Annotated in this window: 100 protein-coding genes, 1 tRNA gene and 1 pseudogene (2 of these 102 only partly in view); 50 read left to right on the forward strand and 52 right to left on the reverse strand. The window is 42.7% G+C overall.

What is annotated here, in order from left to right:
• The 4 genes from QE417_RS07145 to QE417_RS07160 form a co-directional block, all read left to right on the forward strand.
• Positions 1–736, forward strand: the 3' portion of a protein-coding gene (locus tag QE417_RS07145) for an SDR family oxidoreductase (protein WP_311948770.1). Its footprint begins 11 nt before the window's first position; only the last 736 of its 747 coding nucleotides appear in the window; the start codon falls outside the window, past its left edge; it ends in the stop codon at positions 734–736.
• Between the two features lie 74 nt (positions 737–810).
• Positions 811–1239: a polysaccharide deacetylase family protein gene (locus tag QE417_RS07150; RefSeq protein WP_311948772.1), complete on the forward strand. Its 429-nt coding sequence runs from the start codon at positions 811–813 to the stop codon at positions 1237–1239.
• Positions 1240–1373: 134 nt separating this feature from the next.
• On the forward strand, positions 1374–1757 hold the full coding sequence (locus tag QE417_RS07155) for a hypothetical protein (RefSeq protein ID WP_311948774.1): 384 nt from the start codon (positions 1374–1376) through the stop codon (positions 1755–1757).
• 103 nt (positions 1758–1860) lie between these two features.
• On the forward strand, positions 1861–2736 hold the full coding sequence (locus tag QE417_RS07160) for an SDR family oxidoreductase (RefSeq protein WP_311948776.1): 876 nt from the start codon (positions 1861–1863) through the stop codon (positions 2734–2736).
• A 376-nt stretch (positions 2737–3112) separates the two neighbouring features.
• On the opposite strand, the gene QE417_RS07165 is transcribed toward QE417_RS07160, so the two are convergent.
• The 4 genes from QE417_RS07165 to QE417_RS07180 form a co-directional block, all read right to left on the reverse strand.
• A complete protein-coding gene (locus tag QE417_RS07165) occupies positions 3113–4153 on the reverse strand; it encodes a PDDEXK nuclease domain-containing protein (protein ID WP_311948779.1) in 1041 nt (346 codons plus the stop codon).
• Positions 4154–4168: 15 nt separating this feature from the next.
• On the reverse strand, positions 4169–5428 hold the full coding sequence (locus QE417_RS07170; RefSeq protein ID WP_311948782.1) for a site-specific integrase: 1260 nt from the start codon (positions 5426–5428) through the stop codon (positions 4169–4171).
• A 250-nt stretch (positions 5429–5678) separates the two neighbouring features.
• Positions 5679–5768 (reverse strand) — tRNA-Ser (locus tag QE417_RS07175).
• 85 nt (positions 5769–5853) lie between these two features.
• The gene (locus QE417_RS07180; protein ID WP_311948784.1) at positions 5854–7917 is read right to left on the reverse strand and encodes an HD family phosphohydrolase; all 2064 of its coding nucleotides are present in this window, start codon (positions 7915–7917) and stop codon (positions 5854–5856) included.
• Positions 7918–8063: 146 nt separating this feature from the next.
• On the opposite strand from QE417_RS07180, the gene QE417_RS07185 reads away from it, so the two are divergent.
• The 5 genes from QE417_RS07185 to ruvB all read left to right on the forward strand — a co-directional run bounded on the left by QE417_RS07185 (position 8064) and on the right by ruvB (position 13404).
• Positions 8064–8984: a hypothetical protein gene (locus QE417_RS07185; protein WP_311948785.1), complete on the forward strand. Its 921-nt coding sequence runs from the start codon at positions 8064–8066 to the stop codon at positions 8982–8984.
• A 159-nt stretch (positions 8985–9143) separates the two neighbouring features.
• Entirely contained in the window at positions 9144–9467 is a 324-nt protein-coding gene (locus tag QE417_RS07190) for a hypothetical protein (RefSeq protein ID WP_311948787.1), read from the forward strand.
• Positions 9468–9804: 337 nt separating this feature from the next.
• A complete protein-coding gene (locus QE417_RS07195; RefSeq protein WP_311948788.1) occupies positions 9805–11286 on the forward strand; it encodes a POT-type proton-dependent oligopeptide transporter in 1482 nt (493 codons plus the stop codon).
• 111 nt (positions 11287–11397) lie between these two features.
• Positions 11398–12132, forward strand: a complete 735-nt coding sequence (locus tag QE417_RS07200; protein ID WP_311948790.1) for a polyprenol monophosphomannose synthase — start codon at positions 11398–11400, stop codon at positions 12130–12132.
• Between the two features lie 249 nt (positions 12133–12381).
• The gene (gene ruvB, locus QE417_RS07205; RefSeq protein WP_311948792.1) at positions 12382–13404 is read left to right on the forward strand and encodes a Holliday junction branch migration DNA helicase RuvB; all 1023 of its coding nucleotides are present in this window, start codon (positions 12382–12384) and stop codon (positions 13402–13404) included.
• A gap of 4 nt (positions 13405–13408) precedes the next feature.
• On the opposite strand, the gene QE417_RS07210 is transcribed toward ruvB, so the two are convergent.
• On the reverse strand, positions 13409–14170 hold the full coding sequence (locus QE417_RS07210) for a GDSL-type esterase/lipase family protein (RefSeq protein ID WP_311948794.1): 762 nt from the start codon (positions 14168–14170) through the stop codon (positions 13409–13411).
• Between the two features lie 86 nt (positions 14171–14256).
• Here QE417_RS07210 and QE417_RS07215 point away from each other — a divergent pair, with 86 nt between their 5' ends.
• Together QE417_RS07215 and QE417_RS07220 are read left to right on the forward strand one after the other, a co-directional pair.
• Positions 14257–16551, forward strand: coding sequence for a GH92 family glycosyl hydrolase (locus tag QE417_RS07215; RefSeq protein ID WP_311948796.1), 2295 nt, complete (start codon positions 14257–14259; stop codon positions 16549–16551).
• 121 nt (positions 16552–16672) lie between these two features.
• Positions 16673–17530 (forward strand): polysaccharide deacetylase family protein, encoded by an 858-nt coding sequence (locus QE417_RS07220; RefSeq protein ID WP_311948797.1) that lies wholly within the window; start codon positions 16673–16675, stop codon positions 17528–17530.
• Positions 17531–17585: 55 nt separating this feature from the next.
• Here the strand turns inward: QE417_RS07220 and QE417_RS07225 are convergent, their stop codons facing one another.
• Entirely contained in the window at positions 17586–17798 is a 213-nt protein-coding gene (locus QE417_RS07225) for a hypothetical protein (RefSeq protein ID WP_311948798.1), read from the reverse strand.
• Positions 17799–17831: 33 nt separating this feature from the next.
• On the reverse strand, positions 17832–18200 hold the full coding sequence (locus tag QE417_RS07230; RefSeq protein ID WP_311948799.1) for an STAS/SEC14 domain-containing protein: 369 nt from the start codon (positions 18198–18200) through the stop codon (positions 17832–17834).
• Between the two features lie 172 nt (positions 18201–18372).
• On the opposite strand from QE417_RS07230, the pseudogene queG reads away from it, so the two are divergent.
• Positions 18373–19296 (forward strand): annotated as a pseudogene (gene queG / locus QE417_RS07235) (tRNA epoxyqueuosine(34) reductase QueG); the annotation flags it as partial.
• A 278-nt stretch (positions 19297–19574) separates the two neighbouring features.
• On the opposite strand, the gene QE417_RS07240 reads toward queG, so the two are convergent.
• Both QE417_RS07240 and QE417_RS07245 read right to left on the reverse strand, forming a co-directional pair.
• Positions 19575–19712: a hypothetical protein gene (locus QE417_RS07240; protein WP_311948801.1), complete on the reverse strand. Its 138-nt coding sequence runs from the start codon at positions 19710–19712 to the stop codon at positions 19575–19577.
• A 153-nt stretch (positions 19713–19865) separates the two neighbouring features.
• Complete coding sequence (locus tag QE417_RS07245) at positions 19866–20900, reverse strand: exonuclease domain-containing protein (protein ID WP_311948803.1); 1035 nt, start codon at positions 20898–20900, stop codon at positions 19866–19868.
• A 113-nt stretch (positions 20901–21013) separates the two neighbouring features.
• Here QE417_RS07245 and QE417_RS07250 point away from each other — a divergent pair, with 113 nt between their 5' ends.
• Genes QE417_RS07250 through QE417_RS07260 form a run of 3 tightly spaced genes read left to right on the forward strand, consistent with a single transcriptional unit; the run spans position 21014 to position 26911 of the window.
• On the forward strand, positions 21014–22996 hold the full coding sequence (locus tag QE417_RS07250; protein WP_311948805.1) for a transglutaminase domain-containing protein: 1983 nt from the start codon (positions 21014–21016) through the stop codon (positions 22994–22996).
• A 28-nt stretch (positions 22997–23024) separates the two neighbouring features.
• On the forward strand, positions 23025–25004 hold the full coding sequence (locus tag QE417_RS07255) for a DUF3857 domain-containing protein (protein ID WP_311948807.1): 1980 nt from the start codon (positions 23025–23027) through the stop codon (positions 25002–25004).
• On the forward strand, positions 25001–26911 hold the full coding sequence (locus QE417_RS07260; protein WP_311948810.1) for a DUF3857 domain-containing protein: 1911 nt from the start codon (positions 25001–25003) through the stop codon (positions 26909–26911). Before QE417_RS07255 ends, QE417_RS07260 begins: the two co-directional genes overlap by 4 nt.
• Here the strand turns inward: QE417_RS07260 and QE417_RS07265 are convergent.
• The 6 genes from QE417_RS07265 to QE417_RS07290 form a co-directional block, all read right to left on the reverse strand.
• Positions 26904–27026, reverse strand: a complete 123-nt coding sequence (locus QE417_RS07265) for a hypothetical protein (protein WP_311948812.1) — start codon at positions 27024–27026, stop codon at positions 26904–26906. The genes QE417_RS07260 and QE417_RS07265 overlap by 8 nt on opposite strands.
• Before the next feature lie 88 nt (positions 27027–27114).
• Positions 27115–27726, reverse strand: coding sequence for a thioredoxin family protein (locus QE417_RS07270; RefSeq protein WP_311948813.1), 612 nt, complete (start codon positions 27724–27726; stop codon positions 27115–27117).
• A gap of 9 nt (positions 27727–27735) precedes the next feature.
• Positions 27736–28209 (reverse strand): TlpA disulfide reductase family protein, encoded by a 474-nt coding sequence (locus QE417_RS07275; protein ID WP_311948816.1) that lies wholly within the window; start codon positions 28207–28209, stop codon positions 27736–27738.
• Between the two features lie 29 nt (positions 28210–28238).
• Positions 28239–28805, reverse strand: a complete 567-nt coding sequence (locus tag QE417_RS07280; RefSeq protein WP_311948818.1) for a C40 family peptidase — start codon at positions 28803–28805, stop codon at positions 28239–28241.
• Between the two features lie 130 nt (positions 28806–28935).
• Positions 28936–31581: a DNA mismatch repair protein MutS gene (mutS, locus tag QE417_RS07285; protein ID WP_311948820.1), complete on the reverse strand. Its 2646-nt coding sequence runs from the start codon at positions 31579–31581 to the stop codon at positions 28936–28938.
• 241 nt (positions 31582–31822) lie between these two features.
• Positions 31823–32563 (reverse strand): EcsC family protein, encoded by a 741-nt coding sequence (locus tag QE417_RS07290; protein WP_311948821.1) that lies wholly within the window; start codon positions 32561–32563, stop codon positions 31823–31825.
• 96 nt (positions 32564–32659) lie between these two features.
• Between QE417_RS07290 and QE417_RS07295 the strand changes: the two genes are divergently transcribed.
• On the forward strand, positions 32660–33130 hold the full coding sequence (locus QE417_RS07295; RefSeq protein WP_311948823.1) for an ankyrin repeat domain-containing protein: 471 nt from the start codon (positions 32660–32662) through the stop codon (positions 33128–33130).
• Between the two features lie 240 nt (positions 33131–33370).
• Here the strand turns inward: QE417_RS07295 and aroC are convergent, their stop codons facing one another.
• The 4 genes from aroC to QE417_RS07315 form a co-directional block, all read right to left on the reverse strand.
• Complete coding sequence (gene aroC / locus QE417_RS07300; protein WP_311948826.1) at positions 33371–34462, reverse strand: chorismate synthase; 1092 nt, start codon at positions 34460–34462, stop codon at positions 33371–33373.
• A gap of 308 nt (positions 34463–34770) precedes the next feature.
• Positions 34771–36132 carry a cystathionine beta-synthase gene (locus QE417_RS07305; RefSeq protein WP_311948828.1) on the reverse strand — a complete coding sequence of 454 codons (1362 nt, stop codon included), beginning with the start codon at positions 36130–36132 and terminating at the stop codon, positions 34771–34773.
• Positions 36133–36268: 136 nt separating this feature from the next.
• Positions 36269–37105 (reverse strand): aminotransferase class IV, encoded by an 837-nt coding sequence (locus QE417_RS07310; protein WP_311948830.1) that lies wholly within the window; start codon positions 37103–37105, stop codon positions 36269–36271.
• 20 nt (positions 37106–37125) lie between these two features.
• The gene (locus QE417_RS07315) at positions 37126–38169 is read right to left on the reverse strand and encodes an RluA family pseudouridine synthase (protein ID WP_311948833.1); all 1044 of its coding nucleotides are present in this window, start codon (positions 38167–38169) and stop codon (positions 37126–37128) included.
• Positions 38170–38233: 64 nt separating this feature from the next.
• Here QE417_RS07315 and QE417_RS07320 point away from each other — a divergent pair, with 64 nt between their 5' ends.
• From QE417_RS07320 to QE417_RS07335, 4 genes are all read left to right on the forward strand, one after another.
• Positions 38234–39304 (forward strand): DUF6588 family protein, encoded by a 1071-nt coding sequence (locus QE417_RS07320; RefSeq protein WP_311948836.1) that lies wholly within the window; start codon positions 38234–38236, stop codon positions 39302–39304.
• Between the two features lie 9 nt (positions 39305–39313).
• Positions 39314–40201, forward strand: a complete 888-nt coding sequence (locus tag QE417_RS07325) for a 1-aminocyclopropane-1-carboxylate deaminase/D-cysteine desulfhydrase (protein WP_311948838.1) — start codon at positions 39314–39316, stop codon at positions 40199–40201.
• Positions 40202–40342: 141 nt separating this feature from the next.
• Entirely contained in the window at positions 40343–41665 is a 1323-nt protein-coding gene (gene lat / locus QE417_RS07330; RefSeq protein WP_311948839.1) for an L-lysine 6-transaminase, read from the forward strand.
• Positions 41666–41893: 228 nt separating this feature from the next.
• Positions 41894–42325 (forward strand): hypothetical protein, encoded by a 432-nt coding sequence (locus QE417_RS07335; RefSeq protein ID WP_311948841.1) that lies wholly within the window; start codon positions 41894–41896, stop codon positions 42323–42325.
• 130 nt (positions 42326–42455) lie between these two features.
• Here the strand turns inward: QE417_RS07335 and bshB1 are convergent, their stop codons facing one another.
• The 3 genes from bshB1 to QE417_RS07350 are packed head-to-tail and all read right to left on the reverse strand — an operon-like array spanning position 42456 to position 44314.
• Entirely contained in the window at positions 42456–43178 is a 723-nt protein-coding gene (bshB1, locus tag QE417_RS07340; RefSeq protein WP_311954615.1) for a bacillithiol biosynthesis deacetylase BshB1, read from the reverse strand.
• Positions 43178–43696 (reverse strand): glutathione peroxidase, encoded by a 519-nt coding sequence (locus QE417_RS07345; protein WP_311948843.1) that lies wholly within the window; start codon positions 43694–43696, stop codon positions 43178–43180. Before QE417_RS07345 ends, bshB1 begins: the two co-directional genes overlap by 1 nt.
• A gap of 3 nt (positions 43697–43699) precedes the next feature.
• Positions 43700–44314, reverse strand: coding sequence for a DUF4294 domain-containing protein (locus QE417_RS07350; RefSeq protein WP_311948845.1), 615 nt, complete (start codon positions 44312–44314; stop codon positions 43700–43702).
• A 109-nt stretch (positions 44315–44423) separates the two neighbouring features.
• Here QE417_RS07350 and QE417_RS07355 point away from each other — a divergent pair, with 109 nt between their 5' ends.
• The 7 genes from QE417_RS07355 (at position 44424) to QE417_RS07385 (ending at position 53958) form a co-directional block, all read left to right on the forward strand.
• Positions 44424–46655, forward strand: coding sequence for a RelA/SpoT family protein (locus QE417_RS07355; protein ID WP_311948848.1), 2232 nt, complete (start codon positions 44424–44426; stop codon positions 46653–46655).
• 202 nt (positions 46656–46857) lie between these two features.
• Positions 46858–47328 carry a Fur family transcriptional regulator gene (locus QE417_RS07360; RefSeq protein ID WP_311948849.1) on the forward strand — a complete coding sequence of 157 codons (471 nt, stop codon included), beginning with the start codon at positions 46858–46860 and terminating at the stop codon, positions 47326–47328.
• A 215-nt stretch (positions 47329–47543) separates the two neighbouring features.
• The gene (locus tag QE417_RS07365) at positions 47544–48821 is read left to right on the forward strand and encodes an adenylosuccinate synthase (protein WP_311948851.1); all 1278 of its coding nucleotides are present in this window, start codon (positions 47544–47546) and stop codon (positions 48819–48821) included.
• Positions 48822–49101: 280 nt separating this feature from the next.
• Complete coding sequence (locus QE417_RS07370; protein ID WP_311948853.1) at positions 49102–49953, forward strand: prephenate dehydratase; 852 nt, start codon at positions 49102–49104, stop codon at positions 49951–49953.
• Positions 49954–50059: 106 nt separating this feature from the next.
• Complete coding sequence (locus QE417_RS07375; protein WP_311954618.1) at positions 50060–51190, forward strand: chorismate mutase; 1131 nt, start codon at positions 50060–50062, stop codon at positions 51188–51190.
• 106 nt (positions 51191–51296) lie between these two features.
• The gene (aroA, locus tag QE417_RS07380) at positions 51297–52589 is read left to right on the forward strand and encodes a 3-phosphoshikimate 1-carboxyvinyltransferase (RefSeq protein ID WP_311948854.1); all 1293 of its coding nucleotides are present in this window, start codon (positions 51297–51299) and stop codon (positions 52587–52589) included.
• A gap of 97 nt (positions 52590–52686) precedes the next feature.
• A complete protein-coding gene (locus QE417_RS07385; RefSeq protein WP_311948856.1) occupies positions 52687–53958 on the forward strand; it encodes an anthranilate synthase component I family protein in 1272 nt (423 codons plus the stop codon).
• Between the two features lie 68 nt (positions 53959–54026).
• Here QE417_RS07385 and fabF read toward each other — a convergent pair whose 3' ends face one another.
• Both fabF and QE417_RS07395 read right to left on the reverse strand, forming a co-directional pair.
• Positions 54027–55280: a beta-ketoacyl-ACP synthase II gene (fabF, locus tag QE417_RS07390; protein WP_311948859.1), complete on the reverse strand. Its 1254-nt coding sequence runs from the start codon at positions 55278–55280 to the stop codon at positions 54027–54029.
• A gap of 129 nt (positions 55281–55409) precedes the next feature.
• Entirely contained in the window at positions 55410–56354 is a 945-nt protein-coding gene (locus QE417_RS07395; RefSeq protein ID WP_311948861.1) for a Smr/MutS family protein, read from the reverse strand.
• Positions 56355–56489: 135 nt separating this feature from the next.
• On the opposite strand from QE417_RS07395, the gene QE417_RS07400 reads away from it, so the two are divergent.
• Positions 56490–57167: a phosphatase PAP2-related protein gene (locus QE417_RS07400; RefSeq protein WP_311948864.1), complete on the forward strand. Its 678-nt coding sequence runs from the start codon at positions 56490–56492 to the stop codon at positions 57165–57167.
• A gap of 120 nt (positions 57168–57287) precedes the next feature.
• Here QE417_RS07400 and QE417_RS07405 read toward each other — a convergent pair whose 3' ends face one another.
• Positions 57288–57647 (reverse strand): hypothetical protein, encoded by a 360-nt coding sequence (locus QE417_RS07405; RefSeq protein ID WP_311948866.1) that lies wholly within the window; start codon positions 57645–57647, stop codon positions 57288–57290.
• Positions 57648–57847: 200 nt separating this feature from the next.
• Here QE417_RS07405 and QE417_RS07410 point away from each other — a divergent pair, with 200 nt between their 5' ends.
• The gene (locus tag QE417_RS07410) at positions 57848–58384 is read left to right on the forward strand and encodes a hypothetical protein (RefSeq protein ID WP_311948870.1); all 537 of its coding nucleotides are present in this window, start codon (positions 57848–57850) and stop codon (positions 58382–58384) included.
• Here QE417_RS07410 and QE417_RS07415 read toward each other — a convergent pair whose 3' ends face one another.
• Positions 58385–59437: an NAD-dependent epimerase gene (locus QE417_RS07415; RefSeq protein WP_311948871.1), complete on the reverse strand. Its 1053-nt coding sequence runs from the start codon at positions 59435–59437 to the stop codon at positions 58385–58387.
• A 301-nt stretch (positions 59438–59738) separates the two neighbouring features.
• On the opposite strand from QE417_RS07415, the gene QE417_RS07420 reads away from it, so the two are divergent.
• Positions 59739–61076, forward strand: coding sequence for a cytochrome ubiquinol oxidase subunit I (locus QE417_RS07420; protein WP_311948873.1), 1338 nt, complete (start codon positions 59739–59741; stop codon positions 61074–61076).
• Between the two features lie 2 nt (positions 61077–61078).
• Positions 61079–62104: a cytochrome d ubiquinol oxidase subunit II gene (locus tag QE417_RS07425; RefSeq protein WP_311948876.1), complete on the forward strand. Its 1026-nt coding sequence runs from the start codon at positions 61079–61081 to the stop codon at positions 62102–62104.
• A gap of 316 nt (positions 62105–62420) precedes the next feature.
• Here QE417_RS07425 and QE417_RS07430 read toward each other — a convergent pair whose 3' ends face one another.
• Entirely contained in the window at positions 62421–63917 is a 1497-nt protein-coding gene (locus tag QE417_RS07430) for a malate:quinone oxidoreductase (RefSeq protein WP_311948877.1), read from the reverse strand.
• Positions 63918–64492: 575 nt separating this feature from the next.
• On the opposite strand from QE417_RS07430, the gene QE417_RS07435 reads away from it, so the two are divergent.
• Together QE417_RS07435 and QE417_RS07440 are read left to right on the forward strand one after the other, a co-directional pair.
• Positions 64493–65494: a fatty acid desaturase gene (locus tag QE417_RS07435; protein WP_311948879.1), complete on the forward strand. Its 1002-nt coding sequence runs from the start codon at positions 64493–64495 to the stop codon at positions 65492–65494.
• Between the two features lie 121 nt (positions 65495–65615).
• Positions 65616–66296: a hypothetical protein gene (locus QE417_RS07440; protein WP_311948882.1), complete on the forward strand. Its 681-nt coding sequence runs from the start codon at positions 65616–65618 to the stop codon at positions 66294–66296.
• 21 nt (positions 66297–66317) lie between these two features.
• Here the strand turns inward: QE417_RS07440 and QE417_RS07445 are convergent, their stop codons facing one another.
• On the reverse strand, positions 66318–67019 hold the full coding sequence (locus QE417_RS07445) for a DsbA family oxidoreductase (RefSeq protein ID WP_311948884.1): 702 nt from the start codon (positions 67017–67019) through the stop codon (positions 66318–66320).
• Between the two features lie 87 nt (positions 67020–67106).
• A complete protein-coding gene (locus QE417_RS07450; protein ID WP_311948885.1) occupies positions 67107–68024 on the reverse strand; it encodes a hypothetical protein in 918 nt (305 codons plus the stop codon).
• A 484-nt stretch (positions 68025–68508) separates the two neighbouring features.
• Here QE417_RS07450 and QE417_RS07455 point away from each other — a divergent pair, with 484 nt between their 5' ends.
• The gene (locus QE417_RS07455; protein WP_311948887.1) at positions 68509–69603 is read left to right on the forward strand and encodes a DUF3810 domain-containing protein; all 1095 of its coding nucleotides are present in this window, start codon (positions 68509–68511) and stop codon (positions 69601–69603) included.
• Between the two features lie 104 nt (positions 69604–69707).
• On the opposite strand, the gene QE417_RS07460 is transcribed toward QE417_RS07455, so the two are convergent.
• On the reverse strand, positions 69708–70352 hold the full coding sequence (locus tag QE417_RS07460; protein WP_311948888.1) for a DUF47 domain-containing protein: 645 nt from the start codon (positions 70350–70352) through the stop codon (positions 69708–69710).
• A 152-nt stretch (positions 70353–70504) separates the two neighbouring features.
• On the opposite strand from QE417_RS07460, the gene QE417_RS07465 reads away from it, so the two are divergent.
• On the forward strand, positions 70505–70747 hold the full coding sequence (locus QE417_RS07465; protein WP_311948889.1) for a hypothetical protein: 243 nt from the start codon (positions 70505–70507) through the stop codon (positions 70745–70747).
• A gap of 5 nt (positions 70748–70752) precedes the next feature.
• On the opposite strand, the gene QE417_RS07470 is transcribed toward QE417_RS07465, so the two are convergent.
• On the reverse strand, positions 70753–71736 hold the full coding sequence (locus QE417_RS07470; protein ID WP_311948892.1) for an SDR family oxidoreductase: 984 nt from the start codon (positions 71734–71736) through the stop codon (positions 70753–70755).
• Positions 71737–71876: 140 nt separating this feature from the next.
• Positions 71877–72731 carry a pirin family protein gene (locus QE417_RS07475; RefSeq protein WP_311948894.1) on the reverse strand — a complete coding sequence of 285 codons (855 nt, stop codon included), beginning with the start codon at positions 72729–72731 and terminating at the stop codon, positions 71877–71879.
• Positions 72732–72902: 171 nt separating this feature from the next.
• On the opposite strand from QE417_RS07475, the gene QE417_RS07480 reads away from it, so the two are divergent.
• The 3 genes from QE417_RS07480 to QE417_RS07490 all read left to right on the forward strand — a co-directional run bounded on the left by QE417_RS07480 (position 72903) and on the right by QE417_RS07490 (position 77298).
• A complete protein-coding gene (locus QE417_RS07480; RefSeq protein WP_311948896.1) occupies positions 72903–75239 on the forward strand; it encodes a TonB-dependent receptor in 2337 nt (778 codons plus the stop codon).
• Between the two features lie 6 nt (positions 75240–75245).
• Positions 75246–76058, forward strand: coding sequence for a DUF4249 domain-containing protein (locus tag QE417_RS07485; RefSeq protein WP_311948898.1), 813 nt, complete (start codon positions 75246–75248; stop codon positions 76056–76058).
• Positions 76059–76146: 88 nt separating this feature from the next.
• Positions 76147–77298 (forward strand): MFS transporter, encoded by a 1152-nt coding sequence (locus QE417_RS07490; RefSeq protein ID WP_311948900.1) that lies wholly within the window; start codon positions 76147–76149, stop codon positions 77296–77298.
• Positions 77299–77424: 126 nt separating this feature from the next.
• On the opposite strand, the gene QE417_RS07495 is transcribed toward QE417_RS07490, so the two are convergent.
• The 6 genes from QE417_RS07495 to QE417_RS07520 form a co-directional block, all read right to left on the reverse strand.
• Positions 77425–77700 carry a hypothetical protein gene (locus tag QE417_RS07495; protein ID WP_311948903.1) on the reverse strand — a complete coding sequence of 92 codons (276 nt, stop codon included), beginning with the start codon at positions 77698–77700 and terminating at the stop codon, positions 77425–77427.
• Positions 77701–77733: 33 nt separating this feature from the next.
• Positions 77734–78567, reverse strand: a complete 834-nt coding sequence (locus QE417_RS07500) for a hypothetical protein (RefSeq protein ID WP_311948905.1) — start codon at positions 78565–78567, stop codon at positions 77734–77736.
• A 112-nt stretch (positions 78568–78679) separates the two neighbouring features.
• The gene (locus QE417_RS07505) at positions 78680–79531 is read right to left on the reverse strand and encodes a hypothetical protein (protein WP_311948906.1); all 852 of its coding nucleotides are present in this window, start codon (positions 79529–79531) and stop codon (positions 78680–78682) included.
• 24 nt (positions 79532–79555) lie between these two features.
• The gene (locus QE417_RS07510) at positions 79556–80893 is read right to left on the reverse strand and encodes an acetylxylan esterase (RefSeq protein ID WP_311948907.1); all 1338 of its coding nucleotides are present in this window, start codon (positions 80891–80893) and stop codon (positions 79556–79558) included.
• A 202-nt stretch (positions 80894–81095) separates the two neighbouring features.
• The gene (locus QE417_RS07515; protein WP_311948909.1) at positions 81096–82274 is read right to left on the reverse strand and encodes an aldose epimerase family protein; all 1179 of its coding nucleotides are present in this window, start codon (positions 82272–82274) and stop codon (positions 81096–81098) included.
• 122 nt (positions 82275–82396) lie between these two features.
• The gene (locus tag QE417_RS07520) at positions 82397–83503 is read right to left on the reverse strand and encodes a glycoside hydrolase family 26 protein (protein WP_311948912.1); all 1107 of its coding nucleotides are present in this window, start codon (positions 83501–83503) and stop codon (positions 82397–82399) included.
• A gap of 149 nt (positions 83504–83652) precedes the next feature.
• On the opposite strand from QE417_RS07520, the gene QE417_RS07525 reads away from it, so the two are divergent.
• The 4 genes from QE417_RS07525 (at position 83653) to QE417_RS07540 (ending at position 87144) form a co-directional block, all read left to right on the forward strand.
• Positions 83653–84462 (forward strand): MlaE family ABC transporter permease, encoded by an 810-nt coding sequence (locus QE417_RS07525; protein WP_311948915.1) that lies wholly within the window; start codon positions 83653–83655, stop codon positions 84460–84462.
• 11 nt (positions 84463–84473) lie between these two features.
• On the forward strand, positions 84474–85247 hold the full coding sequence (locus QE417_RS07530; protein WP_311948917.1) for an ABC transporter ATP-binding protein: 774 nt from the start codon (positions 84474–84476) through the stop codon (positions 85245–85247).
• A gap of 4 nt (positions 85248–85251) precedes the next feature.
• A complete protein-coding gene (locus QE417_RS07535) occupies positions 85252–86247 on the forward strand; it encodes an MlaD family protein (protein WP_311948920.1) in 996 nt (331 codons plus the stop codon).
• A 129-nt stretch (positions 86248–86376) separates the two neighbouring features.
• The gene (locus tag QE417_RS07540; protein ID WP_311948924.1) at positions 86377–87144 is read left to right on the forward strand and encodes an SDR family NAD(P)-dependent oxidoreductase; all 768 of its coding nucleotides are present in this window, start codon (positions 86377–86379) and stop codon (positions 87142–87144) included.
• 78 nt (positions 87145–87222) lie between these two features.
• On the opposite strand, the gene QE417_RS07545 is transcribed toward QE417_RS07540, so the two are convergent.
• From QE417_RS07545 to QE417_RS07555, 3 genes are read right to left on the reverse strand one after another with little or no spacing between them, the layout of a single operon-like run.
• On the reverse strand, positions 87223–87762 hold the full coding sequence (locus tag QE417_RS07545) for a hypothetical protein (protein ID WP_311948926.1): 540 nt from the start codon (positions 87760–87762) through the stop codon (positions 87223–87225).
• Between the two features lie 32 nt (positions 87763–87794).
• Positions 87795–88304: a TspO/MBR family protein gene (locus QE417_RS07550; protein ID WP_311948928.1), complete on the reverse strand. Its 510-nt coding sequence runs from the start codon at positions 88302–88304 to the stop codon at positions 87795–87797.
• 36 nt (positions 88305–88340) lie between these two features.
• On the reverse strand, positions 88341–90539 hold the full coding sequence (locus QE417_RS07555; RefSeq protein WP_311948931.1) for an ATP-binding protein: 2199 nt from the start codon (positions 90537–90539) through the stop codon (positions 88341–88343).
• Between the two features lie 181 nt (positions 90540–90720).
• Between QE417_RS07555 and QE417_RS07560 the strand changes: the two genes are divergently transcribed.
• Positions 90721–91437 carry a pseudouridine synthase gene (locus tag QE417_RS07560; RefSeq protein ID WP_311948933.1) on the forward strand — a complete coding sequence of 239 codons (717 nt, stop codon included), beginning with the start codon at positions 90721–90723 and terminating at the stop codon, positions 91435–91437.
• Here QE417_RS07560 and QE417_RS07565 read toward each other — a convergent pair.
• Positions 91408–91977 (reverse strand): NUDIX hydrolase, encoded by a 570-nt coding sequence (locus tag QE417_RS07565; RefSeq protein ID WP_311948936.1) that lies wholly within the window; start codon positions 91975–91977, stop codon positions 91408–91410. The two genes, QE417_RS07560 and QE417_RS07565, sit on opposite strands and share 30 nt — an antisense overlap.
• A gap of 54 nt (positions 91978–92031) precedes the next feature.
• Here QE417_RS07565 and QE417_RS07570 point away from each other — a divergent pair, with 54 nt between their 5' ends.
• The 4 genes from QE417_RS07570 (at position 92032) to QE417_RS07585 (ending at position 96231) form a co-directional block, all read left to right on the forward strand.
• Positions 92032–92379 carry a TfoX/Sxy family protein gene (locus tag QE417_RS07570; RefSeq protein WP_311948938.1) on the forward strand — a complete coding sequence of 116 codons (348 nt, stop codon included), beginning with the start codon at positions 92032–92034 and terminating at the stop codon, positions 92377–92379.
• 266 nt (positions 92380–92645) lie between these two features.
• Positions 92646–94745, forward strand: a complete 2100-nt coding sequence (locus tag QE417_RS07575; protein WP_311948940.1) for an LruC domain-containing protein — start codon at positions 92646–92648, stop codon at positions 94743–94745.
• A gap of 117 nt (positions 94746–94862) precedes the next feature.
• Complete coding sequence (locus tag QE417_RS07580) at positions 94863–95381, forward strand: DUF4251 domain-containing protein (RefSeq protein ID WP_311948941.1); 519 nt, start codon at positions 94863–94865, stop codon at positions 95379–95381.
• Between the two features lie 115 nt (positions 95382–95496).
• A complete protein-coding gene (locus tag QE417_RS07585; RefSeq protein WP_311948943.1) occupies positions 95497–96231 on the forward strand; it encodes a class I SAM-dependent methyltransferase in 735 nt (244 codons plus the stop codon).
• A gap of 102 nt (positions 96232–96333) precedes the next feature.
• Here QE417_RS07585 and QE417_RS07590 read toward each other — a convergent pair whose 3' ends face one another.
• The 4 genes from QE417_RS07590 to dnaE form a co-directional block, all read right to left on the reverse strand.
• Complete coding sequence (locus QE417_RS07590; protein ID WP_311948945.1) at positions 96334–96762, reverse strand: energy transducer TonB; 429 nt, start codon at positions 96760–96762, stop codon at positions 96334–96336.
• A 72-nt stretch (positions 96763–96834) separates the two neighbouring features.
• A complete protein-coding gene (locus QE417_RS07595) occupies positions 96835–97335 on the reverse strand; it encodes a hypothetical protein (protein WP_311948948.1) in 501 nt (166 codons plus the stop codon).
• 49 nt (positions 97336–97384) lie between these two features.
• The gene (locus QE417_RS07600; protein ID WP_311948950.1) at positions 97385–98002 is read right to left on the reverse strand and encodes an SMI1/KNR4 family protein; all 618 of its coding nucleotides are present in this window, start codon (positions 98000–98002) and stop codon (positions 97385–97387) included.
• 245 nt (positions 98003–98247) lie between these two features.
• Entirely contained in the window at positions 98248–101835 is a 3588-nt protein-coding gene (gene dnaE, locus QE417_RS07605) for a DNA polymerase III subunit alpha (RefSeq protein ID WP_311948953.1), read from the reverse strand.
• Positions 101836–102075: 240 nt separating this feature from the next.
• Here dnaE and QE417_RS07610 point away from each other — a divergent pair, with 240 nt between their 5' ends.
• From QE417_RS07610 to QE417_RS07620, 3 genes are all read left to right on the forward strand, one after another.
• Positions 102076–107256: a translocation/assembly module TamB domain-containing protein gene (locus QE417_RS07610; protein WP_311948955.1), complete on the forward strand. Its 5181-nt coding sequence runs from the start codon at positions 102076–102078 to the stop codon at positions 107254–107256.
• On the forward strand, positions 107253–109520 hold the full coding sequence (gene tamL, locus QE417_RS07615) for a translocation and assembly module lipoprotein TamL (protein WP_311948957.1): 2268 nt from the start codon (positions 107253–107255) through the stop codon (positions 109518–109520). The genes QE417_RS07610 and tamL overlap by 4 nt, the downstream gene beginning before the upstream one ends.
• Positions 109521–109636: 116 nt before the next feature.
• Complete coding sequence (locus tag QE417_RS07620) at positions 109637–110062, forward strand: retropepsin-like aspartic protease (protein WP_311948960.1); 426 nt, start codon at positions 109637–109639, stop codon at positions 110060–110062.
• Positions 110063–110274: 212 nt separating this feature from the next.
• Here the strand turns inward: QE417_RS07620 and QE417_RS07625 are convergent, their stop codons facing one another.
• From QE417_RS07625 to gyrB, 6 genes are all read right to left on the reverse strand, one after another.
• On the reverse strand, positions 110275–112179 hold the full coding sequence (locus QE417_RS07625) for a DUF294 nucleotidyltransferase-like domain-containing protein (RefSeq protein ID WP_311948962.1): 1905 nt from the start codon (positions 112177–112179) through the stop codon (positions 110275–110277).
• Positions 112176–112880 (reverse strand): 3'-5' exonuclease, encoded by a 705-nt coding sequence (locus tag QE417_RS07630; protein ID WP_311948965.1) that lies wholly within the window; start codon positions 112878–112880, stop codon positions 112176–112178. The genes QE417_RS07625 and QE417_RS07630 overlap by 4 nt, the downstream gene beginning before the upstream one ends.
• A gap of 150 nt (positions 112881–113030) precedes the next feature.
• Complete coding sequence (locus tag QE417_RS07635; RefSeq protein WP_311948968.1) at positions 113031–113726, reverse strand: hypothetical protein; 696 nt, start codon at positions 113724–113726, stop codon at positions 113031–113033.
• On the reverse strand, positions 113723–114385 hold the full coding sequence (locus tag QE417_RS07640) for a hypothetical protein (protein WP_311948971.1): 663 nt from the start codon (positions 114383–114385) through the stop codon (positions 113723–113725). The genes QE417_RS07635 and QE417_RS07640 overlap by 4 nt, the downstream gene beginning before the upstream one ends.
• Complete coding sequence (locus QE417_RS07645; protein WP_311948973.1) at positions 114382–114720, reverse strand: PadR family transcriptional regulator; 339 nt, start codon at positions 114718–114720, stop codon at positions 114382–114384. The genes QE417_RS07640 and QE417_RS07645 overlap by 4 nt, the downstream gene beginning before the upstream one ends.
• Positions 114721–114826: 106 nt before the next feature.
• Positions 114827–115343, reverse strand: partial view of a DNA topoisomerase (ATP-hydrolyzing) subunit B gene (gene gyrB, locus QE417_RS07650; RefSeq protein ID WP_311948975.1) — the 3' end only. The gene runs 1442 nt beyond the window's last position; 517 of the gene's 1959 nt are visible here — the last part of the coding sequence; its start codon lies off the right edge, out of view; the stop codon is at positions 114827–114829.

Consider the following 115343-nt stretch of genomic DNA (forward strand, 5'->3'; position numbering starts at 1 on the left):
AAAGAAAACAGTATTAGTAACGGGTGGTGGTTCAGGAATTGGTTATGCAACCGCAATGCTTTTAATTAAAAAAGGCAACCAAGTAATCATCACCGGCCGTAATGCAGAGAAGCTGGACAAAGCCGCTAAAGAACTAGGCGTAGATTACATTGTTGGAGATTTGACCGATGCAGATTCAGTTGCCAGCCTTGTTAAAAAATTGGAAGCTGATTACAGCGATCTGAGCGTGCTAATTAATAATGCTGGTGTAGGTTTTGTTTATAAGCTGGGTGAGAGTGCAAACGCAGTTGAAAAAGCGAGGCAAGAGTTTGAGACTAACTATTTTGCCCCCGTTAGATTGACAGAATTGTTATTACCGCTATTGAAGAAACAGCCGGAAGCAGCCATTGTCAATATAACTTCTAACGTAGCGTTCCATCCGTTGGTAGTGCTACCAACTTACTCAGATGCTAAAACAGCGTTACATTCCCATTCTGTAGCGCTGCGCTTAACCTTATCTGCCGATACCAATATAAAAATCTTTGAGGTAATGCCTTCACTGATCAATACAGATGCCACTAAAGATATGGGTGGTGAGCAGCATGGTTTACCTCCGGAAGTAGCAGCCCAGGAAATTTATAATGGTATAAACGAAGACCGTTACGAAATATTTGTAGGTGAAGCTGGTCAGCAATATGCAGACTATTTGACTGATCCAAATGCAGCCGTTGCAAAATTCAATCAGGGACTTTATTAATTATAAAATCCCAAGCAAATGCTGTTCTTGATGAAACAGCATTTGCTGATAATATCAATCATAACATTACTATTATGTCAGACAGAAGAGATTTTATCAAGCAAACCGGCCTGCTATCAATGGCTGGTATTATAGGAGTAAATCAGCTTGCTAATGCTGAAACGACTGGCAAGGTTTATGCATCTACGCGATCAAAATGGGCAGATGGCTCAAGGCTGGTGGTGTCTGCCACCATGCTGTTTGAAGCAGGCGGGCAACCCGATAATGCACCAAGTCCATTTCCGCCCAACATGAAACCAGGTTACAAAGATTTACCCGCAGCCACCTGGTACGAATATGGTTACAAAGAAGGTATCCCCCGCATGCTGGACAACTGGGATAAATTAGGCATCAAGGTAACAACTCACATGGTAGGTTCAGCCGTTTTAAAGAATCCAGTTTTGGCCAAGGAGATTGTAGATCGTGGGCACGAGGCATCGCCACGGAATGACTTGGAAAGATGAATATGATATGTCTTATGACGAGGAAAAAAAATTCATTAAAGACGGTATAGATGCGATAAAAGAAAGTAACCGGGCAAACCGCAGTCGGTTATAACGCCAATTTCCTTCGCCGCAGTGAAAACACGCTGAAAATATTGCAGGAGTTGGGATGTATTTATCATATTGATGACTTGAGCCGGGACGAACCTTTTATTGTAAAAGTCAATCAAAAAGATTTTGCTGTTGTTCCGTACACTGTTCGTAATAACGATCTGGGGATGATAGAGCTAAAAAACTTCTCGCCAGATCAATATATCACACAGATCAAGATGGAGTTCGATCAGCTTTATGAAGAGGCAGCAATAAAACGCAGGCAACTCTCCTTAACTTTTCATGACCGCGTTAGTGGTACGCCTCAGATGGTAAAAGCTGCCACGGAGTTAATTAAGTATATGCAGAAGCATCCCGGCGTTTCATTTAAACGCAAAGACGAAATAGCTGAAATGACGCTAAAAGATCCGACAAGTCTGCGCGAGTAATTTCGCACATAAAGTTGACAGCTGCTCATTTGAGTAGCCTTTAACGCTATTGGGCATCAACAATATTTACTGCCGCTTTTTTAAAAAACTTAATTGAATCATTATGTCAAAAATATTAGTAACAGGAGTTACAGGTAAAATTGGAAGAGGAACGGTTAAACAACTGTTGAAAAAGGGTGTTCCAGCAAACGAGATTATAGGTCTATCCCGAAAAAAAGATGGACTTGGTGATCTGATTGCTAAGGGTTTTGAAATCCGAATTGGCGATTACTTCGATTATGATTCTTTATTACATGCTTTTAAAGGCGTTGATAAAATAATGCTTACGAGTGCAGTTGCTTTTTCAGATCGGTTTACTCAACATTATAACGTAATTACGGCGGCACGCCAGGCTGGTGTAAAGCATGTAGTGTATATGTCGATCATGCGCAAAGAAGGTTCAGGCCGTGTAATGCCGGAAATTACGGAATCAGATCTGTTTACTGAACAAGTACTTAAATCATCAGGGATTGGTTATACTGTTGTGTACCACCCTCCGTTTATAGATGTTCTTTCTCTTTATTACGATGCGGATCCCTTTCAAAATGGGATCCTTGTTCCGGCAGGCAACGGAAAAATGGCACCTGCAACCAGGGACGAGCTTGCGGAAGCACATGCCGAAATACTTTCCACAGCAGGACACGAAATGAAAACCTACTCGTTAGGCGGCAGCGAAGCCATCTCATTTGCCGACATCGCTAAAACACTTACAGATGTTACCGGAAAGCCGGTACCCTTTTCGACCATCACAACTGAAGCATACATTGACGATTTAGTTGCAAAAGGGATGCCTCAAAAGGTCGCAGAATTTTTGATGAATTGGGTAGTTTCTATTGAAGAAGGTGAATTCGGGCATCAGTCGGGCGATTTAGAACGACTGATAGCGAGGAGAGCAACAAATTTTAAAGACTATGTTAAAGTTAACTCCTTAAATACTTAGTTATTAGGATATCAATTAGCAGGACTGACTTGGGAAAAAACGGGTTATCATAGTTTCACTTTTCTTTTTTTGCTAAACAAGCTCAAAACATTGTTGTCTTACTATAGCTTAATCAAGACTTAGCTAAACAGAACATCGATTTTTTATAGTGTTATTGGCTTCAATATCTCACGAAAATTTTATATCAGGGATTAAAAACGCGAATGCCGGACCTATGTTATATGCCGTTCGATTCACGTAACCATTTATGGCATCCCTAGATAAAAATGCTTTAACGTAGAGAAATCTTTTTACGCTGTCTTTGTTGACATCATGCAGTAAGCAATATATATGGCTTTTCGTTAAATAATCAGAATTTTGCCGAGCCGTATTAACATCATAAAAGGCTGTCCTCAATTTGAGCGATAGTTGGAAAGCTGTCTTTTAAATTGTCCGGCACTAAATGAGTAATTTGGTATTCCGCGACACCAATCGGATTTTTAACGCCTTTCAACGCATATTCGGTAATTACTTTATTCTTTTCTTTACATATTAAGATACCAATTGCAGGCAAATCCAAATTGTGCTTTAATTGACTATCAACCGCGTTTAGATAAAAATTAAGTTTACCGGCATATTCAGGAATAAACTTACCGGTTTTCAGTTCAATAACTACAAAACAGCGAAGCTTTAAATGGTAAAATAACAGATCAATAAAGAAATTTTCACCTCCGACCGTTAAAGGATATTGACGGCCCACATAGCTAAAGCCGCGTCCCAACTCCATCAATAATTTAGTCATTTGACTAACTAAGCCATTCTCAAGATCCCTTTCTGAATGAAGGGTTGCTATACTCAAAAAATCAAATTTATAAGGATCTTTAAATACTTCTTGGGCCAGGTCATTTTGCATTGAATCCAAGGTTGCAGAAAAATTCGTAGTAGCAGCCCCGCGGCGGCTAAACAATCGCCCTTCAATTTGATGCACAAGTACATTCCTGCTCCATCCGTTTCTGACTGCCTCAGCAATATAAAAGTATCGTTCTTCAATATTTTTGATCTTATCCAACAGCGTGATGTGATGATACCAGGGTAATTGTGCAAGTGGCGCTTGCACAATTTGACCCCTTTCCTGAATTTGTGCAGGCGGCGCTTGCACAAATTCGGGATACGCTTCTGCGAAGGCCCGCATATATTTGAGGTTCCTTGGTGAAATCCCTTTCATATCCGGATAAAGCGAACTAAGATCTCTGGCGAGACGGTCAATGACTTTAGCGCCCCACCCCTCCTGCCGTTGCTTGACTAAAATGTTATAACCTATTTTCCAGTACAATTCTAAAAGTTGGCTATTGACGGTCAAGGCCACTTTTAATTTGGCTCTTTCTATTTCACTTCTGAGATCATTCAAAAGTAAATCATAGTTTTTTTCTTTATTCATCAACTTCCTCCTCAATCAAATATTATTAGTTAATATCTGGTCCTCAGTTATAAATTTGCTTTTCGCAAGCCGTTTTTTCAAAGTATCCATGTCTTCACTGACCTTGACAGCGAGAACTTTTGCGTAATGTTGGGTTTGCCTTAATGATTTATGACCCATCATTTTACTGATTGATTCCATCGGCACGTTGTTGGCCAGCGTTACTGTTGTTGCAAAAGTATTTCGTGCCATTTTAGAACTTAATTCTTTGTCGACGTCACAACGGTCAGCAAGTTCCTTTAAGTAGGAGTTATACTTTTGATTACTCAAAACCGGAAGTAGCATGTCCTTGATTATGCAATCATCATCATCCTCATATTTTGAAAGGATCTTCTGCGTGATGGGCAACAATGGGATGAAGGCCGGGGTTCCCGTTTTTTGCCTGTTTTTATAGATTCTCAACTCCCCTTTTGAATCAATATTGACCTCTGAACGTTTCAGTTGCTTGACGTCGATAAAAGACAAACCCGTAAAACAGCAAAAGATGAAAACGTCACGTACACGAGACAATCGCGCGTTAGTTAGCTTTTTAGCTGCAATTGCCTGAAGTTCTTCCTTATTCAAATAAATGGTTTCAACCTCTTCACGACCCATTGGGAATTTGGTAAAAGGATCACCGGTCAGCCAACCATTGTCGACACAATCCAACACGATCTTTTTCATGTTGGCAATATTTTTTAATGCAGAATTATGGTTAAGGCCCTTGTTGATCCTGTACCAATTGTACAACCGTTTGATAAATGCCAGGTCGAGCGAAAGTATATTGATATCAGTGCAACTATATTCTTTTTTAAGAAACTGCAGGGTATGCTTATAGGTAGTATTGAAATTCGTGCAGGTGCCGTTTGAAACACCTTTACCGACCATTGCCTCTAAATCTTCATTATGCTTACGGAATAGCGACATCAGCATCCATTGTCTTTGCTCCGTTCCAGATAGTAGGTCACGGATTGCCATAGCCGTGACTACCTTGCCTTTTTCAATCAGTTGTTTTCTTGCCTCATAAGCCTTGTTCTGCAAAACATCCAGGTAAGTGTTAAGTGCCCTTGCGTCCTCTTTAGTCCCTGAAGCACGATTGCTCCTCACATTCCAGCGGGATGGCTCCCAGGAACGTTTAGCTGACAACTCTTTTTCGATGCCGTCTACAGTGATACGAAGGTAAACCGGCATCTCGCCGCCTTTGTAGTTTTTTGGTCGCTTTAAATAGGTTAAAAGACCGAAGCTTTTTTCTAACATAACGATAGATTTTATGGTGAATAAATATCGAAATGCAATAGAAAAATGTCAAGATGTTCATGGAGTGAACATCTTGTCTATCAATACTTTACGGCACTTTGGGTGAGTCATTCACCCCGAGGGGTAGGTGACTACACGAATGACTCACCCAAATATTGATGCTTTTTGAACATTTTGCACAATGCCTAAAAGCACAAAAGCCTGTAAATCAATCGATTTACAGGCTTTTGTTGTTGTTTGTTATCACTATTGGCGGTGAGGGAGGGATTCGAACCCTCGGTACAGTTTCCCGTACGTCAGTTTAGCAAACTGATCCTTTCGGCCTCTCAGGCACCTCACCGGTTATTTTTAGAACAATCTGTCTTCCGTTTGGGATTGCAAATATAGCAATTGAAGTTATGTGTCAAAAAAAAATTTCAGGTATTTTAATAATCTATCCGCACATGGTAAATACTCATCAGCATGCGTTTAAATATACTTTTTATAGTTTCAATATCTTTTAATGTAATGTCGCTGTCTTTCAGTTGATTCTGATTCAGTTTGTAGTTCACAATGCGATCAACCAGGTCGCTGATGGATTGCTGGTCGGGTTCTTTGAGTGAGCGTGAGGCAGCCTCAACTGAATCGGCCAGCATCAAAACACCGGTCTCTTTAGAGAAAGGAATAGGCCCGGGATAGCGGAAAATGTTCTCATCAATGAATTTTTCGGGGAAGTTTTTCAGGAACGACTGGTAAAAATAATCTACCCGGGTATTACCATGGTGGGTACGGATGAAGTTGATGATGGCATCGGGTAGGTTTGCCTTTTGCGCCATCTCCACCCCTTTTCGTACGTGACTGATGATAATCTGCGCACTCTCTTCATACGAGAGTTTATCATGCGGATTAAAACCTGCTGTTTGGTTCTCAATAAAGTAAAGCGGATTTTCCATCTTACCAATATCATGGTATAAGGCCCCTGCCCTAACCAGCAGTGCGTTGCCTCCTATGCTGTAAATGGCATTCTCGGCCAGGTTGGCCACCTGTAACGAGTGCTGGAATGTTCCTGGTGCTTTAAAAGCCATTTCGCGCAGTATCGCGGCGTTGGTATTAGTAAGCTCAATAAGGGTAAGATCAGACGTGATACCAAACACCTTTTCGAACGCGTAAATAAGCGGGTAAGCCAGCAAAGTAAGCATCACACTCACCACAAACGGAAAGAACTCAACCCACTCAATAGTGGTAACATCGCCTTCGCGTATAAATGATATACCCAAAAACGAGATAAGGTAGGTTAACGTAATAATTAAGGCCGAAGTAAGAAACTGTCCCCTGCGCAACAAGTTTTTAATACTATAAATAGATACCATGCCCGCAGTAATTTCATAAAAGGCAAACTCGAAGCTGTTAGGCACATAAAAACCGGCAATCATTATTACCAGCAAATGAATATTCAGCGCCAAACGGGTATCAAACAGTATGCGGATAATGATAGGTACAATACAGTAAGGTATGTAATACAGGTTGGGCAACTGCACACTTATAGCCCACGAAAGTGTGGCCAGCATGGCTGTAATAACCAACAATATAAGCCCCACAAGGCGGTTATCATGGTAAATATCTTTACGGAAGAGATACAGAAACACGATAAGCAGCGTAACCGTTAACCCAACCAGTAAAAATTGCCCTAATGATACCAGTTTACGGTCGCCGTTAAGGCGGGCACTATCTTCAAAATACTTTTTGTATGACAAGAGCTTTTGGTAAACTTCATCATTAATTACAGCGCCCTTAGTAATAATTACCTCATCCTTTTGCACCATACCCAGCGTTAACGATATATTATCTAAAGCATCGCGCTTTAAGCGGTTGGTGAGCTTATCATCGTAAACCAAATTGTTTTGCAGGCGGTTTTGCAATATATCGAGCATAAAAGCCCGGTTTATGTTCAAAAGATTAAGTTCCTGCTCAAAGTAACCAATAGCTTTTTCTTTAGTGTAAAGCCCTGAGGTGTTTTTATTGGTCGATACATTTTTGCTTACAACGGTTATGTTGTAGTTTTCGTCGGCAGGTTGGTCTTTAATGCCGGGAGTAAGCAAACCCGTGCTGTACACTTTATTAAGCAATACTTTACCGGCTTCAATGTAGCGAGGCTTCAGTTTTTCAGGTATACCGGCAGTAGTCCATTTCAGGTTCAGGTCGTCTATAAAACCTTGTATCTGCTGGTCTTGCATGTCGGGCTTTAGCTGGTAAACCGGCGATATATTTTTAAGAGCATCGGCCTGGTCGCGTTCCAGTTCGGCTGAGGTTTTGAGTATGGCAAAGGCATGCGGGGCAACCAGTTCTTTTTGGTTCCATACGCGGCCCTTTTCAAACTCGTACCTAAATTTAGTTTGCTTGGGCAATGCCACTATGATCAGGAACACGCTGGCGAGTATCATGATAAATTTTACCAAAACAGCGTATTTACGCAGTAAAGCTTTTTGCCTCGAAATACTAAATTTTGCCATCCAAACTCTTTATAATCAAATATACCCCATTTTTATGCTTTGAGGCTAATAGCTGCAATTATAGTGTAAATTGCAACAATTATACAGCATAAGCGTTTGTTTAAATAATTAGCGCTGCGCACATTTAAACCAGTTTTATACCTGTAATGAAACGTATTTGGCTAATTATATGGTTATTAATTGCCTGCCTGTGCAAACCAGCATTGGCACAGCGCTTTAACACGCCCGACCAGCTCAACCAGCTGCGCCCCCTGCAAGACAGCCTTAAGCGGCTTGGCTACCAGATGTTTAATAACGAAAACGATCTGGAGCGCAAAAACGCCAACTATAATTTTATACGCACCCTGGTTAAAGCGCTTAAGGTGCCTAACTCATATGCCTTTAATTTCGATTCGTTAAAAACCATCAGCATACTGCGATCGCCCGATAATAAGTTTCGCATACTTACCTGGTACAACATGAATGAGGATGGTAGCTATCGCTTTTTCGGCACTATTCAAATGAACACGGGCGGCAAGCTGCTGCTTTATCCTTTAGAAGATTATTCGGCGTTTATTAAAAACCCCGAAGACTCGGTAGTTAATAACAAGAAATGGTTTGGCGCGCAGTATTACAAAATAATTGCGGTAGGTACTATAAATCCATATTATGTTTTATTAGGATGGAAAGGCCATACGGTAAAATCAACCAAAAAAGTTATCGAGGCATTATCCTTTAAAAAAACCGAACCTACCTTTGGGATGCCGGTATTTCAGGGTAACAAAAAAACACGTAACCGTATAGTTTTTGAGTATAACCGGCAGGCATCAATGCTGTTACGCTATGTACCCGAGCAGGATATAATTGTTTTTGACCACCTTGCCCCCCCCGATGATAAAATGAAAATGCAGCCCGACAGGTACGGCCCTGATCTAACCTACGATGGGTACAAACTCACCAACGGCAAGTGGATGTATAAGGATAACCTTGACATGCGCAACATACCCGCCCCTGATGATGTGGACATTGTTGATCCTAAAAAGCAGGCTTTGAAGGACAGGAGCTTGGTACCCGTAAGAAAAAATTAAAAATCGTCGTACTGTTTTAAAGTCCTTCGATTGTTCGTTATCAGCTCCATTTACAATAACGCTTTTTCTTCCAATGTTTAATTTATGTTAAGATTTACATAAGGTTTGAACAGAGGCACACCCTATGCTTACATTTGCACATTCTTCTTATTAAACATTATGGATTTTAACGTAGCTACGCTGGAAGCAGCAGATCATATTATTCACTTTCATTATTACGAAACGCTGGTAGCAAACAACGCCGACCAGGACTTATTGAAAATTAAAAACAAGTATGCCGAACACCTGGCTATATTTTTCCCTGAAATATCATTCCGCAACAACGAAAGTCAGCTTATACCGCTTCCGCATTTATACGAGTTGATCTTGAATAAGCTTAAAGGAATGAAATCAGGAGACATTCACCTCCTAATTGAACGTTTAGAGAAAGATGCAAAGAAAATAAGGAAATTTTACAAGGCTCAGTTAGCCAATTCAAAGTAGCATCATATTTTGATGAGCATCCATGCATAGCAAGTATGTTTGGATGCTCATCAAAATACATCCCTTTATTAGCTATTATTGCTATAAAAGTGCCTCTTAAATTCCCGGCATAGTCGCTGCAAATTAAATTCGCCGTTTCTCCCCTATCAATGCTTAGCTAAACCATTAACATAACTGTAAGTCAATACAATATTCTCAAAACCAGCCAACATATATTTGGCAAGTGTGAGTAATACGTATATTAGCCGCTTTTAATGTTGCAACTTGTAAAGATTTCAACACAACATTCGGTTTTAGACGATAAATGCTATTTTAGAAAAATTTTAATTTTAAAACTATGGTTCAGGATACCCTTGCAGTTAAAGAAGAACACGTAAAACCTCAATACCCTAAAGGTATACCTTACATCATAGGCAACGAAGCTGCCGAGCGTTTCAGCTTTTATGGTATGCGCTCTATACTGGTTACTTTTTTAGTAGCTCAATTTTTCATACCGCAAGGCTTCAACCAAACTGTAGCTGATGCTAAAGCAAACGAAATATCACACATCTTTGTAGCACTTGCCTATGCCATGCCGGTTGTTGGAGCCTTGGCCGCTGATTGGTTTTTTGGGAAATTTAGAGTAATATTTTATGTATCTATAGTTTATTGCATTGGTCATTTAATGTTAGCATTGTATGATGATAATCTCACCGGCTTTCAAATTGGCTTAATTATAATTGCTATTGGGGCAGGCGGCATCAAATCATGCGTATCTGCAAACGTAGGCGATCAGTTTGATAAGAGTAACCAAAGCCTTATGTCAAAAGTATATGGCTGGTTTTATTTTTCTATTAACGCAGGTTCGGTATTTGCTAACATTGCCATTCCTTATATTAATAAACATTATGGTGCTAAATGGGCATTTGGTATACCGGGCATATTAATGGCTCTTGCAACAATCATATTTTTTTTAGGGCGCAAAAAAATGATTAAAATGCCCCCCTCTGGTGTTAACCGCAATAATTTTCTATTTATATCGGTATATTCATTATTTAATATCAGAAAAAAGAAAAAAGGTGAATCCTTATTGGATGTTGCCAAACAAAAATTCGACCCCGAAAAGGTAGAAGGGATTAAAGCCGTATGGCGCGTAATGGCAATATTTGCATTTGTGCCCATTTTTTGGGCCATGTGGGACCAATGCTTGTCTGAATGGGTTTTACAAGCCACAAAACTTGAGATGTTACATCTTAATTTAATATTTTGGAATATTGAAGTTTTACCTGAGCAAGTACAAACCGCTAATCCTATTTTCCTGTTATCATTCATTCCAATCTTTAACTATGGAATTTATCCTCTTCTTGATAAAATTGGTATAAAAACTACGCCACTTCGCCGTTTTGGATTCGGATTGTTCTTAACCGGAGTGTCCTTTGTGATCATTGCTTTAATACAAGAAAAAGTAGATGCCGGGCAACATCCTTCAACTTGGTGGCAAATTTTAGCCTATATGGTATTAGCTGCGGGCGAAACACTGGTATCAATCACTGGATTGGAGTACGCTTACACACAATCTCCAAAATCAATGAAAAGCACTATGTCTGCCATATGGCTGTTTACAGTTGCATTGGGCAATACCTTTGTTGCTTATGTACAAAACAGCATTTCACATAAAGGCTTTTTCTCAAGATATGTTGGCGCCGATTTTTACTGGTTTTTTGTAGTACTGCTTGCTGCATTTTTAGTGGTTTACTTATTTGTATCGCCTCGTATTAAAGAACGCAATTATGTTACCGAAGACGAGAATAAGGTAGCTGCCGAAACTACCAACTTATAGCATTTAACAACTTTTAACTAAAAGCAGGACGCTAACAATCGTCCTGCTTTTGTTTTTTAAGGGGCGAAATACGTACTTTTGCCGCTCTTACTTTTTTGAAACTGTAATTACGTGCCCGATAGCATAGTCATCATACCCACTTATAACGAGAAAGAAAACATTGAACGCATGATACGTAAAGTGTTTTCGCTTCCGCATGATTTTCATTTATTGATAATTGATGATGGCTCGCCCGATGGTACCGGCGCACTTGTAAAAGGTTTACAGCCAGAGTTTCCGGGCAAATTATTTATTGAAGAGCGCCAGGGCAAACAAGGCTTGGGCACAGCCTACATACATGGCTTTAAATGGTGTATAGCCCATAAGTACGATTACATTTTTGAGATGGATGCCGATTTTTCGCACAACCCCAATGACTTGCTGCGCCTGCGCGAAGCTTGTGTGGAGGGTGCTGATATGTCGGTTGGCTCGCGGTACGTAAAAGGCGTTAACGTAGTTAACTGGCCCATGAGCCGTGTATTGATGAGCTATTATGCATCGATGTATGTGCGCATTATTACCGGTATAAATTTGCATGATTCTACCGCCGGATTTGTGTGCTACAAACGCAAGGTATTAGAAACCATCAGGCTTGATAAAATTAAGTTTGTAGGTTACGCTTTCCAGATTGAAATGAAATACACCACCATTAAGCATGGCTTTAAAGTGGTTGAAATTCCCATCATATTTACCGACCGTACCGAGGGCACATCCAAAATGTCTACCGGCATTTTTAAGGAGGCTTTCTTTGGTGTTATACAAATGCGCATTAACAGCATTTTCCGCAAATACCCTGAAGGGGACTGACAGGATCTTGTCAGTGTTCAAGGTGTTCAACTGCGTTTCCGTCAATGTGATACTAACGTTAAATACGTTTCATGAAATACTTGATTGAATACCACAGAAAACGAAGACTTTCGGACAATTTCGCGGTTTCAGAAGAGAAAAATAAAGAGGAATAAGGCAAGTAGCCGATAGCCGGCCCCGCTCCCAAACCTTCGCTCTTCGATCCTTTTAATCTTGCTTGAAATAAATAAATTGCTAAATTTGTTGGCAATGAACGAGAATTTAGATCCGGCAGCCGAGCGCTTAAGCACCACCGAACGCGATATTGAAAAAGTATTGCGGCCGCAGGCTTTTGAAGATTTTACCGGGCAGGATAAAATTCTGGCTAACCTGCGTGTATTTGTTCAGGCCGCCCGCTTACGCGGCGAATCATTAGACCACGTTTTGCTGCACGGCCCTCCGGGCCTGGGCAAAACCACCCTCTCGCACATTATAGCTAATGAGATGGGCGTGGGTATTAAAATTACCTCGGGCCCGGTGTTGGATAAACCCGGCGACCTGGCCGGTTTGCTTACCAACCTCGAACCCGGCGATATTCTGTTCATTGATGAAATTCACCGTTTAAGCCCGCTGGTTGAGGAGTACCTGTACTCGGCCATGGAGGATTTTAAGATAGATATTATGCTGGAGAGCGGGCCAAATGCCCGTTCGGTACAATTGTCTTTAAATCCGTTCACGCTGGTTGGTGCTACAACACGCTCAGGTTTGTTAACCGCACCTTTAAGGGCACGTTTCGGTATTAATTCAAGGCTCGAATATTATGATGCCAAGCTGTTAACTACTATTGTGCTCCGTTCATCACAAATACTCAATACTCCTATAACCGACGAGGGCGCTTATGAAATTGCCCGCCGCAGCCGGGGTACCCCGCGTATTGCCAATGCCCTGCTACGCCGCACCCGCGATTTTGCCCAAATTAAAGGCGACGGCAATATTGATACAGCCATAGCCAAATATGCCCTCAACGCACTCAATGTTGACGAACATGGCCTCGACGAAATGGACAACAAAATACTCCACACCATCATCGAAAAATTTAAGGGTGGCCCCGTGGGTGTTAAAACTATTGCCACTGCCGTGGGCGAAGATGAAGGCACCATTGAAGAAGTTTACGAGCCATTCCTGATACAGGAGGGCTATTTAATGCGTACATCCCGCGGCCGCGAAGCTACTGATAATGCTTACAAGCATTTAGGCATCCTGCGCCCGGGCCAACCGCCTCTGCTATTTTAAAAGCCTATTTAATTGCCTTTAACAAAGCCTTGCTCCAAAATTCGGCTAAAGCTTTTTCGCCTTTGGTGTTGGGGTGAAGATAAAATACACCGTCAGCGCCGTTTTCGGGTTTAAAATCGGTTAAGTAATTCTTTTCAAAGTATGGGTAAGCCTTTTTATCACCCGCAAAAACATGGTGCGGGTTACTCTTTTTGTATTCTTTAACCAGCGCATCAATTTGCGGCCAATAGGATAGCACCCTCTGCTGCCCTTCTTTTAAATAAGTAGAGCGGTTATGCGTATTATCACTGTACCAAATGGGGTAGTTAATCACAATTTTAGCGTTGGGATAGACAGCAAGTAAACTATCGGCAATGGTTTTTAAGTTGGATTGATAATTGGGCGGAGATACCGGTGAGCCATTAGGCCCCTGTATGGCACTATCATTAGTACCCAGCATTACCGAAAACACCAGTTGTGCGGTGCTATCAGCATAAAAAGTTATTGCAGCGGCTTTTACCTTTTTAAATAATGTATTCGTAGCCGGCAAAAAATCCACCGTAGTACGGCCACTAACGCCCTGGTTTGATACCTGAATATTCGGCCCAAGTTTCTCTTTTAAAAACTCGCCAACAAAATTGGGTGGTGATTGGTCTTTAGCCACAGTGCCGTGGGTAATGCTGTCGCCTATAAATACAATGTTTATTTGGGGGTTATCGCGATAAACAAAAGCGCTGCAAAGCACAATAACAAGCAGCAGGCAATAAGGTAGTTTGAAGTTTTTCATAATTGGCTGAGTAAACATAGTCATTTTCCTATTTATAGCACGAGGCATAAGGCAATCCTATATATTTGTTTAACAAACTACTACTGATGAATAAAAATATTTGGCTTTCAATGGCTGCCTTTTTATTGGGAGCAACCGCATCTGCTCAACAGGTAACCAAAGTAACCGACCCGGCCGACTGGGTGAACCCATTAATGGGAACGGATTCAAAACCTGATCTTTCTAACGGAAATACTTACCCCGCTATTGGTTTGCCATGGGGTATGAATTACTGGTCGCCGCAAACGGGTACTATGGGTAACGGGTGGATGTATACTTACGCTGCCGATAAAATTCGGGGTTTTAAGCAAACCCACCAGCCGTCGCCCTGGATGAATGATTACGGCCAGTTTGCTATTATGCCGGTAACCGGTAAAATGAGGTTTGACCAGGATGCCCGTGCAAGCTGGTTTAGCCACAAGGCAGAGGTTTCGAAGCCGTATTACTACAGCGTTTACCTGGCCGATCATGATGTAACCGCCGAATTAACCACAACTGAACGTGCTGCACAGTTCCAATTTAGCTACCCTAAAAGTGATAGTTCTTTTATTGTGATAGATGCTTTGGACAAGGGCTCATATATCAAGGTTTTTCCTAAACAAAACAAGATAATTGGTTATACCACACGCGCAGCCCGCAGCAAACCGGTCGATTTTAAAAACTACTTCGTTATATACACCGATAAGCCTTTCAGTATAGCCAAAACATGGCACGGCAAAACTTTGGCCGGGGCAGATTCATTGGAGTTAACCAATAACCACGCTGGGGCAATAGTTGGCTTTAAAACCACCCGTGGCGAAAAGGTGCATGTACGTGTGGCTTCATCACTCATTAGCTTTGAGCAGGCCGAACTTAACCTTAAACGCGAGTTAGGCACCGATGATTTTGAAACCACCAAACAAAAAGCCCATACCGCCTGGAACAAGGTCTTAAACCGCTTACAGCCCGAAGGCGGCAGTGTTGACCAAACCCGCACTTTTTACTCGTGCCTGTACCGTGCGGTAATGTTTCCTAATAAACTGTACGAGGTTAATGCCCAAAACAAGGTGGTACATTACAGCCCTTATACCGGCAAAACTATGGCGGGTTACAAGTTTGCAGGTACCGGCTTTTGGGATACCTTCCGTGCGTTGTACCCATTCCTTAACCTTATGTATCCATCCATTAACAAAGAGATGCAGCAGGGTTTAATAAGCGATTATGTGGAAGGTGGCTGGTTGCCCGAATGGAGCAGCCCCGGTTATGCTGATATAATGGTGGGCAACAACTCGGCATCGGTAGTGGCCGAAGCTTACCTTAAAGGTGCACGCGGATATGATATTAACAAGCTTTACGAGGCATTGGTACACGGTGCTAATAACGAAGGACCGTTTACGGCTACAGGACGTTATGGCTTTAAATATTACAACGAGTTAGGTTATGTGCCATATGATGTAAAGATAAATGAGAATGCGGCGCGTACGCTGGAGTATGCTTACGATGATTTCGCCATCTATCAACTGGCTAAAGAACTCAAACGCCCGCAACCCGAAATTGACCTGTATAAAAAACGCAGTCAGAATTACCGCAACCTGTTCGACCCGGCAACAGGCTGGATGCGGGGTAAAAACAAAGACGGTAAATTCCAGTCGCCTTTTAACCCTTTTAAATGGGGCGATGCCTTTACCGAGGGGAACAGTATTCATTACTCATGGTCGGTATTTCATGATATACAGGGGCTTGTAAACCTCATAGGAGGCGAAAATAAGTTCGTTAACAAGCTCGATTCGGTATTTAGCATGCCTCCTTTATTTGATGACAGCTATTACGGTGGTGTGATACACGAGATACGCGAAATGCAGATTATGAACATGGGGCAATATGCGCATGGTAATCAGCCTATTCAGCACATGATATACCTGTACAACTATGCCGGCCAGCCTTGGAAAACCCAATACTGGGCACGTGAAGCCATGAACCGCTTATACAAAGCCACACCCGATGGTTATTGCGGCGATGAGGATAACGGCCAAACTTCGGCCTGGTATGTGTTTAGCTCTATAGGCTTCTACCCGGTTTGCCCGGCCAGCGACCAGTATGTATTAGGTGCACCACTATTTAAAAAAATGACCTTGAATTTGGAGAACGGCAAATCGGTAGTTATAAATGCGCCAACAAACAGCGCAGCTAACAAATATGTAGGTGCGCTAAATTATAATGGGAAAGCATACAGTGCTAACTGGTTAAGCCATAAAGCACTGCAAAATGGAGCCATAATCAATTTTACCATGCAGGCTACACCAAATAAAACCAAAGGCACTAAACCGACCGACTATCCTTTTTCTATGTCGGCTAAGCAATAGCCTGTTAATTTATGCTATAAAAACCAGCGTTACAGTAAGTAATTATTGTACCGCTTTTTTATGTTTTTTTCTTCCGATTTGTTTTATTTTCGCTGCTGTTCATTTTGTATTTGATAATCGTATGCTTAGAATTTTTTCGGCTGCCGCAGCCATTGCCATAAGTTTTGCCTCATGCCAATCGGGCAAATCAGAAACCGTTACCGATAGCACAGCTACCGCTACTAAAACAACCAGTAACACCACTACCGAAGAGGTAGTTGCACCAGCAGGAAAACCGGCCTCTAATGCCGAAATTATAGCCCGTAAGCAGGTGCCCATCCTGTGTTACCACCAAATACGCGACTGGCGGCCAAAAGACTCTAAAACCGCTAAGGACTACATTGTACCCATTGCCAGTTTTAAAGAGAAGATAAAAATGCTGGCCGATAGCGGCTACCATACCATTCTGCCAGATCAGTTGTATGCATATCTTACCACAGGTGCCAAACTGCCAAGCAAACCCATTATGCTTACGTTTGATGATACCGACCTTGACCAATTTACCATTGCCAACCCTGAGTTGAAAAAGTATGGCTTTAAGGCTGTTTATTTTATCATGACGGTATCCATAGGTCGCCCTAATTACATGAATAAGGAGCAAATTAAACAACTGGCTGATGAGGGTAATGTTATTGGAAGCCACACCTGGGATCACCACAACTTTAAGAAATTTGCTGGCGACGACTGGAAAACCCAGATAGATAAGCCCACCAAAAAGCTGGAAGATATAACCGGTAAAAAGATAACCTACTTTGCTTACCCGTTTGGTTTGTGGAATGCACAAGGCCTGCCCGAATTGCATAGTCGTGGCTTTAAAATGGCTTTCCAACTGGCCGAAAAGCGCGACCCGAATGATCCGCTTATGACCGTGCGCCGTATTTTAGATAGCGGTTACTGGAGTGCCAAAACCTTGAGCAATAGTATTAGGAATAGTTTCTAAACGACTATGTAATAAAAGCAAAAGCCCTTTTCTGATTTAGAAAAGAGCTTTTGCTTTATAAATTTTCTTCGGATGGGCCGCCATCTTTGTTTGAGGAGTTTTCCTCGCTTGGTGGGCCTGGAATACCGCTATCATTATCTGGCACTACTGTGTCTACACGGTGCTCATCATCTTCGGTATGCTCGGTAGGTGTGTTGCCTTTTGATATTTCATCATGGTCAACAGTGTCTTCATTTAAGCTGGTATTTTTGGTTTCTTCGGTACTCATAGGTAGTTTATTTACAGGTTAAACAATGCGATTTTATTCTTCAGTTACCCATTTTACGGCTTCATCTAACTGCCCCAGCGGGAAGCCTTTTGATTGCCCGGGAGCCATAAACCTAAAAACGTTACTGGTAAACCATTCTACGGCTTTTTGATCGGTTACAATGGCTATTTTCTTCCACTTGGTAAAGTGTTTAAGGCCAACTTTAATGTCGTCCCACCAGGCACCAACGGTAAAATTTGCTACATCGGTCTCTAAAACCAATATGTAATTTATTTCGCCCTGGCGCTTTACCAAATCATCCAATTTAGGTATCAGCACGCGCTCAAAATCGTCTTTTGTAACTTCGCCTATGGCGTGTATGCCAACTACGTTATCGGGTAAATCATTAATAAACTGAAGCATAACAGGTAAATGTTTTGTTGTAAATACAACACAGGTACATCTATACTGTTTTCTTTATAAGTCACAATTTTCCCAAAAGGCAAAGTAGTTGTCCGATATTTTCTTATTAACCCCACTTTACCAAGTACGCTCCACGCCCTATTCTCTTATCCAAATCCGTATCTTTGTTTTGGTGAATCAAAATCTGTTCAAATACAGCCAACTAATTAAAGACGAGGCCAAACGCCTGGGCTTTATGTTTTGCGGTATTGCCAAGGCAGATTTTTTGGAAGAAGAAGCCCCTCGCCTCGAAAACTGGTTGAAGCAGGAACGCCACGGCGAAATGCAATACATGGAAAACCATTTTGATAAACGCCTCGACCCGCGCCTGTTGGTTGATGGCGCCCGTTCGGTTATTTCGTTGGCGTTGAACTACTATACCGATAAACAGCAAACCGACCCGCTTGCCCCCAAAATTTCCAAATATGCTTACGGGATAGATTACCACGACGTAATTAAAGCCAAGCTTAAAGAATTGCTCTTTTTTATTCAGGAAAACATCGGTGATATAGGTGGTCGGGCGTTTGTTGATTCGGCACCGGTGCTGGACAAGGCCTGGGCTCAGCGCGCAGGCCTGGGATGGGTGGGTAAAAACGCTAATCTCATCAACAAAAAAAGCGGTTCCTTCTTTTTTTTGGCGGAGCTGATCGTAGATGCCGAACTGGCTTATGACATTGCCCCCACCGTTGACCATTGCGGTACCTGTACACGCTGTATTGACGCCTGCCCTACCGATGCCATCGTGGGCCCTTATATTGTTGACGGCAGCCGCTGCATCTCCTACCTTACCATTGAGCTAAAAAACAACATCCCCGAAGAGTTTAAAGGTAAAACCGATGACTGGATGTTTGGCTGCGATGTATGCCAGAATGTGTGTCCCTGGAACCGCTTCTCACTCCCCCATACCGAACCGGCTTTTGAGCCGCACCCCGATCTGCTGGGCATGTCCCAGCGCGACTGGCAGGATATTACGCAGGAGACCTTCCAGGCGGTATTCAAAAAATCGGCCGTAAAGCGCACCAAGTTTGCGGGTTTGAAAAGAAATATTGAGTTTCTATCGTATAGATTAAGTGTAATAGGAAAATGGCTAAGAGTCAAACGTGATATTTTTGTCTCAGCAGGGTTTCTCATAAGAGGACCTGCGCCGCGTTCATATGAACCGCAGTTATCTCAATTGCATTGCAGGGTCCTCTCCGAGAGACCCTGCACAGACGAATAATCCCTTGTAAAAGCAAAGGATGAAAGTTCTATGAAACCTTTCATCCTTTACCTTTCAGCTTTCGCCTAAAATTATGCCTTATTAACTCAGCTCTTTTTAAACTTATTGGCCAGCGCCTACAGCATATCTTCGTTTACAGGTTTGGCAGGCTCATCGGTTTTAACGGGGCGTTGCTGTTGCTCCGGGCGGTTATTGTTTAAGGTTGTTTTTCGTCTCAGCAGGGTCTCTCGGAGAGGACCCTGCGCCGCGTTCATATAAACCGCAGTACCTCAATTGCATTGCAGTGTCCTCTCAGAGAGACCCTGCACAGACGAATAATCCCTTGTAAAAGCAAAGGATGAAAGTTCTATGAAACCTTTCATCCTTTACCTTTCAGCTTTCGCCTAAAATATTATGCCTTATCCAACTCAGCTCTTTTTGAATTTATTGGCCAGTGCCTGCAGCATATCCTCGTTTACAGGTTTGGCAGGCTCATCGGTTTTAACAGGGCGTTGCTGTTGCTGCGGGCGGTTATTGTTGTAAGGTTGTTTGTTAAACGGCTTTTGCTGAAATGGCTTTTTTTGTGCGCTATCAACACCTTCGGTTGCCTGGGACGGTTTATTTTGTACTGGTTTGGGTTGTACGGGGCGGGTAACTTTAGTGGCTGTCCAGCGTTCGTAAATTTCTTTTAATTTATGCTTGGTGTATAACGGAAAATCGCCATTCATCATCCACGAGTAGTAGCTTGGCTCTACATCAAACACATCTTCAACACGTTTGCCTTTGTGCTTACCAAAGTTAAAAGTTTCCTCACCAGCGTCATTATAAACCATTCGGCCAACAAAATCTACCGCGCGTTGCAGGTTGGTAAACTCGTGCAGGGCTGCCACCTCGTTTTGTACCGGGATGGTCTTGTTGCCTTTTTTATCAATAAACTCGGTGTCTTTATAACGCTCAACCTGGGCCAGCAAAACTTCCATGGTGGCACGGGTATCAGCCTCGGCCGAGTGCGCGTTTTCAATTTCCTTTTTACAATAAAACTGGTAAGCAGCCTTCAGGGTACGTTGCTCCATCTGGTGAAAAATATTTTGCACATCAACAAAATGCCTGTCGTTTAAATCAAACGGCACACCTGCACGCAAAAATTCTTCTACCAGCATAGGTATATCAAACCTATTAGAGTTATAACCGGCTAAATCACATCCTTCTAAAAATGTAGCTACTTCGGCAGCTGTTTCTTTAAAAGTTGGCTTACCCTGCACATCTTCATCATAAAAACCATGAATGAGCGATACTTCCAGCGGAATCGGCATTTCAGGATTTAAAACCCAAACCTTGCTTTCTTCGGTACCATCGGGCAAAAGTTTTATAAAGGCCATCTCCACAATACGATCAACACCCAGGTTGGTGCCGGTGGCTTCGAGGTCAAAAAATGCAAGCGGACGTTTTAAATTCAGTTTCATTATGCAAAATGCTTTGATGCAAAGTTCGGTAAAAGCTTTAAAGTTTTGGTATTAACTTTTTATATTTATGGCATTGAATTAATTAAAAATCTGGCCTGAACTAATTATCACAGATGAAAACCCCTTTCTTACTATTGATTGCCGCTGTTTTATGGTGCGCACCCGCCTTTGCCGATGATTTTCCATACGGCCAGTTTAAGGTGGAAGAAATGCAGATGAAAGCGTATGACAAAGACAAAACTGCCCACGCCATTGTATTAAATGAATACGGCAAAACCTGGATAAGCAGCCAGGACGGCCTGCCCCTTATTCATGAATATCATGTTAAAATTAAAATATTTGACAGTAAAGCCTTTGATAAAGGCGATGTTGAAATATTGCTGCGCAAAAACGACAATAACAGCTTTGAAAAAATCAGAGATATTGAAGCAATAACCTTTTATACAAACGCCCAAGGCGGTATTCAACGGAGCGAATTAGACCCTAAGAAAATTATCACCGAAAAAAAAAGCCAATACAGGGATGCTGTAAAATTTGCCATGCCCAATGTAACCGATGGTTGTGTAATTGAATATAAATACACTATCGAATCGCCTTACACGCTTAGTTTCCGGGATTGGATCTTCCAGAGCGATATCCCCAAAATATACTCCGAGTATGAGGCCCGCATACCTGCTTATTTTGATTTTAAGGCATCATTGAGAGGTTTTTACAAACTCACCAAACATGAAGGCACCATTGACCAAAACTGCTTTGAAGTACGCGGCAATCGTTGCGACTGCTCAAAAATGGTATATGGCATGGCCGACCTTCCGGCATTTAAAGAGGAGGAATACATGACGGCAGCTAAAAACTTTGTATCGGCCATAAATTATGAGTTGAACCAGTATGTTGACCCTTACGATGGTACCAAACATGTAAAAACACAAACATGGGACGATGTTGACCGCACCCTTAAACAACATGAAGATTTTGGTTCTCAATTGCGTAAAACCGGTTTATTTAAGGAACAGGTAAAAACCGTAACAGCCGGCTTAACCGATGATCTTTCGAAAGCTAAAGCAATTTACGCTTACATCAAAAAAACGCTTAAACAAAATAACTACATCGGCATTTTTGCCGAGAACGGCCTACGTAAAACATTAGATACCCATACCGGCAATGTGGCCGATATTAACATGTGTTTAATTGTGGCGTTAAATGCGGCAGGAATTAACACCGATGCCGTACTCCTATCCACGCGCGAACATGGTTTGATTAACATGCTTTACCCCGTTGTGGGCGATTTTAATTACATTATAGCCAAGGCTAACATTGGCAACAAATCATACCTGCTGGATGCCACCGATCCTATTTTACCTTTTGGCATGTTACCTGTTGACTGTATTAACGGTAAGGGCCGGGTAATGGTAGCCGATTGGAACAAGCCCTCATACTGGATGGATATGGAAGCATCTCATAGGCGTACACTTACCAATATGATGGATTTAACCTTGCAACCTAATGGTAAGCTAACCGGTACTATACGTAACTATTTATATGGTTATGAAGCACTTGATAAACGCAGGGCCATTAAAAAATTCAATACTATCGATGAGTATGTAGAAAACCTGGATGAAAAGCTTGCCAAATTAAAAATTAAAAAGTTTGAAATCACGAACGTAGATAGCCTGGATTTGCCCATAAGCGAGACATTTGAGGTTGAGATGGATCTATATAAAGACATGAGCAATAACCGCCTGGCATTTAACCCGTACCTACTCAACCGTATAACTACCAACCCTTTTAAACTCGAAGAACGTGTATACCCGGTAGATATGGGCACGGCATCCGAAAAAAAGATAATCCTAACCATACATTTGCCCGAAGGTTACAGTATTGAAACACCACCTAAAAATACCGGCCTGGTGTTGCCCAATAATGGAGGTTCGTTTAAAACCGTTTACGAAGCCAACGAAAATGGTGCTTATACTTTTTCGCATATTATTCAAATGAACCGCCCTGTTTATTCTTCCGAAGAATACCCTTACTTAAAAGAGTTTTACAATAAAATCATTCAGGCCGAACAGGCAGATATTATTTTCAAAAAGAATTAATATACAGTAAAGCCGAAAATTATCTGTCATGTTAAAGCATCTGTATACTGTTTTAAAGTGTGGGCTTATGTTGTTGGGCATTAGCATATACCCTAATATTACTAAAGCTACTGATCTTGACTTTGGTAAACTTACCAAGCATGATAGTACGATTACTAATTATGCTGATGGGGTTGCCTGCAGTGCCGTTGTACTAAATGAAGCCGGTGTAGTTAAATTCAGCAAATCTTATCCTTATAATCTGATACACCAGTATCATGTAAAAATTAAGATCTTCAAAGCAGATGCTTTAAAGCAAGGCGATATTGAAATTTCTTTTTACAAATGGAACAAAAGCCTAAGCGAAAAGATCACGCGCTTTGATGCTATTGTTTATACCCCCGAAACTAATGGACATTTCAAACGAACCGTATGTGATATATCAGGTGGAAGAATTATTGATCAAAGCGATCACTCAGGTACATTCAGTTATGCACTGCCCAACGTTTTGGTTGGGAGCATTATTGAGTACAGATATGACCTCGAAACGCCTGATAGAAATGATTTCACACCCTGGATATTTCAGGAAGGCATGCCCAAAATACATTCAGAATACAAGGTGCATATGCCGCCAAAGCGTAATTATGATGTTATTTTAAAAGGCGGATACAAACTTTCTAAAAATTATAACGACAGTACTGTTTGCCTCGAGCACAAAGGGGAATGTACGGTACAGGTTTATGGAATGGATAGTATTCGTGCTTTTGTTCCTGAAGAACGTATGACCGATATTATTGATTATATACCGGCTTTATACTTTTATAAAATAACCTATAACTTCAAAAAACAAACCGGAAATGTTGCAGCCAAAGATTGGACAGACTTTGACAAGGAGACTTTGGAAGACCTGTATTTTGGCCAGCAACTACAAGAAACCGACTTTTTTAAACGTAAGTTAAAAAAGATAATTCTCCCCTCTCCAGATACCCTTGCTTTAGCAAAAACCATTTACTCGTATATCAATCATCACATTAAATGGAATGATCGTTTGGCCACCCGAAGCATAAGCATCAGAGATGCCTTTAATGAGGGCAAGGGCAATTCGGCCGATATAAACCTGATGCTTGTAACAGCTTTAAGGGCTTATGGAATCAGTGCTTCCCCGTTATTAATATCAACCAAAAACCATGGAGCTGTTGATATGTACCTGCCGAGGATCGAAAACTTCAACCATGTTGTGGCTGCAATAAGCATCGGCACTTCTAAATACTATGCAGATGCTACCGATGCCCTGTTACCCTTTGGTATGCTGCCCGAATACTGCTTTAATGATTATGGCCGAATATTAAGCGACAAAGACTCATGCTACTGGTTAAAAATGCAGCCCGAATATCCTGTAACCAATAATTACACTGTTGATGTAACCTTAAACCCCGATGGAACTTTAAAGGGCAAAGCGGTAAGTACAAATGTTGGCTATAGCTCTTATATAAAACGCAAGCAAATCAAAAGCTTTAACAACATCGATGAATATATTGAAAAATTAAAGGATACGTTTAACGGTGTAAAAGTATTGAATGTAACTACCGAAGGGTTGGACACCATAGACGCCCGGTTAAGAGGATTTTATGATATCGAAATATCAAAATCAATAAATAATTCGCCCGGTAAAATTTATTTTAATCCTTACTTGTTTGATGAAATAATTAACAACCCTTTCAGTGCAAACGAGCGTAATTTTCCTATTGATTGTGGCTTACCTTCCGAACAGCGGATTGTGATATCGGTGCATTTACCCCAGGGATATGATGTTGAAACCATACCTCAGGAAATTGGCCTCGCTCTACCTAACAATGGCGGGCACTTTACTACACTGTACAATAAAATAAACAACACAGCAATTTTTTCGCATATTATTAAGCTTAACCGCTCTGTATACACACCCGACGAATATCCTTACTTAAAAGAATTATTCAACAAGATCATTCAGGTTCAAAAACTTCCAGTTATTATAAAACGTAAATCATGAAAAGGATTTTCACAGCAATTACCTTTTTATTATCAGGCTTGCTGAGCGCTGATGCGCAAAATATTTATACCGCTGCTGATATTGATAAAAGCCTGCTTCCATACGCCAGCGCTGTTATACGCAACCAGGAAATTACCACTGAGGTTAAAGATTTAAATAATACTATTTACCGTTTTAAAGAGGTAGTTACCGTTCTTAATAAAAACGGAGATGATAATGTTGATTATGTGGTTTGGTACGATAAAAGCAACCGCATAAAAAACATTAAAGGAACTATATATAATGAGTTTGGCAAACAGGTGAGCAAATTCTCTGAAAAAAACTTTAAAGATTATGCCGCAGCCGATGGCTTTTCGATGTTTTTGGATGACCGGTATAAGCGCTTTCAGCCTGCCGTGAGCGATTACCCTTACACCGTAGAATATGAGTATGAGATAGCCTCAAAGCAATCATTGATATTTCATGATTGGAGGCCCAATTATGAGCCGGGTACATCGGTTGAGCATAGCTCTTACCAGTTTATTTGCAAGCCCGATTTCAATATCCGCTACAAAGAGTTTAATACTACACAGCCTGTTAAAACCGAAACCAATGCAGCAGGATTAAAAACTTATACCTGGGAAGCCAATAAACTCAAAGCCTTGCGTGGTGAACCGTACAGCCCCGATGCCGAGCATTACAAAACTATAGTAAAAATAGCACCCGAAAAATTTAGCTATGAAGGCATTGATGGCAGTTTTACCAACTGGAACGATTTGGGTAAATGGGTATACGACAAACTACTCAATGGCCGTACAACCCTACCGCCCGAAACCGTAGCGTACCTGCACAGCCTTACCGATACCATTAAAGAACCTAAGCAAAAAGCCAAAGCTGTTTATGAGTATATGCAGCAAAAAAGCCGGTATGTAAGTATACAAGTGGGCATAGGCGGTTACCAGCCTTTTACCGCTACCGATGTAGATCGCACAGGCTATGGTGATTGCAAGGCGCTGGTTAATTATACACAGGCTATGCTCAAAGCTGTAAATATCGATTCGTACTATTGCGTGGTTACGGCCGGCGATTATAAAAAAAGCTTTTCACCCGATTTTGCCAGCATGCAGCAAGGCAATCACATTATTTTGTGCCTGCCATTTAAAAATGATACCACTTGGCTTGAGTGTACCAGCAAAGAAATGCCGTTTGGCTTTTTAGGTGATTTTACCGACGATCGCACAGTTTTAGCTTGTACTGCACAAGGTGGCAAACTATTACATACCCCTAAATACACCGCCGAAAAAAGTAAACAAATACGCAAAGGGGTGCTAACACTCAAAAACGATGGCTTACTATCGGGTAGCATGACCACCACCTTTGAGGGTTGCCAGTTTGATAATCGCCCCATTACACCCGGCGAAATAAGCGATGAAATAAAGAAGGCCAAAGAAAACTACAGCATTAACAACCTTGATATTGAGAGCCTTGAATACAAAGCTGTAAAGAACATTGAACCGGTTAATAACGAAAAAATAAAGTTTACAGCACGCGATTATGCATCCATAGTTGATGGCAGGTACTATTTTATTGCTAACCTTGCCAACAGGCATTTATCGGTTCCAAGAGAGGTGCGTAACCGCAACAACGATGTATACATAAACCGTGGCTATACCGATATTGATGAAATAACTTATGAGGTACCAGCCGGTTATAAAATGGACAGCAACCCGCTACTGGTTAATATTAATAAACCTTTTGGCAAGTTTACCGCCACTGCATTTAAAACAGGCGATAAAGTTATTTATAAACGTAAAATGGAGTTGTTTGACGGCACCTACACTAAAGATCAATATGCCGAACTTATAGAATTTTATCAAGCCATTGCCGATGCCGACTCTTACAAAGTAGCGCTGGTAAAGGCTAACTAAAAATAATAATACCAAGTATAATGCCTATAACCATAATGATGTAGAGCATGATCTCGTTACCGGCAAATTGCTTGTATTTAGTCCAGAAAGAATAGTCTTCTTTTTGTTTTTGCATGATGGGCACAAATATAACAAAAAGCCCCGCCGGTTTTGGCGGGGCTTTCGTATGGATTAGTTTTTATCTGCAAATTTGATTCGTATATTTACGCCGCCTTTTTCCATTTAATACCGCAGCCAATGGCCTTGGTATTAGTCACTTCGGGTTGTTTGCCCACTAAAAGCGCATCAACAGCGTTTTCAACGTATTTCACCTTGTCAGTTTTGGCATTTTGGGTATCATCATCAATAGCGCCGATGTATTTAACCACGTTACCGCTTGCGGTTTTTTGCAGTACATATACATGCGGGGTAGCTTTGGCTCCATAAGCACGGGTTATGTCCTGCGTTTCATCAATCAGGTATGGAAAGGTGTAGCCTTTTTGGGCAGCCAGTTTTTGCATGTTCTCGTACGAGTCGGCAGGTTCGCCAATAGGATCATTAGGGCTAATGGCAATTACAGGGTATCCTTTAACAGCATATTGCTTATCTAAGGCCATAATTCGGCTTTCATAAGCCTTGGCATAAGGGCAATGGTTACAGGTAAACACCACTATAAAACCTTTGGCAGCTTTGTAATTAGCCAGTGATACCGTTTTGCCGTCCACATTTTTAAGTTTAAAATCGGTTGCGGTATCGCCTGGTTTATAGCCACCCTCGGCCAGCCTGAAGCCCATTGAGGCCACGGACACCAACATCAATACAAGTAATTTTTTCATGGTGATAAATTATTTATTGGTTTGATAGAATTTGTTCAGTTCCTCGTAAGTAAATTCCTGCTCCTGAAATTTACGGATACCTTTTTTCCCGTTTACAATGAGCGTTCCGGGTAACGCGCCGCTCCATTCTTTGTCTATTGCATCGATCAACTCCTGGTCGTTTTTGCGAACAGCCAGATAAACTTCCGATCTTAATCCCCTTGTTTTTGCAAACTTGATTACGTCAGGAAATTTCGATTCAAAATCCATGCTCACCAGCAACACTTTTAGGGGTTGGTTTTTATATGCTGCTTGTAGTTTTTCGAAGTGAGGAAGCTCGGCAATACAGGGCTTGCACCAGGTAGCCCAAAAATTTACCAAATAAACTGTATCGGGGTTGCTAATGCGCTTTTGAAGTTGTAACAACGTAATTTTTTGTACCTGAGCAAAAGCACTTATGCTAAATAAACATGCTGCGGCAAAAAGCAAAAAGTATTTCTTCATAGATCAATAACGATGCCTTTTAAACAAAGTTATTCATTCTGAGTAACATATGTATTATCAATTGACCCTCCGCGAGAGAAATATTTGTACATCGATGGGTCTTTTAACCGCACGATCATTACCCCCCTGCGCGTACTGGCATGCACCACATAACCATTTTGCAGGTAAACCCCTACATGGCTGAATTTCTTACCATCAAAATCAAAGAAAACCAGATCGCCTTCCTGCAATTCTTCCTCGTACTTCCGTTTAATTACATTGATTTGCTTACCGGTATTACGCGGAATAGTAATGCCATAAACCTGTTGTTGCAGTAAATAGGTAAAACCTGAGCAATCAACACCGTTACGGTCTAAACCGGCAAATTTGTAAGGGGTACCATACCACTCTTCAATAAAATTATACAAGCGGCCGTTAGTAATATCGCCATTGCTCACGCCCATCATTCCGGCATACTTATCAGCAATAAAACCCTGCGGCTTAACCACATCACCGGGCGAACCTTTCAACACCGCCCGCTTCGAATTACACGAGGTAAACGCTACGCAAGCCAGCATTAGCATACATATTAACCGGGAGTAATTTTTTAATAGCATGAGTTAAAGGTAGCGTATTGATGTGCAGATATGCAAAATTAATGTGCAGATGAGTGGATGTGCAAATGAAGTAGGCTTTACAATATTTCATTTGCATATCTGCACATCCACTCATTTGCACATCTAAAACCTAACTCTTTATCAACCGCTGTATCTCGTCCAGTTTCATCAGGGCTTCTACCGGGGTAAGGGTGTTAACGTCAAGGTTGTTCAACATATCGCGTATCTTCACCAGTACGGGGTCATCAATCGAAAACATTTGCAGTTGCATGGCCTGCTTTTGCACTTTTTTAATGCTCTCTTTTATGTCTTCGCCGCCGGTGCGTTCGGCTTCCAGTTTTTTGAGGATCTCGTTGGCGCGGGCTAATACCTTGGCAGGCATACCGGCCAGTTTGGCTACATGTATACCAAAGCTATGCTCGCTGCCACCGGGCACCAGCTTACGTAAAAAGATGATTTGGTTGCCTACTTCTTTTACCGTTACATTAAAGTTTTTGATACGACCGAACATGTTGGTCAGCTCGTTCAACTCATGGTAGTGGGTAGCAAACAGCGTTTTGGCTTTGGCTGTTGGATGATTGTGCAGGTACTCCGAAATAGCCCAGGCTATCGAAATACCATCGTAAGTTGAGGTACCCCGGCCAATTTCATCCAGCAATATTAAACTGCGATTGCTCAGGTTGTTCAATATACTGGCCGTCTCGTTCATCTCCACCATAAAGGTCGATTCGCCCGACGACAGGTTATCTGATGCACCCACCCTGGTAAATATCTTATCAACCAAACCAATGTGCGCCTGCTTGGCCGGCACAAAACACCCCATCTGCGCCAGCAAAACAATTAAGCCGGTTTGCCTCAGCAATGCCGATTTACCCGCCATGTTGGGACCGGTAATAATGATGATCTGCTGGCTGTCCGAGTCGAGGTATACATCGTTGGTAATGTATTCTTCGCCTTGCGGCAAATTCTTTTCAATAACCGGGTGGCGCCCACCTTTAATGTCGATAAGCAAGCTATCGTTCATTTTGGGCCTTACGTAGTAGTTTTTGATAGATACGGTTGCAAAGTTGAGCAGCACATCTAACCGGGCTATGAGTTGCGCGTTAAGTTGTATAGGCTTAATATACTCGGCAAGCGAGTAAAGCAAATCGTTATATAATTGCGTTTCGAGCGCCAATATTTTTTCTTCGGCACCTAAAATCTGTTCTTCGTATTCTTTAAGCTCGGGGGTAATGTAGCGCTCGGCGTTTACCAGGGTCTGCTTGCGTATCCAGTCGGTTGGTACCTTATCGCGGTGCGAGTGGGTAACTTCCAAATAATAGCCAAACACATTATTAAATGCCACTTTAAGCGATGGAATGCCCGTTTGTTCGGCTTCGCGTTTTTGTATCTCCAGTAAATAACCTTTACCGCCAAAGGCAATTTTGCGCAGGCGGTCAAGATCCTCATGAATACCATCGGCCATTACGCTGCCTTTTACCAGCTGTATTGGTGGTTCGGCATTTAACTCACGTCCAATTTTTTCGCAAATAAACTCGCAGGGGTTAAGCTGATTGCCAATTGCCATCAATGCCTCGTTAGGTTTAGAAATTATTTCCGCTCCCCCATCTTCGCTCCCCGCTCCAATACAAAGCGTGCGTATACTCCCAATAGCCAGTAATGCCTTACGCAACTGGCACACCTCGCGCGGATTGGCTTTTTGCAAACCTATTTTGCTAATGAGCCTCTCCAGATCGCCAACCTGGCGTATGCAATTTTGCAGTTCGTTACGCAGCTCTTCATGGTCTATCAGGTGCTGAACCACGTTCAGGCGATCGTTGATGGGCTTGAGCTCCTTTAACGGCATCACTATCCAGCGGCGCAGCAGGCGTGCACCCATTGGTGAGCAGGTATGGTCGAGCACATCAACCAAAGTAAGGGCATTATCATTAGATGAGCCGACCAGTTCGAGGTTGCGTATGCTAAAACGGTCGAGCCACAGGTAGCGGTCTTCCTCAATACGGCTAATGGCGCTGATGTGTTGCAGGTTGCGGTGCTCGGTTTCGTTGAGGTAATGCAGTGCCACACCGGCGGCCACAATGCCTAAGCTCAACTTTTCGATACCAAAACCTTTTAATGATTTTACGCCGAAATGTTTTGTAAGCGCTTCGTAAGCGTAATCGCCGCTGTACGGCCACTCGTCAAGCGTGTAGGTGTAATAGCGGTCGCCAAACTTTTCAAAAAAATCGCGCTTGCAGCTTTTAGGGTAAATAACCTCGCTTGGGCTGAACGATTGCAACAGCTTATCAATATAATCGGCATTGCCCTGTGCGGTTAAAAATTCGCCGGTCGAAATATCAATTAAAGCAATGCCCATGCTGTTTTTTTCGAAATACAGCGAGGCCAGATAATTATTGCTTTTTTGCTGAAGGATGTTATCGCTTATGGCAACGCCCGGTGTTACCAGTTCGGTTACGCCCCTTTTAACGATGGTTTTGGTCATCTTGGGGTCTTCGAGCTGATCGCATATGGCTACCCGCTGACCAGCGCGTACCAGTTTAGGCAAATACGTTTCGAGCGAGTGGTGCGGAAAACCGGCCAGCTCAATATGCGTGGCAGCACCATTAGCGCGTTTGGTAAGCACAATGCCCAATATACCAGAGGCCTTAACGGCATCCTCGCCAAATGTTTCGTAAAAATCGCCAACCCTGAACAGCAGCAAGGCACCCGGATATTTGGCCTTGATTTGGTTGTACTGCTGCATGAGCGGCGTTTCTTTGGTTGCGGTTTTGCCCAAGCGTTATCCTTTTTAATTAAGAGGGTAAAATTAAGGGTTTGATGATGATTTGAAGGTTGATGTGGAAAATTTATTGCAGTGTGGAGAGTGAGAGTTTGTTCCGAATTATTCCGTGCAATGGCGCAAGTATGTAGCGAGGGTATATGTGATGGCTACTTGTGCCTATGGCTACCGCCCAAGCCACCATGTGCTGCCCCTTTCGCCCCGAAGCTGGGAGGCGACGAATGCTGGCAGTCAATTTCTACTCCTTAATAATTTGCAATGGACTAATCTTACGCATGCGATAACAGTTTATGGCGGTTTCGCCTAATTGAGCAATAAGTTTATAGTTAGCAATAGCACCCACAGCAGCCCCAATTACGGGTAATAACTGTGCCAGCTTGGCCAAATCAATATAATCGCGGTACTCCTGCTGAAATATGCGCCAGTCAAACTCTTCTACATCACCAGGTAACGAACCGCTATAGCCTTGCCAACCAGCCATTATCTCGTACACCTCATTTCGCCGTTTTTGACTCGAAAATGCTAATTGGAAAATGTATAGGATATACAAACGCTCCTTATAATCTTTTACATCATATCCGTACAGCGCTGCTATTTCAAACAGCAATTTCAGTTTAATCCCAATCAATATCGGGAAATCGGCCATGCCCATTAAAAATCCGCCTGCCCCGGTAACCGCACCTTCTACAGTTGCCGTGTTACGGTAAGTTTCTATTTTTTGCCTTACCAAAGACTCTCGTAACTGCAACGGCGTATCGGGCTGGGGCGATGTGGTGGTGGTGTATTTAGCACCGAACAATACAGCTCTTATCATTTTTTCGATAGTAGTGGTAATGCCGGCGTGGACTTTATCAGGGATAAGGTCGTTTATTTTTGTTTGCACAGTTTTGGATACCTTATCGGTAAACGAAGGCTTTTTTTGCATACGGTGCTGCCAAAACTGGAGTTCGATGTGTGCCTGTTGTTCGTAACTTGTCATGCGGATTTGTTATGTTTAAGGCTAATGTTTAATTTTAGACATTGTAATACCGTGTTGGTTACACGATACTACCCAAATTTCATTCCAACTATAAATATGCAGTATAGCACCCTCGATATTTTTGATTTAGCCCGAAGCAATAAAGCCAACGAACTGAAATCCATATTGAACAGCGTAAATGTTAATATGCGCGATGAGAGTGGGGCAACACTATTGCTTATTGCAGCTTACCACAACAACACCGATGCCGTTAAAGTATTGCTCGAAGCCGGTGCCAACCCCGATTTGCAGGACAGCATGGGCAACACGGCACTCATGGGTATTAGCTTTAAAGGGTATGTGGAAACTGCCCAACTACTACTCGATTATAAAGCCACAGTTGACCTTGCCAACAACACCGGGGCAACAGCTTTGATATTTGCTGCCACCTTTGGCCAAACAGCCCTTGTAAAATTACTTATTGATTATGGTGCCAACAAAATGCTGCGCGACCGTAGCGGTAAAAGCCCGGCTAATTATGCGCGGGATAATGGCAAAACCGAGGTATTGCAACTTTTAGAATCTTAGCCGGTAAACCCTTAAAAAAAGAATAGACTTGTTAATGTTAACAAGGCTATTCTTTTTATGACATGATTATGCAATGATGGCGTATAAGATGGCTACTGGTGAGGCTATGGTAAAAAAGATTGCTCCTGCGGTAATTAGCAGTAGATAAGCGAATACCACAGTAACTTATATACTTACTCGAAAGCATAACTGCTTCGAAAAGATTTCTCTCTATCGTTCGAAATGACAACGGAGATGAACTTACAATTTACTCCCCTTATTCCTTAACCAATGATCGGCCACAACCAATGCAGCCATGGCTTCTACAATAAGTACGGCACGTGGAACCACGCAAGGGTCGTGGCGACCTTTGCCTTGTATCTGGGCATCGTTGCCTTCGGCATCAATGGTATTTTGATTGGTCATGATGGTGGCTACGGGTTTAAAGGCTACCTTAAACTCAATGGGCATACCATTGCTGATACCGCCCTGTATACCGCCCGAAAAGTTGGTCAGCGTTTTTACGCTACCATCGGGTTCCTTTATAAAAATGTCGTTATGCTCCGAACCCAGCATTTCGCTGCCGGTAAAGCCTGAACCATATTCAAAACCGTGCACGGCGTTAATGCTCAGCATGGCCTTGCCTAAATCGGCGTGGAGCTTATCAAAAACAGGTTCGCCCAAGCCTACCGGGCAATTGGTAATGGTACAGCTTACCTTACCGCCAATGGTATCGCCTTGTTTGCGTATTTCGTCAATCCGGGCAATCATTTCTTCGGCCGTGGCCGGGTCGGCACAACGTACAATGTTAGCTTCGCGGATGGATTCAAATTCCTGTGCGCTGGTGATGCTGATATTAGGGGCATCTATTTTACCTACACTACTTACATGGGCTAATACTTCTATTCCCTGCGTTTTGAGCAGCAACTTGGCAATAGCACCAGCGGCAACACGCGCAGCAGTTTCGCGGGCCGATGAACGGCCCCCGCCCCTATGATCGCGGATACCGTACTTAGTAAAGTATGTGTAATCGGCGTGCGACGGGCGAAACACATCTGTATTGTGGCTGTAATCTTTACTACGCTGATCTTCGTTAGGAATGAGCATGGCAATAGGCGTACCGGTGGTTTTTCCCTCAAAAGTGCCCGATAGGATTTGCACAGTATCGGCTTCTTTGCGCTGCGTGGTTATTTTTGATTGACCGGGCTTACGCTTATCCAGTTCGGCCTGTATAAATTCAATATCAACAGGTAAACCTGCCGGACAACCGTCTACAATTACACCAATGGCCACGCCATGCGATTCGCCAAAAGTGGTTATCCTGAATAATTGTCCGAAAGAGTTACCTGCCATGATGAAGAATATAGATTGGGCAAATATGTGATTTTTGTTGTGAATCAGGATTTGCAGAATTAAAGAATTTACAGAATTATGCAGTTTGCGTTAGGGATAGCAGCAGAAAGCCCGGAGTGTAGCGTAGCGCAACGAGGACTTGCAGCGGATAGCCCGGCCGGAGGCAACGTCCATATTTTAATGAGCGATGGAGTGAATATTTTTTGCTTTAGCAGAGATTGCTTCGTTCCTCGCAATGACGTGTTTTTTATTTCTTCTTCCACTCAATCCTTCCTATTCACTCCTTCACCAACTCACTCCTTCACTCATTATAATGAAATCGCGTTTATAATATCAAACTGCGTAATAATTTCAATGCGGCCGCGCTCATCTTCCACCAGTACGGCTATGTTTTCTTTGTTGATCATGCCCGATATTTTATCTATCGAGGTATTCAAATCAACAAACGGGAATGGTGCGGTGGTAATAGTTTGTACGGGTTGAGATTTAAGCGACGGATTTTCGAGCAGGGCGTCTAAAATGTCGCTTTCAGTAATTTTGCCTACAACCATGCCCTGCTGTGTAACCGGTATTTGTGAGATATTGAGCGTTTTAATAACGTTGATAGCTTCTAAAACGGTCTTTTCGCTGTCGATGGTTACAATCTCAGGGTTATCTTTTTTGCGGATGATGTCGCGGGCAGTTAGTTTATCATCCTTGAGAAAACCGCGCTCGCGCAGCCAGTCTTCGTTATACATTTTGCCCAGGTAGCGGGTGCCATGGTCGGGGAAGATGACCACAACCACATCGCTCTCTTTAAAACGATCCTTCATTTGCAGTACACCTGCAATAGCCGAACCTGTGGAGTTACCAGCAAAAATACCTTCTTGCATGGCAACCTGGCGGGTCATGAGGGCGGCATCTTTATCGGTTACTTTTTCAAAATAGTCTATCAGGCTAAAATCGACATTCTGTGGCAGAAAGTCTTCGCCAATACCTTCGGTGATGTACGGATAGATTTCATCTTTATCAAAAATGCCGGTTTCCTTGTATTTTTTAAATACCGAACCATAGGTATCAATACCAATAACCTGAATAGCAGGGTTCTTTTCTTTTAAATAACGTGCAATGCCCGATATGGTACCGCCTGTGCCTACACCGGCAACCAAATGGGTTATTTTACCTTCGGTTTGCTCCCAAATTTCGGGACCGGTTTGCTCGTAATGAGCTTGCGAGTTCGATAGGTTATCGTACTGGTTAGGTTTCCACGAGTTAGGCACCTCGCGCTCCAAACGCGATGATACGGAGTAATATGAACGCGGGTCTTCGGGGTCTACGTTGGTAGGGCACACAATTACCTCGGCACCAAAGGCGCGCAGGGCATCAAACTTTTCTTTCGACTGTTTATCGGTACTGGTAAAAATACACTTGTAGCCTTTAATAACTGCGGCAATAGCCAAGCCCATACCCGTATTGCCCGATGTGCCCTCAATAATAGTACCGCCCGGTTTTAAGCGGCCATCCTTTTCGGCATCCTCTATCATTTTTAAAGCCATGCGGTCTTTAATAGAGTTACCGGGGTTGGTCGTTTCTATTTTGGCCAATACGGTGGCTTTAATGTCTTTAGTTATTTTATTAAGCTTAACCATTGGTGTGTTACCAATGGTTTCCAGTATATTGTTACTCCACATAATTAGTAGACAAAGTAACGTAAATATTGTCAGAACCGGAATTTTAAGAATTTTTATAATTAACAGAATTGATTAGCGCACTTTATTAAAATTCTGCCCATTCTATTAATTGTTAAAATTTCAGTTCAAAAACGGCTTACAATTTATTCAACTCATCAATCAGCGTTTTGCTCAGGCCGTTAAAATAACGTTTTATACCAAAGCCTATTACCCATTGTATGCCTTTGGTGGAGTTAGTTATAAACACCTCATCGGCCGAGTGCAATATATCGGGATTTATCTGGGCTTCGGTAATAGGTATTTCGAGCGATATGCACAAGTCTATAATAACCTTGCGCATAATGCCTTGTATGCAGCCTTCGCTTAGTGCGGGGGTGTACAAATGGTTATCGTACCAAACAAATACATTTGAACTGATAGACTCGCACAAAAAGCCTTGCTGATTAAGCAAAAACACATCATCTAACTTGTGCTGATTTTTATACAAGCCAGCCATTACATATGGTAGTGAGTTACAAGTTTTATAGTTAGATAAATAGTTTACCGGCTTGGTAAGCTCGGTATACACGTCCATTATCAATCCTTTTTGGTTAAGGCGGTAGCCGGTTACCTCATCGGGCACCAACTCCAAACACCAGCCCGATTTATTGTCTTCAGGGGTGTACAACCCGCCGGCATCCCGGTAAACGGTGAGGCGCAGGCGACCATTTTTGGTTTTATTCCAGGTGGCCAGTTCTTCGGCCTTGTCTTTCAAAAACCACGAATCGAGCAAACTGTAACCTTCCAGTTTAAGTGCTTTCATGCCGTTTTGCAGGCGTTCGGCGTGCAAATCGGCAAACTTGAGCTGGCCGTTCATCAGCCGCATACTTTCAAACAAACCATCGCCGTACCTGAAAGCGCGGTTACCGGCGGGTATTATATTGCTGTCGGCAGCTAACAGCTGACCGTTAAAATTTAAAAAAAGAGGCATCATTCAATTGAGGTAACAACAAATCAGGAATTTTGCTCTACCGTACCTGCAATATATTTGCGCCATTTTTGTAAAACGGCTTCAAAGTCGGCTGGTAAGGGCGCCTCAAAATTAATGTATTTGCGTGTAGTTGGATGCACAAAACCTAAGGTTTGTGCATGCAAGGCCTGGCGGGGCATCAGCTCAAAACAATTTTCAATAAACTGCTTGTATTTACTAAAGGTGGTGCCCTTCAATATCTTATCGCCACCATAAGTGGCATCACTAAACAAGGGGTGACCAATGTGCTTCATGTGCGCACGTATCTGGTGTGTACGGCCGGTTTCCAGCTGGCATTCAATCAGCGTAACATAGCCAAAACGCTCTAAAACTTTATAGTGTGTTACCGACCATTTGCCTTTGTCTTCGCTGTCATAAATACTCATTACGCGCCTGTCGCTTACGCTGCGATTAATATAGCCGGTTACGGTGCCGTCCTGCTCCAAATCGCCCCAAGCCAGGGCAAGATATTTACGGGTAATGGTGTGCTCAAAAAACTGGCGGGCCAGCCAGGCCATAGCCCGCTCGTTTTTACTAATGAGCAGCAAGCCCGAAGTATCTTTATCAATACGGTGCACCAATCCCGGGCGGCCATCGTTACCGGGCAGCGTAGGTAATTGCTGAAAGTGGTAAACCAAACCATTAACCAGTGTACCGGTATAATTATTATAACCGGGATGCACCACCAAACCCGGTGGTTTGTTCACGATCAGGACATCATTGTCTTCGTAAGCTATGTTCAGCGGAATATTTTCGGGGTAAACCTCGGTATCGCGCGGTGGGTGTGGCAGCACTACCGAAATCACGTCGAGCGGCTTTACCTTATAGCTCGATTTGGCCTGTTTATCGTTCACCAGCACATTGCCCAGTTCGATGGCATTTTGGATGCGATTGCGTGAGGCATTCTCAATCTTATGCATCAAAAACTTATCAATGCGCAACAGAGATTGTCCCTTATCAACCACAATGCGCATATGCTCATACAGGTCCTGCTCTTCTATATCGTTTAAAATATTCTCGGTAGACATTCGGGCAAAAATAAGGGTTTTTAAACGGAGCAACGCTCAAGTAATTTTTTTATTACATTTGGGTATGAAAAAATCCCTAATTATAACTATCACAACTCTTTGCGCCCTAAATTTTGCGGCTAAAGCCCAGGATGGTATATCAGAATTACTTAAAACCGCCCCGGGCGATGCCACTAAATTACTCAATGCATATGCTAACCCGTTGTTCAAAGGTTTTGGTACTGGCCTAAATAATGGCTGGACAAACACCGCAAAAACCAAGAGCCTGTTACACTTTGATGTGCGCATATCGGCATCGGGTGTGTTTGTTCCCACAGCCGATAAAAGCTTTGATGTTACCAAAATAGGTTTGTCAAATAATACCCGTTTAAAAGCAGGTTCGCCTGCAATAACGCCAACTATTGGTGGCGAAAAGGGTGCTGCGACATCTACCTTAGAACTTTATAGCGATGGCGGCCTTAAAATTGAAGAATTTAAATTACCCGAACGCGTTACCCCTATTATTCCGGCTCCGCAATTGCAGGTTACTGTTGGCTTAATAAAACATACCGATTTTACCGTTCGCTTTATTCCTAAAACCAAACTGAGCGACAACGTAGGTTCGGTTGGAATGGTTGGTTTTGGTTTGAAACACAACATTATGGAAGACATCTTCGGCGGTGTAGGCGGCAAACTGGTTCCGTTTGATTTAGCACTGGCAGCAGGCTATACCCGCTTTAATTATGAATTGCCATTAGAAGTACGCCCAAGCGGAAACCGTGTACCCGATGCGCAAAGTGCCGGCAAAGCCGATTTTAGCAATCAACGTTTAGAAGGCCATTTCAGTGGCGTTAATATTCAAGCTTTAATCTCTAAAAAACTTTCTGTGTTTACACCGTTTGCAGCTGTGGGCTTCAACACCGCTAAAACCGATGTGGGCTTATATGGAAACTTCCCGGTAAGTAACAGTATTGCCGTTGGCAGCACCGGTACCTACACCGTTTACACCGACCCCATTAAAATCAACCAAAACAGCATTAGCGATGTAAAACTGGACGTTGGTTTTCAGCTCGACCTCGCTTTCTTTAAATTTTATGCATCAGGCAGCTTAGCCAAATACAAATCGGTTACGGCCGGTATTGGATTTGGTTTATAACTTTGCCCAATGCAATATAACTTAGAAATATTCAGCCCCGTACAGCCGTGGCAACACCCGCTGTTTGCTGAAAAGGGGCTGAATGTTTTTATTAAGCGCGATGACATGATTCATCCGCTTATATCGGGCAATAAGTGGCGTAAGCTTAAACATACACTAATTAAAGCCCAATTGCTGGGCAAAACCCACCTGGTTACCTTTGGTGGTGCTTACTCCAATCATTTGTTAGCCACGGCATCGGCTGCGGCTAAGTTTGGGTTAGCATCAACAGGCTTTGTACGGGGTGAAGAAGTACAGAACGACACGCTGTTTTTATGCCGCCTGCATGGCATGAACCTCATTTTTACCGACCGCGAAGCGTACCGCAATAAGTCACTTTTGTTTGAACAGCATTTTGGCAACGACACCTCTGCCTATTTTATTGATGAAGGCGGTGCTTCGCCCGAAGCCGTTAAAGGCTGCGCCGAACTGGTACCCGAACTTCCCATATGCTATGACCATTTTTTTTGTGCCTGCGGCACCGGGACAACCGCAGCAGGCATCATCACAGGCCTGCACCAACATCAATTGCCTACCCATTTTCACGCTATCCCCGTGTTAAAGGGCGGCGGTTTTATAAGGCATGATATTAATGACTATCTTAATTTTGAGTACCCCTACAGCCTGCATACCGATTACCATTTTGGCGGCTATGCTAAAACCACACCAGAGCTACTCAGCTTTATTAAAACCTTTGTGCAAAGCACCGGTATTCTCATCGAACCGATATACACAGGCAAAATGCTTTACGCAATACTCGATTTAGCATCAAAAGACAAGTTTGCGCCCGGAAGTAACATCTTGGCCGTGCATAGCGGCGGAATGATTGGATTGTTAGGAATGAAGGAGAAGTTTTAGGAGAGAGTTGAGAGTACAGAATCAAGAATGCAGAAAAAAGGCCTTCAAGGCAGCATTATTTGTCTTGATTCTTGACTCTGTACTCTTGATTCCAAATCTTAATATACGCTTCGCTCTGTCTTAAACGTTATATTTGTTATTATGCCAATTACCCCTAAAAACGTACAGCAAATTTTAGAAAAGCATCTCATAGCCGATGGCTTTGATTTGACTTTTGACATGGAAAGAAGCAAGGGCGTTTTCATTTATGATTCGAAACACGACCGCACCCTGCTCGATTTTTTTACCTGTTTTGCCTCGGTGCCCTTAGGGTACAACCATCCGGCTATGCTGGAAGATGAAGCATTTAAAAAAGATTTAATGCTGGCTGCACTGGCCAACCCATCCAACTCCGACATTTATACCACGCAGTATGCGCAGTTTGTAGAAACCTTTGACCGCGTAGGAATACCCGACTACCTGCCCCATGCCTTTTTTGTAGCAGGCGGCGCACCGGCTATTGAAAATGCGCTTAAAACAGCTATGGACTGGAAGGTGCAAAAGAACTTTAAAAAAGGATACACTACCGAGAAAGGTCAAAAAGTGCTGCATTTTGAAAAAGCATTTCATGGCCGCCTGGGTTATACATTGAGCCTTACCAATACCCTACCCGTAAAAACAAAATGGTATGCCAAGTTTGATTGGCCCCGGGTATCGCATCCAACCATGCAGTTTCCGCAAACGGAAGCCAATACCGACGATTTGTTGAAACGCGAGGCGGAATCAATAGCGCAAATTAAGCAAGCCTTTATAGATAACAAGGATGATATATGCGCTATTATTATTGAGCCCGTACAGGCCGAAGGGGGTGACAACCACATACGCCCTGAATTTGCCGAACAGCTCCGCATTTTGGCCGACGAGAATGAAGCCATGCTTATTTACGATGAAGTGCAGGTTGGCGTAGGTTTAAGCGGCAAATTTTGGTGCCATGAGCATTTTGGCGAAAACGCGCGTCCTGATATAATTGCCTTTGGTAAAAAAATGCAGGTTTGCGGTATGCTGGCCGGCAAGCGTGTGGACGAAAATGAAGAAAACGTTTTCAATGTATCGTCGCGCATTAATTCTACCTGGGGAGGTAATTTGGTTGACATGGTGCGCTCGGGCAAAATTTTGCAGATCATTGAGCAGGATAAGTTATGCGATAAAGCCGCCCGTACCGGTGAGTACCTGCAAAATGAGTTATATAAATTAGCTCAGGAGTTTCCTATCATACACAACATCAGGGGCAAAGGGCTTTTAACTGCTTTTGACTTTGAGGACAAAGCTACCCGCAACGATTTTATAGCACGTGGAATTACGCATAACGCAATGTTCTTGGGGTGTGCCGAAAAAACCATCCGTTTCAGGCCTGCGCTAACCATCGAAGAGGAGCATATTGATATGGGAATGGATATTATGCGAAATATATTTAAACAATTATAGTGTAATAATAATGCTACAGTAATTGGCTTTTGACGTTTTACTTACATTTTTTTCTCGACCGGATACTATTATTGCGCTTCAAGAGTTTTATTACTAAATATAACTTTATTATACAGTTGTAAGTATAAGGTGTTACATTTAGAGGTACTACTACAAGGCCAAACCACGTAGAAATACCTGGTTCAACTTTTAAACAAAATAAGGGATCTACTACTACTTACTATTACAATGAGCAAACAAACTGAGAAATTAAAAAAGCAGCTTGTCGAGATTTCTGATGTGATCAACGCATTTAAATCTGAAGCCGTGCAAGTAAAAATTATCGACAGACTGCTGGACACTATGATGGATTGGGACAAAGAAGGCGACGACCATTTTGCCCGTAAAACCATGCGCTTACAGCAAGACGACAATCACAGGCCCAATGGAGGCGTTAGAAAACCAGGCGCAACGAAGGTTTTAAACCAACTGCTCCAAACCGACTACTTTGACCAACCCCACAGCATTGCCGACATTGCAACTTACTGCAAAGACCAATATGATTCGGACTTTAAAACTTCGGAATTATCAGGCATCCTGCTAAAACTGGCCAATGAAAGCAAACTACGCCGCGAAAGAAGCGAAGAAAACAACCGCTTTGAGTACGTGAAAGCGTCGTAAGAAAAGAGAATAAAGAGTAAAGAGTCAGGAATCAAGACGAATAGCGTCTATGATTTCTGACTCTTTTTTATTTGAATCGCATTCAAGTCAAAAGTCTGTACTCTTGATTCTATATTCTTGACTCTATTTCCTACCTTAAGTCAAACAAACTCTCCACTCCTAATATTTTCCTCGACAGAAAACCTTCTGCGTAGCGGGCTTTTATGTAGCGGCCAAATTCGCCGGCGCGGGCTTCTACGTTCTGGAAAAATTCTGGCGATGAAATGTAGGTTTGAGGTTCATCTACCCACTCGGGGTTGTGAAACTGAGAGCCGTATGCCTTTATGCTGTCCATTTTGCCTTCCCAGTATTGCGTTACATCAACCACAATATCGGGTTTAATATAAATATCCTGCACAAAGTGAAGTAGCTGTTTAGGCCGCCACGCTTCCTGCTGCTGCCCGTCTTTATCAAAGGTTTCTATCTTGCGCAATCCTGATAGAAAGCATGATGCCTGCACCAAATCGCTCGCGCGGCCATGGTCGGGGTGACGGTCATGGTAGGCGTTGGTAATTACAATTTCGGGCTGGTAGCGGCGTATTACCTCAATAACTTTTAGCTGATACTCCGGTGTATTTTGAAAAAAGCCATCCGGTATGCCCAGGTTATCGCGTACGGCTAAACCCAGTATTTTACCGGCAGCTTCGGCCTCTTTAAGCCTTATTTGGGCAGAACCGCGCGTGCCCAGTTCGCCTTGGGTCAGGTCAACTATCCCCGATTTTTTACCCATGGCGTTATGCTTTAAAATAACGCCCGCGCAACCCAGTTCGGCATCGTCGGGGTGTACGGGTAAAACTAAAATATCAAGTTTTATCATGCCATTACAAGCTGGGTATCGGCCACAAGCAGTTCGTTAATTTTCCTTTTGATCTTGGCTGCACTGGGCTTGGTAAACGGGTAAAAGAAATCAACCACATGGCCGTTACGGTCAATAAGGTATTTATGAAAGTTCCAGCGTGGTGTTGATTGTATGTTTCCGTTTTCCTTTTTATTGCTCAAAAAGCTAAATAACGGATGTACATCTTTACCCTTAACATGGGTTTTGTTAAAAACCGGGTAATGTGCACCAAAATTAATGCTGCAAAATTTGCCAATCCCGGCGCCGCTCAAAGGCTCCTGTCCACCAAAATCATTTGAGGGGAAAGCCAGTATTTCAAAATCCTGTCCTTCAAATTCACTTCTTAAAAGTTCAAGCTCTTTAAGTTGTGGGGTAAAGCCGCATTGCGAGGCTGTGTTTACAATTAATAAAACTTTGTTTTTATAATCGCCCAAGTTCACTTCTTCACCATTCAGCTTTTGAACGCTGAACTGGTAAATACTCTGTTCGTCCATTTATTAATTATATCTGTTAGCATAATAGCCGGCCTGGCGCAGGATACCTTCAATATCGCGCTCCTGTTCGGGGTCGTACGTTTCTTTCAAATTGTGGCCAAATATACGGGCTACCGATTGAAACATAAAAGCCTGAAAGCCGCCTTTTAATTCTTTGGTAAGTTCATAGCTGGTTGTACCAACTTCGCGGTCAATCAGCTTAATTAAAATCTCTCCCTGGGTAATGGTGAGGTTTTTTATTTGTGAGTTAAATAGCTCTTTTACTTCTTTTTCACATTTCTTTATCAACTCCTTTTGCAGCTTTTTATCAGATGTTACGGCCAGATCGCGCTGTAACTGGCGGTACTTATCGCCGGCTATACGTGCATAGGGTATAACTTTGTAAACATTGTACTTTAACCGGTTGTAAGCTTTACGGTCGGCCTCACTGGCCCAAATACGGACACCTAATACAGGCACTTCGGGCAAAACTACCCATGGCACCAATTCGCCGTCGTACTCAGTTAAGTAGGTTTTAATGGTATCATTTTTGCCCACTTTGGGATGTGGCAGTGTATTTTGAGACTTGGCACGCCCCACAAAACAGCAAAACAATAGCATTAAACCAATATATTTCATATATTTACTTAGTTACAAAAATAGTGCTAATTTTTAGTGAAATAAAAATCATTGTGCGAATTTATTTTTATACGCACAATTATGATACAAAGTTAACAAGCGCTTATAAATGAAAGATTTAGTGATTGATCTGGAAGCCGAAAAAGCGGAAATTTTAAAACGTTACCGCGCCCTGTTGCGTGCATCAAAATCCACACTCCAAAAAGGAGACAAGCGGATGATACGCAAGGCGTTTGAAATGGCCGTGGAAAGCCATAAAGATATGCGCCGCAAATCGGGCGAACCATATATATACCATCCTATTGCCGTAGCCCAAATAGCTGCCGAAGAAATTGGTTTAGGCACCACCTCTATTGTTTGTGCCCTGCTGCACGATGTGGTTGAAGATACCGATGTGAGCCTGGAAGATATTGAACGCGAGTTTGGTAAAAAAGTAGCCAAAATTATTGATGGCTTAACCAAAATTTCGGGTGTATTTGATACCAATAGCTCCCTGCAGGCCGAAAACTTCCGTAAGATGCTGCTTACCCTGGCCGATGATGTGAGGGTAATATTGATTAAGCTGGCCGACCGCCTGCACAACATGCGCACCATGGAGTTTATGCCGCGCGATAAGCAGCTCAAACTTTCATCTGAAACGGTTTACCTGTATGCCCCGTTGGCGCACAGGCTGGGATTATATGCTATAAAATCTGAACTGGAAGACCTCTCTATGAAATACATGGAGCGCGAAACTTACCAGTTCATCAAAAAGAAACTCAACGAGAAAAAAGCCGAGCGCGAGAAATTTATTTACGATTTTATTCAGCCGGTAAAAGCTACTTTAGAGAGCCAGGGCTTACAGGCCGATATTTTTGGCCGTCCAAAATCCATCCATTCTATATGGAACAAGATGAAGAAAAAGGCCATCCCATTTGAGGAAGTGTATGACCTTTTTGCAATTCGGGTTATTTTGGACAGTGCACCCGAAAATGAAAAAGCCGATTGCTGGAAGGCCTACTCTATCGTAACCGATTCGTACCGGCCTAACCCCGACCGCCTTCGCGACTGGGTATCATCGCCGAAGGCAAACGGTTATGAATCGTTGCACACCACGGTAATGGGACCTCGCGGCCAGTGGGTTGAAGTGCAGATACGTACCAAGCGCATGAACGAAATTGCCGAAAAAGGTTTCGCTGCGCACTGGAAGTACAAAGAATCATCAAGCGATAGTGGACTTGACCAGTGGATACAAAAGGTACGTGAGCTGCTGCGCAATCCTGACAGCAACGCATTAGACTTTTTGGACGATTTTAAAATGAACCTTTTCAGCGATGAGATATTCATTTTTACGCCTAAAGGTGCCCTCATTCAGCTACCATCGAACGCCACCGCGCTCGATTTTGCCTTCGAGATACACACCGATGTAGGTGCAAGCTGTATTGGTGCCAAGGTAAACCATAAGTTGGTACCGCTAAACTACAACCTGCAAAACGGCGACCAGGTAGAAATTATTACCTCGAGTAAGCAAACACCTAAAGAGGATTGGTTAAATTTTGTGGTTACGGCCAAGGCTAAAGCCAAAATTAAATCATCGTTAAAAGAGGCTAAACGCAAAATTGCCGAAGATGGCAAGGAGATATTGGAGCGTAAACTAAAATCGCTTAAAATTACCTACAACACCGAGAATATACATAAACTCACCAACCACTTTAAACTGCTTTCGAGCCAGGACCTGTTTTACAATGTGGCCAAAGGTATTATCGACCTTAAAGATCTTAAAGAATACCAGGCCACCGAAAAGGTAGTTGAAAACAAACCTCAGGATAAAATAGACCAGGAGCAGGTGCAAAACCTGGTGCGTACCATCAAATCAAAAGACAGCGATATCTTATTGATTGGTGAGGACTTGCAAAAGATAGACTACAAGCTGGCATCGTGCTGTAATCCTATCCCCGGCGATGATGTGTTTGGTTTTATTACCGTTAACGAAGGGATTAAAATACACCGTACTAACTGCCCTAACGCGGCCAAATTAATGGCCAATTATGGTTACCGCATTGTTAAAGCCCGCTGGACCAACCAGCATGAGCTGGCGTTTTTAACAGGTTTACGCATTACCGGTATTGACGATGTAGGTTTAATTAATAAGCTCACCACCGTTATATCAACCGATTTTAAGGTAAATATGCGCTCACTCACGGTTGACAGTGATAATGGCATTTTTGAGGGAACTATTATGGTATATGTTAACGATACATCGCATCTTGACAACCTTATTAAACGCCTTAAACAGGTAAAAGGCGTAACCGGCGTAACCCGCTTCGATTCGGCCCCTACACCTGTGGAGAAAGCGTCGTAAAGAGAGTATAGAATACAGAGTCAAGAGTACAGATTTTAAGAAGCTTTACTTTTGCGCTTAGGTCTTTATTCCTGACTCTGTACTCTGATTCAGATATAGACATGAGCATGTCATTAGTTCGCGGTCACTCTTGATTCTTGACTCTATACTCTTGATTCTACCCAATAATTCCTACCTTTGAAATCTTAACTGTTTTAATACTATGCCTCTACAGGAAACCATTGACATGGTTAAAAAAATTTTCGAGGCGTATCTCGAAAATAAAAGCCTGCGTAAAACGCCCGAACGTTTTGCCATTCTCGAAGAAATTTACTCGCGCAATGATCACTTCGATGTGGAATCGTTATACATCCACATGAAGAATAAAAAGTACCGGGTAAGCCGCGCTACGGTATATAATACGCTCGAATTGCTGGTATCATGCGATTTGGTTACCAAGCACCAGTTTGGTAAAAACATGGCCCAGTTCGAAAAATCATACGGTTACAAGCAGCACGATCATATTATTTGTATTGACTGTGGCAAGGTGGTTGAATTTTGCGATCCGCGCATTCAGCAAATTCAAAGTATGATGGGCGAATTGTTAAAGTTTGACATAAAGCACCACTCGTTAAACCTGTATGGCAACTGCACCAAACTCCGAGAGGGCGTGTGCGACCGTAAGAACCAGTAGTAAATCTTGCTAAGTTTCTAAAACTGAACGAGAATAACTGTTGACAGATACTGATATAATCTTACTTTTGCACCTTTGCAAAAACTAAGAGACAATAAAAATATAAATATGTCATGCCGGATTTATTTCGGCATCCCACATTTCAGGTAACCCAAATTACGCTGACGTGAGATGCAGAAAAAAGTTCGGCATGATGATTTTAAAATCAATTCAAAATGGCTGTTGATGTTTTATTAGGCCTCCAATGGGGCGACGAAGGTAAAGGAAAAATTGTTGACGTACTGAGTGCCGGTTATGACCTGATCGCACGTTTTCAGGGCGGCCCCAACGCTGGTCACACGCTTGAGTTTGACGGCAAGAAGTTCGTATTGAACACCATTCCTTCGGGCATATTTTTTGAAAACACCATGAACCTGATTGGTAATGGTGTGGTGATTGACCCTATTACCTTGAAAAAGGAACTTGATAAACTAAAAGATGCCGGTCATGATTTGTTGGCTAAAGGCAACTTAATGATCGCTAAAAAAGCCCACCTTATATTACCTACACACCAATTGCTTGATGCCGCCAACGAAAAGAAAATGGGCGAAGGCAAAATTGGTTCGACCTTGAAAGGTATTGGCCCAACTTATATGGACAAAACCGGCCGTAACGGTTTACGCATTGGCGATATTACCCTGCCCGATTTTAAAGAACGTTACGACAAACTGGTGCACAAACACACCTCCATGTTAGAGGCCCTTTACGGCGATGTGGTTGATTTTAGCGAGCGCGAACAAGCATTTTTTGAAGCCATTGAATTAATTAAACAGTTCGAATTGGTTGATTCGGAGCACTTAGTAAATGATTACCTTAAACAAGGTAAAAAGGTACTGGCCGAAGGTGCTCAGGGTGCTATGCTGGATATTGACTTTGGTTCATACCCGTTTGTTACTTCATCAAATACCACCGCTGCCGGTGCTTGTACCGGTTTGGGTATAGCTCCAAGCAAAATTGGCGATGTGATAGGTATATTTAAAGCTTACTGTACCCGTGTAGGCGGCGGCCCCTTCCCTACCGAGTTAGATAACGAGCTGGGCGAAGAACTGCGCCAGTTAGGTCACGAGTTTGGCGCTACTACCGGTCGCCCACGCCGTACTGGCTGGATTGACCTGCCTGCTTTGAAATATGCCATTATGCTTAACGGCGTTACCCAACTGGTAATGACTAAGGCTGATGTGTTGAGTGGTTTTGAGAAAATTTACGCTTGTACACATTATATATATCAAGGCGAAACTATTGATTATATGCCTTATGATATTTGCACCATTAAGCCCGAGCCTGTACTACAGGAGATTGACGGATGGCATGAAGATATTACAGGTATTAAAGAATTAAGCGAAATTCCGGCCAGGTTACAATCTTACATGGATTTCCTGGAAGCACAATTAGGTGTTCCGGTTAAATACCTTTCGGTTGGACCAGATAGGGTTCAAACGCTTGTTTTACATTAATCAGGGCATATTTTGTAGGCATTATTATTAATGCTTGCAAAATAGCAGCAAACAAAATTTGGTTTAAACACTTTTTTTGAAATTTTATCTTGACAAGTTAAATTTTACTTGTACATTTACTCCCGATAAATAACACATGAAAGTTAATAACGCATTCGGTTTTGGTTTCTATTACTTTTACTTTAGCAGTAAGAGCCGGGACTGATATGCTTAACAAAGACATATAACAAACAGAAAAGTCCCGGCCCAACAGCCGGGACTTTTTTCATTTAACAGGGTTATGGAAATTACAACGCCACGTGTGGCAATTCAGGGTATCCGCGCATCGTTTCACGAAGAAGCTGCTTTTAAGTACTTCGGTACCAACATACAAACGGTGGAGTGCAACTCGTTTAAGCAAACCTTTGAGGCGCTTAAAAATAAAGAGGCCGACTACGTGGTAATGGCTATTGAAAATAACATAGCCGGTAGTATTTTGCCAAACTACTCGCTGTTAATGAGCTACAACTTCCCTATTGTTGGCGAGGTTTACCTGCCTATCCAGCTGCACTTTTTAACCCTGCCTGGTGTAAAGTTTGAAGACATAAAAACGGTAATATCACACCCCATAGCCCTGCGCCAATGCATCGATTTCATGGACGAATACCCGCACATTAAAGTGGTTGAAAGTAACGATACCGCCGCCTGTGCCAAACGGGTACGCGATGAGCAACTTACCGATACCGCCGCCATAGCCAATAGCCTGGCAGCCAACATTTATCAACTTGAAGTAAAGGAACGCCGTATAGAAAGCAACAAGAAGAACTTCACCCGTTTCCTTATTTTTACCTCGCATGAAAATGCCAAAAAAGTAACATCTAATAAAGCGTCATTATGTTTCCAGGTAAGTAACGAAGTTGGCGCGTTGGCCAAAGTGCTCAACATACTGGCCGAGCAGGAAATAAACATGAGCAAAATACAAAGCATGCCGGTACTGGGTAAACGTAACGAATACAATTTTTATGTAGACATAGAGTGGCAGCAACCCCAGCAATATGATACCGCCGTGCGCCAGATACTTAACTATACCAAAAACTTTAACATACTGGGCGAGTACGAACGGTACATCGATGATGTAGTTAATGGTTCATAGTAAGAACAAACAGCAAATAGATACAACAATATTTAAACAATTAAACAACATTTCACGGTTCCATGAACTATCATCCATGAACCATGAACTCAAAACCAAAGCAAATATGAAACTCGATTTAAAAATACAGCCACTTAGCTCTTGGATTACTGCTAAGGCTCAGCCATTATTAATTGCCGGCCCTTGCAGCGCCGAAACTGAAGACCAACTGGTTGCAACCGCACATTTGTTGGCCGCTACCGGTAAAGTTACCGCCCTGCGTGCAGGTATATGGAAACCACGTACCCGTCCGGGTGAGTTTGAAGGTATTGGCAGCATTGGTTTGGAGTGGTTAAAACACGCCAAAGCCGAAACCGGTTTACCAACTGCGGTTGAAGTTGCTACTGCTAAACACGTTGAAGAAGCCTTAAATGCAGGTGTTGATATTCTTTGGGTAGGTGCACGTTCAACTGCAAACCCTTTCACCGTGCAGGAAATTGCTGATGCCTTAAAAGGTGCAGATGTGCCGGTAATGGTTAAAAACCCGGTTAACCCCGATATTTCATTATGGATTGGTGCATTAGAGCGTATCAACAACGCTGGCATTACTAAACTGGCTGCTATTCACCGTGGTTTTTCATCGTACGAAAAAACTGCTTTCCGTAACGAACCAATGTGGGATTTAGCCATCAACCTTAAAACCCACGCGCCTGAATTGCCTATCATATGCGACCCAAGCCATATTTCGGGTAACCGCGAGTTAATCCCATACGTATCGCAAAAAGCGTTGGATATGGATATGCAAGGCTTAATGATTGAGTCGCACATCGACCCATCTGTAGCCTGGACCGATGCCAAACAACAAGTTACGCCATCGGCACTGAGCGAGCTTATCGACCGTTTAACCCTGCGTCAGCCAGAGGTAATTAACACCCAGGTTAAAGATGCATTGGCCGACCTGCGCAACAAAATCGACAAAATTGACGACTTAGTTATTCAAAAACTGGCTGAGCGTATGAAAATTGTTGAGCAAATTGGTAACTACAAAAAAGATAACGGCATCACCATTTTACAGGTAAACCGTTGGGACGAGATACTGCAAAAACGCACCAACTACGGTAAAGCATTAAACCTGCACGCCGATTTTACCGAGAAATTGTTAGAGCTGATCCACAGCGAATCGATCCGTAAACAAACCGAGATTATGAACGCCGGTCAGGGTGAGGCTCCTGTGCAGGAACAATTGACACATTCGTAAATCCCCACCACGTCATTGCGAGGTACGAAGCAACCTCTGCACATGCTAAGTATACACATGCAGAGATTGCCGCGCTATCGCTCGCAATGACGTTTTTTATTATACCATGTCAAAAAACATAACGGTTAGCCGTAATAATAAAATTGTTAAAGCCACTATACAACTTACCGGCTCCAAAAGCGAGTGCAACCGCGCACTGGTTATTGAGGCGTTGAGCAAGGACAAGGTGCAGGTAACCAATATATCTGATGCTGCCGATGCGGTGCTACTGGCTGGTATTTTGAGAAAAGTTGTCGGTTATCCGTTGTCGGTTATCGGTGAAGAGAGTCAAGAGTCCACAACTCACAACTCACAACTCACAACCGTAAACATCGGCCCCGCTGGTACGGCTATGCGCTTTTTAACGGCCTATTTTACCTTACAAAATGAGGAGGTATTACTTACCGGTACTGAGCGCATGAAACAGCGCCCTATTGGTATTTTGGTTGATGCCCTGCGTGAGTTAGGTGCCGATATTGGCTATGCCGAAAACGAGGATTTCCCTCCGCTGCATATTAAGGGCGGCTTTGAGCAAAAGACTAACCAAATTACCATTAAAGGCGATATCAGCAGTCAGTATATTACCGCTCTATTGTTGATTGCCAACAGCCTGCCGCAAGGTTTAATGCTGCATATTGATGGCGAGTTAACCTCGCGCCCATATGTAGAAATGACTTTGAGCATGCTTAAACAGGCCGGTATACAGCACCAATGGAATGATAATGTAATAAGCATTGCCAACCAGGATTTTGTAGAAACCAGCATTTGGGTTGAACCCGACTGGAGCGCCGCATCATACTGGTATTCGGTAGCGGCACTGGCCGATGAGGCTGAGCTTTTCCTGCCGGGATTAACCTCGTACAGCCTGCAGGGCGACAGCGTTATTACCGAACTGATGGCCAACTTTGGTATCACCTCGCAATTTAAAGATGGCGGTGTTTATTTGAAGAAAGAACCGAAGCCCATAGTCCGCAAAATATTTGATTTAAAGTCGTGCCCCGATTTGGCCCAAACTTTAGTGGTAATATGCGCGGCTTTAGGTCATGAGGCTACCTTTACCGGGTTAGAAACCTTAAAAATCAAGGAAACCGACCGTATAGCCGCCTTGCAAAATGAGCTGGCAAAAATGGGCGTTAAATTGATTGAAAAAGGCCAGGTTTACAAACTGGATTGCAGCGAGAAGTTCATCCCCGAAAAAATCACCATTGCCACTTACGAAGATCACCGCATGGCTATGGCCTTTGCACCGCTGGCTTTGGTTATACCACAGGTAGAGGTAGAAGAAGCTATGGTTGTAGAAAAATCATACCCTGCCTTTTGGGAAGATTTTAAGAAAGCCGGTTTCGAGGTTGAGGGTTAATCCACCAATGTATTTTTTAAATCGAAAGATATTTGTTGTTTATTAAGGCCGGAAATTCCGGCCTTTTTTAATTTACTGCTATTTTTGCGGTAAGCATATGATCTTCGAGATAACCAATATTCCCTTATATAAACAAAAGTCATTGCATTGGGCAGCTCAGCTTGAGGTTTGCTCCTATCTCGACTCAAACAATTTCACTAACAGTTACTCGAAATTTGATGCTCTGATAGCGGCCGGAGTTAAAAATGAGATAACAGCCAATGCCGGAGATGCTTTCGATAAGCTCAACCAATTCAGGCAGGAACATAGCGGCTGGTTGACGGGTTTTTTAAGTTATGACCTTAAAAACGAAACCGAACATCTAACCTCAACCAATGCCGATAAGCTGCATTTCCCCGATCTATACTTTTTTGAGCCCCAACATGTAGTTATCATTCGCGGTAATAAAGTTGAAATTATTTCAGAAGATGCAGAGCTGATATTTGCTCAGATAGAGCAACAGGTCATATTTCCTGTTCAAAAGCCCGAAGATTTGAACTTGCAATCGCGCTTTAGTCGCGATGAATATATCGACACTTTTAACCGCATCAAACAGCACATTACCCGTGGCGATATTTATGTAACCAACTTTTGCCAGGAGTTTTATGCCCAAGATGCTACCATACATCCAGTAAGTATTTTTACCGATCTTAATCGCATATCGCCTACCCCTTTTGCATGTTTCTTTAAATATCATCAGCAATATATTCTTTGTGCATCGCCCGAGCGTTTTTTAGCTAAACGCGGTGATAAGCTTATATCACAACCCATTAAAGGCACGGCCCGCCGCGGCGCAACCGAAGCCGAAGATAATGCCATAAAACTCGCCCTGCGCAACAACATTAAAGAGCAGCAGGAAAACGTAATGGTGGTTGATATGGTGCGCAACGATTTAACCAAATCGGCCGTACCCGGCACAGTTAAAACCGAGGAGCTTTTTGGCATATATAGCTTTGAGCAGGTGCATCAAATGATGTCCACCGTTACCTGCCAGATACAGCAAGGACTATCATCTGTTGAAGCCATTCGTAACACCTTTCCTATGGGCAGCATGACGGGTGCACCCAAGGTAAGTGCCATGCAATTGATGGAACAGCATGAACGCACACGCAGGGGCGTTTATTCGGGAGCAGTCGGATACTTTAGTCCGGATGATGATTTTGATTTTAACGTGGTGATACGGACTATTTTGTGTAATGCCGAAGAGCGGTATTTATCATTTGAAGTAGGTAGTGCTATTACTTTTGATGCCGTGGCCGGGGATGAATACAACGAATGCTTACTAAAAGCTAAAGCTATTTTAGAGGTATTAAAAACAAGTATTAACTAAACCTTTTCGGACGCAAATTACCTGCCAGCTAAAAAGGCCACCCATTTTAGGTAGCCTTTTAAAGTACATCAACATTTAAGCTCTATCTTTTTAAACACCGCAACAGCATTATGCCCGCCAAAACCAAAGGTATTGCTCATGGCTACATTAACAGTTTTTTGGATTGCCGAACCTGTTACAATGTGTAAATCCTGGGGCAATTGCGAATCTAAAACTGTGGTGTTTATGGTGGGCGGCACCACATTTTCGATAACCGACTTAACTGATATAATGGCTTCTATTGCACCTGCAGCACCCAGTAAATGACCGGTCATTGATTTGGTTGCGCTAACTGATAAGCGTGGACTATTGCCAAAGGCTGCGTGTATAGCCTTGGCTTCACTGATGTCGCCTACCGGGGTTGAGGTGGCATGAGCATTCATGTAATCTACGTCAGAATGGTTTAGTCCGGCATCATGCAGGGCCAGTTCCATAGCTTTAATGGCACCCTTACCTTCGGGATGTGTAGCAGTAATGTGGTAGGCATCTCCCGTCATAGCAGCACCGCTAATTTCGGCATATATGGTGGCGCCACGTTGTTTGGCATGCTCGTATTCTTCCAGCACCAGTACCCCGGCACCCTCTCCCATCACAAAACCATCGCGCTCCACATCAAAAGGGCGTGAGGCAGCTTGCGGGTCGGCATTACGGGTTGAAAGAGCTTTCAAGGCATTATAGCCACCTATCGAGGCTTCGGTGATAGGCGCATCGGCACCACCGGTTACAATAACTTTGGCTTTGCCCCAGCGGATGTAATTGAGCGCATCCATCATAGCTGTGTTGGCACTTGCACAAGCGGTTACCGTGGTAAAGTTAATGCCCATGAAGCCATATTTAATGGAGATCAAACCTGCGGCCATATTCACCAGCGTTTTGGGGATAAAGAACGGGTTAAAATGCGGCTCATGGTTAGTGGCAGCATACTCGCGCACCTGCTGTTCAAATGTTTCCATACCACCTTGTGCCGAGCCGAAAATTACGCCCACGTCATAAGGCGACATGGCCGAAATATCAAATCCCGAATCTTCGATGGCCTGTTTGGCCGCAATTAAAGCATACTGCGTGTACAGATCGTTACGCTTAATTTCGTTACGATCTAAAAAAGCTGCCGCGCTGAAATCATCAGGCAACTGGGTAGCAAACTGCGTTTTAAATTTAGCGGCATCAAAACGGGTTATAGCTTTTGCCCCGCTGCGGCCGTTTTTAATATTGTCCCAAAATGTTGCTACATCGGTACCCAGGGCCGATACTACACCCATTCCGGTTATGACTACTCTTTTCATTATTATATTAGATTACACCAATGATTTTATGATTACACCGATGCTTTTAAATTCATTATTTGCTTTTTAGATGTTCTTTTTAATCGGTGAAATCATTTTCCAAACCGGTGAAATCAAAACAAATAAAAACTACTTCAATAATACCTTAGTTGCCCCATATCCAAACTTTTCCTTGCGGGCATCCAAAAACGTTTGCACTTTTTGATGCTTGCCCAGCAGCTTATGCAACTCGTTGCGCAGGGTTCCGTTACCGGCACCGTGTATAAAGGTAATTTCGGGCAGTTGGTGTACAACGGCTGCATCAAGCGCTTTTTTAAAATGTTCCAGCTGAATACGCAAAAAATCCTGGCTGCTGATGAACTGGTAATCGTCGCGAAGTTTTTCGATATGTAGGTCAACCTCTGTTTGAGGTTTATCAACATTCTGTTTTTCGGCGGCGGGTTTAAAAAAGCTTTCCTTTAATTTTTCGACATCTATCACCATTTCCGGTTCATCAACCCGAATTACCCAGCCTTGCTGATTTACCACCGGCACAGGCTTTTTACTACCCGCAAAATCTTTGGCTTTAAATTTTTCGCTAAAAGTGATGGGTTGCTGAGGTTCAATATCCTGCTGAGTAAAAAACAGTACTTGTATATTGAATTTAGGCCATAGCTGCAAATCGGCAAGTTGTGCCGAATACATAGGTACTGCCGATTTGGGTGCCACAATACTCAGGTACTCGCCTTTAAACTGTTTGCCCTCTGTGGTGAGCGTTACCAGTAGCTGATATGAAGTTTCGTTAACCAAATGGAAGTGAACTACGGAAGCGGCTTTATTATCGGGCACTACACCTAAATATATACCTTGCTTTTTAAACTCAGCAACGGGCACTACCGGTGCAGAGCCGGGAGATACTGGCGTTTGCCCTGCGGGCACATGGCCATGCACGGTAGTAACCTTACTGGCCAGTACGGGTATCTCAAAATCATCATCGCCGGTTACACCAATCATTTGCTCATCAAAAATTCGGGTAACGTATCCCTCCATCTTCTCATCCACAAAGCGTACAAAATCACCCAACTTATATTTCATGTTCAAAAAATTAGCGGCGCAAAGTTAACTATTAAACCTTATCAACGTCTAACTAACATGATATTCACGTTGAGATAAAATTTATTTAACATTACCGTTAAAAGCATTATTTTTGTAAGCCCATTTTTAATTTGAATGCAACACCGTAATACCACCATAACATTAAAGCAAAACTGGAAAGCCACCTGGAATTCTGCATCGCAACGTTCGCTGATGATTATCGGGTCGGTTATTGTGGCGTTGGTATTATCGGGCATGCCTATATTTTTTCAGCATATTGAGCAGCGCCCGGGCGTACAACTGCATGATTTTATACTGTCGCGAGTACCTGCTTATGATGTATCATTATACATCTTCCTAATTGAGTGGGGAATGGGATTATTGATATTAGCCCGGGCTATCAAAAACCCGGCTATTTATGTGCGCTACGTATGGTTATACATTGTTATAAGCCTTACACGTTTACTTACTATAACTTTGGTTCCGCTGGCGCCGCCGGCTAACCTTGTTGAACTTGTTGACCCCATTACCGGCGTATTTTATGGTCATGCCGTTATTACTAAAGATCTTTTTTATTCGGGGCACACCTCTACCCTGATAGCCATGTATTTTTGCCTGCCGCGCAAACCCGACCGCTACCTGGTAATTGTAGCTACCATAGCTATGGCTTGCCTATTAATTGTACAGCACGTGCATTATACTATTGATATTTTGGCAGCCCCGGTATTTGTATTTTTACTGAACCGCATTTTACAAAACACATTGCTTCGTAATGTGAATATCGAAGGCAGTGTACAGGTAAGCAACTGTTAAGGCAACGCGAATATCCACTTTCTTATTTAAGTAATACTGAATTAGCTTAGCATGCCTAAGTAGATTAATTTATCAATTTACAATCCCCGCAAATTCGCCCTATTTCTGGTTTTGCAGAAATTACTGTGCGTTACTTCTTTTCAATGTGGCCAAAAAATCAGCGCCCTGGTAATTTATTTTCAGGTTAATGGAATCGGCAAAAGTGCGGCCGGTACAAGCGGCTGTGCTACCATTAAGATCTAACTTAAAAGAGATCATGTCCTTATCTATTTTACCATCCGTAATGTTGCTTACGCCCAACGGGGTTTCGGTGGTGCCGGTCAGTTTGTCGCTTTCGGTTTTAAAATTAAAAGCCAGGGGCACCAGGTTGCCGTTGTATTCTATCACGCTGGTCCATTTACCGTTAATATCGGCCATAATAAACCAAAATAACACACCGCAAACAGCCAGTGCAAAAGAGTTGATCATTTTAGTATTCATATAAAGAAGTTGATGTTAGCATTTAAAGATATGATTATTATCTGCACTTGCACCAATAACAGACTGATTACATAGCATCGTAATTACTTTATATGTAATAAACACCACACAAAAAGTGATAAAGAGGAACACAGCATAATCCTGTGATTTTCAGAAGAAATAAATTTGAACACATACTGGCTGATTACTACATTTGGCAAATGCCTCGAAAGTACTGTTTGTTAGCCCTTTTGCCGTTTGCGCTTTTACTCGCATACTGCCAAAACAAGCCCAGTCAAAAGGCAACCCAGCACTATGAACCCGCCCCGCCCGATACCACCATTGTTTATAACGAACTCAGCAGTAAGATACTGGGCCGTATACTATCTGCCGATACCAACCGCATAAAAAAGCGCTTCACTGTACCTGTAAAAATTACGGTAAATGAAAAGCAGGCCGACGGCGGCGACCCCTATTATTTTTACGTATTTACCACGCCAGGTAATAAAATAACACTGTTTTACAAACCTTCCGAAGGGTTTTATATAGAAAGCGGGCTCATTACCCGTGAAGGCATCACCCTTAATAAGGATGTGGCAATTGGAATAGAAAAGGCCGCTTTTTTGCAGATACTTGAACTAAAGGAATCAAAGTTCAACCTATTCCACATTGTAAACGATGATGCCACCGTACAAAGCAGTTTCTACTTTAAAAACGGTAAACTGAGTTCGGTGCAACTCACTCAAACAGTAGAATAATTATACCAAATAAAATTCCCTGAACCAGTTTACAAAGCGGTTTATACCGTCCTGTATATCAGTTTTAGGGTGATAGTTAAACTCCTGCTCCAGGTCGCTCATATCGGCATCAGTGCTCAGCACATCGCCCGCCTGCATGGGCAGGAAGTTGATCACCGCCTTTTTGCCAATGGCGTTCTCCAAAGCTTCAATAAACTTCATGAGTTTAACAGGTTGCGAGTTACCAATGTTGTATAAACGGTACGGCGCACTCGAAGTAGCCGGGTCGGGGTTTTGGCTATCCCAAGCAGGGTTAGCTTGTGCAGGTTTATCCAATACGCGGATGACGCCTTCTACAATATCATCTACATAGGTAAAGTCACGCTGCATTTGGCCGTTGTTGTATACGTCTATAGGGTTGCCTTTAATAATGGCATCGGCAAACTTAAAATAGGCCATATCGGGCCTGCCCCACGGACCGTATACAGTAAAAAAGCGTAAGCCGGTAGTGGGTATGTGATATAAGTGACTGTAACTGTGCGCCATCATTTCGTTGCTTTTTTTGCTGGCAGCATACAAACTAACCGGGTGTGCAGCACCATCATGTACCGAAAACGGGGTATTGCTGTTTAACCCGTAAACGCTCGAACTGCTGGCATACACCAAGTGCTTTACCTTAATGGTACGGCAGCCTTCCAGTATATTTAAAAAGCCCGAAAGATTGCTCAGGGCGTAATCATGCGGGTTGGTAATGGAGTAACGTACGCCTGCCTGTGCCGCCAAATGGCAAACCACATCAAAATGATTGGTGGCAAACAGGTTTTCCATTTGCGCCCGGTCAGATATATCTAATTTAATGAAGCAATAGTTGGGGTAAATGGTACTGCATACCGGTTGGTTATCCTGCAAAGTGTCAGTATCAATACCCGAAGCCTTGAGGCGGCCGTGCTTAAGTTCGGTATCGTAATAGGTGTTAATATTATCAACCCCAATAATATCAAAACCCAATTTTGCCAGTTTTTGGGCTACATAAAAACCAATAAAACCAGCTGTACCGGTAACTAAAATTTTCATAAACGTTAAACAATTGTTACCCCATCAATAACAAGGCTGCAAAAGTAATTAATTTACCCAATTAGCAGCCGCAGGCAGTAACATAGATTTGTAAACGTTAGATTAATGAAAAGTATATAATGCCGTTTAGATTTTTTATACAAAGCCCTCTCCTTTGGAGAGGGTTGGGTGATGTTAGGGCTATGCCAAACTCTCCTCTTACTCCAACTATTTTCAATAAATAATCAATATAATTAGTAAAAATTATACACACTCCTGCTGTTGGTAAGTACCTTAGCCTGTGTAACAAACCCATTACCGTATGGATAATTTTTTGGCTGCCCGTTCGCAAATGGCCCTCTCGCTGGGGTTTCATATTATATATGCCTGTATTGGCATGGTAATGCCGTTTTTTATGGCGGTGGCGCACTATCGCTGGTTAAAAACTAAAGATGTTGCCCATAAAAATATTGCCAAGGCCTGGAGCAAAGGGGTGGCCATTTTCTTTGCCATAGGTGCAGTGTCGGGCACTATGCTATCATTTGAATTGGGACTGCTTTGGCCTAATTTTATGAAGCACGCGGGGCCGATTTTCGGGATGCCGTTTTCATTAGAGGGTACCGCCTTTTTTATCGAGGCTATTGCCCTTGGGTTCTTTTTATATGGGTGGGAACGCCTTAACCCCTACTTCCACTGGTTTACCGGTGTGGTGGTTGGTGTTAGCGGACTGGCATCGGGCATCCTTGTGGTGTCTGCCAACTCATGGATGAACAGCCCGGCAGGGTTTGATTATGTTAACGGCCAATACCTTAACATCGACCCGATGAAGGCCATGTTTAACGAGGCCTGGTTCTCTGAAGCCCTGCATATGACCATTGCTGCCTTTGCCTCTACGGGCTTTGCCGTGGCGGGGGTACATGCGCTCATGATCGTGCGTAAGCAAAACGTACACTTTCATCAGCAGGCCTTTAAAATTGCTGCCGGGTTTGCAGCCGTTGCCGCACTGTTACAGCCTTTAGCGGGCGATATTGCCGCCAAGAGTGTAGCCAAGCGCCAGCCCGCCAAACTGGCTGCTATGGAAGCTTATTTTCATACCCAGCCATACTCGCCATTGGTATTAGGCGGTATACCCGATGTAAAAACCAAAGAGGTTAATTACGGACTTGAAGTTCCGGGCTTGCTTAGCTTTTTAGTGTACGATGATTTTAAAACCCCGGTTAAGGCGCTGGATCAAATTCCGGTTGAAAACCAACCTCCCATTGCCATCACGCATTACTCCTTCCAGGTAATGGTGGGTTTAGGTATGTTTATGATGCTGGTGGCCGTACTGTACCTGGTTGCGATATGGTTTAAAAAGCATTGGATATACAGCAACTGGCTGCTCAAACTGTTTATTATAGCCGTACCAACAGGCTTTATTGCGGTAGAGGCCGGCTGGATGGTGACCGAAATTGGCCGCCAACCATGGATAATTCAGGGCGTGATGCGTACTAAGGATGCGGTTACGCCAATGCCGGGAATTGCCTGGTCGTTTTACTTGTTTACGGGCATTTATTTTACGTTGAGTATTGCCGTTATATTTTTACTATACCGCCAAATACGCATGGTGCCCGAACTGTATGATAAACCAGCCGAAGACTTAAACCTTAGCCACTCATAATTATGGAATACGTGATCATCGGCTTTTTGTGGCTGTCAATTTTACTATACCTCGTTTTAGGCGGTGCCGATTTTGGTGCCGGCATCATCGAGCTTTTTACGTCGAAAGCTCATCGTTACCGTACCCGCAAAACTGCGTACGAAGCCATTGGCCCCATATGGGAGGCTAACCACATGTGGCTCATCATTGCGGTGGTGATCTTATTTGTGGGGTTCCCGGTTATATATAGCACCATGTCTATTTATCTGCATATTCCATTAGTGGCTATGTTGCTGGGTATAACGGCCCGCGGTACAGCCTTTGTATTCAGAAATTACGATGCTGTAATTGATAATATGCAGCGGGTATACAACCGCATTTTCCTGCTGTCGAGCTTTATCACACCCTTATTTTTGGGAATGATTGCGGGCAGTGTGATTTCGGGCCGTATAGATCCATCGGAAACCGATTTCACATCGGCCTATATTTGGCCTTGGCTCAACTGGTTCTCCTTAACTATTGGCCTGTTCACGGTTGGTCTTTGCGGCTTTTTGGCATCGGTATACCTCATAGGTGAGGCCAAACCGGGAGATGACCGCAACAGCTTCATCCGCAAAGCCAAACAGTGGAATGTGGTTGCCGTAGTGTGCGGCGCTTTGGTATTCATCGCTTCGCTGACCGAAAACATTCCCCTTATGAGTTGGGTATTTGGCAATCCTTTTGGCGCTACCGCAGTAATTGCGGCCTCTTTTTCACTGGTGGTTTTATGGATATTGGTTAAACGCGGCAAAACGGTAGTACCGCGCGTTTTAGCCGGCTTTCAGGCGAGTATGATACTGCTGGCAGTGAGTTACGTTCACTTTCCCAATTTTGTGATACTTAAAAACGGTGAGCATTTGTCATTGTTTGAACATCAGGCTCCTGAGGCTACTATGACCGCATTGGCCTGGGCACTTATTATTGGTAGTTTATTTATCCTTCCATCGCTCTTTTACCTCTACTACAGCTTTCAAAAAGACAGGCATGAGGGTAGTTTTGTGGAGCACTAAAACCGAGAGTCAAGAAACAAGAGCCAAGATTTTACTACAACTTGTGCTCATCTGTGATGAGTGCTTAACATGGTTGTGCGATTTTATCGCACCGTTGCGTTGCAAACGCAAAACCACTTTAAGCACTCGTAATAAACGAGCGCAATTAGAGATTGCTTCGCCCCCCGTAACATCCCGACTCCCATATCGCAAACGCGTGGTAGAAAAGAGATTGTGAAAATCCTATAATTCTGAAAATTCTGATTCCAACAAAAAATGTCACCCTACTGGTAAGGTGACATTTATATATCTTCCCCCCCTTCAGGGGGCTGGGGGGTTACAATTCCAACACCTTCGTTGTACGCTCCCTTGTCTCGTTAGCCAACTGTACATTTTTAGCCATTGATTGCCCGTATGATGGAATCATGCCTTTTAACTTGGCTTGCCATTCGGCCGATTGAGCCTTGCCTTTAAAGCAACGCTCTATGAGTTGCACCATGATCGAAACCGATGTTGATGCACCCGGCGAAGCGCCCAGTAAGGCGGCAATGCTGCCATCTGCTGCGGCCACCACTTCGGTACCAAATTCGAGTACGCCGCCGCGTTTGGGGTCTTTTTTAATCACCTGTACACGCTGACCGGCAATATCCAACTGCCAGTCTTCGGCTTTAGCGTTAGGGAAGTAATCCTTTAACGCTGCCAGGCGATCATCGGCCGATTGGGTTACCTGGCTAATGAGGTACTTGGTTAACGGAATATTATCGATACCGGCTTTCATCATCGGGAATATGTTGCCTGCATTGATAGACGTAAACAGATCGGTTAACGAACCATTTTTTAAGAAACGGGTAGAGAAACCGGCGTAAGGTCCAAAAAGCAAAGCTTTTTTACCATTGATCATGCGGGTATCTAAATGCGGTACCGACATTGGCGGCGAACCCACCGATGCCTTACCATATACCTTGGCCTGATGACGCTCAATAACAGCCGGGTTATTACAAACCAGCCACTGCCCGCTCACCGGGAAACCGCCAAATCCTTTGCTCTCGGGTATGCCCGATTTTTGCAGCAGGTGCAGCGCACCGCCTCCGGCGCCTACGAATACAAATTTGGCTTTCAGTTTAACTTTATTACCGCTGGCCGTGTCCTTAACGCGTATTTTCCATGCACCGTCTTTATCGCGTTTAATGTCGCGTACCTCGTGTTTCAGGTGTACGTTTACACCCGGTTGTGTTTTAAGGTAATTGAACAGGCTGTTGGTTAAGGCACCAAAGTTTACATCGGTACCCAGATCCATACGGTTGGCTGATACCTTTTCGTTCGGGTCGCGGCCTTCCATTACCAGCGGCATCCAGCTTTGCAGTTGGGTGCTATCTTCTGAGTAAGCCATTTCGGCAAAAAAGTGGTGCTTAACCAACGCTTCGTAGCGCTTGCGCAAATAGTTTACATTGTCATCGCCCCAAACAAAACTCATGTGCGGCACGGCCGAAATGAACGATTTAGGCGAATCGATGATATTCTTTTCAATTAAAAACGACCAAAATTCTTTGGAAACCTCAAACTGTTCGGCAATCTTAATCGCCTTCGATATATCCACCGAACCATCCTGCAGTTGCGGTGTATAGTTCAACTCGCAAAAAGCCGAGTGACCGGTACCAGCATTATTCATCGCATCCGAACTTTCGGCAGCCATCACATCAAGGCGTTCAAATATTTCGATAGTCAGGTCTGGCTGGAGTTCTTTTAGCATGAGGCCAAGAGTGGCGCTCATAATTCCTGCTCCAATCAGCACAACATCAGTTACAGGGTTCTGTGTATATTCGGTGTTAGTCATTTTCCAATTTTGGCACGGTACAAATGCGCTGGCAATTTACGATGTACCTGATAAAAACGGCGTGATATTACGATTTTTAATCATAAATTTTACAATTAATATAAGATTCACAGATATGACAGGACGGGCAAAAAACTCGTTTCCACTCTGCGCTATCCATCGATTGCCGCGATAATAATATTAAACAACAGCTAATTGTTTGGCTCAATGTTTAATAACCATTGGGCGTGCCCCGCCTCGGGCGGATAGGACTATCCCGTTACAAGTCCTCGTTGCGTTACGCTGCACTCCAGGCTTTACACTACTATCCCTCAGGCAAACTGCAATTTGTTGTAAATTAGAATTAATTGAGCTTATATAATTAATGCCGATTTGAAATTTCCCGGAGTGATAAATTTCTATCTAATAAATTCCTAATCTCATGCAATTAAGTTTAAAATCAATCGTTAATACAATTCAAGCCACATCTTTTTACTGGTTAATTGACTTTGTGCGATAATATTTTCGGCAGACGTATTAATTATTTACCTTTATATTTGATTAACAAACACAAAATAAGTTACCACGAATAAAGTATGAAGAAAAAGAGTTTCAGATGGTCTGACGAGAGCGAACCGCACAAACACAGGACAAAGGCCATTATTAAAGAACACCCCGAGTTACGTACCTTAATAGGCCGTAACCCGTATACTTTCTTAGTGATCACGCTTTGCGTTGGGATACAAATAGCCGGGGCTTATTTATTAAAAGATGCAGCCTGGTACTGGATTGCGCTGGCCGCATATGGCGTAGGTGCTTTTGCCTGCCATACCTTGTTTGTTTGTATACACGAGTGTGCACACAATCTTATTTTTAAAAACAAAACCGCAAATACCTGGGCCGGTATTTTTGCCAACTTGCCTACCTTGTTGCCAAGTTCGGTATCATTTCAAAAATATCATTTAAAGCATCACTCATACCAAGGTGTTGAAGCTTTAGATGCCGATATGCCTTTCCGTTGGGAAGCTAAATTAATTAACAATTCAACCTTTGGTAAAGCCATCTGGCTATTGTTTTATCCTATCTTCCAGGCACTACGCCCTTTCCGTTTAAAAGAAATTAATTTGGTTGATGGCTGGACCGCCGTTAACTGGGTTGTACAATTATCATTTACAGCCGCAATAGCCTACTTTTTTGGTTGGAGTGCCGTATTATACCTGGTATTGAGCTTCTTTTTCTCAGTAGGCTTGCATCCATTGGGCGCACGTTGGGTACAGGAGCATTTCTTAACTCATGGCGAGCAGGAAACCAAAAGCTATTATGGCCGCTTAAATTTTCCTAATCTTAACGTAGGTTTTCATAATGAGCATCATGATTTTCCATCAGTGCCATGGAATAACCTGCCTAAAGTTAAAGCTTTAGCGGGCAGGCACTATGATGATTTGGGACATCATACTTCTTACACCCGTTTGTTGTTCGAGTTTTTATTCGATCGCGAACTGTCGGTTTTTTCGCGTACGGCACGTTCAAACCGTGGCGGTAAAATAGGTACGCCTAAAGCCAAAAGCATTGATGATGCCGAAGCTGTTGTAGCTTAAAATAATTTACTGAATATTAGAGCCCTGTATATATTGTATACAGGGCTTTTTTTTGTTTTTTAAACATTTATATCACAACACAAGGGAATAAGGATTGTTATAAACCCAAATCTATTCACTTATGAAACTTTACATTCCGCTACTTGTAATCGGCCTGCTCCTATTTTCATCATGCTACCACGAACCAAAAATTATTGGCGATGGCCCCTTAAAGCTTGATGACATTAGTTTTAACTTTAGTGTAGTAAGATTTTACGACGATAAAGACCTTTTTAACTGCAAAAAACAATTATGCCTAACATTAGATACAGTTACCAAAGATGATGAATGGTACAACCCTAAACCTGCAGGATTATATTACAGCCAGGCCACTTACTCAAACGACAGAATATTAGCCAAATTTGAGGGCTCCGAGTTTTATGGACTAAATATGGTAAGCACTTTGGATCATAAGTTGATAGCCATTGCCGCTGTTATAGCCAAGATTAATATTGATGAAAGCAAGGCCTTTATAGATAAAACAACCAAAAAATACGGCCGTTTTGAAGAACGTAAAGCTGATTTTATGGGTATAAATTATCCGGTTTATACCTGGAAACTTAAAGACCGTATTTTACAATACAGCCCTGTTTTGGATAATGAACAAAATGCACTTAAGATAGAAAAAGACATGAACACCGGCACCATAAAAGAGGGCAAAAAGAACCCTCATTACAAGGGATACTTTTACATAATTAAAAGCGGATACACCGACTTTGTTAAGTACAATGTATCCTCGGGCGATTTTGTAATATTTGATTAGTATTGCACTAACAACAGTTTTTTAACAATCTCCATCCACTTCACAGCTTGGACCTTCGGTAATATTAAGTCCGGATGATTGCTGCTGACTGTATTCGGCGTAAGCGCTAACCAGCGTGTTTAAAAATACCTCGGTAGCCTGTGCGCCTGATACTGCGTAATGGTTGTTCATCACAAAAAACGGAACCCCTCGTATGCCCAGTTGTTCGGCTTCGTAAATATCATGATGTACCTGCTCGGCATAAGTGTTACTGTTTAGCACTTCGCGGGTTTCAGTTGCATCAAGTCCTGTGGCCTCGCCTAAAGCAATCAGCGTATCAATATCATCAATATTCTGTCCATTGGTAAAATAAGCCTGAAATAGTTGCTCTTCAGCAGCATCGCCCTTACCATATTTTTTGGCGAGGTGAGTAAAGCGGTGTGCGTTAAAGCTATTGGCTACCACGGCATCATCAAAGTTATAGGTTAAACCAACTTGAGCAGCCATATCGGTTACCTGGCTATTTAGTTGCTTGGCATAATCTAAGGTCCAACCTTTAGCATCGGCCAAATACTGGTTTATGCTGATGCTGGTATCAGTTTTTAATTGCGGATTAAGCTGAAAGCTTTTCCATTCAATCTGCACTTTATCTTTATATTCAAATGCCGATAATGCTTCTTCGAACCTGCGCTTGCCTATATAGCAGAACGGACACATCACGTCCGACCAAATTTGTATTTTCATGGTACGATAAACGTTTTTATCAAATGTAAGCGCAATACCATTTACTCAAACACTTGCCAAACAGGTATTACCTAAAAATGACAGGGCTTAGTTTTTAGGTACGGGATAATGAAATATGGGTTGCTTTGTACCTTCGCTTACGGTGTAGTAACTGCGGCCATCTGAGGTAAAACCAATAGCCTCACCCAGTCTTTCCTGCTCGTAGGCAGGCTGCTGGGGTTTACGTTGCAGGGTTTCCCATATGGGTTCGTTACCATTGCGTTTCCAATAGTAAATGCGGCTGTAGCTTTTGAGCACTACTTGTTTGCCATCCTTTGATATATCACCACTAACGATCCATTTAAATGGCTGAAAGCCTCTGAAATGTATTTCGGCACGCTTGGTAAGCGTTACGGTATCATTATTATGAAATATGAGCGGCGCCGTATATACCCCAACCGATTTATGCCTCTTGGTTACAATATAAAACAACTTTTCTATGGGGTCTATCATTAGTGTTTCTGCATCATGAGGCCCATCCGGGTATTTTAGGTTAAGGGTATGCCTGAACGTATGAACTGTACTATCGCCGTTTGCAGGTAGTAATTTAGGCTCAGGAATACGGTATATGTTTATAAAGGGATAAGTTTCGCCATTATCACCAATATCGGCTATGTAAACATAACTTTGGATTGAATCGGGTCCGGGTCCTACGGCAATATCTTCACAATCACGAACACCATAACCGGGCGTTCCTTTTTTTACATAATTGAATATCCCTTTAAGCGTGCCATCTGGCTTTATGGCAAAAAAACGACCGGAGTCGCCGCTATCATTATGTATGTAAAATATATTGGGGTAAACGGATGAAGCAGCAATACCCGATGTTTCGTTATTCAGCGGACTCTTGAGCTTACCGGCTACATAGGCTTTGTCATCGCTTTTGTTTTGGGAATAAGCAGCCAGTTCGAGTACTAAAACAAGTACAAACCACACAATCCACCGGCTACGTTTTATATTGAACATGATATTTTAATGCTAAAGTAATGGAATAAATATTAATCACTCATTCCATTATGAATATTATTACCACCATTACAACAAACACGCCAAATACTTATCACATTACTAAATTTAATTAAATTTTAATTTAGTAAATTGTGCAGAACCAGTGGCTTAATTACTTGTTATATAATAAGTTCTATACACCATTTAAATAACATAAATTATGGAAACGCCCGTAAAACACTATAAGTTTATAAACAGTCGTACCGACAATGTTATTTATTACTACTCGCTGGATAGTAGTTTAGTAGTTTAAGCACCGATGAACGTAAGCAGAAACTTGAGGCCGTAAAAGCCCAGGTAGCTACCAACAATGGTGTATTTTTAGATACTGTGTACTGGGAAGAAGTAAAAGACGAAGATTAAGCCATTCGCCCGCAGCAGCTTCATTGGTAATGTATTTAGATAGTGTTGCAGATTTAAATGCTTGCACCTATTTTGCGGAATGTTTAAGCCGCGTACTCAAAAAGCGTTCAACCTACAGCAGTATTTATTGTGTATAGCAGCACTTACATTATTACTAATTGCTTTATTTACAGCAGGCAACTTTCCCGGTATTATTGAACGCTATTATACTAATGGCGTGTACATACCCGTAAGTGCCATACTCCATTTTTTGTTGGGATGGTTGCCCTTTAGCCTGGGCGATGTTTTTTACACGATCATCATCCTGCTTTTTATTTACAGCCTTTATAGGTTCATCATCAACCTGTTTCAAAAGCAATTCAGGTTAATTGGAATAGGGGCATTACGGTTTATTATAAGTTTACAGCTTTTTATAGCTACCTTTTACCTTTTATGGGGAATGAATTACTCCCGACCACCCGCTGCGCAAATATTGAACCTTCAGGATAGCACTTATACCCTTAGCGAGTTAAAAAGTGTAACTTCGATGCTAATTGATAGCGTTAATGCGCGGCGTGCAGCACTCCAACATACCGATACTTTGAAAAGTAACGAGGCCATTTATCAAACATCGGTACGGGCTATTAAAAGTGCTGGCAACACCAACCCGGCCTTGAAAAGCTACTTTCCTGAAGCAAAATCATCATTGTTTACACCGGTTATTAACTACCTGAACACGGCAGGCTATTTTAACCCCTTCACAGGCGAAACGCAGGTTAACTACAGCATGCCGTTATTAAACAAACCCATAACTGCTTGCCATGAAATGGCACATCAAATGGGTTTTGCACGCGAAGATGAAGCTAATTTTATAGGTTTTATGGCGGGAAAGGAATCACCCGACAGGCTGCTGAGATATTCAGCTTATTACATGGCAATGGAAGAGTTTACACGCAACGTGTATCATCGCGATAGCATTTCGTTTAAACAACTTAAACTTCGCCTCTCCCCTGCTGTAAAGCAAGACCTAAAAACCGACCAAGCCTACTGGATGCGCTATCAAAATCAACTTAGTTATGTAAGCAGCCTGTTTTACGATAATTTTTTGAAAGCCAATAACCAACCCCAGGGACTGCGCACGTATAATCGTATGATTATTTTAACAATGGCGTATTATAAGAAGGTTCATAGATGATTGTTGGGTTCATAGTAGCTGCACTTTTAAGTTCACTGAGCTAAAACCATTACCACAAAACTTCCGGCCATGAACTATCATCCATAAACCATGAACAAGAAGAATTAACTATTCTTAATTAAAATACTTTCCACTACAAAGGCCACGTCTTCAAATTTGTCGGTAGTACGTTCAAGGGCACCTAAAATTTCGCTGTGCTTAATAAGGTTTATCGAATCGGTTTCGTTAGCATTGAGTTGTGCAAAGGCCCGGTCATAAACCTTATCGGCCTCATGCTCCAGTTGCTTAATTTCGGCGCAAATGTGCGATATGGTTTCACTGTCGCTTATGTTATTGAGTGCCCTTACCAAGGTTTCCATTTGCATACTTGAATCCAGCACAATGCGGCAAAGCTCAAGCATGGGTGGCGTAATGGCATCTATAGAATACAGGTTAATACGGCGTGCCGAAGCATCTACATAATCAGATGCTGCACTAATAGCCGACGCCAGCGCATACATATCATTACGCTCAAAGGGTGATACGAGCGCCTTGCCTGATGTAGCATACACCTGGCGCTTAATTTCGGCCGACGCAGTTTTTAAGCGGCTTATTTGCGCAAATTCTGTTTTTTGTTCGGGTATCCATTCGCCGCTAACGGCTTCAAACAATAATTTAGCCATGGCTGTACAGTTTGAGGCTGCCCGGTTAAACAAACCAAAAAACATTTTATCGTTATCTGGCAAAAAGCGGCTTAAAATAGAACTCATGACTATTATTACGGTTATAAATGATAGGATGCAATATACACCTAACTTTAATAAAATTTAATAATGTGCATAATTTTCATCTTAACACACCTTTGCATCGTTAACAAAATGTTAATATAAGATTACAAAAAGGTTAAGTTACCTTTGCCATCATGTCAAAAGACAGCCTCCCTACTTACGCTATTGTCGAACTGTTAATCCGTCTCGAAGAAATAAATCCATTAATTGGCAGCTATAAAGACCATGTACCGCACGAATATGGCGTAATGGTAAAAACCACCAACGGGCATATCAATTTTTCGCGCCAGTTAGTTATACAGCAATTTAATAATCCCGGCCTTATCAACAAAACAGAGCTTGAAACTGTAGCCCAGCTCTTTAAATATTCGACCTGATACTTCTATTTTAATTTTTTAAGCACGTACAATGCTCCGGCAATAATACCGGCCGCTCCTGCATACTTGCCTAACTTTTTGCCGCTTACTTTTTTTGAAGTGTAACCGCCCGATATTTGGTTATGCTCGCGTGTAGGTTCAAAAATACTACCGTTGGTTACCGGAGCGGGTTCTGCCTTTTTTAAATACAGCTGCATAAATTTGGCCGATGTAAAGCGGGTAAGTTTAGGAGCAATCCACTGGCTGAAGCGCGCAAAATAAGCCGCACTGCCCAACATAACCGAGTCTTTAGGATTTTGAGCTAAATCTACTACTGTATTAGCCACCTTATAAGTAGGCACTACAGGTGGGGCCGGTTTTAAAACCTTGCCAGTGTAATTAGCTGCATGGCTTGGTCCGGGCGTATCAACAAAGCCGGGGTAAACATCGCAAATATGTATACCCGGATAATCATGCAGTTCGGCACGCAAAGCATCAGAGTAACCTCTCAAGCCAAACTTACTTGCCGTGTATGATACAGAGTAAGGGAAAGCCACAAAGCCCCCAACCGAATTAAGATTAATAATAATTCCCTGTTTTTGCTTCCTGAAATGCGTCATGGCGGCATGAGCGCCATTTATGTAACCCAACAGGTTGGTTTTAATAACCTGGTTGTGCACCTCAATAGGTATGGTGGTAAATTCACCCAACGCACCAATACCGGCCACATTTACCCATACGTCCAAACTTCCTCCAAACAGGCTGGCATCATTGGCCAAACGCACCATAGCTTCAGGATGGGTAACATCGGTAATTACAGCTATGGCTTTACCGCCCAGGCGGTCGCAAAGGTCAACCATCTCATCGAGCACATCTTTTTGCCGGGCGGCTAATACCAGCTTGGCACCATGGCGGGCAAATTCAAGTGCAGTTGCACGGCCAATGCCGCTGGTAGCTCCGGTTATTACCACCGTTTTTTTATTTAAGGGCGATGATGTTGTTATGCTCATACGTTTTTGGATAAATGCTTTAATTAAGAAAAACCGTTCGAAAGGTTAATAGTTTTGGATTTCAAGTGCATTTAGATGCGTAAGTGAAAATTAGAAAATTCACTAAAAGTAAATTTTTCTAATTTATAGGCACCTGTATACTACTCATCCCAGTAGCCAAACTTACCTGCATTATAATCATCATACGCTTGTTTGATCTCTTGCTGGGTATTCATTACAAACGGTCCGTGCGATACTACAGGTTCATTAAACGGCATAGCATGGCCCAGCAACAGCATGCTATCGGGTTTGGCTTGTATGGTAAGAGTGTCGCCGTTATGATCAAATTCGGCCAGATGTAAGGCGCGTACGGCAGTGCCGTTAACAACTACCTCACCTGTAATTACGTAAAAGAAAATACTGTGCGCTTCGGGAATTTGTACATCCAGTTCGGCCCCTGGTTTAAAATGTATGGTACTCAGAAATATGCCTGTTTCTGATTCAAAGGCACCTTGTACATCCTTCCACTGGCCCGATATGAGGTTGGCTGTAACCGTACATTCATTTAATTGCAATACCGGTATTTCATCTTTTTGCTTACCAATGTAAAAGGGCTCGGCCATTTTGAGTTTGGCAGGCAGGTTTACCCATAACTGCAATATTTCGAGCGGACCACCCTCCTGCTTAAATTCATTTGATGATACTTCGGCATGTATTAGTCCGCGCCCGGCGCGCATCCATTGTATACCACCGGCTTTAATTACACTTTCGTGACCGCTACTGTCCTTATGGGCAATATCTCCCTCTATAATAAAGGTAACAGTTTCCATTCCTCTGTGCGGGTGAGGGCCAAACGGCAAGCCGCTATTATGTGCCGGGTAAACCTGCGGACCATGATGATTTAAAAACAAAAACGGATCGATATACTCAACCGATTGAGTGGGTAGTGCACGGTAGGTTACCAAATTAGCAATGGGCGCATATACGGCCTGGTGTATTTTTTTAACGCTTCGCATTTTATAAAAAGATGTATTTATGGGTAATGTTTTAATAAAACCCGATTGCTTTGCAATAAACTACCACAATTATCATAATAAAAAAGCATATTCGCAGTTACTGACCTGTACACTTAACTTAATCGTTCACCACAAACAAATGTTGGCTTTGCGCTGCCTACCCCACAACGCATGCAATTTAAACACACCACACTCTGCTTACTTGTCCTTATTTTATTATGCAGCCTGCAGGCATCGGCACAAAAAAAATTCACCATCAGTGGCACCATTCGTGATGCAGCCACGGGCGAAACTTTAATTGGCGCTTCGATAAAAATTGAAGGCCCTGCCGGCAAGGTGGGTACCTCTACCAACGGCTATGGCTTTTACTCGCTCACTGCTGCCGAAGGCACTTACACCCTTAGCGTTAGTTATGTAAGTTACCAGGTAATTAGTCAAACCGTTAATCTTAACCAAAACACTAATCTTAACCTCGATTTAAAGGCGGGTAATGAACTTGCAGCCGTTATAGTTAGCGCGCGCGACCGTAAAGATCAAAATGTGCGCAGCCCCCAAATGGGTGTTGAAAAGTTGGATATGAAACTGCTGGATAACCTGCCCGTTTTGTTCGGCGAAAAGGACGTGTTGAAGACCATTCAGCTGCTGCCGGGCGTAAAATCAGGTGGTGAAGGCAATACGGGTTTCTTTGTGCGTGGCGGAGCATCCGACCAAAATTTGATTTTGCTGGATGAAGCCACGGTTTACAATTCTTCGCACCTGTTAGGCTTTTTCTCCACCTTTAATGCCGATGCCATTAAAACTGCCGACCTATATAAAGGCGGTATGCCCTCGCAATATGGCGGCAGGCTATCATCAGTGCTCGACGTAAAAATGGATGATGGCAATAACAAAAACTTCAGCATGCAGGGCGGTTTGGGCCTAATATCATCAAGGCTTAAACTGGAAGGACCGCTAATTAAAGATAAAAGCTCGTTTATGATAAGCGCGCGCCGTACCTATATCGACTTTATATTGAAAGCCGTGCCCGACAGCAACCTGAAAGGCAATACGCTCAATTTTTACGACCTGAATGCCAAGGTCAACTATAAGTTCGATGATAAGAACACCGTTTACCTTTCGGGATATTTTGGCAAGGACAACATTGGTATAAAAGACCTTTTTAAAAATGATTGGGGTAACAGCACAGCCACGCTACGTTATAATCACGTGTTCAACAGCCGTTTGTTTTCAAATGCCTCGCTCATTTATAACAAGTACAATTACAGCGTTGAACTTCTCGACGAGGTAAACAGCTTTACGGCCACCTCTCTCATCCGCGATTTTAATTTAAAGGAAGACCTGCAATATTTTAGCAACAAACACACCATCAGGTTTGGTGCCCAAGCCACACATCACCGCATTGCCCCGTCAGATATTATACCCGGCAGTAACTCAAGCTTCAACCCTCTCTCCATTGAAAACCGTTATGGCTTGGAGTCTTCGGCCTATATTTCGGATGAATACGTGGTAAACCCGCGTTTAAATTTATTGTACGGCTTACGGGCAAGCTGGTTTAGTTTGCTGGGGCCTGGTACTTTTGATACTTATAATGCCAGCGGCAGTGTAACCTCATCACGCACTTATAGCAGCGGCAAGTTTGTGCAAAATTACTTTAACCTCGAACCTCGCTTTTCGGCCAGCTTTACCATTAACGAGCGTAACTCCATCAAGGCATCGTACAACCGTAATACGCAAAACATACACATATTATCAAACGCGGCATCAAGCTCGCCAACCGATCAGTATGTGATGAGCAGCAATAACATCCGCCCCGAAATTGCCGATCAGGTGGCCTTCGGGTTCTTCAAAAACATCAGCAATAACACTTTCGAGTTTTCGGCCGAAACTTATTACAAGTGGATGCAAAACCAGATTGAGTATAAAGATGCCGCCCGCCTGTTAGCCAATGCCGAGGTAGAATCACAATTGTTGTTTGGCAGCGGCCGGGCCTATGGATTGGAGCTTTACGCCAAAAAACGTACCGGCAAACTTACCGGTTGGATAAGCTATACCCTATCGCGCACCGAACGTAAATTTAACGGACTTAACAACGGCAACTATTTCCCGGCCCGGCAAGACCGCACGCATGATGTTGCCCTGGTGGGTATTTACAAGCTCAACAAACGCTGGACATTTTCGGGCAACTACATTTATTACACCGGCAATGCGGTAACCTATCCGGCCGGCAAATATCAGATTGGCGGCAACACTACCTACTATTACACCGAACGTAATGCCAACCGCATGCCCTACACCGGTCGTTTAGATCTAAGCGCAACATTGGAGGGTAAGGACACGGGCAAACGTTTCAGGTCGAGCTGGTCGTTTGGTTTGTATAATGCGCTTAATCGCAAAAACCCATATTCAATTGATTTTAGAGATGTACCGAATGACCCAACCCGAACAGAAGCGGTACAAACAGCGTTATTTGGCATAGTACCATCAATAACCTGGAATTTTAAATTTTAAGCTGAAATGAAAAGACTATACTACTTTCTTCCACTTTTGGCCATAGTGCTTGCTTTTACATCCTGCGAAAAGGTGATTGACATACAGGTGAACACCTCACCGTCGCAAATTGTTATTGAGGGCAACGTGACAAATACACGCGAACAACAAACGGTAAAAATTACCCGCTCGGTTGATTATAAAAACACCAATGTTTACCCAACGGTATCAGGAGCTGTAGTAAAGCTCACTGATAATGCAGGCGGTTCGTGGAATTTTAGCGAAGTATCGCCGGGCGTATATCGATCATCAGTAATGACGGGCCGGGCTGGACGCACTTACACACTGAATGTTAGTGTTGACAACAAAACGTACACAGCGGCTTCAACCATGCCCGTCCAGGTACGCGCCGACTCTATAACTTTGACCGACGTTACCTTTGGCAGCCGTACGCGTAAAATGACAGCAGTGCACTACACCGATCCTAAAGGTGTAGCCAACCAATACCGTTACCTGCTGCGCATAAACGGACAGCAAACCAACCGCATTTACGTATTTGATGACCGCCTTAAAGACGGCAACATTAGCAAAGACGAGCTATACCCCGACCCAGATGATGACGACAGCAGCAAAGACCTAAAATCGGGGGATGTAGCAGAAGTGGAGATACAAAACATTGATAAAGCCGTTTTTAATTACTGGTTTACCCTAAGGCAGCAAAGCCGCGGCGGGCCGGGCGGTGCTACTACTCCTGGCAATCCGCCATCAAACTTTAACAATGGTGCGTTGGGGTACTTTAGCGCACATACTTACCAAAGTATATCTATTACGGTGCCGTAATGTTAGTGTAAACTTCCCCCCAATAATTGTTTAATTAATAGCCTCAGCGCATTAAAAAGCGTAATTTTGTGCATATCTATTTTTTTGAATGGGCGCGCAGGCTGTATCTTTTCCATACCCAAAACATTATTTACGCATAGCGGTAAGCACGGTGTTTTTCCTACCCGGAATTATATTTGCCAGCTGGGCATCGCGCATTGCCACCATTCAGCAAACTCTTAACCTGAGCGATGCGGCTTTGGGCGGCATTTTATTTTGTATACCGGTAGGGCTCATTATATCATTACCTGTGGCAGGTTGGCTCATATCACGCATTGGAAGCCGTATGCTTGTATTGCTGGGTATATCGGCCTATGCGGTGGGCCTGGTTGGTTTAGGGTGGGCTCCCAATGTCCCGCTGTTAATGGCCTGTATGGTAGGCTTTGGATTTGCCAGTAACAGTGTAAACATAGCCGTTAATACCCAAGCCGTAGCTACCGAAAAGCTTTACAACAAACCCATCATGGCTTCATTTCATGGTTTGTGGAGCTTGGCGGGATTTGCAGGGGCTGGTATTGGCACCTTTATGATAGGCAAAAATATTTTGCCGCTGTACCATTTTGCTTTGATGACCGCCATTGTGTTGGTTATACTTTTTGTGAGCTATCGCTATTTGTTGAATGATAAAGGCCCTGCCGAAACCCGGCAAGGTTTTGTTATGCCCGACAGGCCGCTCATTAAACTGGGCATTATTGCATTTTGCTCATTAATTTGCGAGGGTGCCATGTTTGATTGGAGCGTAATTTACTTTAAAAAAGTACTCCATGCCCATAATGGCTGGATGGGAGCGGGCTACACTGTATTTATGTGTACCATGGCCATGGGCCGCTTTATTGCCGATTGGTTTGCACACCGTTTTGGGCTAAAGCAAACATTACAAATAAGCGGATTGCTTACAGCAGTGGGCTTATTAATAGCCGTTATATTTCCACAAATACCTACAGCTATGATTGGTTTTTTGCTGGTTGGTTTTGGCGTATCATCGGTAGTGCCTATGATTTACAGCGTGGCTGGAAAATCAAAAACCATGTCGCCGGGCATGGCACTGGCAGCGGTGTCAACTATTGGTTTTGTGGGCTTTTTGGTTGGTCCGCCGGTTATAGGTTTTGTGGCAGGTTTATTTAATCTGAGGGTAAGCTTTATACTGATTGCGGTGATGGGCTTGTGCGTAACGGGTATTTCGAGTAAAGTGAAGATTTGAAGAATAGAGACAAGAAGTAAGAGCCGTGAGCCAAGAATTTTGAAAATCTTAGTTAAGCGATTAACCTGCGTCTTCGAAAAGATCTCTCACTATCGTTCGAGATGACAAGTTATTTTTATCGAAATCTTACTTCTTAGCCGTGTTTAAATCAGCATCTGTAGGATTTAAAATGTATTCGCGATGCTCTCCATTGTGGCGCAGGATAAACTTCAGGCGCTCACCAGGAATAGTAATATCAAGCGAAAGAGTGGCAATTACATCGGGCAGGTTTTCCATGATGCTATCCATGTTGCTACCGCCGGGCAGATCAACAATGATAGCATCTTCAACCGGTTCAATTTTCCAATCTTTAATATTGGCGTTGGTTAAAACCTCGATCCATTTTTGCTGATAGGCATTCATACTTTAAATAAGCATGAATACCCCGCAAATGTTTTAGTAATGGAATATTGCTTCGGTAGTATCGTAGCTTATGTTTCCCACTTTAAGTGTGCAGTTCAACTTATCAATACGTTTACCGGTTTGGGTAATATGATACTCATAAGTAGCAGGCCCCAATTCGGGATTACCATTTTCGGTAATTTTAAGCGGGAGCCTATCAAGCGTGCTCAGCACCACATCATTAAATACATCTTGCGCCTGGTGCTGGTACAAAGAGTGTAGTAAAGCAAAAGGATTAATATACACCACGGGCGACCAGCTTTCGTACTTACGCACAACTGTTGCCAGTAATGCGCTATGCTCATCATACCACTTGCTCTGTGTTTGTGTTAGGATACCATTGGCATCATACTGATAAATTATATCTTCTGTTAGCGATAGCACGCCATTTAAGGCCACCATATGTTTCAATGTTGCTGCCTGCCCTTTGGCGTTGTAAGTATAATTGAAACGCGCAGTTTCGGCACCGCCGTTACCCAAATAACTCTTTTGTGATACCTTGCCATTGGCATAAGTATATCGGGTGTTTAAAGCACCGTCGTATATCATTTCGGTTGGCTTACCGTTTTGGTAATTAAAAGTACCCGTATGTTTCCATGCCAGGTTGCTGCTGCCCGATGAATACTGCTTCAGTTTGCTATCGGCGTTATAAACAAATTCGAGTTTATGGGTTACGCCTACATCCCAGGTAACATACTTTACTAAATCAACAGGCGTTTTAATGATAGCGTCGTTATCGCCGGCGCTTTGTTGAACAGTGCTCTTTTTGCACGATTGGAAGACAATAATAGAGAGTAATAAAATTGCGAAGCGATTCAATAGGTTCATATACCCCTTATACGGATATATGCCTGTTTACGTTACAGCACAGGCGATATTTAGTAAGCACTTACTTTAAAAACAGTCATACTTATATCGAAACTGCTATTAATCAAACTGTTTAATAATAAACCTTACGACCTAAAAAGTTATCGATCTTAAATATAAATGCAATGGATGCATTGGTGGCAATGGTTGTATTGCGCCCGGTTACAAATCGTCCACCTGTTAAAAACATGGAGAAGCTGCTGTTAAATGTATGCCCGTAGCTTAAGTTTACCTGTGTAAACCTGAAATCGCGCGCAGTATAAATGTTGCGGGTAAAAGCTGTAAAATCACTTTTTGATATTACACCCGATACGCCGATCGATAACTGATCATGAAACTTTTTATCGAGCGTTATACCGAACGATGCACCATACCTGCCTTGAATTGGGCCGTTGGTGCCAAAGTATTTACGTATACCGCCATCAAGGCTTAACGAATAAAAACTGTTGCCTATTTTACCTGCTCCCGAAAAACCCAAACGCAGATCGCCTCCGGCTTGGGCAAAGCCTAAACCTTCTGACTGATAAAGTGGGATTATGCCGGTTCCCTGCAAGGTAAAGTAATAGCGGTAATCGATATTAGCGAGGTAATACTTCAGCCCCAGCTCCATATCGCCAAAACCCGATACGCCAAAGCTGCGGCCGGTACTATCTTGAATATTATAACTCAAAAAGGGCAAGGAACCTACCGCAGCAAGTTTTCGCACTATACCATACTCGGCATACAAGCTAACGCTATGTGATCTGAACACGCCATTATTAGGTCGGTTAAGCTTTCGTCCTGTCGAGTCCCAGTCTTTATTGGCCGTAAAATAAGTGTAAGACGGCGACAATATTAACCTACGCGGACGCGTAGGCCACCCGCAGTAGGCATCAAATCCTAAAAACAGGCATACACAGGTAATTAAAAGTATTTTTTTAGCCAAAGTGATTGTTTTAAAATGATACAATTAAAAGAGTGCAAACGTATCGCGCATCCACCTGCCCTCATAGTTTTTATAAAATAAGGCCACCTCATGTCCTAAATCTTTAAAAACTATCATATGCTTATCAACCTGCAAATTATTAAAAGCCGCATACTCATTATCAGGTGGAGCAAGGTGGTCGAGCAAACCTATACCTACCAGGGTTGGGCATTTCACACGCGATGCAAAATTCTTAGTATCAAAATACGATAAGTTATCAAGTAGTTTATCCATGGTTAAGCCCCGGTTAGCCCTAACGTAGCGATTAAAATCGCGCAGGGGCCAAACTACCTTGCCGGGTAAGGCTTTTACATCGCATAAAATAGGGTTTTGTGCCGAGCACAGCTTAATACGATGATCAAGGCCTGCCGTTGCTATGGAAAGGAAGCCTCCCATGCTACCGCCCGATACCATAATATTATCATGGTCCAATTCATCGCGTGAAAAAATAAAATCAACCATGCGCACGCAATCCATAATGGCACCACGCATTACATAGCGGTTCCTGTCTTCGAGGCCGGTAAAAATATAATCATCGCGCAGGGTGCGTATGCGGTCGCGGCTGTTGCCCTGCCCTCTTACATTGATAACCACAATGGCCAAATCCTCATCCGACCCAAACATGGGCTTCAGATTAACCTGGTAACCAGGCAAACCTAACAGTACAGGGAAACGCTTACGTTTATTTTTAGTCATGGGTAAGGTCATCCACCCGCGCACGGTAATATTGCCTAATGATTGCATCTCGATGGCAAAAACCCGGCGGTTATCTTTAGCCGAATCGGGCATCTCGGTTACTTTAAAATTGGGAGTTACTTTTTCCAGTTCGGCCAGTGTCTTGTTCCAAAAGTCATCAAAATCTGCAGGAGCCTGGTGTTCCGATTTAATTTTGGTAGGATCGACCCCGAATGTACGACGCACGGTATCGTCATACTCGGGAAAGTTGACCACAAACTGTACTTTGTAAAAACCTGAACCTTGCCCCGGTATGCGCAGGGTTAAGCTTTTTTCGCCTTTACGATTGATGGTTACGGGCTGGTTCCTTTGGGTGATTTCTTTTTCATCCAAACTTAAAACACGGTAGCCTACCGTGCCGATTTGCCTGGTGTTAAACGTATTTTTAAGATCGATTTTGTAGTTGATATTGCTATTAGCATTATAAATAGCATCCTTAGCTACAGGTGTGGCGTTAATGGTGATCTCGCCTTCGTCGCCCCCACCCTCCTGTGCTTGTGCAGGACATGCAAACAATACTAAAGTAAGTATAGACCAGGTAAAAGCTGGAAGACGTTTGAGTAATGAGAGCCGTATTATTAAAAGCATATATTATAAACCTGCTAACTGCCTCAACGCGTTGGTTGTTAATTTCGCAAGCGTTTGGGTATAAAGGTACAATATATGTTACAAAAAGCTATGATGATATGATTATGAGTATTAAAAACTATTTACATTTTTATAATTACCATAAAACAAAAAGGGCCGCCCCAATAATCAGGGCGGCCCTCTGTACTATGCAGGTGGCTAATTACTTAACCGAAAACTTGTAAATAGTAGTGGTTTTATAAGTTTGACCTGGTTTTAACTCGGTGCTTGGGAACGATGGCTTGTTAGGCGAATCGGGGTAGTGCTGTGTTTCTAAACACAAAGCAGTACGGTAATCATCTTTAGCGCCGCCTTTAAAGGTTACTTTACTTTTCATAAAGTTACCGCTGTAAAACTGTATACCAGGCTCATCGGTAAATACGTCCATTACAATGCCGGTTTTGTCACCTTGGAGGGTTGCAATGGCAGTTTTCAAATCGTGCTTGTTTAATACAAAATTATGGTCATAACCACCACCGGCTTTAAGCTGCTCATCGCCCTCGCCTATACGCGAACCTATTTCGGTTGGTTTACGAAAATCGAATGGTGTATTTTGAACAGGTGCAATTTTTCCGGTCGGGATAAGAGTAGTATCAACCGGGGTAATACCATCGGCATCAATTTGAAGGGTGTGTTTTAAAATTTCGCCGCTGCCTACGCCATTCAGGTTAAAGAATGAGTGGTTGGTTAGGTTAAGCACCGTTGCTTTATCGGTAGTAGCAGTATAATGTATTTCTACAGCATTGTCATCAGTAAGATCATAAACTACGGTCACTTTTAAATTACCCGGGTAACCTTCTTCACCATCAGCAGCAGTATAAGTAAGCTCAATGCTATGATCATCAATTTGTTTGGCATCCCAAACTTTGGCATCAAAGCCATTGGTGCCGCCGTGCAGGCTGTTTGGGCCGTTATTTACCGGCAATTTATACTCTTTACCTTCTAAAGTAAATTTAGCACCGCCAATGCGGTTACCGTAACGACCAATAAGCGCACCGTAAAAGTTTGGTTTAGCGGTTTCAAAACCATCAATACCGGCCGGACCGGCAATTACGTCAACCATTTTACCATCTTTACCGGGTACCAGCAGGCTTACCAATCGGCCACCGTAGTTAGTAATGGCAGCTTCAACACCTTTGCTGTTTTTAAGGATGAATAGTTTTACTTCTTTTCCGTCAATGGTTTTTGCAAAATCTTTTGCTACAGGGAGCTGCGTAGATGCGGCAGTGCTGTCTGTCATGTTTGTTTCGTTTTTTTTAGTTGATTGATTACAGGCTGCCAGGGATAATAATCCGACGGCCAGCATGGCGGCATAAAAGCCTTTGTTTTTCATATAATTCATAACTGGTTTGTTAGGGTTGGTTTATTGTTTAAACGGCATGATTATTAATGCCAAACGCTATAATAACAGTGGCCTAAAATGAGTAAAAAAACCAGCATTAACAATAACTGTTTGTTCAACATTTATTCCTTTTGCACCAATTTTTGATTATACCGTTGTAAATGCTGCGGGCCATAAACAGCCAATGGCGTAAGCCGGTCGTTAAATATAATGTTATTGCTTTTGTAAAACTGCTTAAAATCTTCGGCAGTGCCCTGACCCGGAAACGGTGCATAGTAATGCTCGGGCCCGTTGTTACGCCATATAAGCAGGTACGAAATTTTATTGTAGGTTGATAATAAAGGTAAAAGCTGCTTCGTCCACCAGGTTGAATCGGGTATGCCCTGGTAGCCGGTTTCGGCAATGCTGGCAATTTTATGGTGTTCGTCGGCCTGTTGCTGCAACAACTCTAACTGGCGTTTCATATGATAATTGTACTGGGCAGTAGTATCTAACTGGTAACGGTCAAAACCAATTACGTCCACGTATTCATCGCCCGGGTATCGTCCCATCATTTCCCAGTCGGAGTAATAATCGGCTGTCGAGTAAACCATGAGCAGGTTGTGCAGCTTTCTGTTATTGCGCAAATAGTTAACGGTAAACTGCCATAAGGCCACAAAATCATCGGCGGTAGCATTATCCGTTCCCCACCAAAACCAATTGCCGGTCAATTCATGAAAAGGGCGAAACAAAATTGGAATTGCCTCTCCATCCTTTCCCTTTAAGCTGCTTAAGTATTTGGCAGCACGGTCGAGCCAGGTGCGGTACATTTCGTGGTGCGAGCCACCCGGCAGCAATTGTTTGAGGTATATTCCCGAGGTATCCCACGATGTTTTAAGCGTTACCGGGTTATTCATGTGCCAGCAAAAGGTATTGATACCGCCACGCTCGTAAGCCTCACGCACCAAACGGGCTTGTGTTTTAAAAGGAATTTGATTGATGTCCCAAAGGCTGTCCAATTCAATGCCCGAAAGGTCCCAACCATACACTGCCGGGTAAGCACCAGTTACATTATGCACGTCCGAACTATCTTTCAACTTAAAATGTACGCCATAAGCCGTATCATCATGATGCCCGAACATAATACCTGCTCCTGACAGGCGCTGCATGCTTCCATACAACCACCGTGTTTCATTTGTAGCCAAACTATCGGCAGGCAAATTATATTGTGCACGGGCAAAACTTAACATACCCGTTATGAGTATTATACATGCGATACATAGTTTAGAAAACATTAAGTCAAATATGCAGTTTTTACAAAGTTTTACATTGGCCGAACATAACTTTTGGGCAATTTTTAGGTTAGTTGAAAATATGGTGTAATTTTACGCCCTCTTAAATGGATAATCAAAATAGCACATCAACCGAGCTACCAAAGGCTAAGCCATCAATATTTAAAGGATTTAAACAGTTCTTTATTGATGTGTATGATGTATTCAGGTTTATATTCCGCTTTTTCAGGGAAGTGTTTGCCCCGCCCTATGAGTTCAGGGAACTGATTAAACAATGCTGGGAAGTTGGGGTACGTTCATTATTGCTTATTACCGTTACTGGTTTTATTGTGGGCTTGATATTTACCAAGCAGTCGCGCCCATCATTATTGCAGTTTGGTGCTACGTCGTGGATTCCATCATTAGTTTCAATTGCCATCATGCGGGCTTTGGCCCCTCTGGTTACTGCCCTTATTAGTGCAGGCCGTGTGGGTTCGAGTATTGGTGCAGAGCTGGGCTCGATGCGTGTAACCGAGCAAATTGATGCCATGGAGGTATCGGGTACACATCCGTTTAAATACCTGGTTTGTATGCGTACACTGGCTACAACTATTGCCATCCCCATGCTTTCTATATATAACGGCTTAATAGCCATGTTGGGCGGCTATCTTAACGTGTATGTAAACGAAGGCACCAGCTTTACTACTTATGTGCAGCAGTTTTTCCAGCCGTTAGGATACATTGATTTTGTATCGTCAATCATCAAATCAATGGTTTTTGGTTTTACAATTGGTATTGTAGGCTCGTACCAGGGCTGGAATTCATCGAGCGGTACAGCCGGCGTAGGTAAGGCAGCTAACTCTGCCGTAGTAACCGCCATGTTTTTGGTGTTTATTGAAGAAGTAATTATTGTACAAATAACCGGCTGGTTCCGCTAAACAAATAAGAAATGGGAAAGCAACACCACGCCATAGACTATAACGAAAAGGTTATCGACATTAAGGGTTTAACTAAATCCTTTGGTGATTACCACGTACTACGAGGTATTGATCTTCACTTGTTTAAAAATGAAAACCTGGTGGTACTCGGCCGTTCGGGCACGGGCAAATCAGTTTTGATAAAAATCATTTCGGGGTTGCTTAGGGCAGATGCCGGACAGGTGGGCGTTTTGGGCAATGAGGTTGTAAATATCAGCAACTATGATTTGCAGGAATTGCGTAAACGGATAGGGTTTTCGTTTCAAAACAGTGCCCTGTACGATAGTATGACCGTGCGCAAAAATCTTGAGTTTCCGCTGGTGCGTAACCAAAAAAACCTTAAGCGTAAGGAGATTGATAGCATGGTTGAGCGTGTTTTAGAAGCTGTTGGCTTAAAACAAACTATCAATCAAATGCCATCCGAACTTTCGGGCGGACAGCGGAAGCGTATTGGCATTGCACGTACTCTTATACTTCGTCCCGAAATTATGCTGTATGATGAGCCCACCGCAGGCTTAGACCCCATCACATCGATGGAAATAAATAACTTAATTAACAGCGTTCAGGAGCGCTTTAATACATCATCTATCATTATTACCCATGATTTAACTTGCGCTAAGGCCGTTGGCGACCGTGTAGCCATGCTGCTCGATGGTCAATTCCAGCGCCAGGGTTCATTTGAAGAGGTATTTGCTACTGATGATGTACGTGTGAAACAGTTTTACGACTATAACTTTACCGATTGAAATAATGGAATTAAAAGAAAATAAATATGCTTTTTGGGTGGGTCTTTTTATAGCCGTTGGCGTACTCATTTTTTTAGTGGGCATATTCACCTTGGGTAACCAGCAAAAAAGCTTTAGCAATGGTTTACACCTGCGTGCACGCTTTGCCAACGTATCGGGCCTTATTAAGGGCAATAACGTTTGGTTTTCGGGCGTAAAGGTTGGTACCATTAAAAAAATCACCTTTACCGGTATAAACCAGGTAGACGTTGAATTTAATGTTGACCCTAACATTCAGCAATATATCCATAAGGATGCTGTTGCCGAAATTAGCTCCGAAGGTTTTATTGGTAATAAAATTATAGCTATTGACGGCGGCACGCCATCGGCACCGGTTATTGAGAACGGCACGCTCATGAACTCGAAAGGGATGCTTAATACCGATGAGATCATGAAAACCTTCCAAAAAAACAACCAAAATTTACTTTCAATCACCGGCGATTTTAAAACACTGGCCAAAAACATGGTTGAGGGCAAAGGTTTGGCTGGCTCACTCCTGGCCGACTCGGCTTTGGCCATGCAATTCAGGATGGTGGTTGCTAACTTGCAAAGCACTACATCAAGAGCTGCGCAAATGACCGAAGAACTTAACCGCTTTGGCGTTAAAATGAATACCAAAGGTGGCCTGGCAGATAAAATGCTTACCGATACCGCAGTATTTTCTAAACTACAGCAGTCGGCCAATCAATTACAAGAGGCCACCGCAAAAGCGGGTGTGTTAACTGATAACCTGAACAAAGCCAGCAGCAAGTTAAACAGTACCGACAATGCAATGGGCGCTTTGTTGAACGACGAAAAATCGGCCGCCGAACTGAAGAGCATGCTGCATTACTTAAACCAGAGTTCGATTAAATTGAACGATGATCTGGAAGCTGTGCAGCATAATTTCCTGTTAAGAGGTTTCTTCAAAAAACGTGAGAAAGAAGAAAAGAAAGCTCAGGAAGCGAATAACAAGCAGTAATACTTTAGATGCATAATTATTATGCTTCTAATAAATGAAAGCAATGTTTAGCATTTTGTAATTTAAATGCAACATTGCTTTTGTTTTTGCGTAAGAGTAAACAAATACTTAACCGCAAGAAAAGGAGCCATGTTAATTGACTTTACCGGCAAAACAGTACTCGTCACCGGCGGCTCGCGCGGTATAGGTAAAGCATGTGCAAGGCTATTTGCATCATTAAATGCTGATGTAATAATTACCTACAACAAAAACATTGAAGAGGCCGAAAAAACCATTACCGAACTTGCCCACCAGGGCAATCACGGGCTTTTTCAGTTAGATCAAAGCAAACCTAAGTGTGTACACCGCTTTTTTGATAAAATGCTGGAGCACTACCCGCAATTAGATGTACTGATCAACAATGCAGGCGTTTACATTGAACATAAAATAAACGAAGTTAGTTACGAAGACTGGCAGCAGAGCTGGGAAGAAACTATTAGTACTAACCTGAGTGGCGTGGCTAACCTGTGTTTTTTTGCATCGCGGCAAATGATACACCAGGACGGCGGTAAGATCATCAATATTTCATCGCGTGGTGCCTTCAGGGGCGAACCTGACCATCCGGCTTATGCAGCCAGCAAAGCGGGTTTAAACGCCATGAGTCAATCATTAGCGGTGAGTTTAGCACCTCACAATATAAGCGTACATATTATTGCCCCCGGCTTTGTAGAAACTGACATGACCACCGAATTTTTAAATAGCGAAGCCGGTGAGGACATTAAAAAGCAAAGTCCTTTTAACCGTGTTGCCACAGCCGAGGAGGTTGCAAGAATAGCGGCGGTATATGCATCATCGGGGTTTGAGTTTAGTTCGGCTGGTATTATTGATATAAATGGTGCGTCGTATTTAAGGAGTTAAACCGAGTATTTCTCATTGGTAATTATCTTACCAATTCCTCCTATCAACTGCTGCTACCAATAACCACCGCTACTAAATCTACCCCATTACAGAGTGTTTCAACCCATCAAAAATACTTTCAAAAAAGGTAGGAATACTTAACCCATTGCTATGGTTAAAGTATATGAAGATGATGAGTACAACTGCTGCAATAATTATAAAACGCTTAAACAGGTATCCTATAAAAACAATGATTAGCGGTATAGCTACCAGCCACATCCAGCTTATTTTCCACGGACTCAGTTTATCGCCATGTTTGTAAATGTAGTAAAGTACCGAGTATGAGCCGGCCTCATTTTTATGCTTTACATACATAAATGTTGACTTTTGTAGCTTTTGCCGATAGAAAGCTGTACCATTTTGAAAGGTCAAATCGTACTCAAAGCCGTTAATGGTGAAAGCAAATTTGCCGTTCACGCTTTCCTGTATTTGCTCAAGAGTATCAGTAGCTACCACGGCAACCTCATTTTGCGCAAAGGGATTTTCTTTAACTACAAAACGTTTAATACTAACGGTGTCGGCCATGCTGATACCTGTACCTAATACCAAAAAAACTATAGCGAGTATTATTTTTTTCATCCAGCGTAAATTAACATCAGGAGTTTAATAAGCTACCTGTTGAGCAGGTAAATATAAAGATTTAATACAGTGGCAAAGCTAACCCATAATAAATATGGCACCATTAACCATGCAGCTACTTTACTGAATTTGCTAAACAAATAAATATTAGCCACAATACTCAGCCATAAAAACACAATTACTACCAAGCCACCTAAAGTTTGCTGCATACCAAAAAACACAGCCGACCATGCAAAATTTATAATGAGTTGAATAAAATAGGTATTGCGTGTATTAGCATATAAAGTACTATCGTTACGGCGTTGCCAAACCAACCAGGCAGCTATAGCTATAAGTAGATATAATGTAGTCCAAACCGGGGCAAATAACCAGTTAGGTGGATTAAACGAGGGCTTGTTAAGTGTGGCATACCAACCGGAAATTTGTGGCCGCGTAAACATTGAAGCTGTATAAGCAATGCCTTCGGTAATAATAATGCTTATTACCAACGCCCACCATTTTACCGCACCCTTATTTTTTTGCTGTACCTGTAATGTTGCCATATTGCTCGTTAACAACGCACCGGGCAATAAGTTTATTTATGATATACCCAACAGTGCTTCATACAATTTATCAACCTCAATAGGTTTGCGTAAAAAGCCGTTAAAGTAATTGTTATACTCCTCGTGGTGCTCGGCGGTTATATCGGCCGTAAGGGCAAATATAGGGGTATTGGTATTAGGATTATGGTTATTACGAATATGTATGGTGGCATCAAACCCATTCATTTCGGGCATGTGTATATCCATCAAAATAAAATCAAATGTTTTTTGACAGGCTTTTTCAACGGCGTCAACCCCGTTTATGGCATGTTCAGCTAATATGCCCCACTTAGAAAGCAGCTTGCGGGCAACCATAGCATTAATCATATTATCATCAGCCAGCAGCACTACTTTATTGTGCAGCTTATTTAAGTGCTTAACTGATTGCACTTTTTGTTTAGCCGCTTTCTTTAGTTTAAGATCAAAGTAAAACCTTGACCCCTCGCCTACCTTGCTTGCAAAATAAACTTGGCTTCCATGAAGTTCTACCAGCTTTTTTACAATGGCAAGCCCCAACCCCGAACCACCCTGTTTGCGGGTTGTAATGCTTTTAGGCTGGGTGAAGCTGTTAAACATTTCGTCAAAAAACTCCCTGGGTATACCAACGCCTGTATCGGTTACGGTAAAGCGTATGCTATCATATTCGCCTTGCGAAGATGTAAGCTTCAGTTTTGCCGTTATTTTTCCTTTCTCGGTAAATTTAATGGCATTACTAATTAAATTGTTTAATATCTGGCTTAACTTGGTTTCATCAAGCTCATAGGCATCAGCAAGGTGTTCATCTATCAACAGTTCGGTATCAAGATCTTTTTCGCGAGCCATGTTATTGTAGGTTTCGCAAAGGCCTTTAACCAGCTTAACTAAATTACACGGGCGAGACTCCAAATTTACCTTACCAGTATCAAGCTTGGTAAAATCAAGTATATCGTTAATAATTTGCAACAGGTTGTTTGATGCAAACTTTAAAGAATCAATCAATTGCGCTTCTTCGGTATCAACACGGTCGCTCAGTAATGAGGTTATGGTTATTACCGCATTTAAAGGCGTACGTATTTCATGGCTCATGGTTGACAGGAAGTTTTGTTTTACCGAAGCTGCCTGCTCGGCCCGAGCCTGATTCTCCAAAATGCGGGCACGCTCCTTTTCCATTTGTGCTTCCTTCTCCAGCGATTCCATTTTGGCAATCAACTCATAGTTTTCTATCACCTTTTGGGTTTGCGAGTTGATAACCGTTTCCTTGTGCTGAAGATATTGTTCGAGATACTCTAATGAGCGTTCAGTATTCCCCTCCTGCTTATAAATGCGATAAAGCTGGTAACACGATTTAAAAATTATATAGATAATTTTATACTGGGTACTAAACTGCAAAGCTTTTTCGAGCACATGCTTGGCCTTGGCTGTATCGCCGGTTTTAATATACAGCGAGCCCAGTTTACAGTAAACCATGCCCAATCCCAAGCGCTCGCCCATGTCACGATGAATTGATAAAGCTTGATGAAAATCTCGCTCGGCCTCTTCCCATTTTTGCTGGGCAGCATACACTTTGCCACGACCGTAGAGCGCAAAAGCCAGCCCGCGTATGTCGCCGCTTTTATTCTTTATATCAATGGATTTACTGATGATCTTCATCGCCAGTTTCACCTTATCCATTTTCAGGTAAATACCCGAAAGCGGGTTGTAAGCATTGGCAATAAGGTCGGGGGCTTTCACTTTCCGGGCAGCATCAATAGTAGCCATATATGCGCGAATGGCATTTTTACGGTCGCCAAAGTATTCGAAAATGGTACCTAACGATTTTTGTACCCGTGCCTGATTGTGGTAATCATTATACTTACGATAAACAATAAGGCACTCCATGAGATTTACAAGCCCCAGGTGATAATTATCGGTTTTATAATGTACGCCGGCAATATTGTAACGGGCATCAGCTATACCACGGTCATCATGCAGTTGCTCAAAATGCTTAATAGCTTCGTTAGCAGCCCTAACCGAGCGGGCATATTCGCCCCGTATCATATAAAATAACGACAGCTGATTAAGGCTTTTTCCTGTAAGGCTTTTATCATTAAGTTTCCTGCTGGCACTCAATGCTTTATTAGCCAGGTTTATACTCAGGCTTAAATTATGAACGCGACTTGTGTATGCAGTATGCAGTAAGGCCATTACATCATGGCTGCTCGTAAACTTGTCGCTCATTTACTCAAAAAGGTAAAAATTAATCAGTGGTATAAATGCGTATCTGCAATCGTTGGTTATACCAAAGTAAATAAATAATATATCATAAGATAAAATATTTCGATATATTATTTATACCTCAACAGTTTTAATTAGAAACGTGGTAACAAAGCTTTCCTATTATAGCTAAATTTGCAACTGCATGTTATTCATATTATACCGCGACGATTATCTTATTGCCATTAACAAACCGCACGATCTGCTTGTACACCGTTCAAGTATTGCTGTCGACGTACAGGAATTTGCCCTGCAAATGTTGCGCGATCAGATAGGTCGCCCAGTTTACCCGGCCCACCGCCTCGATCGTAAAACCTCCGGAGTATTACTTTTTGCGTTGGATAAAGAAACCGAGATAGCCATGCAAAAGCAATTTGCCGCCAACCACGTAAAAAAGAGTTATTGGGCTATTTTACGCGGACATGCACCCGATAATGGCGAAATTGACTATCCGTTAAAAAAAGAGAACGGCACCCTGCAAGATGCCTTTACTGCCTACACCACACTGGCCCGGGCCGAACTGCCTGTTGCCTTTGGAAAGTTTGCCACATCACGCTATTCATTAGTAGAGGCACGCCCCCAAACCGGCCGCATGCACCAGCTACGCAAGCATTTTGCCCACATATTTCATCCCATTATTGGCGACCGAACCCACGGCTGCAACAAGCAAAACAAACTATTTACCGAGCAATGGAAAATGAATACCATGTTGCTGCATGCCCGTAGCCTTACATTTAAACACCCGGTAACTTGCGAAGAGATTGTTATAGAAGCACCGCTTATGCCCGAATTTACTCGTATGATGCTTTTGATGGGTTGGAGCGAAGACTCCCTACACCCCAAAAATATCGGGGTACTGTAAAGCTGCTTTCAGTATGAAGTTCATAGAATCGGTCACCCATATTTCGCCGTCTTTAACCTTTTGTAAAACCTCGGGGGCGGGCATGGTAAGCACTTCAATATTTTCGGTAACATCCAGCTTTTGGGCCGAATTAAACTCAGCATTGAACAGAATATAGCCGTAGGTAATTTGCTTGGTTTTGGTAGGATTATTGGCAATTTTACCCAACGAGATCAACTGCTCGGCTTCTGCTTTTACACCCACTTCTTCCTCCAACTCGTTTAAGGCCGATTGTATGAGCGATTTATTTTTTTGCTGCATACCGCCGGGGAGTTCGAGCAGTATTTCGCCCAAGGCATGTTTGTATTGGCGCACCAGGATAACCTCATGCTGAGGCGTTAAGGCCAGTACCTGCACCACATCGCCCAGCGGCGAAAAGTAATAATCGTCGATTACCAACCCGTTAGTCAATTCAACCGTATGTTTTAATATGGGGAACCACGGACTTGGAGATACGTCGGTTTCGTTTATAACTTTCCACTTTTGGATATTGGGTTTCATAGCGGCTAAAGTAGCAAGTTTTTAATTGTATATTAGAATTACAAAGTGCTACATATGTTCAATAGTTCAACTTTAACCAATATCATTCGCGAAGCGTTAAGCATTTTGCCGAACATTGATGAAAAGCGCATGTTTGGTGGCACTTGCTTTATGGTTGATGATAAAATGTGCATTTGTGTTAGCAAACACCACCTGCTGTGCCGCATTGGAGAAGAGCGGGCGGTGGTGGAACTGGAAAACGATACCTGCAGGCAAATGATACACGGTGGGCGCTTAATGAAAGATTATGTTTATGTGGATTTTGAAAATCTTCGTGATTTAAAACATCTAAACCGGTGGATTGACCTGTGCCTTGATTATAATCCACAAGCTAAGGCTTCGAAAAAACAATCTTCAATCTAACTTATAGCCAAACTGATTCTCTCTCCAAAAGCTGTATAAAAACTCCTTTTTGTTTTAAGCAAACCTCTATTTATACATAACCTTTTGTGGGGAATTTGCGTAGAAATGGGCATACAATCTACACAAATGCATAGCCCATGGGGAATTATCGCCACAAATCAATCACTTTATATTACCCAAAATTGCGTTTTCAGCAATAAACTAAAGTTGGAACACCCTTTGCCTATGGGTTACCGTACGAATTAGAAATTACACAATAATTTAATATGAAACACCTTTTTACATGTGCCTTATTAGCCGGAGTGGTTAGCTTCTCTGCCTGTAAGAAAGACGCATCTCAACCGGAAGAAACTACTACCACCCCGGTTGCCGGAACCAAGATTGCGCCTGACGGTTTTAATTTTTCAACCACTAAAAACGTTACTTTAAACATAACTTTACGCGCTGCTAATAATGACGCGCTATCTGGGGTTGTTGTAAGTGCATACCTGCCAGGCAGCACCGAATCAATTTTTAAAGGTGTTACCAATAAAGATGGCATATTGCAAGGCGTGGTAACCATCCCAACCTCGGTTAGCAAATTAGTTATAGATCCTGCTTATGTTGGTTTAATGCGTAACGCACAGGCGTTAGTATCAACCAGCAATACGGTTACTGCTTTAATTGGTGGTAAAGACGGTTTCGGTGGCGACATTCAGCCCCAGGAAATTGTAGTGAGCCCATCAACCGGTACTACTGCTTTAAAAGGTACTACTGCTACAGGCGGTCCGGTGTTTGCTTACCCAAGCCCTTACAGCGGTACCAGCACTGCAACTTTAAACACTACGCAATATCCACGTAGCTTAGGTCGCCCTGTTTACCTGGAAAGCACTCCTGATGCTATTGATGCGTCTTTGTTATCTTATATCAATGCTTCATTACCAGAAGGCAGCCAGTTACCAAATACTCACCCTGAGTACTTAACTAACAGCGCTGTTCCTAACTTAAAAATAACAGCTACTGCCGATGTTTGGATCACTTTCGTATCTGAAGGTGCCGGTTACATGAACAGCCTGGCTTACTACACTTACCCAACTAACAATCCTCCAACCACTGTTGACGATATTGACAACGCTACTTTGATTTTCCCTAACGCTTCTGCCAATGGTTCGGGCGGCGGTTTAAAATCTGGCGATAAAGTAAAAATCGGTCGCTTTAACGCTGGTACTACCATTGGTTTTGTATTATTACAAAATGCATGGACAGGCAGCGGTGTACAAACAACTGCTACCAAATTTTATTCAGACTACAGACTGAACCCTGAAACTAACACCAGTAAAAAGAAACACGTTGTTACTTTATTTGATAATGTTCACAAACTGTTCTTGATGGGCTTTGAGGATATTAACCGCGAGAACGGCTCTGACCAGGACTTTAACGACTTAGTGGTATACGCTACCTCGAATCCGGTAACTGCAATATCACAAGATGGTGTGCCTGATATTGACAAAGGTGGCGACGAAGATGGTGACGGTGTATTAGACGAGTTAGACGCTTTCCCTAATGACGCTTCTAAAGCTTACCTGAGCTATTACCCTTCACAAACCGGTTATGCAAGCATTGCATTTGAAGATAACTGGCCTAAAAAAGGCGACTTTGACCTTAACGACTTAGTTGTAAACTACCGCTACACTTTTGTAAGCAACGCCAGCAACCAGGTTGTTGAAATGACCGGCGAATATACTCCGTTAGCATCGGGCGCTTCGTTCAAAAACGGCTTTGCGGTACAATTACCGGTTGCAGCAAGTGCAGTAAACTCGGTTAGCGGCCAACAAGCCATCAGCAACTATATCAGCTTTGCAAGCAACGGTGTTGAAAACGGCCAAACCAAAGCAGTTATCGTTCCTTTTGACAACCACGAAGCATTACTAAGAAACCCTGACGGTGCATTCTTCATCAATACGCTGATGGATAAAAACAAAGTAACCGGCAGCACGGCTACTGTAAACGTGAAATTTGCTTCGCCGGTACCAGCTGCAAACTTACAAGTAGCTAACTTCAATCCGTTCCTCATCAGCAATATGCGCCGCGGTTACGAAATCCACTTACCTGGTTTCGCACCTACCGACAAAGCAACCAAAACGCTGTTCGGTACTGATGATGATACTTCGGTTCCCGCCAGCAACAAATACTACTTGTCAAAAGAAAACTACCCTTGGGCTATTAACTTTGTAGGCGAATACAAATACCCAATCGAGTTACAACCTGTAACCCAAGCTTATCCTCGTTTTGCTGACTGGGCACTATCTGGAGGTGTATCATTTACCGACTGGTACAGCAACACCGGAGCAGGTTTCAGAGACAACTCTAAAATTTACTCAAAATAATTACAAGCCGATACTTATTGATGTATATGTTACAGGCCGCCTGCAAGGGCGGCCTTTTTTTGTTGTTCATATTATTTAATGTGTATATTCGTTTACAACTTCACAATTAATACTATCATGAAAAATTTAAAAGTATGCTGGCCATTGCTGGTTATGCTGTCGGTATTTGCAACTACTGTTAGCGCACAAAAGAAAAATAAAAAAGCGATTAGAGACTCTATTCAGGCAGCAGGTATAGAAAAACTCTTAACATCTCAAAAATATGTTTTCACTGCGGAGTTTGCATCTGCAGCACAAGGCGGATCAACTACTTTAACCAGCTATTTTTACCTCGAAGTAAACCCTGAGGCCGTAAATTGTATTCTTCCATATTATGGAAACTCTTACAATAGCGGAGGCATAAGCGATAGTAAAATTAAACTTACATCAAAAAACTTTGACTACCTGGCTGATAAAAGCATACCCGGACATTGGTATGTATCTATTAAACCCAAAGATTCGACTACCGAAAAAGAACTGCTCTTAGACATTGCTGTTGATGGAAGTGCGAGTTTAGCGGTAATAAGTAATAACAGATCACGAATGACCTATACTGGCACTATTGAGGCCAAAGTTGACCGTACTACATTTAACTGATTTACAAAAATATTCGGTTTGCAAGTTTTGCTTCAGCATAGGGACTGCCTTAAAGACAGTCCCTATGCTGTTTTAAAGCAACTTTTAGTAGCTTTACTATTATACATCGCAGCCAATGAAAGATAACTTTTCAACACAATCAGACCACTACGCTAAATACCGGCCTACCTATCCTCCGGAGCTGTTTGATTACTTACTATCAATCACCCCATCACACCAAACAGCCTGGGACTGCGGCACTGGCAACGGACAAGTAGCCTTTGAATTAGCCAAAAGATTTGAGCAGGTATATGCCACCGATGTAAGCCAGGCGCAAATAGACAACGCCAGCCAGGCAAATAACATAACATACAGCGTACAACCTGCCGAGCAAACCAATTTTGACAACAACTTTTTTGACTTGATTGTGGTTGCGCAAGCCATCCATTGGTTTGATTTTGAAAAATTTTATAACGAGGTAAGAAGAACAGTCAAAGCCAACGCCCTACTTTGTGTAACCGGTTACGGCATGATACAGGTTTCGGCAGAGGTTGATGCTGTTATAGATCATTTTTATAGAAATGTAATTGACAGCTATTGGGATGCCGAACGTAAATATGTGGATGAAAACTATCAAACCATTCCGTTCCCATTTGAGGAAATTGAAGCGCCTGAATTTGCCAATGTTTTGGAATGGAACTCCGAGCATTTAATGGGTTACTTAAACACCTGGTCGGCCGTGAAGCATTTTATTAAGCAAAACGGTTACAACCCGGTTGATGAGCTGAAACTCGAAATTGAAAAGCACTGGGGAAATGATGATTTTAAGCGGGTTAAGTTTCCGGTGTTGTTAAGAATTGGGAAAGTATAATATATACTCAAAGAGGTAATTATTGGAAATGGGGTTCTAACTAAACACAAGCGGGACGCTTGCGGGAGCGAGGGGGTTAGTTTGAGGAATGAGCTGAAAATATTAAAAATCATGATTAGGCTCGAGTATATGAGGCATAACCCAATATACCGGAACAATTTTACCATTGCAAGTTCCGGGTTTCCACTTAGGCATTAAAGCCAAAACACGTAAGGCCTCTTTATCAAATACCGAATATTTTGCCTTATTCTTCCCAGGGATGTGGAGTTGTGAAACTGTGCCATCTTTCATTACAACGAACGCTACATTAACACGGCTCTGAAACTCACTTGTTGTATCCCGAAGCTTAAAATTCTTAAAAAAGAATCTACCGTATTCGGCCAAACCACCCGGATACTCTGGACCTTGATCGACGTTAATATATGCCTTTAGCTTTTCATCGTAAGAGCATGCTGTCTTCTGAGCCATTAATGTCTTAGCGTTGCCAAATAAGACCAATGCGATAAGTGATAATTTGCTAAATATATTCATTGTGATTGCAGGTTTATGGCAATTAAGATACGAGACTTACTGGATAATGCTTATTCTGTTTTAAGTTGTAACTTAAGCGTGAGATAAAAGTACCGATTTTATATACAGATTTTTTGCTGTAGGCATTACCTCAGCCTCACTTATCAACAATTCTCTCTGCGTGCTATATTTAACTTTATTCAAGGCATAAAGGAAAAAATAAGGCACGCTGCTTTCTCCACAGCCATATGTTTCAATTAAACTTAAGCAATCATCTTTTGTAAACCCATCTCCATAACTAATATGCAGCAAATACTTTTTCCAAAAATGAAGCTCAGCGTTATTGGGAAATTTCGCCAGCCCAGAATCTAAAACGGTTAAAAACTTTTCCCCTCCCCTTTTACTCCAGTAGTCGGGAATATTATGGGGTATAACAAATTCAAAAAGTTCAAAGGCAAAACACCAATACAAAAAAGCTAAATTGATAAAACATATAGGCAATATATCATGTTGGTCATTCTCAATTTCCGCTTCGTAATAAGCAGCAGCCTCTGTATATCGTTTATTTAGCTCACTAATAATTGCTTGTTGCATAATAAATTAAGATAAGATCTTGAAAACTCGCATCAGCAGTGGAGGGACTTTAAAATGGATTAAATCCTTGTTTTCGTGCACTCAATCTTGATAACAAGAAACTGGACAATGTTTTTGTCAAACCGGTTATAAAGTTTGTTTGAGAATCCTTATAGGTTAATGCTTCGTTAACGAGTGGGTCATGCCCTTGATTCAAATAAACAAATAAAAAAAAATCGCCAGCATCACGAATTTCTATTACATAAAACGGAGTAGTTATTGATTTGCCAACCTCTGATAAACATTCTCTTGCCATATCCTGTAATTCAATTTGGCTAACCGATAAACCATAATCAAGAATATCGCAATGTTGTCCAGCCACATAAAGAAGTTCTTTAAGTGATCTTGGGAATGACACTCCATTGTTATACTTCTGCTCGAGTATTTCAATCTCTGATAAAGATATAGGTAAGTTTCTGCCTGATGAGTTTTTGAGGTCCTTTAAAATCTCTATATTCATATTATTTAAACTTGCTATTCTTTCCACCGCTCCCGCAAGCGTCTTCGCTTGTGGAAACGGATAGGTAGATAATACTTTCCTAAAATAAAAATATTTACTAATTAACCACAAGCGGGGACGCTTGCGGGAGCGAAAAAGGTCACCGCACAAACTCGTCAGTACTGACACAATCCTGTCAGTGTTCAAGGTGTTCAACTGCGTTCAAGGTGCTCAATATGTTTCATGAAACACTAAATTGAACACCGTGCAATAAATAGGAATTATCGCGCAATTTTGTGGTTTTCAGAAGAAAAAATATGAGAGGCGCAGGCATTAAAAAATCGCTTCAAAAATACTCCTCATCTGTCGAAATTACAATAACTTTAAACACTCCTATCCTGATTCCTGACTCTGTACTCATAATTCTTAACCCCCTACTTCAACATCGGCTGCACATTGGTCAAATTGTAAATGCCGGCAATTAAATCATCGCTTGGGTTTACCTTCATGGTTCTGGATGGCAAATCAATAAAGAGGTTCTCCTCGCCGTCTTTGATCATGAAGCGCAGGGCACAGTTTTTCACCTCGTACTTTTGATTGTTTACCTCTACCAGTTGGTTAAGACTGTGAACCATATCATCGTTCAAACTGTGCAGGTGCATACAAATAGTGAGCGATTTGGTCATTTTGTCGCGCATCTCTGATAGCAGGTTTATGGCACTCAGGCGCATATCCCAGTTATCTTTTTGGCGGTATTTTTCTTCTACGTTGCCTTTTATCTGAACAAAAAAGCCATCGCCCAGCAGGTTGCGGAATTTGATGTAATCATCGCCAAAGAGGGCAAATTCGTAGCTATCGTTATAGTCTTCAATTACAAACGTGCCGAACGGTTTACCCGTTTTGGTCATTTTATGCTGCACGTTGGCCATCAGGCCGCCAATGCTCAGCTCGCCCTGGCGGCGCAATTGCGCAAAACGCTCTACAATATCTGCCGGGGCAGTATCGCCGCTGCGCATGGTTACCAGTACTTTAAGGTCTGATACCCGGTTTTGGCAAAAGCGTTCCAGCTCCAGTTTGTAATTATCTAAAGGGTGACCGGTTAAATAAATACCAATGATATCCTTTTCGTACTTCAGCTTTTCTATCAGCGGCCATTCTTCGCTAACCGGCAGGGCAGGCTCGGGTATATAGGCTTCCACAGTACCGCCAAATAACGACGATTGTGAGCTGCTTTGGGTATTTTGATAGTCGTTAGAATATTTAATCAAACGCTCTATGCCGGTTAGCAGACCGTTCTCGGTTTTGGCAAAAAACTGGGCACGGTTCATTCCAAAGCTATCGAATGCACCACTGTAAACTAAATTCTCGTAGGCTTTTTTGTTAACGTTACGGGTGTTACTGCGCTGGGCAAAATCAAATACCGATTTATACGGCCCGCGTTCGTTACGCTCATCAATAATACTTTCAATAGCCTTTTCGCCCACACCTTTTACCCCGGTTAGGCCAAAGCGCACATCGCCTTTTTTGTTTACCGCAAAGGCCAGGTCCGACTCGTTAACATCGGGCCCTAACACGTTGATGCCCATGCGGCGGGTTTCCTCCATAAAGAAGGATATTTTATCGATACTATTCTGGTTGTTCAATACCGCCGCCATATATTCTGACGGGTAATGCGCCTTTAAGTAAGCCGTTTGGTAGGCCACAAAAGCATAACACGTTGAGTGCGATTTATTGAAAGCGTACTGGGCAAAGGCCTTCCAGTCGTTCCAAACCTTGGTGAGTTTATCTTTAGCGTGGCCTTTAGCCATTGCGCCCTCCATAAACTGCGATTCCATTTTATTTAGAACCTCAATTTGCTTTTTACCCATGGCCTTGCGCAAAACGTCGGCATCGCCCTTACTAAAGCCAGCCAGTTTTTGCGACAAAAGCATAACCTGCTCCTGGTATACGGTAATACCATAGGTTTCGCCCAGATACTCCTCCATATCGTCCAAATCGAAGCTAACTTCTTCTAAACCGTGCTTACGTTTAATAAAGCTGGGTATATACTCAATTGGGCCCGGGCGGTACAGGGCGTTCATGGCAATTAAATCCTCAAACCTGTCGGGCTTCAAATCGCGCAGGTACATTTGCATACCATCACTCTCAAACTGGAAGGTGCCATTGGTATCGCCACGCTGGTATAGTTCGTAAGTCTGTTGATCGTCTAAGGGTATGTAATCTATATCTATCGAAACATCGTGGTTCTGTTTGATCATGCGCAGGGCATCCTTAATAATGGTAAGGGTTTTAAGGCCCAAAAAGTCCATCTTAATTACACCTGCATCTTCAATTACACGGCCGTCGTACTGGGTTACCAGCAGGTCCGAGTCCTTGGCCGTGGCAACGGGTACTATGTTGGTAAGGTCGTCGGGCGCAATGATAATACCCGCCGCGTGTACCCCCGTGTTACGTACGGAGCCCTCCAGCTTTTCGGCCTCTCGGAGTACGGTTGCCTTTAAATCGTTACCCTCTTTAATGGCTTTCAGCTCGGGCACCTGTTCAATGGCCTGTTTAAGGTTAATGCCCAGGGTATCGGGCACTAACTTTTTCATGGCATTCACGTCGCTCAGGGGCATATCCAGCACCCGGCCTACGTCCTGTATACTGGTACGGGCAGCCATGGAGCCGTAGGTAATAATTTGTGCTACCTGGTTTTTACCGTATTTGTCAACCACATAGTCGATCACCTTTTGGCGGCCGGCATCGTCAAAGTCCGTATCAATATCGGGCATCGACTTACGGTCGGGGTTCAGGAAACGTTCGAACAGGAGGTTATACTTGATAGGGTCAATGTTGGTAATACCCGTACAATAAGCCACCACCGATCCCGCTGCCGAACCACGGCCCGGCCCGATGAACACGCCCATGTTGCGGCCTTCCTTAATAAAATCGGCCACGATGAGGAAATACCCCGCAAAACCCATGGTTTTAATGGTGAACAGCTCAAAGTTAATGCGCTCCTCTACCTCGGGCGTAAAATCGATGTACCGTTCGCGCGCACCTGTCATGGTAAGGTGCTTGAGATATTCCCACTGGTTCAGCACGTCCGACTCGGGCCCATCATGTATCTTAAACTCCGGCGGTATAGGGAAATTGGGCAGCATGATGTCGCGTTTCAGCTTCAGCACCTCTACCTTATCCACAATTTCGTTGGTATTATCTAATGATTCGGGCAGGTCATGAAACAGCTGCCCCATTTCGGCCTGGGTTTTAAAGTAAAACTGGTCGTTAGGGAAACCAAAGCGGTAGCCCTTGCCTCCTTCATCATCGGTAGCAATGGGGGTGCTTTGCATATCGCCGGTGTTTACGCACAGCAAAATATCGTGTGCATTGGCATCCTGCTGGTCCACGTAATGCGAATCGTTAGAGCAAATAACTTTCACGTTGAACTTTTTAGCAAATTTGAGCAGCGTGTTATTTATAATTTCCTGCTCAGGTATTTCATGGCGCTGAACTTCAATATAGTAGTCCTCACCAAAAATATCCAGCCACCATTTAAATTCAGTCTCTGCCTCCTCTTCTGTTTTTTTGAGGATTGCCTGCGGCACCGAAGCACCTATACAGCAGGTGGTGGCAATTAGCCCTTCGTGGTATTTGAGGATAAGCTCTTTATCGATACGTGGCCATTTGCTGTACAAGCCTTCCATGTACCCCAATGAGCACAGCTTAATAAGATTTTTATATCCCTGCGGATTTTTAGCCAGCAATAACTGGTGGTGACGAACGTCTTTTTTCTCCTTGGTAAATTGCTTTTTATGCCTGTCTTCTACCACGTAAAACTCGCAGCCCACAATGGGTTTTACATTGTGCTTGGCGGCTTCGGCCACAAACTTAAACACCCCGAACATGTTACCATGATCGGTAATGGCTAGGGCTTTCATACCATCAGCAGCTGCTTTTTTATACAGCTTTGATATATCGGCAGCACCATCTAAAAGTGAAAACTGGGTGTGTACGTGTAAGTGGGAAAAATCGGGCATAACAAAATCCTTTTCAGCGATGCAAAAGTACGAAAAACCCCACCGCGATAACCCGTTAGCCGGTAAAAGTTACTGACATAAAACGTAAGTTGTTAAGATTTACAGCTATAAAAAAACTTTTTACCCGCTTCAAAGTTTTATAAGCAATTTGCCGTTGCTCTCATCATTTTTAGCCGCTAAGGCATGTGCTTTGTTGTACAGCTTGTACTACACTATTCTTCATCTACAAAATATAATAAATTGGGAAAATTTGGACGTATAGCTTTAAAAACCATTCTTTGGATAGTTGCGAGTGTCATATTTCTGGTGCTGCTTGTAGTTATTTTAATACAGGTACCAGCCGTACAACAGTTTGCAAAAAACAAAGCTGTTACTTTTTTAGAAGGTAAAATTGGCACCAAGGTTGAAATTGGTCACATCACTATTGGCTTCCCAAAAATGCTGGTGCTAAAAGATGTTTACTTCGAAGACCAGAAACGCGACACGCTGATTGCCGGCGACGAATTGAAGGTAGACATCAGCATGATGAAACTGCTGCAAAGCCAAGTTGAAGTAAACGAAATAAACCTGCAAGGCATTACCGCCAAAGTAAGCCGCGGAGCCGATAGCACGTTTAACTTTGACTATATACTGAAAGCCTTTGCCGGCGAAGCTAAAAAAGAGCCCAAACCCGAAGATACTACCTCTACCCTTAAAATATCGCTCGACAAAATCATTCTCGACCGCATTAACATTGCCTATAAAGATGTAACCACCGGCAACGACGTTAAATTCTTTTTAGGCCATTTTGATACACGTATTAAAGATTTTGACCTGGATAAAATGAAGTTCAGCATCCCGAAGATCAATCTTTCGGATGTTAACGCACGTATTATTCAAACTCCGGCGGGTTCATCAGTTGCACAGGCCGCCACCGTTGATACCGCCACTACCCCACTCAACCTTACGCTCGATTTAGGAACCATTGATGTTAACCGCATTAAGGTTGACTACCGCACCAACGAAATGAAAGCCGACGTTAATCTCGGTAAGTTTTTGGTGGAGATGAACGACATCGACCTTAAAAACCAAAACGTCGGCATTAAAAGCATCACCTTAAATGATACTAAAGCTGGCTTACGCTTAGCTAAACCCACAACCGTAGTCAAAGCCGTGGTTGAAACCGCTAAAAAAATAGATACGCTTGTTACCCCGCCGCAAAGCAACAAACCATGGCGTGCCACTATTGGTAAAATTAGCTTTGCCAATAACGACATTAAGTTTGATAATGATGCCCAGGCCCCTTTACGCCGTGGTTTGGATTTTGGCCACATGGATATTAAAGGCCTGAGCACTGATATTGAAGACCTTTCATACAGTCCCGATACAATTGCCGGTAAGGTAAATCAATTTACTTTTAGTGATAAAAGCGGCTTTAATTTAAAAGAGTTCCGCACTAGTTTTATGTACGGCGCGAAAAACGCTTACTTGAAAGACCTTTATGTAGAAACCCCAAATACCGTTATTCAACGTAATGTAGAGGTAGCCTACCCTTCTATCGAAGCTATCACCAAAAACATTGGCCTGTTAAGCCTTAACGCCAACGTTGATGGCACCCGCATTGGCTTACGAGATGTATTGCTGCTGATGCCTACCATGGCCAGCATGGAACCTTTCCGCAGTACGCCAAGTGCATTATTCAGGATAAACGGTCGTGTGGCCGGTAAGGTAAATGATTTACGCATATCAAACTTTGAGGTTTGGGGCTTATCAAACACCCACATCAAAACATCGGCAGTGCTAAAAGGCATGCCCGATGTTAATAAGGCTTACTTTGATGTAAATCTCGCCGATTTTACCACCAGCCGTAGCGATATTAATCGCTTAGCGCCGCGTGGCACCATACCGCCTACTGTGAGCATACCTGAGCGCATGAGCTTTAATGGCAAGGTTAGAGGCAGCATGAAAGACCTGAGAACGCAAATTTATCTGCGTTCGAGCTATGGTAATGTTGCTTTGGCTGCCAACGTGCGGAACGCCATGGATATGAAGCGAATTAGCTATGCAGCTAATGCCAAAGTAATTAATTTGAATGCCGGTGCACTTACCAAACAGCCTAAAATGGTTGGTAAGCTAAATCTTACCGCTACTGTTAAAGGTGCAGGCATCGACCCTAAAAACCTGAACGTAGACTTTAGCACCAACGTGGCCAGCGCCCAAATACAAGGATACAATTACCGCAACCTGGTAGCCAAAGGTAGCGCCCGAAACGGTGCTTATGTGGCCAAAGCAACCATGCGCGATCCTAACATTACCTTCTCACTGGATGCTAAGGCAAATATGAATAAAAAGTATCCGTCGGTTAATGCCACCTTAATGGTAGATAGTGTTAACCTGCAACGGTTAAACTTTGTTAAAGATGATATACGTTTCCATGGCAAGTTGGTGGCCGATTTGCCAACCGCCGATCCGGATTACTTGAACGGTAATGTATTACTAACCGACATGCTGTTGGTAAACAAAGATCAGCGCATACAGTTGGACACCGTTAGCGTAGTATCAACCGCCAATGCCGATAGCAGCAGCCTACGCCTTACAACGCCTTTCCTTACCGCACATTTGGGTGGCAAATACAAGCTTACCGAAATTGGTACTGCCTTACAGGATAATATTAATAAGTATTTCAATACCGCATTGGCAGCTGCTCCGGCAGTGCAAACCAAAGCCAAACCAGTTAAGTACTCACCACAGCAGTTTAGCTTTGATATGAAGATGGTGAAAACACCATTGATAACCCAGTTCGTGCCCGATTTAAAGCAACTCGATCCGGTAATAATTAATGGAAAGTTCGACAGCCAGTCGGGTGAGTTATTGGTAAACGGCAGCATACCTAAAGTTATTTATGGCACTAATACTGTAGATAACGGCAAGATCAATATTAACACCAATAACAATGCGCTTAACTACGGCTTTACGTTCGACCAAATAAAAGTAGGCGAAAGCTTAAAGCTCTTATATCCCGGCCTAACCGGTAGCGCCCAAAACGACAAGTTGAACCTCAACCTGCAAATACGTGATGCCGCCCGTAAAGAGCGTTACCGCATTGCGGGTGTGTTTAGTGTATTGCCTAATCAATACCAGTTCAACTTTTTGCAAAACGGGCTTTTGTTAGATTATATGGCATGGGCGGTAAATCCTAACAATGCTTTCTTTTATGGCAGTAAGGGTATTATGGCCCGCGATTTTTCCATCAGCCAAAACAACCAGGTGCTGAGCGTGACCAGCAATCCGCAGGAGTTAAATGCGCCTCTTACCGTTAATTTCAACAACTTCCATATCGAAACGCTTACCCGTTTGGCCCAGCAAGACTCATTATTGGTAGGTGGTACCATTAACGGTAATGCTACCGTAAGCAACCTGCAGGCCTCTCCTGTTTTTGTGGCCGATATGAATGTGGGCGACTTTAACTTTAAGGGTGATACCGTAGGCAATATAGCTATTAAGGTAAATAACCAAACCGCTAATGCCTATGCGGCTAATGTGAGCATCACCGGCAAAGGCAACCAGGTAGATCTAACCGGTATGTACTACACCGATACGCCCGAAGGCCGCTTAGACATGAACCTCAACATTGTAAACCTGAGCATGAAGAGCATTGAAGGGTTTAGCTTTGGCAGCATACGCAGAGCAACAGGTAACATTACCGGTGGCTTAAAAATCACCGGCAGTGCCAGCGCACCAACTGTACGTGGCGATGTTAACTTTAACCAGGTTGGCTTTAATGTATCGATGCTCAATTCGTACTTTACCATGCCTAAAGAGAGCATTAGCTTCAACAATGAGGGCATCCGTTTTAACGATTTTACCATGGTTGATTCTACCGGTAATAAGGCTGTTATAAGCGGCGCCATCTACACCAAAACTTACAAAGATTTTAGCTTTGGGCTGGATATTAATGCCACCAACTTCCGCGCGGTAAATTCTACCCAGGCCGATAACAGGTTATTTTATGGCAAGCTGTTTATTGACACCCGTGTAAAAATACGCGGGGATATGGCTAAACCCGTGGTTGACGCCAGCCTAACCGTTGACCCGGCAACCGACATGACTTTTGTATTGCCTACAACCGACCCAAGTATTGAAGACCGTAAAGGCGTAGTTGAATTTATTGATGCCGATGCGCCAAAACTCGACTCAATTTTGCTGGCTAAAAGGCTGGACTCGTTACGTAAATCAGAATTGACCGGATTGGATGTGAATGCCACCATTAATGTGAGCAAAGAGGCCAACTTTAACATCGTAATTGACGAACGTAACGGCGACGTAGTACACATTAAAGGTGATGCCCAATTAAGTGCAGGTATTGACCCAAGTGGTAAAATTAATTTAACCGGCACTTATACGGTTAATCAAGGTTCGTACGAGTTATCATACGGCCCGGTGAGCCGCCTGTTTAAATTTAAGCAAGGCAGCACCATTGTTTGGAACGGCGACCCAACCGATGCTAATGTGAATTTAACGGCCATTTACCTGGCTAACGTTCCTCCTATAGATCTGATCGAAAATCAATCGGGCGGTACTGATGCGGCCAGCACGGTGTATAAGCAAAAACTCCCGTTCAATGTAAACCTGAACATGCAGGACAAGCTGCTAACACCAAAAATCAGCTTCGATATTATACTGCCTGATAGTAATTACACTGTACCGCAAACTGTAATTACTACCGTAAATACACGTTTAGAGCAGGTACGTCGCGACCCTAACGAAATGAACAAACAGGTATTGGGCGTATTAGTACTCGGCCACTTTATTGGCGATAACCCGCTGCAAAGCCAGGGTGGAAGTGCCGGTGTTGAAGGCACTATCCGTAACAGCGTGAGTGGTTTATTATCAAGCCAGTTAAATAAACTGGCAGGTGATCTTATTGGCGGGGTAGATCTCAACTTCGACCTGCAATCGGGCCAGGATTATTCAACCGGTACCGAACAAAACCGTACCGACCTGAACGTGGGCTTATCCAAACGTTTCCTGAATGACAGGCTGACCGTTACCGTAGGCAATAACTTTATGCTTGAGGGTAAACAACAGCCTGGCCAGCGTACCAGTACCATTGCGGGTAATGTAATGCTTAACTATCGCCTAACCAAAGATGGTCGTTACGCCCTGCGCGCTTACCGCCGCGATCAATATATTGTGATACAGGGGCAGGTAATTGAAACCGGTGTGGGCTTCTCGCTTAATGTTGACTATAACCGATTTAAGGAAATTTTCTCGAAAACCAGTCGTGAAGAACGCGCTTTGATACGTGAGCGTAAACGCGAAGAAAAAGAGAAAAAAGAGCAGCAGGAGCAAAAAGAAAAAGACCAGCAACCTGCCGATGAGCCTAAGAAAACATCTACGGACAGCACCTCAACCGAAAGCATATCTACTTTTGAACTATGATTAAAAAATCTATATATACCCTATTAACCTTAACCATAATTGCAAGTGGGTGCAGTACTACTAAAAACCTGCCCGCCGGGCAAAAACTATACACAGGTGCCGAGATAAAATTTACGGATAAAGACATTTCCAAAAAAGAACAAAGCCTTTTAAAAAGTGATTTGCAAACTTTATTGCGTCCTGAACCAAATGGTAAAATAGGCCCTTTCCGTTTTAAGTTATGGGTGTACGAAAAGTTTAAGACCAACAAAACCAAAGGATTTAAACACTGGATCAGCACTACATTTGGCGAGCCTCCTGTGCTGGTAAGCGCTATTGATTTAGCTCAAAATGGTTCGATATTGCAAAACCGCTTGCAAAACCGCAGCTATTTTCAGGCGCAGGTAACCGGCGATACCATTGGCAAAGAGAAAGTGGCTAAAGCGGTGTATACTATATCTGCGGGCCCATCTTATAAATATCGTAACATTATATGGCCTTCAAACAGTAAAGACCCACTGGATACCGCCGTTGCCGGTACCCAGGCGCAAACCATCCTTAAAAAAGGGGAGCCTTATAACCTAGATGCTATCAAGGCCGAACGTTTACGTATCGACGCCCGTGTTAAGGAAAAAGGCTTTTATTACTTTGCTCCCGAAAATCTGATTTTGCGGGTTGACAGCACCGTGGGCAACCACGAGGTTGATGGCTATGTAAAGGTTAAAGACGAGGTGAGCGAACGTGCGCGCCGCATTTATACCATTGATAACATATACATTTATCCCGCATATACCCTGCGCGATACTTCGTTGCGCTTGAAAGATAAAGTGCCTTACAACTGGTATAACGTAATTGACAGCCGCCGTGGACGTACCATACGCCCTTACGCGTTCAAAAACACCGTACTACTGCACCCTGGCGAAGTTTACAACCGTACCGATCATACCAACTCCTTAAGCCGCTTTATAGAGTTAGGGCCCTATAAATTTGTAAAAAACCGCTTTGAGGATGTATCAACCGATTCGGCTAAATTGAATGTATTTTACTTCCTAACCCAATACCCTAAAAAGTCGTTATCGTTTGATGCTTTGGCGCGTACAACATCGGCCAACTTTAACGGTACCCAGGTTAACGTAAACTGGCGTCACCGTAATGCATTTTTAGGTGCCGAAGCCTTGACTATTACTGTTTTTGGCAGTACCGACGGTCAAATATCGGGCAATGCCGGTGGTGGCAATGCTCTTTACCAATATGGTGCCCAGGCTACCCTATCTTGGCCGCGCTTTATTAGTCCGTTTAACTTTAAGGCTGATAATGCATATATACCCCGTACTAATCTTACCGGCGGTTATTCAATCATAAACCGCAGCGGATTGTATAATTTAAGCTCGATAAATGGTTCATTTGGTTACAACTGGAAACAAAGCGCCCATACAAGTCATGAGCTAAACCTGTTAAACGTAACTTATGTAAAACCAAGAAACGTTTCTCAAGAGTATACTGATAGCATTGCAAGTACCGGAAATCCAACACTTAAGCATGTAATTGATCCTCAGTTTACTTTTGGGCCAAGCTATAGTTACACTTACACTAATACTACCGAAACTTATCGAACAAACTCGGTTTATTATAATGGCCGTATCAGCACATCGGGTATGTTAACCGGCTTAGTTACCGGTGCCGATACGTTGGCTGGTAATGCTAAAAAAGTATTTGGTACAAACTTTAACCAGTATGTTAAATTAGAAAACGAAATACGTTTCTTTCATAAACTGGGTGTAAAAAGCACCTTTGCAGCACGCATGATTGCCAGCGCGGGTATACCTCTTGGCAACTCCACCATATTACCGTACAGCCAGCAGTTCTTTATAGGCGGAGCCAACAGTTTACGCGGTTTCAGGGCACGTTCAATTGGCCCGGGCACGGTCGATCCAACTCAATATGTAAATGGCAACTCGGGCTTTATTGCCGATCAATCGGGCGATATAAAACTGGAAGCCAGTATAGAATATCGTCCGCATTTATTCAGTATTGTTTATGGTGCCTTATTTGCCGATGCAGGTAACATCTGGAACGCCCGCGGCCATCAGCCGGGCGGTACTTTCAGCAGTAACTTCTTAAGCCAACTGGCAACCGATGTGGGCTTCGGCCTTCGTTTTGACGCAAGTGTGCTGGTACTGCGTACCGATTTTGGCTTCCCGTTAACCAAACCATTTAACCAAAGCAACCAAGCCGTTAATTACGACAAAATGGTATTTAACTTAGCTATAGGGTATCCGTTCTAAACGGATCGAAAATCCATATATTCTTTACATACCTAAAGTCCTTTCTATTACTGAGAGAAAGGACTTTTTTGTTTTTTGATCAACATATAAAATTCATTGCCCTACCTTTGGCTACTATGAAAGTGAACATTCCACTACAGGTAATCGATATGCAGGGCGATGGCTATCACCTCTTGGTAAATGTAAAAATTGGCCGCAAAAAGTATAATGTAGTGCTTGACACTGGTGCGTCAAAAACCGTATTCGATCATGAGTTACTTGCTAAAGCCAACAAATCTATCGTTATGGAGGCAACACACCGCTTATCTGCAGGGTTAGGAACTCTGAGCATGGAATCATTCACAGCAGTAGTACCCGTTTTTAACATTGGACGGCTGGAACTACCCGACTTTGAGGTTGCCGTTTTAGATCTTTCAACAATAAACCAGGCTTATGCGCAGCTCAATCATCCCGAAGTATTGGGCGTTTTAGGTGGTGATATTTTGATGCAGTATAAAGCGGTTATTGATTATGGGAAAAAGAGGTTAAAGCTGGAAGTGTGACAATTACTTGTTTACAAATTACGTCTTTGTGTGACAGCAGCGACTTGTGCGGTGCCGTCAAAGCAATCTCACATATTTTATAGGCACTGCAATTACTCAAGTTTCTGCTCTCAACTTCCAGATTGCTTCGACATCCAATTCCCTTCCCCTGCTGTCTCGCAATGACGTGGCGGTGATTCTATTTCTTTGTTCTTAACTCTTGCTTCTACACACTAAAACACACTATTCGTAAAGTCCATCTTTATTTTCACCTGGAAGTTACCTATCACTTTAAAAATCTCCTTTAAGGTCACCTGTTCAATTTTGGTAAGGGTTGATAGATCGATATAGTTATCGGGGGCCGTTTTATCCTGGATAATTTGAAGAGCCTGCTTTTTAAGGCGCATACTCATTAAAAAGTAATACGATTGCGACAGCTCGTGATAAGCCGTTTCATTGAACACCTCAAGTTTACGCAGTGCTTTCATACGCTCACCTGTATTTACTTCAAACACCCGATTTTTAAGCGAGTACACACGCACCAGGTCTACAATAGGCGTCATGGCCTTTTTTATGTCGAATACTTCCCGTTTATCTTTAGTAAAGGTGCGTATATTTTTAAAGAAGGTTAGCGGTGGTTCGTATTGCAGTGCATTGATGGCCATGTTATGAAACAGCTTTTCCATAGGCTTTTGCAACTCTTTATCTAAAAACTCTTTCAGCTCCGTAATGATATTTTCATCGCCATACACAAACCGGCAGTCGAAAAAAGTTGAAAAATTAATTACCGTTTCGGGTAAAGATTCGGCCATCCAGCTTACATAATTGCGTTTCCAGTGCGAAAGCGAATGTGTCCACTTAGGATTTTGCGCCATAAAACCGCCTGAGCAATAATCAATACCAATACCGTTTAACCGGCCCGATACCTGTGTGGCAAAGTCGAGGAAGTACTCACGTACTTCTTCACGGTGCTCGTTTGCTTTATCTTCGTATATAATGGCATTATCCTGATCGGTTTTAAAGGTTTGCTCCTTTCGCCCCTCGCTGCCTAAAACCATAAATACGAATTTTGCAGGCGGTGGTCCCACCCTTTCTATCACCCTTTCAATTACCTTTTGAGCGATGGTATCGGCAATGGTACTAATAACCTGGTTGGCAATTTGAGCATTTACCCCGCGTTCAAGCAGCTGGTTTACAAAATGCGGTACCGATTCCCATTTACGCTTTAATTCCTCATCGCTAACAGCCGATTTTACTGATTGGATGAAAACCAATGGCGATTGTGCCTGCTCGCTCAATAACTTATTGCGACTTAAAAAACCCACATATTCACCATCTTTCTTAATCAGTAAATACCGGGTTTTGGTGCTAAACATCATCAGTAAAGCTTCGTAAACATAGGCCTCAATATCAATTCCCACAATAGGATTATCAATAACAGTGCTTACTTCATCTGATGAGTTTTTTTGTCCGGCAATTACCTTATCGCGCAGGGTAATATCGGTTACGTAGCCTATAATTTGGTTTTGTTCATTGGTTACAAACAGGCAGCTTACCTTATGAGCCGCCATTTGCCTGGCTACCTCGTAAATTGGCGTTGTGTTACTGCAATGCACAATGGCGCGATATTCAACACTTTCAATTTTGCGCGAATAGAGCTGATCGGCAGCCATATAACTTTGGTCGTAGGCGGCAGGTTGTTTAAAAAAGTGTACGAACTCCTCATTTTGCATGCGCTTGCCAAACTCGGCAGTAAAGTACAGAAAGAAATCTTCATAAGTTTTGCAAAGAACCCTGAAATCTTTACGATGCAGAAAATAAACCAGCGTTCCCTTTTTGGCGATAACTGTACGCAGAGATAAACGACGGTTCAATAATACCGACACTCCCCCGTAGCAAAAACCCGGCTGGTGATGCTCTATCAGGCGCTTATTTTGAACACTATCGTAAAAAAAAGATTCGTATTCGCCTTTTACAATAATATCAACGCCTTTAAGCTTTGATATTTCCTGCTGATAGATAACCTTGTCCTTATGATAAGAAATTTCTTCAAGCTTTGTAGCTACCTCCTCCAAAACATCTAAAGGCAGCAGGTTAAAAGGAGTAATTTGTTGCAGGTATTTTACACGCTCGCTCATAAGTAATACGCAAATAAAACAAGTAGTGCTAATATAACCACGGGAACAATCAACATAAACAGCTTGCCCGATTTTGTATGAAGATTTTTGATATTGGCATGCTTTAGCTGCTGCTCCATTAACTTGTCGTTGATCTCGCCCCGTTTAAGCAGCTCAAAAAAACAGTCGGCTGCAGCACCGGCATCAGAGAGGGCATTATGCTGATTTTGCAGCGGCTTGTAAAAAAGGTATGAATATAGATCGCCCAATAGCAGGTTTTTTGGCATGGGGTTCCAAACCAGTTGTGTGGTGGCTATCATTGTACAAAAAACCGGCAGGTTTACTAAGGGGTTCTCTATTCCGGCCCTGTAAAAATCGGCACCCAATATATGATAATCTAACTGCACAAAATGACCTATTACAGTAGGCTGATATTGATTAAGATCGTTAGCCAATAATTGCATAACAAGCTTACGGTCTTCGCCTTTAATACCCAATATACCCGGATTAATTCCGTGTATTTCCATGGAGGCGGGTGTAATTACAAAATCGGTATTACGAATGTAATGATCTTCACGCTTAACTTCTTCGCCCTGTTGGGTGTATACCAACCAACTAATTTGCACAGCTGATGGCCACGCCCCTTCTTCAGAGTATGGTGAGTTCCAGTTTATTGGGAGGCCCGAAGCTTCAATATCTACAAATAACAAATAATCGGTCACAGCTTAGCATATTTATGTAAACTGCTTTAGCCTTATAATTGGTTAGTATGTAAGCCGCAGAATACTTGTGCAAAATAGTAATTTTACAACAAGTAATGTTCGATTAAGTTGTGTTCCTAAACGTTTAATTTTGCTTGAGCTACAGCACTTTTATATAGTTGAAGATTTAATAAGCTTATACTTCTCTTCCAATTCTATACAACTGTCTACCGCGTGTTGCTGCGCTTTGTTAACGGTATAAATAGTAGCTAAAAGCAATACCATTACAAAACCGTAAAATACCCCAAGCATGATTGTATTGAGCTGCTTATATACCTCCAGTTGAATAATTAGCAAGTTATATAGTTGAAACAAGGCAACGCTTATTATTAAAAATGAACTACCCATTTTAAAGGTGAGCATTTTATTGTAGCGCTTAAAACGCACAGAGTTAAATTGCCCATGCACAACCAATCCGCCAATTAACAATAAGCCCGTTACGTTAAAAATCATTTCGGGTTTATGTATTACGCGAAAAACAATGCTACACAAATAAACAACACTCACCATCAAAGGCAATGTTTTGAAATTAAAATTACCGAGCCAAAAGTTTATGAAAAGTTTAAAATATCGCTTTTGCAAATTACTGCGCATGGCATCCTCAAATACGCTAAATCCCATAACGCCAAACTCAGAATGAGTAATGTTGATGGCCTGCGTGAGTGAGGTTTGGGGTTCGGTGCTAATAATTTCTTTTACCCGGCAGGCTACATGGTCTGTAATTTCCATTTGCAAATCGGGCTCAGTAAAGCCACGTTTGCTGATGAAGGCTTTTATTTCATTAATATCTGCGGAGGAAAGCTTCATTTTACTACAGAAATTCTAAGGTCTTCTTTTAAAACCTTAACCGAACTTATACCATATATAAGATACAGTATAACCACAGGCGTTATAATTGCAATATGCCCATCTCTTAAAAATTTATAATTCTCATCATTCAGTAAAACACCTGGTAAAAACAAAAGACAATTAAATATGCTGATTCCAAAAGTTGCTATTCTTTCGGCAATACATTCTTTTATTGATGGCTTGTATTTTTTACTAAAACGGTTACAGGGAGCTATTTTTAACCAATAAGGTAAAGGCATCATAGCAATTCCAAACACTACTAAGAATAACACCCTACGCGGAATATATCCTGCCATATTATAAATACCTATTGCAATTAAAACTGTGAGCAAAATTAATGGAAGGCTAAACCAATTTTTAATGTATTGCCATAACCGGTTTCCAACATACTTTCGTACAGCTTTCAACCGTTCCTGCTCCGACTCTTTTATGCCATCCCACCCACCAAACTCGGTATTGATAATGTTACGGGCTATAGCACCGGGGTTACCTTCTGTAGGCATCTCTTCTACAGAAGAGAGGATATGGTCATATACTTCATCAATAGTTTCGCGAAATTTTATATTTTGCCAAAGAACACTTTTAATGTCTTGCTGCTCCTGTTCTGTTATTTTCATGAGTTTTGAGTTTTAAGATTAAGGATCAGTTGTAACTGCTCAATAAATGCCTGGGCTTCTTGCAGCTTATTGCTTACCTGCTGGCCGCCATGCGTAGTAAGGCGATAGTATTTGCGTACACGGTTATCAACTACCTCATTAAAAGTCTCTAATAAACCATCCGCCTCCAGTTTGTGCAGGGCGGGGTAAAGGGCCCCTTCAGTTAACTTCATCTCGCCGGCGGTAAGATCTTTTACTTTTTGGGTTATTTCATAACCATACATCTGCTCATTATCTTCTAATAGTTTGAGAATAATGGTTTGAAGCGTACCCTTTAATAGCGGACTTGTACTCATGAAAGCAAATATATAATTTTATTATATACATAAGAAAACTATGCATTGTTATTTATCATAAAAAAGCCCCGCTTGTTCAGCGAGGCTTCTATATTTAAATAGCTTATTATGCATCAATACGCGCATACTTGGCATTCTTTTCAATAAACTCACGGCGCGGGGCAACTTCATCACCCATCAGCATCGAGAAGGTATGATCGCACTCGGCGGCGTTTTCAATTGTAGCACGGCGCAAAGTACGCGTGGCAGGGTTCATGGTAGTATCCCATAACTGCACGTCGTTCATCTCACCCAAACCTTTGTAGCGCTGTACGTGTACGCTATCTTCTTTACCGGCACCTTTTAAACGCTGTATAGCGGCATTACGCTGCTCGTCGTTCCAGCAATATTCAAACTCCTTACCTTTTTTTACCAGGTACAACGGCGGCGAAGCTATATATACATAACCATTCTCAACCAGCTCCTTCATATAACGGAAGAAGAAGGTTAAAATCAATGTAGTAATGTGCGAGCCATCCACGTCCGCATCCGTCATGATGATTACTTTATGGTAACGGAGTTTGGTAAGGTTTAACGCTTTATCATCCTCTGGAGTACCTATGCTTACACCCAGGGCGGTAAAC

Origin of the sequence: Mucilaginibacter terrae (genome assembly GCF_031951985.1) — a bacterium.
GTDB lineage: Bacteria > Bacteroidota > Bacteroidia > Sphingobacteriales > Sphingobacteriaceae > Mucilaginibacter > Mucilaginibacter terrae_A.

What these genes read in the sequence shown, in the direction of transcription:
- QE417_RS07150 (WP_311948772.1), top strand. Translation starts at nt 811, where the DNA reads ATGTCAGACAGAAGAGATTTTATCAAGCAAACCGGCCTGCTATCAATG.
- QE417_RS07160 (WP_311948776.1), top strand. Translation starts at nt 1,861, where the DNA reads ATGTCAAAAATATTAGTAACAGGAGTTACAGGTAAAATTGGAAGAGGA.
- QE417_RS07165 (WP_311948779.1), bottom strand. Translation starts at nt 4,153, where the DNA reads ATGAATAAAGAAAAAAACTATGATTTACTTTTGAATGATCTCAGAAGT.
- QE417_RS07170 (WP_311948782.1), bottom strand. Translation starts at nt 5,428, where the DNA reads ATGTTAGAAAAAAGCTTCGGTCTTTTAACCTATTTAAAGCGACCAAAA.
- QE417_RS07180 (WP_311948784.1), bottom strand. Translation starts at nt 7,917, where the DNA reads ATGGCAAAATTTAGTATTTCGAGGCAAAAAGCTTTACTGCGTAAATAC.
- QE417_RS07185 (WP_311948785.1), top strand. Translation starts at nt 8,064, where the DNA reads ATGAAACGTATTTGGCTAATTATATGGTTATTAATTGCCTGCCTGTGC.
- QE417_RS07190 (WP_311948787.1), top strand. Translation starts at nt 9,144, where the DNA reads ATGGATTTTAACGTAGCTACGCTGGAAGCAGCAGATCATATTATTCAC.
- QE417_RS07195 (WP_311948788.1), top strand. Translation starts at nt 9,805, where the DNA reads ATGGTTCAGGATACCCTTGCAGTTAAAGAAGAACACGTAAAACCTCAA.
- ruvB (WP_311948792.1), top strand. Translation starts at nt 12,382, where the DNA reads ATGAACGAGAATTTAGATCCGGCAGCCGAGCGCTTAAGCACCACCGAA.
- QE417_RS07210 (WP_311948794.1), bottom strand. Translation starts at nt 14,170, where the DNA reads ATGAAAAACTTCAAACTACCTTATTGCCTGCTGCTTGTTATTGTGCTT.
- QE417_RS07215 (WP_311948796.1), top strand. Translation starts at nt 14,257, where the DNA reads ATGAATAAAAATATTTGGCTTTCAATGGCTGCCTTTTTATTGGGAGCA.
- QE417_RS07220 (WP_311948797.1), top strand. Translation starts at nt 16,673, where the DNA reads ATGCTTAGAATTTTTTCGGCTGCCGCAGCCATTGCCATAAGTTTTGCC.
- QE417_RS07225 (WP_311948798.1), bottom strand. Translation starts at nt 17,798, where the DNA reads ATGAGTACCGAAGAAACCAAAAATACCAGCTTAAATGAAGACACTGTT.
- QE417_RS07230 (WP_311948799.1), bottom strand. Translation starts at nt 18,200, where the DNA reads ATGCTTCAGTTTATTAATGATTTACCCGATAACGTAGTTGGCATACAC.
- QE417_RS07240 (WP_311948801.1), bottom strand. Translation starts at nt 19,712, where the DNA reads ATGAACGCGGCGCAGGGTCCTCTCCGAGAGACCCTGCTGAGACGAAAA.
- QE417_RS07245 (WP_311948803.1), bottom strand. Translation starts at nt 20,900, where the DNA reads ATGAAACTGAATTTAAAACGTCCGCTTGCATTTTTTGACCTCGAAGCC.
- QE417_RS07250 (WP_311948805.1), top strand. Translation starts at nt 21,014, where the DNA reads ATGAAAACCCCTTTCTTACTATTGATTGCCGCTGTTTTATGGTGCGCA.
- QE417_RS07255 (WP_311948807.1), top strand. Translation starts at nt 23,025, where the DNA reads ATGTTAAAGCATCTGTATACTGTTTTAAAGTGTGGGCTTATGTTGTTG.
- QE417_RS07260 (WP_311948810.1), top strand. Translation starts at nt 25,001, where the DNA reads ATGAAAAGGATTTTCACAGCAATTACCTTTTTATTATCAGGCTTGCTG.
- QE417_RS07265 (WP_311948812.1), bottom strand. Translation starts at nt 27,026, where the DNA reads ATGCAAAAACAAAAAGAAGACTATTCTTTCTGGACTAAATACAAGCAA.
- QE417_RS07270 (WP_311948813.1), bottom strand. Translation starts at nt 27,726, where the DNA reads ATGAAAAAATTACTTGTATTGATGTTGGTGTCCGTGGCCTCAATGGGC.
- QE417_RS07275 (WP_311948816.1), bottom strand. Translation starts at nt 28,209, where the DNA reads ATGAAGAAATACTTTTTGCTTTTTGCCGCAGCATGTTTATTTAGCATA.
- QE417_RS07280 (WP_311948818.1), bottom strand. Translation starts at nt 28,805, where the DNA reads ATGCTATTAAAAAATTACTCCCGGTTAATATGTATGCTAATGCTGGCT.
- QE417_RS07290 (WP_311948821.1), bottom strand. Translation starts at nt 32,563, where the DNA reads ATGACAAGTTACGAACAACAGGCACACATCGAACTCCAGTTTTGGCAG.
- QE417_RS07295 (WP_311948823.1), top strand. Translation starts at nt 32,660, where the DNA reads ATGCAGTATAGCACCCTCGATATTTTTGATTTAGCCCGAAGCAATAAA.
- aroC (WP_311948826.1), bottom strand. Translation starts at nt 34,462, where the DNA reads ATGGCAGGTAACTCTTTCGGACAATTATTCAGGATAACCACTTTTGGC.
- QE417_RS07305 (WP_311948828.1), bottom strand. Translation starts at nt 36,132, where the DNA reads ATGTGGAGTAACAATATACTGGAAACCATTGGTAACACACCAATGGTT.
- QE417_RS07310 (WP_311948830.1), bottom strand. Translation starts at nt 37,105, where the DNA reads ATGATGCCTCTTTTTTTAAATTTTAACGGTCAGCTGTTAGCTGCCGAC.
- QE417_RS07315 (WP_311948833.1), bottom strand. Translation starts at nt 38,169, where the DNA reads ATGTCTACCGAGAATATTTTAAACGATATAGAAGAGCAGGACCTGTAT.
- QE417_RS07320 (WP_311948836.1), top strand. Translation starts at nt 38,234, where the DNA reads ATGAAAAAATCCCTAATTATAACTATCACAACTCTTTGCGCCCTAAAT.
- QE417_RS07325 (WP_311948838.1), top strand. Translation starts at nt 39,314, where the DNA reads ATGCAATATAACTTAGAAATATTCAGCCCCGTACAGCCGTGGCAACAC.
- lat (WP_311948839.1), top strand. Translation starts at nt 40,343, where the DNA reads ATGCCAATTACCCCTAAAAACGTACAGCAAATTTTAGAAAAGCATCTC.
- QE417_RS07335 (WP_311948841.1), top strand. Translation starts at nt 41,894, where the DNA reads ATGAGCAAACAAACTGAGAAATTAAAAAAGCAGCTTGTCGAGATTTCT.
- QE417_RS07345 (WP_311948843.1), bottom strand. Translation starts at nt 43,696, where the DNA reads ATGGACGAACAGAGTATTTACCAGTTCAGCGTTCAAAAGCTGAATGGT.
- QE417_RS07350 (WP_311948845.1), bottom strand. Translation starts at nt 44,314, where the DNA reads ATGAAATATATTGGTTTAATGCTATTGTTTTGCTGTTTTGTGGGGCGT.
- QE417_RS07355 (WP_311948848.1), top strand. Translation starts at nt 44,424, where the DNA reads ATGAAAGATTTAGTGATTGATCTGGAAGCCGAAAAAGCGGAAATTTTA.
- QE417_RS07360 (WP_311948849.1), top strand. Translation starts at nt 46,858, where the DNA reads ATGCCTCTACAGGAAACCATTGACATGGTTAAAAAAATTTTCGAGGCG.
- QE417_RS07365 (WP_311948851.1), top strand. Translation starts at nt 47,544, where the DNA reads ATGGCTGTTGATGTTTTATTAGGCCTCCAATGGGGCGACGAAGGTAAA.
- QE417_RS07370 (WP_311948853.1), top strand. Translation starts at nt 49,102, where the DNA reads ATGGAAATTACAACGCCACGTGTGGCAATTCAGGGTATCCGCGCATCG.
- QE417_RS07375 (WP_311954618.1), top strand. Translation starts at nt 50,060, where the DNA reads ATGAAACTCGATTTAAAAATACAGCCACTTAGCTCTTGGATTACTGCT.
- aroA (WP_311948854.1), top strand. Translation starts at nt 51,297, where the DNA reads ATGTCAAAAAACATAACGGTTAGCCGTAATAATAAAATTGTTAAAGCC.
- QE417_RS07385 (WP_311948856.1), top strand. Translation starts at nt 52,687, where the DNA reads ATGATCTTCGAGATAACCAATATTCCCTTATATAAACAAAAGTCATTG.
- fabF (WP_311948859.1), bottom strand. Translation starts at nt 55,280, where the DNA reads ATGAAAAGAGTAGTCATAACCGGAATGGGTGTAGTATCGGCCCTGGGT.
- QE417_RS07395 (WP_311948861.1), bottom strand. Translation starts at nt 56,354, where the DNA reads ATGAAATATAAGTTGGGTGATTTTGTACGCTTTGTGGATGAGAAGATG.
- QE417_RS07400 (WP_311948864.1), top strand. Translation starts at nt 56,490, where the DNA reads ATGCAACACCGTAATACCACCATAACATTAAAGCAAAACTGGAAAGCC.
- QE417_RS07405 (WP_311948866.1), bottom strand. Translation starts at nt 57,647, where the DNA reads ATGAATACTAAAATGATCAACTCTTTTGCACTGGCTGTTTGCGGTGTG.
- QE417_RS07410 (WP_311948870.1), top strand. Translation starts at nt 57,848, where the DNA reads ATGCCTCGAAAGTACTGTTTGTTAGCCCTTTTGCCGTTTGCGCTTTTA.
- QE417_RS07415 (WP_311948871.1), bottom strand. Translation starts at nt 59,437, where the DNA reads ATGAAAATTTTAGTTACCGGTACAGCTGGTTTTATTGGTTTTTATGTA.
- QE417_RS07420 (WP_311948873.1), top strand. Translation starts at nt 59,739, where the DNA reads ATGGATAATTTTTTGGCTGCCCGTTCGCAAATGGCCCTCTCGCTGGGG.
- QE417_RS07425 (WP_311948876.1), top strand. Translation starts at nt 61,079, where the DNA reads ATGGAATACGTGATCATCGGCTTTTTGTGGCTGTCAATTTTACTATAC.
- QE417_RS07430 (WP_311948877.1), bottom strand. Translation starts at nt 63,917, where the DNA reads ATGACTAACACCGAATATACACAGAACCCTGTAACTGATGTTGTGCTG.
- QE417_RS07435 (WP_311948879.1), top strand. Translation starts at nt 64,493, where the DNA reads ATGAAGAAAAAGAGTTTCAGATGGTCTGACGAGAGCGAACCGCACAAA.
- QE417_RS07440 (WP_311948882.1), top strand. Translation starts at nt 65,616, where the DNA reads ATGAAACTTTACATTCCGCTACTTGTAATCGGCCTGCTCCTATTTTCA.
- QE417_RS07445 (WP_311948884.1), bottom strand. Translation starts at nt 67,019, where the DNA reads ATGAAAATACAAATTTGGTCGGACGTGATGTGTCCGTTCTGCTATATA.
- QE417_RS07450 (WP_311948885.1), bottom strand. Translation starts at nt 68,024, where the DNA reads ATGTTCAATATAAAACGTAGCCGGTGGATTGTGTGGTTTGTACTTGTT.
- QE417_RS07455 (WP_311948887.1), top strand. Translation starts at nt 68,509, where the DNA reads ATGTTTAAGCCGCGTACTCAAAAAGCGTTCAACCTACAGCAGTATTTA.
- QE417_RS07460 (WP_311948888.1), bottom strand. Translation starts at nt 70,352, where the DNA reads ATGAGTTCTATTTTAAGCCGCTTTTTGCCAGATAACGATAAAATGTTT.
- QE417_RS07465 (WP_311948889.1), top strand. Translation starts at nt 70,505, where the DNA reads ATGTCAAAAGACAGCCTCCCTACTTACGCTATTGTCGAACTGTTAATC.
- QE417_RS07470 (WP_311948892.1), bottom strand. Translation starts at nt 71,736, where the DNA reads ATGAGCATAACAACATCATCGCCCTTAAATAAAAAAACGGTGGTAATA.
- QE417_RS07475 (WP_311948894.1), bottom strand. Translation starts at nt 72,731, where the DNA reads ATGCGAAGCGTTAAAAAAATACACCAGGCCGTATATGCGCCCATTGCT.
- QE417_RS07480 (WP_311948896.1), top strand. Translation starts at nt 72,903, where the DNA reads ATGCAATTTAAACACACCACACTCTGCTTACTTGTCCTTATTTTATTA.
- QE417_RS07485 (WP_311948898.1), top strand. Translation starts at nt 75,246, where the DNA reads ATGAAAAGACTATACTACTTTCTTCCACTTTTGGCCATAGTGCTTGCT.
- QE417_RS07490 (WP_311948900.1), top strand. Translation starts at nt 76,147, where the DNA reads ATGGGCGCGCAGGCTGTATCTTTTCCATACCCAAAACATTATTTACGC.
- QE417_RS07495 (WP_311948903.1), bottom strand. Translation starts at nt 77,700, where the DNA reads ATGAATGCCTATCAGCAAAAATGGATCGAGGTTTTAACCAACGCCAAT.
- QE417_RS07500 (WP_311948905.1), bottom strand. Translation starts at nt 78,567, where the DNA reads ATGAACCTATTGAATCGCTTCGCAATTTTATTACTCTCTATTATTGTC.
- QE417_RS07510 (WP_311948907.1), bottom strand. Translation starts at nt 80,893, where the DNA reads ATGCTTTTAATAATACGGCTCTCATTACTCAAACGTCTTCCAGCTTTT.
- QE417_RS07515 (WP_311948909.1), bottom strand. Translation starts at nt 82,274, where the DNA reads ATGAATTATATGAAAAACAAAGGCTTTTATGCCGCCATGCTGGCCGTC.
- QE417_RS07520 (WP_311948912.1), bottom strand. Translation starts at nt 83,503, where the DNA reads ATGTTAAGTTTTGCCCGTGCACAATATAATTTGCCTGCCGATAGTTTG.
- QE417_RS07525 (WP_311948915.1), top strand. Translation starts at nt 83,653, where the DNA reads ATGGATAATCAAAATAGCACATCAACCGAGCTACCAAAGGCTAAGCCA.
- QE417_RS07530 (WP_311948917.1), top strand. Translation starts at nt 84,474, where the DNA reads ATGGGAAAGCAACACCACGCCATAGACTATAACGAAAAGGTTATCGAC.
- QE417_RS07535 (WP_311948920.1), top strand. Translation starts at nt 85,252, where the DNA reads ATGGAATTAAAAGAAAATAAATATGCTTTTTGGGTGGGTCTTTTTATA.
- QE417_RS07540 (WP_311948924.1), top strand. Translation starts at nt 86,377, where the DNA reads ATGTTAATTGACTTTACCGGCAAAACAGTACTCGTCACCGGCGGCTCG.
- QE417_RS07545 (WP_311948926.1), bottom strand. Translation starts at nt 87,762, where the DNA reads ATGAAAAAAATAATACTCGCTATAGTTTTTTTGGTATTAGGTACAGGT.
- QE417_RS07550 (WP_311948928.1), bottom strand. Translation starts at nt 88,304, where the DNA reads ATGGCAACATTACAGGTACAGCAAAAAAATAAGGGTGCGGTAAAATGG.
- QE417_RS07555 (WP_311948931.1), bottom strand. Translation starts at nt 90,539, where the DNA reads ATGAGCGACAAGTTTACGAGCAGCCATGATGTAATGGCCTTACTGCAT.
- QE417_RS07560 (WP_311948933.1), top strand. Translation starts at nt 90,721, where the DNA reads ATGTTATTCATATTATACCGCGACGATTATCTTATTGCCATTAACAAA.
- QE417_RS07565 (WP_311948936.1), bottom strand. Translation starts at nt 91,977, where the DNA reads ATGAAACCCAATATCCAAAAGTGGAAAGTTATAAACGAAACCGACGTA.
- QE417_RS07570 (WP_311948938.1), top strand. Translation starts at nt 92,032, where the DNA reads ATGTTCAATAGTTCAACTTTAACCAATATCATTCGCGAAGCGTTAAGC.
- QE417_RS07575 (WP_311948940.1), top strand. Translation starts at nt 92,646, where the DNA reads ATGAAACACCTTTTTACATGTGCCTTATTAGCCGGAGTGGTTAGCTTC.
- QE417_RS07580 (WP_311948941.1), top strand. Translation starts at nt 94,863, where the DNA reads ATGAAAAATTTAAAAGTATGCTGGCCATTGCTGGTTATGCTGTCGGTA.
- QE417_RS07585 (WP_311948943.1), top strand. Translation starts at nt 95,497, where the DNA reads ATGAAAGATAACTTTTCAACACAATCAGACCACTACGCTAAATACCGG.
- QE417_RS07590 (WP_311948945.1), bottom strand. Translation starts at nt 96,762, where the DNA reads ATGAATATATTTAGCAAATTATCACTTATCGCATTGGTCTTATTTGGC.
- QE417_RS07595 (WP_311948948.1), bottom strand. Translation starts at nt 97,335, where the DNA reads ATGCAACAAGCAATTATTAGTGAGCTAAATAAACGATATACAGAGGCT.
- dnaE (WP_311948953.1), bottom strand. Translation starts at nt 101,835, where the DNA reads ATGCCCGATTTTTCCCACTTACACGTACACACCCAGTTTTCACTTTTA.
- tamL (WP_311948957.1), top strand. Translation starts at nt 107,253, where the DNA reads ATGATTAAAAAATCTATATATACCCTATTAACCTTAACCATAATTGCA.
- QE417_RS07620 (WP_311948960.1), top strand. Translation starts at nt 109,637, where the DNA reads ATGAAAGTGAACATTCCACTACAGGTAATCGATATGCAGGGCGATGGC.
- QE417_RS07625 (WP_311948962.1), bottom strand. Translation starts at nt 112,179, where the DNA reads ATGAGCGAGCGTGTAAAATACCTGCAACAAATTACTCCTTTTAACCTG.
- QE417_RS07635 (WP_311948968.1), bottom strand. Translation starts at nt 113,726, where the DNA reads ATGAAGCTTTCCTCCGCAGATATTAATGAAATAAAAGCCTTCATCAGC.
- QE417_RS07640 (WP_311948971.1), bottom strand. Translation starts at nt 114,385, where the DNA reads ATGAAAATAACAGAACAGGAGCAGCAAGACATTAAAAGTGTTCTTTGG.
- QE417_RS07645 (WP_311948973.1), bottom strand. Translation starts at nt 114,720, where the DNA reads ATGAGTACAAGTCCGCTATTAAAGGGTACGCTTCAAACCATTATTCTC.